This window comes from Amycolatopsis dendrobii (assembly GCF_014145675.1).
In the GTDB taxonomy this organism is placed as follows: domain Bacteria; phylum Actinomycetota; class Actinomycetes; order Mycobacteriales; family Pseudonocardiaceae; genus Amycolatopsis; species Amycolatopsis dendrobii.
This window is the reverse complement of record NZ_JACGZW010000008.1, coordinates 1-114503: the sequence shown is the minus strand read 5'-3', so window position 1 is coordinate 114503 and position 114503 is coordinate 1. Positions and strand designations below refer to the sequence as shown.

The following is a 114503-nucleotide window of genomic DNA, read 5'->3' as shown; positions in this document are numbered from 1 at the left end:
GCTTGACGTCAGTAGCGAGTGAGCCGGTCCGGCGGAAGGAACGGGGCGATCTCCTTGGCGGCATCGATCGCGAGCGCACCCAGCTCGGCAACCCGATCCTCGGGCAGTCGCACGGTCGGCACCTGAATCACCACCGCCGCCCGGGCCAGCCCCCGGTCGTCCAGCACGCCCGCGCCGACGCACCGCACACCGGCGACGTTTTCCTCGTTGTCGATGCTGTACCCGCGATCGCGCGTCTCGGCCAGCTCCACCGCGAGGGCGTCGCGGGTCGCGAGGGTGTGCGGCGTCAGCGCGGGCAACTGCTCCGGCAGACTCGCGAGATAGGACTCCGCATCAAGGGAATTGGCGAGCATCGCCTTGCCGGAAGCCGTGGCGTACAACGGGAAACGCGCGCCAGGATGCTGCTCGAACCGCAACGGGAGCGTCGACTGCGCGCGCAGCAGGACGACCGACTCGTTGCCCTCGCGGATCGTGATGTTGACCGATTCCCCGGTGTCCGCGTTGATCCGCTGGATGACCGGCAGCGCGAGCTGAAGGCCGTGCACGCGCTGGGCGGCCTGGCCGAGCAGGATCGAGCCGGGGCCCAGGTGGTAGCTGTCGGTGCGGGGGTTGTGCGCGACGAGCCCGTCGGCGCTCAGCGCGCGCACCACCCGGTGCGTTGTGCCCGGCGTGAGGTCCAGTTTGCGGGCGATCGCGGACAGCGTGAGCTCCCCGTCCTCGTCCATGAGCAGCCGCAGGATGCCGAGCGCCCGGCGGATGGCCTGGGTTCCGGCTGGTGGCTGTGCTCCGGTCTGGTTCACCTGGGTTCCGTGTTCTCGCGCTGTCGGTTGAGGCCAGGTTAACGCGTGCCGGGCCCGCGGCGGTGCGGTGCACCCCGATCCGGGGGAGCGGCCGCCTCTCGGCAAGCGGCCCTTCTCCCGCCCCGGCCGGTATCATCGGGATTCGTACGGTCCGCTAACGATGGGCAGGGGAAACGATGTCAGGTCCGCTGGTGCCGGGCGGGATCGGCGAGCACACGAGCTGTCTCCTGGTCAAGCTCGGCCAGGTCGTGTTCCGGCTCGCCGAGGACCGGCTGCACGAGCTGGGCCTGCGGGTGCGGCACTACAGCGTCCTCCAGGCGCTGGCCGACAACGGCCCGATGTCGCAGCTGTCGCTGGGCGCCTACCTGCGGATCGACCCGGCGACCATGGTCAGCAGCCTGGACGACCTTGAGACCCTCGGGCTCGCCGCGCGCGCCCGCGACCCCGAAGACCGGCGGCGTTACGTCGTCGACCTCAGCGACGCGGGGCGGAAAACGCTGCGCAAGGCGAACGAACTGCTGGCCGATCTCGACCGGCACGTGCTCAGCGACCTTCCGCAGCGCTCCCACGAGTCCCTGCACAAACTGCTGGCCAAGATGAACGAGGGCGCCACCCTGCCCGGAGAGTTCGACCGGATGCGGGATCAGGCCGGGTCGACGAAAATGTCCAGCGCCAGTTCGCCTTCGCCGCGCTGATAACCGGAGAGGTCCGTCACGCCTTCGGCGGCGAGCACCTCGTCGTCGATGAAGAGGTTCCCGGTGCATTCGCGGGAGGGCCGGGTGAGGATCGCGTGCGCGGCGTCGGCGATGATCTCCGGGGTGCGCGCCTGGCTCGCGCCGCCGATGATGTTGCGCACTGCCGCGGTGTCGATGAGGGTGCGCGGCCACAGCGAATTCGCGGCGATTCCGTCCGCTTTCAGTTCCTCCGCGAGACCCACGGTGCACAGGCTCATGCCGTATTTGGAGAGCGTGTAGCCCAGGTGCGCGCCGATCCACGCGGGGGAGAGGTTCAGCGGCGGCGACAGCGTCAGGATGTGCGGATTCGCTGCCTTGCGCAGCTGCGGGATCGCCGCCTTGCTGAGCAGGAACGTGCCTCGGGTGTTGATGGTCTGCATGAGGTCGTAGCGCTTCATCGACAGCTCTTCGGTGCCGGACCGGTCGAGCGCGCTGGCGTTGTTCACGACGATGTCGATGCCGCCGAACCGCGCCGCCGCCGCTTCGGCCGCGGCGAGCACGTCGTCTTCGGACCGCACGTCGCCGACGATCGGCAGTGCCTGGCCGCCGGCGGTCTCGATCTCCTTCGCGGCGGTGTAGACGGTGCCTTCCAGCTTCGGATGCGGTTCCGCGGTCTTCGCCAGCAGGACGACGTTCGCCCCGTCCCGCGCCGCGCGGGTCGCGATGGCCAGGCCGATGCCGCGGCTGCCGCCGGACATCAGGACGGTCTTTCCGGCGAGAGTCATGGCCGGGTCCTTTCGGGTGGGCGAACGTGGTCAGCCTGCCGCCAGGAGGGCGGTCATGAGCGCAACATACCATTAGTAGTGCGTATGATTTAAGAGGCAAATCCTCACGTCGGACGGTCGAGTGCGCCGAAGACCGCCGCCTGGCCGCGTCGGGGGAGCAGGAGTTCCTCGACTGCCGCAGACCTACTGGGAGGCCCGCCGCAACAGCCGGATCACTGCCTTCTCGATCCGCTCCCGCAGTTGCTCCTCCGCGAGCCCGTCAGCGTCGGCTTTGCGCACCGAGCGGTGGATCGTGCCGCGCCGCTCGAATTCCCGCAGCACCCGCGGGTCGACGTACGAACGCCGGGCGACGGCGGGCGTGTTGCCCAGTTCCTCCGCGACCTCCTTCATCGCGGCGGTCTCGGCCCTCGCCAGGCCGCGCTGGGACGTCGGCGCCTCCCGTGCGGCGAGGGAGACCGCGGCGAGCACCGTCGCGTGCCAGGTGCGCAGGTCCTTGACCGTGAATTCCTCGCCGGCCAGTTCCTTGAACCGCTCGTTGACGTCGCTGGCGCGCAGTTCGCGCCAGCCGTCGTCGGCGCGGTAGACGAACAGGCGCGAGGTGCCGGTGCGGCAGCGGCGGAGCGACTTGAGGACGGCGGCGAGTTCGCCGTCGCGCATGCTCAGCGACCGGACGAGGCCGCTTTTGGCGGGGTAGCAGAAGGTCAGCTCGTCGCCGCTGATTTTCACGTGTTCGCGCAGCAGCGTGGTCGCGCCGTGGGAGCCGTTGGCTTCCGCGTACTCCTCGCCGCCGCTGCGGAAGACGCCTCGGTCGATCATCCGCAACGCGGCGGCGGAGACCCGGCGGCGGTCGAGGCGGCGCCGGCGCAGATCCTCCCGGATGGCGGCGCGGACGTTCGGCAGCTCCCCGGCCAGTGCGAGCACCCGGTCGTGTTTCTCCTCGTCGCGCGCTCGCCGCCACTCGGGGTGGTACAGGTACTGGCGGCGGCCCGCGTCGTCGGTCCCGACGGCCTGGATGTGCCCGGTCGGATGCGGGCAGATCCACACCCGGCGCCACGCGGGCGGGATCACCAGCTCGCGGATGCGCTCGAGGACCTCGGCGTCGGTCACCGGGGAGCCGTCCGGCGCGAGGTACCGGAAGCCGCGGCCCCGGCGCTGCCGCTTGATGCCTGGCGAGGACAGCTCGCTCCGCCGCAATCGCATGCTCGCGGTTGCCCGCGGCGGCGGGCTTCAAACCGGATTCCGGACGCCGGTTGGCCGCCCCGCCACCGGATGCGGCAGGCGTCGAGCCGGGGCCGGGACGTGCGCGGAGGTTTGCCCGATCCCGCACCGGTTACCCGGCTAACTCCGCGCCGGACCCGGTGCGGGCGATTCAGGGAGGGCTCCGGTCATGACTACTGCCGTTGCGCGGCGCACGCCGCGCCAGCTCGTCGCCGCCGGTGTGGGCGCGGTGTTCCTGCTCGTCGGCATCCTCGGCTTCATCCCGGGCGTCACCACGCATTACGACCAGCTCACGGGTGCCGGGCACCATTCCGGCGCGCTGCTGCTCGGGCTGTTCAGCGTGTCGATCCTGCACAACGTCGTGCACCTGGCCTTCGGCGTCGCGGGGCTCGCGCTCGCCCGCACGCCGGCCGGGGCGAAGAACTTCCTCGTCGCCGGCGGGGTGATCTACCTGGCGCTGTGGGTGTACGGCCTGATCGTCGACCACGGCAGCTCGGCCGACTTCATCCCGGTCAACACCGCCGACAACTGGCTGCACCTCGGCCTGGCCGTCGTGATGATCGTGCTCGGCGTCCTCCCGATGGGCACTCGGAGGAGCTTCTGATGACCACCACCGCAGACCAGTCCCTGTGGCTCGCGACCGCGTCGGCGACCAGCCGGTCGTCCCTGCGCGGCCGGGAACGGGCGGAAGTCGCCGTCGTCGGCGGTGGCGTCGCCGGGATGACCACTGCACTGCTGCTCGCGCGCCGGGGCGTGAATGTGGCCGTCGTCGAATCGGGGCGCGTCGCGGAGGGAGCCAGCGGCAATAACACGGCGAAGGTCACCGCGTTGCAGTCCACTGTGTACTCGACGCTCCTTCGCGAGCACGACGCGGCCACCGCGACGGCCTACGCCGAGGCGGCGCTGGCCGGGGTCGAATTGGTGGCGGAGCTGGCCGAACCCATCAAGTGCGGGCTCCGCAGGCTGCCCGCCGCCACGTTCGCGCTGGACGCCGACGAGGCGGACACCGTGCGAGCCGAGTACGAGGCCGCGACCCAGGCCGGTCTGCCGGTCGAGTGGACGGACACGCTCGACCTGCCGGTCCCGGTGCACGGCGCGGTGCGGCTGCCCGAGCAACTCGCGCTCCATCCGGCCGACTACGTGCGCGGGCTCGCCGACGCCGTCGAGGCCGAGGGCGGCCGGGTATTCGAGGAAAGCCGGGTGCGGCAGGTCAGCGCGGCGCCGCCGTACCGCGTCAGGACCGAGGACGGCGCGCTCGACGCCGAAAACGTGGTCATCGCGACGCATTACCCGATCCTCGACCGCGGGCTGTTCTTCCCCCGGCTGGAGGTGCAACGGTCGTATTGCGTTGCCGCGACACTGAAATCCGGCAAGCCGCCGGGGGAGCTGGCGATCAGCGCCGGGAGTCCGCTGTGGTCGTTCGCCTCCTGCGAGGACCGGCTGATCCTCGGCGGCCAAGGCCATCCGGCGGGCGACCCGGTCGACTTCGCGCGGTACACCGAACTGGGCGAGTTCGCGGCGCGCCACTTCGACGTCGACGAGGTCACGCACCGGTGGTCGGCGCAGGATCCGAAGGCCTACGACAGCATCCCGATCGCCGGGCCGTACTTCCCGGGCGCACGGAAGCTGTGGGTCGAGACCGGGTTCGCGAAATGGGGCTTGGCGATGGGGACCGCGGCGGCGGCCGCGGTAGCCGACGGGATCACCGGATCGGCCAATCCGCGTCGGGACCTCTTTTCTCCGCAACGGGTTTCGCTGAAGTCGGCATCGAAACTGGTGCAGCAGAACGCGAAGGTGGCGAAGGACTTCGTCGGCGACCGGCTCGCCCAAGCCGACGCGACGAGCACCGACGACATCGCCGTGGACCAGGCGAAAGTGCTGGCGGACGGACATGGTCGCAAAGGCGTTTACCGAGACCGAGAAGGCACCCTGCACGCGGTGTCCATGCGGTGCACGCATCTCGGCTGCTTCGTGCGGTTCAACGCCGCCGAGCGCAGCTGGGATTGCCCGTGCCACGGTTCGCGATTCGACGTCGACGGCACTGTGCTCGAAGGGCCCGCCACCGCGCCGTTGCCCCGCCGGACTCCCTGAAATCGCCGTGTGTAGGCCGGTCGATCGCGGGCACTCCAGCCGGACTTGCCGGGTATGGCGCCCGGCTCGGATCCCGGGAGAGGACGCTGATGTTCCGACACACCAAGCTGCTGCAGTTCGAGGCGAAGCCCGAGAAGCCGGACCCGGTGTACGCGCACAGGCTCCAGGAGCTGATCGGGGGCGCGTTCGGCGAGATGACGGTGACCATGCAGTACCTGTTCCAGGGCTGGAACTGCCGCATCGAGGGCAAGTACAAGGACTTGATCATGGACACCGCGACCGAGGAGATCGGGCACGTCGAAATGCTCGCCACGATGGTCGCGCGGCTGCTGGAGGGCGCGCCGGCCACCGCGACCGCGGAAGCGGTGAAGGATCCGGTGATGGCGGCGGTGATCGGCGGGATGGACCCGCAGCAGGCGATCGTGGCCGGTGGCGGCGCGCTGCCCGCCGATTCGAACGGCACCCCGTGGAACGGCAAGTACATCGTCGCCTCCGGCAATCTCCTCGCCGACTTCCGCGCCAACGCCGCGGCCGAGGCGCAGGGCAGGCTGCAGACCGCGCGGCTGTACCGGATGACCGACGACCCCGGCGTGAAGGCGATGCTGCAGTTCAATCTCGCTCGCGACACCGTGCACCAGAAGCAATGGCTGGCCGCGATCGAGGAACTCAAGGCCGACGGCCTGGAAAGTGACATCGCGCCGACCGCGTTGTTCGACGAGGAAAACCAGGACCACAACAACACGGTGTGGCACCTGTCGGACGGCCCGGACGGGGCGAAGGCGGGCTGGAGCTTCGGCGGGGAAGGCATCGAGTACCTCGCCGATCCCCAGCCGCTCGGTGGCCCCGGTACGGCGCCGAAGCCGGATCCTGCGCTGTACGGGACGTACTCGCCGACGCAGAACGCGATGGGTTCGCTGAAGGGGAAGGCGAAAGAGGTGAAGAACAAGGCTAAGTGACGGTGTTCGGGACCCCGGGGCCGGCTGTGCCTCGGGGTCCGGCGCGTCAGACGCCGTATCCGCCGTCGACGTCGAGTTTCTGGCCGCTGATGAACCCGGCGCGGTCCGAGGCGAGGAAGCACACGGCTTCCGCGATGTCCTGTGCGTTGCCGAAGGTGCGCAACGGGATGGCGCGGAGGGCGGCGTCGAGGGCGCGGTCGTCGAGGTCGCCGTTGGCCACCAGGTCCGCTGCCATGCCGTCTGTCAGCATTCCGGGGCCGACGCAGTTGACCCGGACGCCGAAGCGGCCTTCCTCGGCCGCGAGCGCTCGTGCGGTCGCTTCCACCGCACCTTTGGGCCCGGCGGAAAGCCCGTCGCGGACAGGGTAGCGCCGGGTCGCTGCGGTGGTGACCGCGACGATCGAGCCTTTGCTGGCGCGCAGGGCGGGCAGCGCCGGGCGGACGAGGTTGAAGAACGCGGCGGCCTCCGCGGCGAGATGCCTGCCGAAGTCTGCGGGGTCCACTGTGGACAGATGCTGTTGCGGGACCAGCGGTCCGGCGGCGTGGACGAGGGTGTGGATCGTTCCGAAACGCTCGACCACGTGGTCGAGGTACGCCTTGGTCTGCTGGGCGTCGGTGAGGTCCAGGGGCTCGGCTGTCGCGTCGAGTTCGGCGGCTAGCCGCTTCGCTGCTTCGTGGTCGCTGCGATAGGTGAAGGCGACCGCGGAGCCGCGTTCGGCGAGCGTGCGGCAGATCGCCGTGCCCAGCCCTCCGGTTCCGCCGGTCACGACCGCGATGCCCGGCTTGCCGTGGAAATCCTTCAAGGGCAGCCTTCTTCCTTCTGAAGCAAGCGCTTGGTGCGAGACTACGATCCCGTGCGACGCCGGTCAAATCAGGTGTCCGCTGAGCCGACGCATGCCCTCCGCTCTCCCTTCCGGCGAAGGTACCTTCGCGCGATTGAGCGCTCCGAGCCGAAGGAAGTGGAACGTGGCCGATCAACTCGTGGATCTGCGGGACAAAATCGTGTTCGTGACCGGTGCCGCGCAAGGGCAGGGCGCCGAGCACGCGAGGACGACCGCGCGGCTGGGTGCGCGCGTCGTCTTGGCGGACCTGGACGAAAGCGCCGTCGCCGCGGTCGCGGACGAGATCGACGGTGCGACGCTCGCGGTCGGCTTGGACGTGCGCAGCAAGGAAAACTGGGCCACCGCCATGGAACTCGCCCGCGCCGAGTTCGGCCGGGTCGACGTGCTCGTCAACAACGCCGGTTTCTACCGCAAGGCACCGTTGGAGAGCTTCGCGGAGGACCATCTCGCGCACACCTTGGGCGTCAATCTGATCGGCCCGGTCCTCGGGATGCAAGCCGTGCTGCCGTTGATGCGGGACCGTGGCGGTTCGATCGTGAACGTCGCCTCGACCGCGGCGTTGACGGGCTTCGCGGGCGGGCTGGGGTACAGCGCGTCGAAATGGGGGCTGCACGGGGCGAGCAGATCCGCTGCGAAGGAGCTCGGCGAGTTCGGCATCCGGGTGAACTGCGTCTGCCCGGGCGCGATCGACACGCGGATGATCTCCGAAACGACCCGCGCGGGCGGCGGCGCGGTGGCGGGACAGCCGATCCGCCGCCCCGGCACGACCGGCGAGGTCGCTGCGCTGGTGGCGTTCCTGGCCAGCGACGCGAGCAGTTACTGCACGGGACAGGATTTCGTGATCGACGGCGGCCAGACCGTGTGACCCGCCGCCCGCCGATCGGCGGGCGGCGGATCTCTCTGTCCTGGTTGCGGCAGGTGCGGGGGACGCGAGCAGGGGGGATGAGGCGGGCAGGCGAGCGTGGTGTCCCTTGTGGATGGTCGGCACGGTCAGCCGGAAGCGGGCCGTCCGTTGGCCAGCTGGAGTTCGGCCTCCGCGGAGGGCGGGTCCGGCACCGCTCGCGGACGCAGCGTCGGCACCCCGTTGGCGACTCGCCACACCGTAGCCGCGGCATTGCGCACCTCGGTGATCGTGGCAGTTCGGGCGTGTGCACGCCGATGTCGCAGGAACTCGCGGACCGGCGCAAGGTCGAGGCCGGGTTCTCCGCCAAGGACCCGGGCGGGACGCCGCTGGAGTTCTTCCACGGGCCGGTGCTCGAACACAGCCCGGTGCTCACCAAATACGCACGTCGCGGCGATCGTTTCTCGGCACTCCGCTACTCCTGCGATGCTGCACTGTCAAGGTCCTTCAGCGAGAGCGCAAAGGCTTGGATGCTCGCGCAGCGCGGCTGAGTCTTGAACGGACGGTACGCGGGGGCGTGCGGGTTTCCGTTCAGAGGGGAGCATGCGATGAGAATGTCAGCGAAAACTGTCGCAGCCGCCGCGCTTGCGGCGGCGACCGCAATTGTGCCCGCCGCGGCGGCTGCGGCTGAGATGCCGCCCACGCATCGCGCAATGGCACACCCGCCAGGAGAGCCGCCGGTGCATCCGTACCGCGACATGGGTGTCCGGATTCAACCGCATTTGCCGGCGCGCCAGGTCGGCGAGGTCTGGGCGGGCTTCACCTATGGCTGGGATTGCTGGACGACGGGCGATCCCGTGGAGATCAGCCACGGGCGGTACAACAATGTCTGGCTGATCGTCTACGGCTACCAGAATGTGCGCGGGTACGTGCCGGCGGCCGGACTGAGCGGCGACAAGTACGGCAACTGGGTCGACGGATCGCATATCCAGGACTTTCCGTGCCGCGGATAGCAGCACGGCGAACAGCGCATCGCGCAGAGCCCGAACAGAATGGCGGGGGATTCCATGACGAACGCATCTGACCGATGGGTGCTGGCTTTCGACGGCTCGTGCCGGTTCTGCCGGGCCATGTCCCGCGCCGTGGCCGAGGCTTGCGACGGGACGCTCGAAGTCTTGCCGCTGGCGCAGCCGGATGTGCGGAGATGGCGTGAGCAGGCGCTCGGCGCCGACCCGGCGTGGGCGCCCACTCTGATCCGGGTGAGGCCCGACGGCACCCGAGCTTGGGTAGGCCCCCGGCTCGGGGTGAAACTGGCCAGGCATCTGGGCGTCCGGTCGACGTTGGCAGTCCTCGGCGCGATGGGCCGGACGCGGCGCCCTGCACAGCGGAACCAGCTAGGCGTCCGGTCGCTCGTCGGTGGCCTCGCAGTGGCGGCCGCGCTGGTCAAACTCGGGCCGTCGGGAGGCAAGGGCAAGGGCAAGGGCGAAGATCCTGTCGCGTGGGCGGAGTCCAACAAGGACCGGCTCCCCCAGGCGTACTCCGAGTTCGCGGAGCATTCGCTCCCCTACCGGAAGGCGATCTTCACCGCTTCGTCGGCCGCGGTCAGAAGCCGTCTGTGGACGGAGCACCTCCGCCAGTACGGTGCGACGCACGATTCCCTGTCGGAGAGCCAGGAACGAGCGTTGCAGCGCGCCGCGGAGGTCCTCGGGAACGAGTCGTTGCACTCGCGGCCGTCGCCGCCCGACCTGAACCAGGTACTGGAGGACCTCCGCGCCGTGGTGACCGCTGCCTTCGCCGGGGAGGCCCAGTCGATCATCGCGACCCTCGGCCCGTCGGAACCCGAAGCCGCCAGCGACGATTGCCAGTGCAGCATGGAGAGCGACTATTGCTGGCAAGGCTGTGTATACAGCGACGAGTGCCACCGGGTGGGCGGCTGCGGAACCGGATGGCTCTACGTCTGCGACGGATGGTGCGACGGCCCCTGACCTGGTCTCCGGACGAGTCAGCCGGCTGAGGCTCTTCGCGACGATCTTATGGTCGTCGCGAAGAGCGACCGGGATCGCTACCTTCGGAGAATGCCTTTCTCCGGTCTAGACGCCTGGCTGAGTGCCCGAGCCGCGGTCGGCAAGTTCTCCGGAGCAGTGCTGATCCGCCGCGGCGAGCACGTGGTGTTTTCGGGTGCGTACGGGCAGGCCAGCCGCCGATGGGCGGTGCCGAACAGGCTTGGCCTCCGGTTCGACACGGCGTCCGTCACCAAGCTCTTCACAGCGGTGGCCGCCTTGCAACTGGTCGACGAAGGACGGCTGGAGCTGGACGCGCCGATCACCGAGATCGTCGACTTGGCCGGGACGGCGATCTCACCGCGGGTGAGCGTGCGGCACCTGCTCACGCACACCTCCGGCATCGCCGACGACGCGGACGAGGAAGCAGGTGAAAGCTACGAGGCGCTGTGGGTCGACAGGCCGGTCTACTCGGTGACGCGAACGCGCGACCACCTGCCGAATTTCGCGGCCAAGCCACCGAATTTCGCGCCGGGGGAGGGATGCCGGTACTGCAATGCCGGATACCTCCTCGTCGGTCTGGCGATCGAGGAAATCACCGGGGTCGCCTATCGCGAGCACATCCGGAGCGCGGTTTTCGCGCGGGCGGGCATGACGTCGTCGGATTTCTACGACCGGCGGGAAGCCGCGGCGGACGTCGCCGAGGGCTGGGATCCGGTCGTCGGCGCGGAGGGACGGATCACCGGGTGGCAGCAGAACATCTTCAGCTGCCCGTCGATCGGCGCGCCCGACGGCGGGGCGCACGCCACCGTGGCCGACCTGGTGCGGTTCCTGCGCGCCGTCCGCGGCGGCGAACTCCTGTCGGCCGAGCGCACCGGGCAGTTCCTCACCCCGCAGGTGCTGCACCACCGTGCCGAAGACGGCGACGTGTGGTTCGGGTTCGGGCTGGAGTTCACGATGCGGCCCGACGGTTCGGTGCGGAACTACTACAAGGACGGCGGCAACGCCGGCGCCGGGGGCATCGCACGCCACTATCCGGGGGAGAACCTCGACGTGGCGGTGCTGTCCAACGCGGAATACGGCAGTCTCGCCGTGATCCGCGAAATCGACCGGCGAATTCCGTGAGCGCGGGTTAATTGCCGTGCCAAAATATCGGACACTGCTCCAGTTGAGTCCTCAACCTGCTGCGCAATGGCCGCGATTGAGTGCGCGAATGTCCGAGTTTATCGGGTCGTGATAGGTGTGTTCATTTTTTGTTAACCTGTACGTTCCTGTCTGGTTAACCTTGGCAGCGCCACCATAGTGCACGATGTCATCTCCCGCTCAGGCTAGTGAGAATGCTTTCCTTGCACCGCTGGGAGAATCCCTTTCTCCCGAGGAACGCGCAATTTATGTCCGCCTCGAAGGATCCGGGAAACCAGTGCTTCCGGGGCTCGCGGAAAAATACGCGGAATGCCTTCCGGAAGCCCGCGCGACGACTATGTCCCGCCTCCTTTCCGCGGTGGTGCGCGAGGGGTTGCTGAGAACGGGGCCGGCGCGCGAACGCGGACTGGAACTGGTGCTGCGCGAGGCGACGAAGACCGGTCGCCTGACCCTTGCCGGTCCGGTCCGGCTCAACGGCCGGGAGGTCGCCGACCCGTTGCGGCTCTGGGATTTCCTGGCGAAGGAGCGGTTGTGCTCCGGCGACTCCGACGCCTGGGAGCGGCTGCGTGCCGAGCTCGCCGACAGCGTCGCCGGTCATGCGCTGTCCCTGGCCGCGGCGAGCGTCTTCGCGGCCGAGCTGCGCGATCGGGATAATTCCGGCAACGGGCACCGAAACCGGCCGTTCGCGTCGCTGGTCGCCGCGCTCCGCGATTCGGGCGAAGAGGGATCGCTGCTGATTCCCTTCGAGCGAATGGTGGTCGAAGGACATCCGCTGCATCCGGTCGCTAAAATGAAAGTCGGCATGTCGGTCGAGGACACCATTCGCTATTCCCCGGAATTCGGCGCGGAGTTCGATCTGCCGCTGGTTGCGGTTTCCCGGGACGCCGCCACCGGAGCGAACGGCCTCGATGCTTCGCAAGCATTGCTCAGCGAAGCCTTTCCGCGAACTGTCGCCGCGGCTGCCGTGGAGATGCGCGCGGCGGGGCTCATTCCCGAACAGCGCGTGCTGATTCCCGTCCATCCGCACCAGCGTTTCCACGCCCTCCCGGCGCTGCACGCCGACGCGATCGCCGACGGCACGGTGGCGCCGCTGCGCACCCGGATCCCGGCGCGGCCGCTGATCTCGGTCCGGACCCTGTCGGCGCGCGAGACCGCGGCGAGCGCGGGACTGCACGTCAAAACCGCGCTGGAAGTGCAGCTCACCAGCGCCGTCCGCGGGGTCTCGCCCGCCGCGGTGCACAACGGGCCGCGCCTGTCCGCGCTGCTCGAACGGATCGTCGCGGCAGACCTGGACCTGGCGCTCGGCACGCCGGACGGGCGGCCGCGGTTCGCGGTGCTGCGAGAGCTGGCCAGCGTCGCGTATGTGCCGCCGGACGGGCCCGATCCCGCGGCTGCGCAGGCCCGGCGCCGTTCGCTGGCCGCTGTCCTCCGGGAAGACAGCGAAGACCTGCTCGGCCCGGACGAATTGTCGATGCCGGTCGCCGCGCTGTTCGCGAAATCTCCGTTGACCGGCGCCAGCCTCCTCCACGATCTGCTCGCCGAGACCGCGTCGGTTACCGGCGCTGCGCTGAGCGAGGTGGCGCGGCAGTGGCTGGCCGCGCACGTCGAGCGCTGTGTCCCGCAGTTGCTGACGCTGCTCGTCCGCTACGGCATCGCGCTCGAACCCCATCCGCAGAACACCGTTCTCGTCTTGAAAGACCGGTTGCCGCACCGCGTTCTGCTCCGGGACCTCGGCGCCGCGCGCGTGCTGGAATCCCGTCTGGCCCGACGCGCTTTGGCCGGCGACTTCCTGCCCGGCTCGGCTTTGCTCGCCAGCGACCCCGCCGCGCTCCGCGCCAAGTTGTACTACCCGCTTTTCGGCCACCATCTCGGAGAACTCGTCGCCGAGCTGGCGCACGCGTCCGGATGCGTGGAGGACGCCCTGTGGCCGGTGGCGGGGGAGTGCGTGCGGCAGGCGTTCCACCGGCTCGCCATGTCCGCCTGCTGCCCCGAGGAGGCCGAGGACGCCGGGGCGGACGCCGAAGCGTTGCTGAACGAGCCGTGGCAGCACAAGGCGTTGCTGACGATGCGCCTCAAGAACCTGGTCACCGACCAGCAGTACGTCGGGGGACCGAATCCGCTCGCCGCGACGAAGCAGGAGCCGGAACCGCCGGACCTCAACGAGGCGGAACGGGAAATGCTCGCGTGCCTGCGCGAGCGCCGCCCGGAACTCGTGCGGCCCTGGCTGGACGAACTCGCCGGCGCGCGATTGAGCACCCTCAACGGCGCCTGCGGCGCGCTGCTGCGCGAACGGAGATCGTTGCCCGCCAAGCGAATCACCGAGATCGTCCTTCCCTTCACCGGACCGCCGCCGGTGGCCCCGAGCGTTCTCGCGCTGCTGGGGCCGGGCGCCGGACGGCTGATCTGCGTGACCTTGCGGTCGGGACGGCGGCTGGCCGCGGTGTGCGAGCCGGAAGGCGGGTTCGGGGCCAACGAAGTGGCGAGCCCGGTCGTGCTGAGCGACGGCGTCGAAGTCCGCGTGCTCGACCGACCCGAGGATCTGGTCGACGCCGTCGCCTCGTCCGGCGGGGAGATGGATTGGGGCGCGCTCCGCGACGATCTCGTCGACTCGGCGCGCAACCTCGCCCTGTCCCGTGCCTGCGTCCGGCGCCGCCTGCCCGCGCGCCCGCACCGGATCGCGGCGGCGGCCGGACAACGCGCCGTTTCCGACCTCGCCCTCGACCTCGACGCCGCGTGCGCGGAAGGGCACACCATCCACCTCGCCCCGAGGGTCCGCCGCGGCTTCACCCCAGCGGATTCGCTCGCGTATTGCCCGGAAAGCGCCGACACCGTAGGCCTTTCCTTCGTCGCGGTGCGCAAGGATTCCGTGCTCTCGACCCCCGATCCGTCGGGCGCGTCGGTGGGAACGATCGTGGCCGACCATTTCCCCGCGACCGTCGCGCGCGCCATCGACGGACTCGCCGCCCGCGGGCACGCTCCCGCCGAGTACGAGCTGATTCCCGTGCACCCGTGGCAGCTGCGGAGCAGGCTGGCCGCCGAGTACCCCGAGGAACTGGCGACCGGCGGCATCGTCCCGCTCCCCGAAGCGCAACTGGCCTGCCGGCCGACCGTCTCGGTGCGCACCCTGGTCACCGCCGCCGCGGGCAGGCACGGACGGCGGCTGACCGTGAAAACCTCGCTCGACGTCCAGCTCACCTCGCGGCGGCGCACGATCTCGCCGGCCACCACCGGCAACGGCCCGCGAATGAGCTGTCTCCTGCAACGCCTGCTGGCCGACGACCCCAGCACGCGCGGCAGGGTCGTCTGCGTACCCGAATTGGCCGGCATAGCCTTCGCTCCGCCGCCGGGAAACCCCGCACCCTCGCGAGAACGCGGCCTTTCCGCCCTGCTCCGGGCCGATCCCGCCGACTACGCGGTCCCCGGCGAGATCGTCCTTTCCGCCTGCGCTCTGCGAGGAGCGGCGTATCCGGACGGAACCGTTCTGGCGGAACTGGTCCACGAACGCTCACGTCGCTCGGCGGTCGCGCTCGGGTTCTTCGACCGCTACGCCGAGCTGATGCTCGCCGCGGGGCTGCCGTTGCTGTGGCGGTACGGCATCGGACTGGAGGCCCATCTGCAGAACACGCTGCTGGTGGTCCGCGACGGACTGCCGGTCCGGGTCCTCGTCCGCGACTTCGGCGGCATCCGCGTCCACTCGGGCCGGATGCGCGAGGCAGGCCTCGATTTCGTCCCGCACCCCGGGTCGATCACCTTCTCCGACGACATCGGCCACGTGCGGAGAAAGGTGTCGTACGCGCTGCTGCAGGCCAACATCGCGCACGTGGTGACGATGTTCGCGGAGACCTGGGACCTGCCCGCCGAGCGGCTCTGGACGACAGTCCGCACCAAGATGACCGACCTGCTGGCCGGGCTGCCCGCGAACCTGCTCGCCAGGGCGTCCGCGGACGTCGCGTTCCTGATGACGTCCCATCTTCCGCAGAAAGCGTTCGGGCTCATGCGGTTGCTGGCCGCCGACCACGACATCTACCTGCCCCAGGCCAACCCCCTGCACGGCGCCGGCGACACCGTCCGATGACGGCGGGCACTGCCGGGCGGCTGCCGCTGCGCCTGTTCCTGGCCGGCACGCTGTCCTCCCGGATCGGCGACACCGCGGATCTGGTCGCGCTCAACTGGTACGTCGTCGAGCGGACCGGTTCGGCCACCGCGCTGGCGACGGTGAACGTGGTGCGGCTCGCGCCCATCCTGCTGTTCACCGCGCCGGCCGGATGGCTCGCCGACCGTTACGACAAACGCCGGCTGCTCGCGGGTCTGCGCGTGGCGCTCTTCGGCTCGACCCTGTGCCTCGCCTGGATCGTCACCGCTGGCGGCCCGCTGTGGCTCGTGTGCGCGACGGTGTTCGCACGAGCCTCAGCGGGCAGCGCGGAACCTGTGCTGAGGCAGACGCTTCTGCCGTTGCTGCGCGGGCAGCGACCGCTCACCGCCGTGATCGCCATGCACTCGGCCTGCCTGAACGCGGCGATGCTCCTCGGCCCCGCGGCAGGCGCGCTCGTCCTCGCGATCAGCTCGGTCCCGATCGCGTTCTGGTTCAACGCTTTCTGCACGCTCGTCGCCCTGTGCTGCCTGACCGTCCTGCCCGATCCCGTCCCGACGCCTGGCCCGGCGCCGCCAGCGGAGTCCGTGCGGCGGCTGCTCCGGCAGAACCCGGCGATGCGCCGTCAGATCGCCCTCGCGATGGGGCCGATGCTGTTCGCTTTCCCGTACACCGCGATGATGCCGCTCCTGTCGAAAGACCTCTTCCACGGCGACGGAAGCACTGCGGCCCTGCTGCTGACCTGCGGCGCCGCGGGCGCGCTGGCCGCCTCCGCGACCATGTCCCGCCGCCCTCCGTCGAACCCCGCACGACTGGCCGCGATCGGCGCGGTGCTGCTCGGATGCGCGTTGCTGGTCCTCCTCGTGCCCAGCGGCTTCAGCGGCAAGTCCGCCGCGGTCGGCGCGGGCGCGACGATGGTGGTGGTCGGGCTGGTCGGGCAGTGTTACCGCACCGCGAACCGAGCAGCGCTGCAAGCGACCGCCCCCGGCGATCTCCTCGGCCGGATCATGGGCATCGCGAGCACGGACCGGGCGATGATCCCGGTCGGCACCGCCGTGCTGGGACCGCTCGCGGAACTCGCGGGCACGCGGACGATGGTCGCGTTCATGGGTCTCGGCTGTGTCGTCACGACGTTGCTGACGATCCGGATCTGCCGGAGTCCGCCGGAGCCTGGTCTGGCCCCGACCTGATCGCGCGTCGTCCTCGGCGCGTACGGCCGCCCGGGTGAGGCAGGGTTGCGCAAAACGGGCGCCCCGAAGGTATGTTGGCGGCATCGCCGGTCAGCCAGGCATTTCGCCGTATCCGACCAGCCGCCGAGGGGGATTTCCGACAGCCCGGCCGGCGCCGCTCGTTCCCGGTCCCCGCCCCGCTTCGCGCGAGGAGGGAACGAAAAACCATGCACAGCAACGCCCCGCCGTTGAGCCTGACCGTCGTGTGCCCGGCCGGCCGTCCCGCGACGACGCTCACCCGCACCGCGAAGTCGACCGTGGTCACCCTCGCCGGGGACCTCGACGCCGCCGACGTACCCCGGCTCCGCCGGCTCGTGTCCGGAGAACTCGGGCTGCGGCCGCCGGCCCTGCTCGTGGACCTGACCGCCGTGCCGTTCTGCTCGGCCCGGTTCTTGAAATTCCTCGCCGAACAGGCCAGCGAAGCCCGCGGCTCCGGGGTGCGGTTCGCGGTGGTCGCGCAGCAGCGGGCAGTGCTGCGTCCGCTGGCGTTGCTGGGCCTCGACCTCCCGGTCGTGGGCTGCCTCGAAGAAGCCGTTCTGAACGCGCGCACGCGGCGCAGAACAGCGTCGCCGCCCTGGCTCCAGCGAACGCGTCCGCTGTGGACTAACCCTCCGTGAACCGGAGCTCACCGAGGTGGCGGATTGCACCACCTGGCCTAGTTGCAGGTCGGACCACAGCGGGTATCCCCACTGCATGAACCGGATCGCCGCCAAGGTCGCCCGAGGAGAAAAGACCGACACCGCCCAGCTGCTCGGCCGGGCGGGAATGGCCTGTTACGCGCTCGTGCACCTCATCCTCGCCTACCTCGCCGTACGGGTCGCCTTCGGCGGCGGCGGGCAGCCCGACCAGAAGGGCGCGCTGCAAGAGGTCGGGTCTACGGCGTTCGGCCAGGTCCTGCTGTGGGTGCTCGCGGCCGGCCTGGTCGCGTTCGGACTGTGGCAGTTCCTGATGGCCGCGACCGGATACACCTGGACCAGCGGCGGGAAACGGACGCGCAAACGGTTCGGCGCCGCGGCGCGAGGAATCGTCGTGCTCGCGATAGGCGCCACCGCGTTCCGGCTCGCCGCGGGCGACGGCGGCGGCGGTTCGAGCGATCAGACCCAGCAGGAGTTCACCGCGAAACTGCTCCAGTTGCCCGCCGGCCCGGCACTCGTGGTGATCGCCGCCGCGATCGTGCTCGGCGTCGCCGTCGCCGCCGGGGTCAAAGGCGTGAAGCAGAGTTTCCTCGAAGACCTCGACCTCGCCGGCTTGCCCGGCAAGACCCGCCGCTGGGTCGGGTGGCTGGGCAGCACCGGGTACCTGGCGAAGGCAGTCGTTTTCGCGGTGACCGCGTTCCTGCTGGGCTACGCCGGTTTCCGCTCCGACGCGAAACAGGCGGGCGGCCTGGATGCCAGCCTGAAGACCCTCGCCGCCCAGCCGTTCGGCGCGGTTCTGCTGACGGTGGTGGCGGTCGGCCTCGCCGCGTTCGGCGCTTACTGCCTGGCCGCGGCTTGGGCGCATCGGCGTTGACGCGCCTGCGGTCAGGCGTTGCCCGCAAGCAGGTCCACGACGTCCTCGCCGCGTCCCCGCTCGGCGAACCGTCGCCGTTGCCGGTCCGCGCCGCTGCCCTCGGCGCACAACTGCGCCGTCGCGTCCTGAGCGAACTCCAGGTCCCCGGCTGACTCCAAGGCGGACGAGGTCAGCTCGATCAGATCGGCGAGCACCGCCTTCGCCGGAGCCAAGTCGCCGCTGCGCGGGTGCGGGCAGCAGCCGCTGACCCCGTCCCGCGACGCGCGCCAGAGATGGGCGCGCAGCACCTCGTTCGGCAGGTCCGGCGGGGGATCGTCGTCCGCCAGCGCGGTGGCCACCAGGCCTCGCGCGAGCACGCCGAGCAGGACCGCTTCCTCCGGCGTGGCGGCGACGTCGGCGATGCGGAACTCGATCGTCTGCTGCTTCTCCGAGAGCCGGACGTCCCAGTAGACCATCCCGCGGTCGAGGATCGCGCCCGAGCGCAGCCACGCGTCGACCACGCTCTCGTACTCGTCGAGCGACGCGAACCGCGGCGGCGGCCCCGCTGAGGGCCAGCGGCTCCATTGCTGATAGCGCCAGCTGCGGTAACCGGTGTCGTAACCGTCGGCGATCGCGGAATTCGCGGTCACGGTCAGCAGCGCGGGCAGCCACGGCCGGATCCGCCCGAGCGCCTGGATGCCGGTCTCCTTGTCCGGGATCGCGACGTGCACGTGACAGCCGCAGGTCAGCGACGTCCGCGCGGTGGCGCCGAAATGCTCGCCGATCCGCTCGTACCGCGGATTCGGGGTGACGCCCGGCAAGCCGGCTTCCGACACCGGCGGCGAGGCCGCGGGCAGCAACCGGCAGCCCTGCCGTCGCGCCGCCGCGGCCAAGTCCTCGCGCAACTCGCGCAGCCGCTGCGACGCCTCGTCCCGGGTCCGGCAGACGTCGGTGGCGATCTCGGCCTGCGACTGGATCAGCTCGTGCTGCAACTCGCCGTTGCCGCCGCCCGTTTTCGCCGCGCGGTCGACCACGTCGTCCGCCCGCGCCAGCCGGCCGTCGCGGTCCACGACGAAGAACTCCTCCTCGATGCCGAAGGTCAGCTCGTCGCCGGTCTGCTCGTCCACCGATGTTCTCCTGGGGTCGGGGGCATCGGAATACCCGGACGGCTCCGCGCGCAAACGACGTTTCCCGAGGAAGAAGAGGACTGCGGAGCGCGAAAGCCCAACTTTGTCCACAAAGGACCAGCTCACGCGAGTTTGCCGGTGCCGGCAAGCGAATCCTTCAACGCCCCAGTAGCAGCAGTGAGCGCCTTGGCGGCCGTGGCGACATCAATGTCATCGTCCCACGTGCTCATCACCGCCACCGCGAACGTCCGCGACTCCGTCCGGACCAGCCCCGTCGTGTTCAGCACCCGCCGCCCCTCCGACGTGCCCCAGCCCTGCTTGATCGCCCACACCGTGCCGGGAAACGCCCGCGGAATCCCGAAATGCTGATCAAATCCGTCCGCAGCGTTGAGCGGCGCGCTTTCCAGCGCCTCGGTCAGGAAGTCGCGTTCCTCGTCAGACCGTCCCGAGGTGATGTTCCGGTAGACCGCGACGACATCCTCCGGCGACATCTTCGTCGACCCCCACTGGCCAGGATCGGCAGGCGGAGAAGTGTGCGTCAGCCCCAGCTTCCCGGCCTGCCGCCGGACGATCGCCGGCCCGCCGAGCCGCTGCCAGAACCGGCTGGCGACGCGGTCGTCGCTGGCCGCGAGCATGGCATGGACGGCGTCGGCCTCGCTGTCTTCGGGGACCCCGGACTGGTCGAGGAGATCGAGCGCGATGAGCAGTTTCACCACGGACGCGGTCGGCTGCGGCTGATCGGCTTTCCAGCCGACCTCCACCGCGCACGCGTCCAGGTCGGCGACCTCGATCTCGAGCCGGGGGTCGTTTCCGTTGCTCAGCAATGCTTTCCGGGCTTCCGCGACGGCTCCGGAGTGCTTGCCCGCCGTCGAGGCCGGGGCCGCTCTGCACGAGGCTTGCCAGTCGGTGCCACCGGAACCGGCGGCCAGGCAGATCGCGGCGGTCAAACCTCCCGCGACGGCGAGCGCGGCGAGCCCCACGAGCATCTTCATCGATGCGCACTCCTTCGGCAACGGTCCGCTTCCGCGGGAAGCGGGAGCGCTCCGAAGGTAGTGAGACCGGGGAAAAGACAGAATCGTCCGAAGAGTCCGTCCATTCAGGCCAGTCGGCGGGCAACCCCGTCCGGGCATCGGCCATCCGGCCGACCCGGGGCGTGCTGACCTGCGACGACTCGACGCCCGAGAACGGCGGCCGAGGGGCACGCGACGCGACGGCGGCGAAAGCCGGAGGACGATCAGGCAACTCCGCCTGCCCGATCAGCCCTTTCGCCGTCCCCGGTTCCGCGGGCGGGTCAATCGGTTTCCGGCTGCTGCCACGCCCTTCCGGCCCGCTGGGCGGCCAGCCGGATCTCGTCGCCGACCTCCTGCCAGTTCTGGTCCGTCGGGTCGTGGTCGCCGATCCACGTGCGGCGCGGCGTCGCGAGCGAGACCCCGGCCTGCTGCGGTTCTTCCGTCATCTGAGTCATGATTCCTCCGTCTCCCGGTGAAGACCAGGCAGGACTACCCCTTCGGGGGCCCCTGAAACGGGTGCGTGTTTGAGATCGGCCCGGCCGGGTAAGCGGAACGCGTGGCCGATCATTCCCGCGCACCAGTGCTCGAGGCGATCCGCCGGTTCCGCGCGTCCGGGCACGTGTCCTTCCTGCCGCCCGGACACAAACAGGGCCGCGGCGCCGACCCCCGGCTGACCGAGATCGTCGGCCGCGACGTGTTCGCCTCGGACGTCATTCTCATGAACGGGCTCGACGACCGGGCGCTCAACCGCGGCGTGCTGAACGAGGCCGAAGACCTGATGGCGGACGCGGTGCACGCGGACCGCGCGTTCTTCTCGACCTGCGGCAGTTCGCTGTCGGTCAAATCGGCGATGCTGTCGGTCGCGGGCCCGGGCGAAGAGCTGCTGATTTCCCGCAACGTGCACAAATCCGTGGTGGCCGGGCTCATCCTCAGCGGCATCCGGCCGGTGTGGGTGTCCCCGCGCTGGGACGCGTCCTTGCACTTCGCCCATCCGCCCGGGCCGGAGGAAACCGAGGCGGCCTTCGCGCAACACCCGGCGGCGAAGGGAATGCTGCTCATCACGCCGACCGATTACGGTTCCTGCGCGGACATCCGCGGCGTCGCGCGGATCTGCCACGAGCGCGGGGCGCCGCTGATCGTCGACGAGGCCTGGGGTGCGCACTTCCCGTTCCACCCGGACCTGCCGGCGTGGGCGATGGACGCGGGAGCCGACCTGTGCGTGACGAGCGTGCACAAAATGGGCGCGGGCCTGGAACAAGGCTCGGTCTACCACCTGCGCGGCGACCTGGTCGACGCCGACGTCCTCGCCATGCGCGCCGACCTCCTCGACACGACCAGCCCGTCGTCGCTGGTCTACGCCGGGCTCGACGGCTGGCGACGGCAAATGGCCGAGCACGGAAAGGGCCTGCTCGACACCGTGCTGCGGCTGGCCGCGGACACCCGAGAACGGCTGGCCGCGATCCCCGGGATCACCGTGCTGGGAGACGCCGAACTGCTCGGCCCCGGCCGGGCGGACGACCGGGACCCGCTGAAAATGCTGATCGACGTGTCCGCACTCGGGTGCTCGGGCTACGACGCCAACCACTGGCTGCGGGAACACCAGCTGGTGGACGTCGGGCTCTCCGACCACCGCCGGATCGCCGCCCAGTTGACCGTCGGCGACGACGAGAGCACCGCCGCCCGGCTGGTCGAGGCGCTGCGAGCACTGTCCGGCCACGCCGGCGAGCTGCCCCGCGCCAAGACGGTGGACCTGCCCGCGCCCGAGGACCTGGAACCCGACCAGGCCATGCTGCCGCGCGACGCGTTCTTCGGGCCGGCCGAACAGGTCCCGGTCGAGGAGGCCGCCGGACGGATCGTCGCCGAGACGATGAGCCCGTACCCGCCAGGCGTTCCGGCCGTGTTCCCCGGCGAGGTGCTGACCCGCCCGGTGCTCGACTACCTGCGAAGCGGAGCGGCCGCGGGCATGTTCCTGCCCGACCCGGTGGATCCGCTGGTGCGCGGCGTGCGGGTCGTCGCCCGCTGAGATTGGCTCCGGCGGACGCGGGTAATCCCGGGCCCATGACGGAATGGGACAACCGGCTGCCCGTCGTGCGCGACCTCGACGAGCTGGTCTCGGCGTTCCGCCGGGCCGGCGAAGACGACCTGTACGTCCGGTGGTCGCGCGGCCCGGACGCGGACCTGTGTTCCGGCGAGGAAAGCCGCGACGGGCTCACCGGGACGCTGCTGCCGGGGCTGTCGGCGAACTCGCTGGCCCGGCAGCCGTGGTGGCGCGGGCGATCGCTGCGGCTGTGGCTGGCCCGGCGCCTGCACGACTACCAGCACCTGCGCGAACGCGGCGGCCCCGGCGTGCGTCCGTGGCTGCTGCGGGGCCGGGAGATCGCGCGGGGGCCGGACAACGAGCCGCTGATCGTGGACGCGGAACCGCTGGCGTGGATCGAGGACGCCGTGCTGCACGAAGCGCTGCGGCTGGTGGACCGGGAAGCCCCTGCCGGCTGGGGCTCCATGGACCGCCAGCCCTGACCCGCCGCCTCGCCGCTCTCGCCGCTTCTGCGGACGGTCCTCACGGACTTCCGCGGGGACTCAGCCGACCGTCGACGCCCGCACGATCAGCTCCGGCTGAAGCCGCTGCGATTCCACGTCCTGCCCCGCGAGCTTGCGCAGCAACGTGCCCAGCGCCCGGCGCCCCATCTCGTGCATCGGCGACCGGATCGTGGTCAGCGGAATGGAGATCGACGCGGCGAGGGGGGTGTCGTTGTAGCCGACCAGGGCGACGTCCTCGGGAATCTGGAGTCCCTTGTCCCGCAAGGACCCCATCGCGCCGATCGCGGCGAAGTCGTTGGTCGCGAAGATCGCGTCCGGATAGGGCTTGCGCGCCAGCAGCTGATCGGCGGCCGCCCGCCCGGCCGCTGCGTCGAATCCGTTGTAGACGATGCGGTGCGCGGGGATTTCGATCCCGGCCTCGGCGAAGCGGTCGACCAGCCCCTGGGTGCGTTCCTGCGCGGTCGAGGCGAAGGGGAGACCGGCGACGATCGCGACGTCCCGGCGGCCGGTCTCCAGCAGATGGTCGGCGATCAAGCGGCCGCCCGCCGGGTCGTCGCAGGTGATCGAGACGTGCTCGCCCAGCCTGCGCGAGGTCAGCACGAACGGGACGCCGGTTTCGGCTAGGCCGTCGAGGAACGTGTCGTCGGAGTGCGCGTCGCCGAAGATCAGCCCGTCCACCCGGCGGTCCAGCATCTGCTGGGTGCGCTGGCGCTGCAGTTCCGGGTTGTCGAGCGAGTTCGTGACGTAGGTCGAGATCCCGGCCTCGGTCGCGGCCTCGTCGATGCCCTCGTAGATCGTCGCGAGCACGAAATCCTGCAGCCGGGGGACCAGCACGCCGATCACGTTCGACCGGGCGGTGCGCAGGCTCGCGGCGTGCGGGTTGCGGCGGTAGCCGTTGCGCTCGGCCGAGTCGAGGATCGCCGCGACCTTTTCCGGCGACGCCCAGCGCTCCGGATGCTCTTCCGCCGGATTGAGCACCCGGGACACCGTGGTCACGCTGACGCCCACGTCCTCGGCGATCATCCGCTGGGTGAAGGGCCGCACGGTCGCGGGCATCTGCCTCCTGTCGTCGGGCCCCAGTATGCCCGGCCCGCGCGGACGTCGCCACAAACGATTGACACAAACGATTGACTCAAACGTTTGTGTAGCTCACACTCAACGCCCATGACGCACATCGTGGTCCTGGCCACCGGAGGCACCATCGCCTCCCGCACGGGTCCCGGCGGCGCCTCGGTCGCCGCCGACGGGGCCGGCGCGCTGCTCGAGGCGGCCGGGCCAGACCCCTCGGTCAAGGTCGAACCGGTCGACGTGCTGCGGGAGAACTCGTTCAACCTGACCCTGGAAGACCTGGCCTCGATCGCCGAAGCGGTCCAGGCCCAGCTGGCCCGTCCCGAGGTGGACGGCATCGTCCTCACCCACGGCACCGACACGATCGAGGAGACGGCGTTCCTGCTGGACCTGGTCCACGCCGACGACCGGCCGGTCGTGCTGACCGGCGCGCAGATCGCGCCCGACCGCGACGGCTCCGACGGTCCCCGGAACCTGCGGCAGGCGATCGGCGTCGCGGCCGCGCCCGAGGCGCGCGGGCTCGGCGTGCTGGTCGCGTTCGCCGGCCAGCTCTTCGCCGCGCGCGGCCTGCGGAAGGCGCACACCCTGCTGCCGCAGCCGTTCGCCGCCCAGTCCGGCGGGCCGATCGGGCAGGTGCTCGACGACGGCCCGCTGCTCACCGCCCGGCCGGCCCGTCCCGAACCGCTTCCGTTGCCCGGCCCCGGGTTCGGCTCGCTCCGCGTCGAAACGCTGACCCTGTCGCCCGGCGCGACCCCGGAACTGCTCGACCACCTCGTCGCGCAGCGGGCGCCCGGGATCGTGCTGGCCGGAACCGGTTCCGGGAACCTCAACCGCGGCTACCTGCGCTCGCTGCGCGCGGCCGTCGACGCCGGCACCGTCGTGGCGCTCTCGAGCCGGGTCCCGTTCGGGCCGGGCGCCGCCATTTACGGCAGCGGCGGAGCGGTCGACGCGATCGCCGCCGGGGCCGTCCCGGCGACCGCGCTCCCGTTCCCGCAGACGCGGATCCTGCTCGCGCTGCTGCTGTCCCGTTTTCCCGCCGACGTCGCCGCCGACCGGCTGCGGCACCGCGCGAACCGTGAGAAAGGAATCTGAGCATGGCCAAGGAAATTTTCGTCGCCTTCGGCATCGACGTGGACGCCGTCGGCGGCTGGCTCGGGTCGTACGGCGGCGAGGACTCGCCGGGCGACATCTCGCGCGGCATCTTCGCCGGCGAGGTCGGCGTGCCGCGGCTGAACCGGCTGCTCGCCCGCTACGGCCTTCCCGCGACCTGGTTCTGGCCCGGCCACTCGATCGAAACCTTCCCGGAGCAGTTCGAGCAGGTGGTCGCCGCGGGCCACGAGATCGGCCTGCACGGCTACAGCCACGAGAACCCGATCGCGATGACTCGCGCGCAGGAGTCGGAGATCCTCGACTACTGCCTCGAGCTGATCCAGGGGCGCACCGGCACGCGGCCCACCGGGTACGTCGCGCCCTGGTGGGAGTTCTCGCCGGTCACCAACGAGCTGCTGGTCGAACGGAAGATCCGCTACGACCACTCGCTGATGCACCGCGACTTCACGCCGTACTACGTCCGGGTCGGCGACTCCTGGAGCAAGATCGACTACGACCAGCCCGCCTCGACCTGGATGAAACCGCTCGTCCGCGGCGCCGAGACCGACCTGGTCGAGATCCCGGCCAGCTGGTATCTCGACGACCTGCCGCCGATGATGTTCGTCAAGTCCAGCCCGAACAGCCACGGCTTCGTCAACCCGCGCCACCTCGAAGAGATCTGGCGCGACCAGTTCGACTGGGTCTACCGCGAACTCGACTACGCCGTCTTCACCTTCACCGTGCACCCGGACGTGTCCGGCCGGCCGCAGGTGCTGCTGATGCTGGAGCGCCTGATCGAGCACATCAACGGGCACGAGGGCGTCCGCTGGGCGACTTTCGACCAGATCGCGCAGGACTTCCAGGCGCGCTTCCCGCGCACCGCCTGATCCGGCTCACGACAGGAGCACGCAGATGACCACCCCAGCACCCGGGAGCGGGCTGCCCGCCGTCTCGGTCAAGGAGACCAGACGGGCGACCAAGATCGCCTTTTTCGCCTGGGCCGTAGCGGTCTACGACTTCATCATGTTCGGCACGCTGCTGCCGCGGATCTCCGACAGTTTCCACTGGGACGCGAGTTTCGCGCTGCTGGTGTCCACTTTGGTCAGCGTCGGCACCTTCGTCGTGGTGCTGGCGGTCGGCCCGCTGGTCGACCGGCTCGGCAGGCGCAAGGGCATGATCATTTCGGTCGGCGGCACCGCGTTGTCCTCCGCCGCGACGGCCGCGACCGCGGGTGCCGCGAGCCTCGTCGGCGTCCGCGGGATCAGCGGTCTCGGGCTCGCCGAGCAGTCGGTGAACGCGACCTACCTCAACGAGCTGTACGCACTGACCGAGGACCGCAAGATCAAGCGGCATCAGGGTTTCGTCTATGCGATCGTGCAGACCGGCTGGCCGCTGGGCGCGCTGCTGGCGGCCGCGTTCGTCGGCCTGATCACCGCGGTCTTCGGCCCCGGCAGCTGGCGGATCGCGTTCCTGCTGGCGACCGTCCCGGCGTTCGTGGTGGCGCTGCTGTGCCTGCGGCTGAAGGAAAGCCCGCAGTTCGTGGCCCAGCAGACCCTGCGGCGGCTGCGCAAGGAGGGCCGCGGCGACGAGGCGTCGGCCTTCGCCGCGCGAGCAGGGCTCGAAGAGCAGCACGCGGCTCCGTTCAAGCGGATCTTCTCCGGCAAGCACCTGCGCAACACGATCATGCTGTCGCTGGCCTGGCTGGTGAACTGGTTCGGCATCCAGACCTTCTCGGTGCTCGGCACCACGGTGCTGGAATCGGGCAAGCACATCTCGGCGGGCAACGCGCTGGTGCTGGTCGTGGTGTCGAACCTGGTGGGCGCGCTCGGCTACCTCACGCACGGCTGGCTGGGCGACCGCTTCGGCCGCAAGAAGGTGATCGTGAGCGGCTGGCTGCTGGCGGGCGTCTTCTTCGCCGCGATGCTGGTGGGCCCGGAGAACCCGGCCTACGTGCTGGTCACGTACATGCTGGGGCTGTTCTTCCTGCTCGGCCCGTACGCCGCGATCATGTTCTTCCAGGCCGAGTGCTACGACACCGATTGCCGCGCGACCGGCAGCACCTTCATCGGCGCGATGAGCCAGCCCGGCGCGATCGTCGGCGGCCTGATCCTGACCGGACTGGTCGCGGACGCGATGTCGTTCTCCACCGCCGCCCTGCTGGTCGGCGCGCTCGGCACGTTCGCGTCCGGCCTGATCATGCTGGGCGCCAAGACAGTGACTCCCGACGCCGGGGCCGCGGTGCGCCCGGCCGAGACGAAGGCGGAAGCGGCATGACAGCGGTTTCGGTCATCAGCGGCGCGGCGTCCGGCATCGGCCGGGCCGCCGCGGTCCGGCTGGCAGCCCGCGGCGACCAGGTCGTGATCGGCAGTTTCCCCGGAGACCCGCACGATCCGGAGGAGACGCTGGCCGGGGTGGAAAAAGCGGGCGGCACCGGGCTGATCGCCGAACTGGACGTCAGCGAGACCGCGTCGGCGCAAGCCTTCGTCGCCGCGGCACTGGAGGCGTTCGGACGGGTCGACCACGTGATCGCCAACGCCGGAATCCTTCGCCGCGCCGCCTTCGACGGGATGACGGACGACCAGTGGGACGAAGTCCTGCAAGTCGACCTCCACGGCGTGATGCGGCTGGCCCGGGCGGCGACTCCGCACCTGGGCGAGGGCGGCTCGATCGTCGCCATTTCGTCGATCGCCGGCGGCGTGTACGGCTGGGCGGAGCACGCGCACTACGCCACCGCGAAGGCGGGCGTGCTCGGCTTGATCCGCAGCCTCGCGGTCGAACTCGGCCCGCGCGGAATCCGCGCGAACGCGATCGTCCCCGGCTTGATCGAGACGCCGCAGTCCTTGGACGCGGCCAATTCGCTTGGCCCTGAAGGACTCCGGCGGGCAGGCGCGACGATCCCGTGCGGCCGGGTCGGCAGGCCGGAGGAGATCGCCGGCGTGATCGAGTTCCTCAGCTCGGCCGCGGCCTCGTATGTCAGCGGCCAGGCGATCACGGTGGACGGCGCCCTCACTGTCGCGATGCGGGATTGAGCCCGTGCTCGCTCGCGCACCAACGAAACCGGAAGGACCCCGCCCATGACCGACTCCAGCCCGCTCGCCGGCCGGACCGCACTGGTCACCGGCGCGGCGAGCGGCATCGGCCGCGCGATCGCCGAGCACTTCGTCGCGGCCGGAGCGGCCGTCGTGCTGGCCGATGTCCAGCCGCAGGTCACCGAACGCGCGGCGGAACTCGGCGCGACCGGCGCCGTGCGGATGGACGCGTCCGACGAACAAGCGGTCGCGGACGGTGTCGCCGAGGCGACCCGCCTGCTCGGCCGGATCGACGTCCTGGTGACCTCGCACGGGCTGCTGACCGAGGCCCCCGCCGACACGATGCCGCTCGAGACCTGGCAGCAGACCATCGACATCGACCTGACCAGTGTCTTCCTGCTCAACCGCGCGGTGCTGGGCCCGATGCTCGAACGCGGCGACGGGCGGATCGTCAACGTCGCCTCGCAACTGGGCATCAAGGGCGGCGTCGGTCTCGCGCATTACGCCGCCGCGAAGGCCGGGGTGATCGCGATGACCAAGTCGATCGCCCTGGAAGCAGCGAGCCGGGGCGTCCTGGTCAACGCCATCGCCCCCGGCCCGGTGGAAACGCCGCTGCTGGCCGGGATCAGCGACGACTGGCGCTCGGCGAAAGCCGCCGAACTGCCCCTCGGCCGCTTCGGCACGGTCGGCGAAATCGCACCGACCGCCGTCCTGCTCGCCTCCGACCCCGGCGGCAACCTGTATGTCGGCCAGGTGCTCGGCCCGAACAGCGGAGACGTGATGCCCTGATGTGCGGCAGTTGCGGGACCACGAGAACGGACTGGCTCACCGGCGTGCTGTCGGGAAGCTACGCCCGCACGGTCGTCGCGGCCCGCCTGTCGACGCTGCGCCGGGGCGTCCGGGTCGCCACCGGACCGGCCGGCTGGTCACTGCGATCAGCCGGCCGTCCGGACCGCTTTTACCCGACGTTGCCCGACCTTCTGACCGCCTTGGGGCCAGTACCGGATCCGGCGACGCTGGCCGCCGGCTGGCCGGAGCACCGGCCGGTTCCGGTGGCCGATTCGCCTGAGCGGGAGTCGACTCGGGCGATCAACGAGTGGCTGGGACAGGCGCTGGCTCGCTCGGCGGCGCCGCCAACACCCGTCACAACTGGTCGAACGCCTCCACAACCCGCCGAGCCGCCGAATGCGCACTGGCCGGATTCGCCCCGGTCACGACCCGCCCGTCGGTAACCGAAAGGTCGTCGAACGGCTGCGCCGGAGCGACATACCCGGCCCCCGCCGCGGCCGCGCTGTCTTCGATCAGCGGGGCGTTGTCCGTCTTGATCCGGTCGATCAGCCCGAGGTCGATCTCGCCCTGGGTGGTGAAGCCGGTGATCCGTTTGCCGGCGACGATCGACTTGCCGGTTTCCTTGTCGCGCACGTACGGCAGGATCGCCGGGCCGTGGCAGACGGCGGAAACGATGCCGCCGTTGTCCCAAACGCCCTGGGCGACCGACTGCAGTGCGATGGCGCCGGGGTAGTCGTAGATGGCCGCGTGCCCGGCCGCGGCGAAGAAGACGCCGTACTCGTTGGGGTCGACGTCGGCGGCCTTCTTCAGGTTCTGGTTCAGGCTGACGCTGAACGGCGCTTCGGGATTCTCGTAGACCGCTTTGTCCTCCTCGGTGAGGAACTGGTCTTCGGTGGAGCGCGCGTCGAGCCCGAAGCTGCCGGTTTCGCTGACCAGGTCGACCTCGAACCCGGCATCGGCGAAGACCGAGTACGGATGCAGCGCCTCGGTGTAGAACAGGCCGGTCTCCGAACCGTCCTCGTAGAACTCGAAGTGCTTGGCGGGAATGGCGATGAGGGCCTTCCTCGGCAATGCCACGATGCCTTCCTTTCCCGGCCGTGTTCGCCAGGCCGGACGGTGGTTCCGACGCCCGCCTCGGTCACGGGCATCTGCCCGGTGGAACGAGGTGTGCCGAGCCGGGCATCCCGGCGGCGGAGAATGCTGTCTCCGGGAACTGTCCGCGTTGTGCCGGGGAACAACGGAAAGGTCAGCGGCGATGCCCGGAACTCAAGAGGGCGCGTCGACGATCCCGCTTCGCTGCGCCGCTTGAGTTCCGGGCATTGAGGATCAGCGGTCCTGGGGAACCGCTTCCAGCGCGACGGCCAGTTCGGCGATGTCGGCCGGGTTGGCGAAGGAATGCCCGGTGAGTTCGTGCACCCGCCGCAGGCGGTACCGGACGGTGTTGCGGTGGCAGTGCAGTTGCTTGCCGGTCTGCTCGGCGGAGCCGTCGTTGTCGAACCAGGCCCGGATCGTGGCCAGCAGGGTTTCGCGGTCCTCGGCGGGCAGTTCGAGGACCGGGCCGAGCACCGCCTGCGCGACGCGGACGCCTTCGGCGGGGGCGTGGGCGACGAGACCGGCGACCCGGCCCGCCCGGAAGGTGCTGACCTGGTTGCTGCCTTCCGGGGCGGACACCAGCGCGATCCTGGCCAGGCGCACTGCCCTCGGGGTTTCGCCGATCGCGCGGTAGGGCTGGCTCATCCCGACCCTCGCCTTGGCGATCTGCCGCAGCAACGCGACGAGCGGCTCCGGGGCGCCGTCCGGAAGCGCGACGATCCCGGTCTGCAGCGCGGGCGTGAGCCGCCACACCGAAACCATCCCGTGCTCCGCGAGCCGCTGCTCGATCCCCGGGAGCGGTTCGTCGGCGCGGCGGGTCTCCGCCATGACCACGACCAGGCCGGCGTCCGGCGGGAAGCCGAGCAGCGCGGTGATTTCCCAGTGCGTCGTCCCGGCGACCGGTTCGCCGGTGAACAACGCCTCCGCCAGCGCCGACCGGCGCCGCTCGCGCGCGAGGGTCAGTTCGGCCATCGTCGCCCGGTACGCCTCGGTCAGCTGGATGGCGTATTCGTCGGTGAGCAGCCACAAACCGCGTCCCGCGGCCAGCAGGGCACGCATCAACGCGGGCCGCCGGCAGTCCGCCGCCGCGGCGAGCGTGTCCCACAGCGCGGCGAACCCCAGCCGGTAGGCCCGCAGCACCTCGGGCAGCGGCGCACCTTGCCGCGCCCGCCGGGATCCGGTCTCGCGCGGCGCGGAGAAGTCGTTGCCGCCCTTCGGATCGCGCAGCGCGGCGATCATGAACCGCATGTTCGCCTCGACCGAACGGCGCAGATCCTCGGGCGGGACGAGCCCGTCCTCACGGTAGATGTCGATCTCGTCGCGCACGCGGGCGACGTGGGTGTCGACGAGCCGGGGGAGTTCGGCCTCGGCCCGCCTGACGAGTTCGCGGAGATCGCCGCTCATGTCCGGCCCCTTCCTGGCTCTTGTGCCCGCGGACAGTCCGGGTTGGCCCGCCCGGCAGTCTTGGTTGCTTCAGGTTCGCGGGCAGTGCGATTCTCGGGAGCGAAGCCCGCCGACTGTCCACAACGGACCGTGCTCACCCGCTTCCGCGCATCAGGTCGACCGCGAACCGCGCGTATTCAGCCGCGATCTGCTCAGGGGAGGTGGGCCCGTCCGCACGGAACCATTGGGGCAGCGAGGTGCACATGGTCGCCACGGCCCTGGCGGCGTCGCGCGGATGCCGCGTGGCGAACTCGCCGTCCCGGATCGCGGCGTCGACCTCGGCATCGAGCAGCCGCTGGATTTCGGTGCGGCTGGCCGCGATCCGCGACCGGTTCGGCTCCTCGAAGCTCCGCATCTCGCTGGCCCCGATGAAGGCGAGGTCGCGGCGCTGGGCGTGGAACAACGCGAGCGCCTCGACCATGTTCGCGAAGCGTTCGACCGAGGTGCCGCCGTCGGCGCGGGCCGCGGGGATCCGCCAGTGCAGTTCGGTCATCGCGACGTCGAGAATGGCGGCGAGCAGGTGCTGTTTGCTGGGGTAGTGGTGGTAGACCCCGGGGACGCTCATCCGGGCGTTCGCCGCCACCAGGCGCATGGTCGCGCCGTGGTAGCCGGTGATGACGAAGGTGGCGATCGCGGCCCGCAGCACCGGGTCGAGGTCGAGCGGTTCGAAGACGCGCCAGGGCCGGTCGGACGCGGGGGGCCGCTCCTCCGGCGCGGTGCGCGCGGCGAGCAGGTCGGACGCCGAGGTGCCCAGCGCGTCGGCGATCCGGCCCAGCCGTTCCACGGTCAGGCCGGTCTTCCCGTTCTCGATCGCGCTCAGCGTCCCGGCGCTGACCCCGATCCGGCTCGCCAGTTCGCGCAGCGACACCCGGGCCCGCGTCCTGGCCTGCCGGACGAGCGGTCCCGCCTCCGGTTCGGCCGCGAGATGTTCAGACATTCTGAACACACTAGCCGACGCGGCGGCCAATGTCTTCATCACTTCGGGGATCAGTATTGACAAAGCGTCCGGCCAACCTCACGATGACATCGCATTGAACGCGACCGAACGCTCGTACGGGTTTGTTCAGAGACCGATTGGCTCGACGTGGAGGATGATCGATGAGCGACGCACCTGCCCTGACGGACCTGCTGGCGAACGCGCCGTCGAACTGGGGGAAGTGGGGTTCCGCCGACGAGGTCGGCGCGCTGAACTACCTGACCGAGACCGAGGTGCTGCGCGGCGTCGCGGAAATCGGCGCGGGCAAGGTGTTCACCCTGCAGCGGCTGATCGGGGACCCGCGAGGCGAGCCGGTGTGGCCGGGCCGCCGTCCCGCCGAACGCGAGCAGGTCATCGACGAATCCGCCTGGGACGAGGGCGGCGACGGACCGGAATTCCCCGGCGGCCTGCACTACGCCGACGACAAGATCGAAGCGTTCCTGCAAGGCTCCACGCAGTACGACGCGCTGGGGCACGTCTGGTACGACGGCCGGATCTGGAACGGCTACGACGCGCGGAGCACCGTCGGCGGCCTGGAGAAGGCCAGCGTCGCCCCGATCGCCGAACGCGGCGTGGCCGGCCGCGGGGTGCTGCTGGACATCGCGCGGTTCCGCGGCAAGGACCACCTCGACGCGGGCGAGACGTTCACCCACGAGGACCTGGAGGCGTGCGCGGCGGCGCAGGGCACGGCGATCGAGGACCGGGACATCCTGCTCATCCGCACCAACCACCTGCGGCTGTTCTTCGACCAGGGCGACGCCTTCTACGACGGATTCTGCGAAGCTGGACTCGTGTATTCGCCGGAACTCGTCGAGTGGTTCCAGCGCCGGGAGATCCCGAACCTGGTCACCGACACCATCGCCAACGAGGTCACCACCGACCCGGACACCGGGGTCGCGCTGGTGCTGCACAACGCGTTGATGCGCAACCTCGGCGTGGTGTTCACCGAGATCTGCGACCTGGAGAAGCTCGCCGCCGACTGCGCCGAAGACGGCAAGTACACCTTCTTCTACGCCGCGGCCCCGCTGAAGATCCACCGGGCCAGCGGGTCGCCGGTCAACCCGATGGCGGTGAAATGAGCGCCTACGCCGCGAAACCCTGGCTCGCGCTCTACCGCGAGGGCACCCCCGCCGAGATCCGCCCGGAACACGACACCGCGCTGGCCCTGTTCGACGCGTCCGTTCGCCGCGCCCCGGACGCCGTGCTGATCCGCTACTTCGACGGCGCCCTGACCGTGCGCGAGGCGGACGAGGCCGCGAACGCGCTGGCAGCCGCGCTAGCCGACGACGGTTTCGCCCCGGGCGACCGGCTGGCCTTGTTCACCCAGAACAACCCGGCGTACGTCATCGGGCTGATCGCGGCGTGGAAGGCCGGCGGCACAGCGGTGTCGATCAACCCGATGAACCGGGCGCGCGAGCTGAACTACCTGCTCGCCGACTCTGGCGCGACCGCGCTGCTCGCCCTGGACGAGCTGTACGCCGAGGTCGCCCGCGACGTCATCGCCGACGGCGGCACCGCGGTGCGGACGGTGGTCACCACTTCGGCGCTGGACTGGCAGAACCGCGACGATCCGCGCCTGTTCGGCTCGGCGGAGCGGCGCGACGAGGGCGTCCGCGATCTCGCCGACCTGGTGGCGCGGCCCACCAGGCGAATGGCGGCGACGCCGAAGCCTTCCGATCCGGCGGTGCTGACCTACACGTCCGGCACCACCGGAATCCCCAAGGGCGCGATCAACACCCACCGCAACCTGGTCTTCAACGCGCAGACCTACCGGGACTGGATCGGTCTCGGCGAAACCGACACGATCCTCGGAATCGCCCCGCTGTTCCACATCACCGGGCTCGTCGGGCACGTGATGCTCGCCCTGCTGCTGCCCGCGCCGCTGGTGCTGTCGCACCGTTTTCAGCCGGCCGTGATGCTCGACGCGATCCGCGAGCATCAGCCGACCTTCACCATCGGCGCCATCACCGCGTTCACCGCGCTGGCGGGCGTTCCCGAGGCAAGCCGAGAAGATTTCGCCTCGCTGACCGCGGTCTACTCCGGCGGCGCCGCCATCGCGCCCGCGGTCGCGGAGTCGCTCGAGAACCAACTCGGCATCCAGGTGCACAACGCCTACGGCCTCACCGAAACGAGTTCGCCGTCGCACTGCGTCCCGCGCGGGGTGCGAGCGCCGGTCGACCCCGCTTCTGGTGCGCTTTCCGTCGGCGTTCCGGTGTTCAACACCGTCGTGCGGGTCCTCGACGAGGCCGGAGCGGAGGTGCCGGCCGGGCAGATCGGCGAACTGGCCACCTCCGGACCGCAAGTGGTGCCGGGCTACTGGAACAAGCCCGACGCGACCGCGGAATCGCTGCCCGGCGGGGAACTGCGCACCGGGGACGTCGGGTTCATGGACGAACACGGCTGGTTCTATGTGGTGGACCGCAAGAAGGACATGATCAACGCCGCCGGTTACAAGGTCTGGCCGCGCGAGGTCGAGGACGTGCTCTACACCCACCCCGCCGTCCGCGAGACGGCCGTCGTCGGAGTGCCGGACCCGTACCGCGGCGAGACGGTCAAGGCGTATGTCTCGCTCAACCCCGGCGCGTCGGCGTCCGCGCCGGACCTGGTCGCGTACGCGAAGGAACGGATGGCCGCGTACAAGTACCCCCGTATCGTCGAATTCCTCGACGAGATCCCGAAAAACGCCTCCGGGAAGATCCTGCGCCGCGAACTGCGGGACCGGTCGCCCGAAAACCCCGTCAGCGAAAGGAAACCCGGATGATCCGCGAACTCGCGCAGATCGACGTCCGCCCCGGCACGGAGGCGGATTTCGAGCAGGCGGTGGCGAAGGCCAAACCGCTTTTCGACCGAGCGGAAGGCTGTCACGGCGCGGTCCTGTGGCGCAGTGCCGAGAAACCGGCGCGCTACCGTCTCGTCGTCCGCTGGGAAACGGTGGAGCACCACACGGTGAAGTTCCGCGGCTCGCCGGATTTCCAGCGGTGGCGGGAACTGGTGGGGGAGTACTTCGCCGCTCCGCCCGAGGTCGAGCACGTCCACGAAGTCTGAGGCGAGGGGAACCCGCATGCGCGCGGTGAAAATCAAGGACGGCGAGTTCGAACTGGGCGAAGCCCCCGACCCGGCCGCGGACGGCGGCCTGGCCGTGGTCCGGATCCGCGCGGCCGGATTGAACGCGGCGGACCTGCAGCAGGCCCGAGGCGCCTACCCCGCCCCGCCGGGCTGGCCGGACGACATCCCCGGACTCGAAATCGCCGGGGTAATCGAACAACCGGCTGCCGGGTGGTCCGCCGGAGACCGCGTCATGGCCGTGGTGGGCGGCGGCGCCCACGCCGAACGCATCGCGGTTCCGGCGAGCCTGCTGCTGCCGATCCCGGACTCGGTCGACGACGTCCACGCCGCCGGTTTCCCCGAAGCGTTCAGCACCGCCTGGGACGGCCTGGCCGACCAAGCCGGCGTACGCCCCGGCGAGCGAGTCCTGATCACCGGTGCGGCCGGCGGAGTCGGCACCGCGATGCTCCAGGTCGCCGCACTCGCCGGGGCCGACGTCGTCGCGAGCGTGCGCCGCGCGGAGTCCCATGCCGCCGTCCAAGCTCTGGCTTCCGATGCGACAGTCGTGACCCCGGATCAGGAAGAGGCCCACGGCCCGTACGACATCGTCGTAGAACTGGTCGGCGGCAAGGACTGCCTGCGCCGCGTGCGGTGGCTCAACCCGTACGGCCGAATCCTGGTCATCGGGGTCGGTGCCGGGGAGGAGACGTCCCTGCGCCTGTTCGACCTGATGCGCGCCCGCGGCCGGGTGCTCGGGTCGACTATCCGGGCTCGCAGCACGGTCGAGAAGGCTCTGCTCGCGAACCGGGTGCGGGACGGACTTCTGCGCGCGCTCTCGGCGGGTCGGCTCACGGTGCCGGTGGACAGTGTTCATCCGCTGGAACAGGCGCGTGAGGCTTACGCGCGGCTGGGTTCACCGGGCAAGCTCGGCAAGGTCGTATTGCAGATGGAGTGACCGGCGGCGGGCGCCATCGAACGCCGGGTTGAGCGCCAGCGGGCTCAACCCGGCGCCGGATCTCACTCTCCTCGGGCGAAACTGATCACGACCGGAGGCGCGGCCGGGGTCGACCGGTCGACCGAAGCGGCGATCGCGCAGCCGGGCGCGATCGTGCAGTCCACGGTTCCGGTGGGAGCGCCGGTCGCGGGGTCGGCACCGGCGAACGTGCGGCGCGCGGGCAGCGACGCGGAGATGGCGCCATTGCCGTCCGCGACGACCACTTGCAGGTCGCCGCTGGCGAGGTCGCAGGAATGGGCGGCGGCGTTGTCGGCGCACTCCGCCACGAATACGGTGGCCCCGGCCGAGAATCCCGTGCCGGTGACGGCGAGGCTCTGCCCGTCGGTGATGTCAGTGGTGGGGCTGACGACGAGTTGTGCGTCCGCGGCCAGCGCGGGTGCGGCGCCGACGACTCCCGTCGCGACGACGAACCCGGTCATCGCCGCGAGCCGGGTCCCGGACTTGACGAATGAATTCACCATTGCTGTCCCCTCGACGATCATGCACAGAAAAACTTCAGGAATCGTGCACAAGAGGGACCGCCCGGGCCGGGGCGCTCGAAGACGGAATCGGCCGATCCAATCGACGGCTCCCTCTTCGGGCATCAAGTAAACACGACCGCCTTCCTCCCAGATACGTCCGATCGAGTGACGATACGGGCATAGCCAGCGTATTCAATGCTCGGCGCCGGATTGGTGCGGATCGGTTTCGGGAAGCTTCGCGCGCAAGGCGAAGTAGGCGATGGCAGCGCCAACGGCTACCAGGACAGCGGCTACTATCAACGCTTTGTGGTAACCGCTGAGGAATGCGTCGCGAAAGGGGGCTCCCCGGTGCGATTCCGTCGTTTGCTGCGCGGTCAGCACGGCACCGATGACGGCCACGCCCAGCAATCCGCCGATCTGGCGGACGGTGCTGAAGACCGCGGTGGCCACTCCCGCCTGGCGGCCGGGCATGGCGGCGAGCACGGTCGCGGTCAGGGACGTGGTGAATCCTCCGCCGAGCCCGATCACCAGCAACGGCGGCATCACTTCGGCGAAGGTCGCGTTCGCGTCGAGCAGCGCGGCGCCCGCGATGCCCGCGGCGATCAGCGCCATCGCGCCCGACACCGAGCGGTGCGCACCGACCCGGGCGGCCGCCGGGCCGCTCAGCACCGAGCCCGCGATCATGAGCACTGCCATGGGCACGAAGGCGAGTCCGGCCTCGGTGGGCGAGAACAGCAGCACGTCCTGCAAATAGAGGGACGTGAAAAAGAAGATTCCGAACAGCCCGAAGGCCCAGATGAACATCGTGGCGACACCGCCGCCGAAAACGCGGTCCCACAGCAGGCTGATGGTCAGCATCGGATGCGCGACCTTGGTCTCGGCCACGGCGAAAACCGCGGCCAGCAGTCCGGCCGCGACGAATCCGCCGAGGATGACGGGGGAATCCCAGCCGAATTCGTGCCCCTCGATGAGGGAAAACGTCAAGGCGAACAACGCGCCGCCGGAAGAGAGAGTCCCGGCGATGTCCATGGACTGTTTTTCCCCGGCGGGCTTCGGCAGGCGGATCGCCCACGCTCCGAGAACGAGCGTCGCGAGGCCGACGGGAACGTTGACGAAGAATATCCAGCCCCACGCGAGATGCTGGCTGATCACCCCGCCGAGCAGGGGGCCGACCGCGAGGGCCAGCGCCCCGACGGCGTTCCACACGCCGACGGCGTTGGCCCGGCGGCGCTCGTCCGGGTACACCGCCGAGATGATCGCCAGGGTGGTCGGCGTGACCGCGGCGGCTCCCAGGCCCTGGCAGGCTCTGCCTGCCACGAGCATGGCCGGGCTGGTCGCCATGCCCGCCACGAGCGAGGACAGCGTGAACAGGCCGAGTCCGGACAGGAACAGCGGCCGCCAGCCGCGGATGTCGCCCAGCCGTCCGCCGAACAGCAGGAATGTTCCGAAGACCAGAATGTACGCGCTGACCACCCATTCCAGACCGGATACGGTAAACCGGAGGTCTTCCTGGATGGAGGGCAGCGCCACGTTGACGATGTTGTTGTCGAGGTAGGCCATGAACGTCACGAGCGACACCGCGACCAATGCGCACCGCCGGCGCGCCGGGGTCATTCGGCAATCGCGCCGGGAGTCACCGGGTGCGCGCCGTCGATAACGCATCGTCGTCTTTCGGGGAATCCGCGGCGAAGGGTCTGACGAGTGCCCTCGGCATCGCCCGGGCGCCGATGGCCGCCAGTTTGTAGAGGGTGCCCGGTATCACCAGCGGCTTGTTCTTGGACAATCCGCGAAGCGAATCCCGGACGACCTTTTCCCGGGACGTCCAGGCTATCTTCGGCAAGGTGATTCCGGCGGTCAGGTCGGTCGGCACGTATCCGGGGCACACCGCGGTGACCGCGATCCGGGAATTCCCGGCCTTCAATTCGAGCCGGATGCTTTCGCTGAGCGAGCAAAGATACGATTTGGTCGCACCGTAGGTCGCGCTGTTGCGGAACGCGGGGAGCTGGCCCGCCATCGAGGCGACGTTGAGTATTCCGCCCCGGCCGCGCTTGGTCATCGACGCGAGCGCGGCGTGGCACAGCCGGGTCGGCGCGAGCGCGTTGACCAGCACGGTCCGCTGCTCGCTGTCGACCGGGCAGTCCGCGAACGGCTCGGTCTCGCCGACGCCCGCGTTGTTCACCAGGAGGTCGACCGGGCTGCTCTCGTCGGAGAGCCGGTTTTCCACCGCCTCGAGCTGGCGGGGGTCGGCCAGGTCGGCGACCAGGACCTCGGCCTCCACCCGGTGGCGTTCCCGAAGGCGCTCGGCCGCCGCTTCGAGCAACGCGCGGCGGCGAGCCACTAATACGAGGGAACATCCACGTGACGCGAGCTCCTCCGCGAAACTCTCGCCGATTCCCGCGGAGGCCCCGGTGATCAGCGCGCGATGATATTCGCCCATCGGGTGAAGGTAACATGAGCGTCGTCCTCGGCAGGCGAAGATTGGTTTGCCGGGCGTTATGTCGCCATTGTCTTAACCGGGTTCCGGCAGCTCGGTGTCCACAGTGTACATTTCACCCGCTGGTGCCCGGGATTGCGCGGATGAACGGCGGATGGCCGGGAGATCCGCCCGAGCGGGTGCTTCGTCGCCATTCGGGCGAATGCTTTCCGGCTGTTCGTACCAGGAAATTCCGCGAAGCTGGACCGTTCGAGTGAACTGCGATAAATTCGGGTTGTCGGGCAGATGAACGGGACTTAGCGTGACCTGGCGGTCCGCCCGGTTGTCGCCGGATCGCGGATCGGGTCAACTCAATGGGGGCTGCCGTGCGCGAGTGCATTCGTGAGACAGCTGGCACCACTATTACCGAATTCGTTGCGGCGTACCGTCCGGATTAGCGGTTTCCGCAACGGCATCAGTTCAGGTGCCTTGTCCGGGGCCGACGCCGCGGTGCGGCGGGCCGGTCCGCGGGTGCGCCCGCTTTCGCCGCCGTGTCAGGATTGCCTTGGGGGAGGAAGCGGCCATGGGCCGGGATTCGAGGATGACCGAGGCGCGCCCTGGCTCGCCCGCGACGCTGGCGGCTGTGCTGCGAGAGCGGGTCGAGCGGGGGCCGGACGAACTCGCCTGCCGCTTCGTCACCGATGCGGACGACGGCGGAGCCTGGACCTACCGCGGGCTCGACCGGTATGCCCGCGCCCTCGCGGTCCGCTTGCGGCGGGAGGGCTTGAACGGCAAGCCCGTCTTGCTGGCGCACCCGCCGGGGCTGGACTACGTCGGAGGTTTCCTCGGCTGCCAATACGCGGGGGCCGTCGCGGTGCCGGCTTATCCGGCGGACACCGCCCGGTCCGGCCACGCGCTGCGGCGGCTGGCCGCCATGGCCGCCGACTGCGCGGCGACGCACGCGTTGACCACGGCGGATGTGCTCCCGCGCAAGGGGAACCGGGACGCCGGGACCGGCGCGGCAGGCCCCGGTGCGCTGCGCTGGCTGGTCGCCGAGGAAACGGACGCCGCCCTCGCCGAGCACTGGGACGATCCGGGCACCGGCCGGGATTCGCTCGCTTTCCTGCAGTACACGTCGGGCTCGACCTCGGCGCCGAAGGGCGTGATGGTCAGCAACGAAAACGTGCTGCACAACCTGGAATCGATCCATCGCAGGCTCGGGCACGACGAGAATTCGGCGATCGTCTCCTGGCTCCCGCTCTACCACGATCTCGGCCTCATCGGGTGCTTCCTGACCGCTCTGTACGGCGGGGTGCCGCTGCATTTCCTGTCTCCCCTGGCGTTCGCCCGGCGGCCGATGCTCTGGCTGGAAACGCTGTCCGCGACCGGAGCCACCACTTCGGGCGGGCCCAACTTCGGCTACGAACACTGCTTGCGCAAGATCACCGAGCAGCAGCGGGACACCCTCGACCTTTCCCGGTGGCGGATCGCCGTCAACGGCGCGGAACCGATCAGATCCGGGACCCTGGACCGGTTCGCCGAGTTTTTCGCGCCGTGCGGGTTCGACCGGCGCGCGTTCTCTCCGTGTTACGGCCTCGCCGAGGCGACCTTGATGGTGACCGCGACCGCTTCGGCGGCCAAGCCGGTCCAGCGCACCTTCGACGCGGTCACGGTGGCGGAGGGAAATCCCGCGCCGCCGACAAGCCGGACCAGCCGCACTGTCCGGCTCGTCGGATGCGGTCCCGCCGCGGACGGGGTCGCGGTCGCCGTCGTCGACCCGGAAACCGGAAGGCGGCTCCCCTCGGGGCGGGTCGGCGAGATCTGGGTCGCCGGGCCGAGCGTGGCGAGAGGCTACTGGGGCAAGGACGAGGAGAGCGAACGGACCTTCCGGGCCGCTGTCGCGGACGAGCCGGGGGTTTCCTTCCTGCGCACCGGGGATCTCGGCTTCCAGCATCGCGGCGAGCTGTTCGTCGTCGGCCGGGCCAAGGACGTCATGGTCGTGCAGGGGACCAATCACTACCCGCAGGACATCGAGCTGACCGTCGAGAACGCGGCCGGCGCGCCGAGAGCGAACAGCGTGACGGCGTTCTCCGCCGAAATCGACGGCAGCGAGCAGCTGGTCGTGGCCCTCGAAGCAGCGGTCAGGCCGGGTGAGGACACGGACAGCTTGCTCGCGAAGGTCCGCTCGGGCATCGGGGCCGAGCACGCGGTTTCCCCGCACGCCGTCGTCGTGCTCCGGCCGGGAGCCCTGCCGAAGACGACAAGCGGCAAACTGCGAAGACAGGCTTGCAGCCGGGCTTTCCGCACTTTCGGCCTGGCTGTCGCGGCGGCGAGCGTCACGCGGGCTTCCGCTCCGAAGGCCGACGCGGCGCCGCCGTCCGCGGCCGCCGTGCTCCGGGCGCTCGCGGACATCTCCGGCCGGACCGACGTCGAGGGGCGCGGTTTCGCCGAACTGGGCCTCGAGTACCCCCGGCTCGTCGAGCTGGTCAGGAAGATCGAGGCACGATGGGGCATCGCCGTGCCGATCGGGCCGCTTCTGGTCGATCCCCGCGCCGACACCCTGGTGGCGTTGTGCCGCCGGCAGCCGCGGCGCGGCAGCCCGACCCCGGCAGAACTCCAGCACTGGCTGCGAGCGCGGCTCGGCGACCAGCTCGGCCTCCCGCCGTCCGCGATCGACCCCGCGCTGCCGCTGGCCGAGATCGGGGCCGGCTCGCAGCACCTGGTCGCACTCGTCGACGAGTTGGGCTCGTGGCTCGGCCGCGAGGTGACCCCCGCAACGGTGTTCGACTATCCGACGATCCGGGAGCTGTCCCAGCGGTTCGGCCGTCCGGCTCCGGCGCCGCCGCTCTCGCCCGCGGCGGATCCGCGCGCCGGCGAGCCGATCGCGATCGTGGGGATCGGCTGCAGGCTGCCGGGTGCGGTTGACGCCCGGTCTTACTGGAAGCTGCTGCTGGACGGCCGGGACGCGGTCACCGAAGTGCCCGCGGGGCGGTGGGACGCGGACGCGTTCCCGGCGCCCGGATTCGGCGGGTTCATCGACGGCGCGGACCAGTTCGACGCCCAGTTCTTCGGCATTTCCGCCCGTGAAGCGCAGCAGATGGACCCCCAGCAGCGCCTGCTGCTCGAGATCGCGTGGCAGTGCGTCGAGGACGCGGGGATCGCTCCCACCAGCCTGGCCGGCAGCGACGCGGGCGTGTTCGTCGGCATCAGCAGCAACGACTACGCGACGCTGCGTTCGGCCGGGCACGACGAGCCGGATCTGTACACCGCGACGGGAAACGCGCACGCGATCGCGGCCAACCGGCTGTCCTATCTGCTCGACCTGCGCGGCCCCAGCCTCGCCCTCGACACCGCCTGCTCCTCGTCGCTGGTCGCGGTGCATCTGGCCTGCCGAAGCCTGCGCGAGCGCGAATGCGGCCTCGCGCTCGCCGGCGGAGTCAACCTCATGCTGTCCCCGCTGCCGTCGGTGGCCTTCGCACAGGGACGGATGCTTGCCGCGCAAGGCCGTTGCCGGGTGTTCGACGACGCCGCCGACGGCTACGTCCGCGGCGAGGGCGCCGGGCTCGTGTGCTTGAAACTGCTGTCGGACGCGACCGCGGCGGGCGACCGCGTCTACGCGACGATCAGCGGATCCGCCGTCGCGCACGGCGGACGCGCCAACGGGCTCACCGCACCGAGCGGAATCGCGCAACGGCAAGTGATCCAGCGCGCGCTCGAGAAGGCGGGGCTCTGTGCCGAGGAGATCGACTACGTCGAAGCGCACGGCACCGCGACGAAACTCGGGGATCTGGTCGAGTGGGAGACGCTGGCCGCCGTCTACGGAACCGGCCGCGCCGACGACAAGCCGTGCCTGGTCGGCTCGGTCAAAGCCAACATCGGCCACCTGGAGGCCGCCGCGGGCGTGGCAGGCCTGATCAAGGCAGCACTCGTCGTGCATCACGGCGAGGTGCCGCCGCAACTGCATCTCGAAACCCCCAGCACCCGGCTGGCCTGGGCCGACTCGGGACTGACAGTGTCCACCCGGCGCACCGAACTGCTCAAACGCGGTGCCGCCCGCGCCGCCGTCAGCTCGTTCGGATTCGGCGGCGCGAACGCGCACGTCGTCCTCGAGCAAGCCCCGCGGGGAGAACCCGCCGGCACGGCGCCGGAACGAGCCGCGCACGTGCTCTGCCTGTCCGGGCACACGCCCACCGCGTTGCGCACGCTGGCCGGCGACTACCGCAGGCACCTCGCCGCGAACCCGGAGGCCGGACTGGACGACCTGTGCCGCGCCGCCAACACCGGACGCGCGCTGTTGCGGTATCGCGGTGCTGCGGTCGGCGCCGGCGCGAAACAACTCGACGCCGCGCTGGCCGCCCTCGCCGCGGACACCCCGTCCGCTGCCGTGGCGCGGGACGTCGACCGGGGCGAGCGCCGGCGAGTCGCGTTCGTGTTCAGCGGGCAGGGATCGCACTACGCCGGAATGGGGCGCGAACTTTACGAGGGGCATCCGTCGTTCCGGGACACCATCGACCAAGCGGGCCTGGTGCTGCGGCCGTTGCTCGACCGTCCGCTTCCGGAGCTGCTTCTTGCCGGGCAAAGCGAGGACTGGCTGACGCGAACGCGCTACTGCCAGCCCGCTCTTGTCGCCTTGGAGGTCGCCCTCGCCCGGCTGTGGATCTCGCTCGGAGTTCGGCCGGCGGCAGTGCTGGGCCACAGTGTCGGGGCCTACAGCGCCGCCTGTATTTCCGGCGCGGTCCAGTTCGACGACGTACTCGCGCTCGTCGCCTTGCGCGCGCGGTACATGGAGGAGCACAGCGCGGGCGGCGAGATGATCGCCTGCGTCGGCGACGCGGAGGTCGTCCGGGCGGTCGCCCTCCGGCAGCCGGGGATCGCGGTCGCCGCGGTGAACGCGCCCGATCACCTGGTGCTGGCCGGACCGCCCGCACCGATCGCCTCCGCCCGGCGCGAACTCGAGGCGAGCGCGGTCGACGTCCGGTCCTTGCGGGTCTCGCACGCGTTCCACTCGCCGATGATGGCCGGAGCCGCGCCGCCTCTGCGCGATGCCGCCAAGGAGGTGGATTTCGCCGCGCCGGCGACGCCCTGGATCAGCGACCTGACCGGCGAACCGGTCGGCGGCGTCGACGAGAACTACTGGGCGGACCATGTGCTCAGCCCGGTGTTGTTCGCGGACGGGTTCGCCGCGCTGCGGCGGCTCGGGTGCGACGCCTTCGCCGAAATCGGTCCGAACCAGACACTGCTCACGCTGGGCCGGGCAATGACCGCAGACCCGGCCGAAGCACTCTGGCTGCCGTCGCTGCGGCCGGGACGCGAGTGGGAGACACTGCTGCGTTCGCTGGGGCGGCTGCACTGTTCCGACGGCAGCGTGGACTGGGCGGCGCTCGACCGGCACCGGACCCGCGTGCCCGTCGACGTCCCGCATTCCGTGCGCGAACCGAGCTCCTGCTGGTTCACCGCGGCGGCGACGGGCAGCGCGGAGGGGGAGACCCGGGAGGCCCCGGCCGGACGCGATCCGGCGACCGCGATTCCGGTTCTGACCCGGCGAAGACTTCTGCACCACCTGGCGAGGGTGTCCGGGTTCGCCCCGGACCAGATCCCCTCGCACGCCCGGCTGGGCGCGGATCTCGGATTCGACTCGCTGATGGTGACCGAACTGCGGCGCCACTTCGGCCCGCTGCCCGAGCGGCAGGCCGAGCGGGTGCGGCAAGCACTCGCGGAGGATCCGACCGTGGCGCAGCTGACGGAGCTCCTGGAAGCGGGCGAGGGCGAGCCGGAGGCCCTCGAGCCCGCCGAGGTCCGGGAAAGGACCGGATTCGAGCAGTGGCCGGAGTACCTCGCCTTGCGGCAACGCCGGCGCCAGGTCGAACGCGGCGGCGCGAATCCCTACGACCGGGTCCACGACGGCGGCAATTCCGGGCACGCGACGATCGACGGCAAGCGGACAGTCAACTTCTCGGCGTTCAACTATCTGGCACTGTCCCACCACCGTCGAGTCCGCGAAGCGGCCAAAGCCGCCGTCGACCGCTACGGAACCTCGGCGTCGGCCACCCCGCTGCTGTGCGGCCAAACGCCGGTGCACAAGGAACTCGCGGCGGAAATCGCCGGGTTCCTCGGCACCGAGGACGCGATGGTCTTCGCGGGCGGCCACTCGGCCAACGTGGCCACCGTCGGGCATCTGTTCGGCCCGCCGGACCTCGTCCTGCACGACCGCTGGATCCACGACAGCATCGTGCGCGGCTGCGTCTTGTCAGGAGCACAGCGCCAGCCGTTCCCGCACAACGACTGGGCTTCCCTCGACGAGCGGCTCCGCGCGGCGCGCGACCGGCACCGCCGGACCTTGATCGTGCTCGAAGGCGCCTACAGCCAGGACGGCGACATCCCCGACCTGCCGCGGTTCGTCGAAGTCGCCAAGCGGCACGGCGCGATGCTCATGGTCGACGAAGCGCACTCGATCGGCGTTCTCGGCGCCACGGGCGCGGGCATCGGCGAGCACTTCGGCGTCGACCGCGCCGACGTCGACCTCTGGATGGGAACGCTGAGCAAAGCTCTCGGCAGCCTCGGCGGGTACCTCGCGGGCCGCGCGCCGGTGATCGAATACCTCGAATACACCGCGCCGCTCTACATTTTCAGCACCGGGATCTCGCCCGCCAACGCCGGTGCGGCGCTGGAGGCGATCCGGGTCGTCAAAGAAGAACCCGAGCGGGTCGCCAGGGTGCGGGAACTCGCGGACCTGTTCAGGACCGCGGCGAGGGCGCGGGGGCTGGACATCGGGGTGTCCCGCGCATCGGCGGTGATCCCGGTCGTCATCGGCGAATGGGAGCCTGCGATCGCGGTCTCGAACGCGCTGCTCGCCATGGGCGTGAACGCCATGCCCATCGGCTATCCGGCGGTCGAGCGCGACCAGTGCCGGCTGCGGTTCTTCGTCAACGCCGACCATGCCGAGGACGACATCGAATACTCGCTCGACCGGCTGGTCGAGGCCATGCGCGCGGCGGGAGTCCGGCCGTGACCGGGGAGACCGTGCTGGTGGCCGGCGCGAGCGGCTTCATCGGCGGCCGCCTGGTCCGCCGGCTGGCCGAGCGAGGACATCGCGTTCGCGCCCTGGTCCGGGCGCACAGCGATCGCCGGGGCCTGGCGGGCTTGCCCGTCGAGTTCCACGTCGGCGCACTGTCCGATCCGGACGCGCTGAACGAGGCGGCGGACGGCGCCGGATGCGTTTACAACTGCGCCGGGAAGTCCGCGGACTGGGGTGCGTGGAGCGAGTTCCGCGAAGTCAACGTCGAAGGCGCGGCGAATCTCGTCCGGGCCGCCGCCCGTGCCGGCACGGTGCGCCGTTTCGTGCACGTCAGCACCACCGATGTCTACGGCTATCCGACGCGGCCCTGCTCCGAGAACGTCCCGCCGCGAGACGTGGGGCTGCCCTACAACCGCAGCAAGCTGCTCGGCGAACGAGAAGTCCGCCGGGCGGCCGCTGAAGGCGGCGTGCCGCTGACGATCGTGCGACCGGTCTCGGTGTACGGACCGGGCAGCAAGGACTTCGTCGTCGAGGTCGCCAATCTGCTGCTGCGAGGGCAAATGATGTATGTCCGCGGCGGCAGAGCACCGGCCGGCCTGGTGTACGTGGACAACGTGGCCGACGCCATGATCGCCGCCGCGGCAGCCGAATCCGCGGTCGGCGGGGTGTACAACCTGCGGGACAACGAGGAGACCACCTGGCGCGAGTACCTCCGGGCGCTCGCCCGCGGACTGGGCGTCGGCGAGCCCAAGCTGAACCTGCCGGCACCGATCGCGACCGGGCTCGCGCTGGCCTTCGAAGCTGTCTACGGCGCGCTGCGCTTGCGCGGACGCCCGATGCTGACCCGGCACGCGGTGCATCTGTTCGAACGGAACCAGTTGTTCCCCATCGACCGGGCGAGACACGACTTCGCCTTCGACGGCGACGTGGGATTCGAGGACGGCATGCGGCGCACGATCGACTGGCTAGGGTCGGAGGAGGGGCGGCGACACGTCAAGCGATAGCGAGCACCCCGGGTCGCCGGTGCCGGACACCCCGTGGCTGCCAGGATTCAGCGGCGAGACGGGCGCTGTCCCGCGGCTCGTCTGCCTGCACCACGCCGGCGGGACCGCGTCGACCTATCAGGGCTGGCAGCGGCATCTCGCCGGGGTCGCCCAGGTCGTTCCGGTCCTGCTGCCGGGACGCGACCGCCACGTCCGGGCTCGCCCGCACGCCGGCCTCGAGCCGTTGGCCGACGAGCTGGCCGAAACGCTGATCGCGCACGGATTGGCTGATCGGTATGCGTTCTTCGGCCACAGCATGGGCGCGCTGCTGGCCTACGAACTCAGCTGCCGGTTGCGCGACCGCGGCCACGGCGAGCCGCTGCACCTGTTCGTTTCCGGAAGCCGGGCACCGCATCTCTACGGTCCCGCGCAGGTGTCCGATGCGGAGGTGCTGTCCGCGGCCGGGCAGCACGCGGTTCCCGAGAGCGCGGTGCTGCGGGCCGATCTCGCCCTCTGCGACAGCTATGCGTGGACGCCGCGCAGACCCCTGCGCTGCCCGGTCACCGCGTTCCGCGGCAGCGACGATCCGCTGGCCAATGCCGTAGAGGTCGAGGCATGGCGCTCTTACACGCAGGGGTCGCTAGTGGTTCGTCAGGTCGCCGGCGGGCATTTCTTTCTCGCAGGCGCGGGCCGGTCGCGAGTGCTGAACGCCCTCCGCGCGGAGCTCGCGGTCTTCCGGTCTGCCTCGGACAAGGGAGAACCGTTGTGTCCCTAGCCATCGCGCCTCGCGACCTCGATGCGTTGGAGCGCCAAGTGCAGGCCGCCTTGCGGTCCGGCGACTACGGCGTCTTCGACGTTCTCGGCCACGGCGAGGACACGCTGGTCCTCAAAGTCCGCACCGGCGAGGGAACGTTCGCCTGCAAGCGGCTTCCGCCGTTCCCGGACTACGATCGGTTTCAGCGGTACGAAGAAACACTCGCCCGCTATGTTGGGCAGTTGAGCGCTCACGGCATCACGGTGGCGCCTACCGAGTTGCGCTACCTGTCGCGGGGACGAAGCGGCGGCGTCGCCTACTGCGTCCAGGAAGCGCTGCCGCCGGCACAGCTGTGCTCGAAGCTGCTGCACACCCGGGATCTCGGCTGGGCGAAGTCCTTCTTCGCGCGATACCTGACCGCGATCGGACGGGCGGCCCGACCCGACCTGGGGCTCGACGCCCAGGCCAGCAACTGGTTCGACCTCGACGGGGAACTCGTGTTCGTCGACGTCACCACCCCGTTCCTGCGGGACGGCCGCGGCCGGGAGCAGGCCGACGTGGGGTTGCTGCTCACGTCCCTGCCGTGGATCCTGCGCGGCGCGGTCAAGGCAGTCATGCTCAAGGCAGCCACGGACAAGTACTACTCGACGCGCGGCATCGTCCTCGATTTCCTCGGCAACCTGTACAAGGACCGGCTCGATTCCCTGGTGCCGGTCTTCCTGGAACAGGCCAACGAGCGCCTCGAGGTTCCGCTGAGCAGCGGGGAAGTGGCTCGCTATTACGCAGGCGACGCGCGGATGTGGGCAATCGTCCAGCGGCTGCGCAAAGCCGACCGGTTCTGGCAGCGCACCGTCCGCCGCCGCACTTATCCGTTTCTGCTGCCGCCCACGATCCGGCGCTGAACCCGCTGCCAGGCCCTTCCCGGCCGGGGCCTTCCTTCCCGGACTCAGGCGTCGCCCTTGATCTTCTTCATCGTCAGGTGCGACGTGACGCGCAAAACCCCCGGCAGTCCGGAGAGCTTCCGCGTCTGGAATTCCTCGTACGCGGCGTGGTCGGCGACCGCGACGCGGATGAAGTAGTCGGGGCGGCCGAAGAGGCGGCGGAACTCGATGACCTCCTCGTAGGAGGCGACGGTGTCCTCGAGCGCCTCGATCGTCGCCCGGTCGGTCGCGTAGACCTCCAGGTCGATGAGCGTTTCCAGCCCCCGGCCGACGGTTTCCGGGTCGATCACCGCGCGGTACCCGGCGATCACTCCGGCGTCCTCGAGGCGCTTCACCCGGCGCAGGCACGGGGGAGGGGTGAGCCCGACCCGTTTGGCGAGTTCGACGTTGGTCAGCCTCCCGTCCTGACGGAGGTGAAACAAAATATCCCGATCCAGCGCATCCAGCCGCACTACATTGCTCACTGGCCCATTCTAGCGCCATGATCGGACACCAAATTAGCCACGAGCTGACGTAGTGTTCCAAGCGTGGAAACCGTGTCCGACCTGGCTGTTCGTGATCGCCCGCCCGCATTGGCCGCGCTGAAGGACTGCGGGTCCGTCGGGATCGGCCTGGTCCCGCTCGGACTCGCGTTCGGCGCGTTCCTCACGCATTCGGGCCTCGCCTGGTGGTGGGCGACGGTCTTCACCACGTTCATCTACGCGGGCTCGTTCGAGTTCCTGCTCATCGGCCTGGCCGCGGCGGCGGCCCCGCTGGCGTCGATCGGGCTCTCGGCGTTCCTGGTCAATGTCCGGCACGTCTTCTACGCGCTGTCCTTCCCGCTGCACCGCGTACGCGGTCGCGGAGCGCGCGCGTACAGCACGTTCGCCCTCACCGACGAGGCCTACGCACTGTCCACAACGGACGCCGCCCGCGAGTGGAACGGCGCGCGAATCCTGTGGCTGCAACTGTTCCTGCACCTGTTCTGGGTCGGCGGAGCAACGGTGGGCGGCCTGCTCGGCTCGCTCATCCCCAGCGGCGTCGTCGGCCTGGACTTCGCCATGACTGCCTTGTTCGTCGTACTCGCGCTGGACGCCGTCCGCGACCGCAAGGGAGACCTGCCTACGCCCGTCCTCGCCGCCTTGAGCGCGGTCGTGGCCCGCGTGGTCTTCCCCGGCCAGATGCTGCTGGCGGCGTTCGTGCTGTTCGTCGGCGGCTTGGTCGTCCGCGGCCTCGTCGCCGAACGGAGCGTGAGCAATGCCTGACCCCGTCTACCTGCTGGCCGCGGTCGCGGTGTCCGCCGCGGTCACGTGGGGCTTGCGGGCGCTCCCGTTCGCAGTCCTGGCCCCGCTGCGCGCCAGCCGGACCGTGCAGTACCTGAGCACCCGCATGCCTGCGGGGGTCATGGTGATCCTGCTGGTCTACTGCTTGCGCGACGTGTCGTGGACGTCTTCGAGCGCCTTCGCCCCGACGATCGCGCTGGCGGTGACGATCGGCCTGCATCTGTGGCGCCGCAACGCGGTGCTGAGCATCGTCGGCGGTACTGCGGTGCATGTTCTGCTGGCGAGCCTGCTGTTCCCGGGATGACTCGAAGGACGATCAAGGTTCGTCGACGGATCGCATGCAGTGCTCGGCAAAGGAACACATCATGCCGATCTGAGGACGCAGCGATCCGGGATCGGTGACCGGCGTCGCTGCCGCTGCGGTCCAGCGCTGCCATGCCCCGCTCGGCCCGAGGAAGGGGCTCGCGTGGCCGGCGCCGAGACGCGCGTCCAGGCAAAGGAACGCCGCCATCGCCCAGTGCTGGTCGTACATCAGGTCCGGGCGAGCCAGATACCGGTCGAGGCAGTCGACCGGCAATTGCGCGTCCTGCTGGGTGCCGGACCGCGTCAAGGCGAAGCAGAATCCCTTGCCCGCGCGACACAGTTTGCTCGCCAGCAGCAGTTCGCCGATGCGCTCGCGACGGTCGAGCCCGGCCAGCCAGGCCGCAGTCAGCTGTGCCCGCCATTCGTAGCCGAACGGCTCCCGAAGATCGTCGTCGGTGATCTGTCGCGCGTCGGCGGCGAGTGCGCGGGCGAAGGCGCTGCGTTCGGCTGGGGCCGGGAGTGACGTAACGGTCGACGATGAGGCCGAGTGCGTGTTCCCGCCGATGGTTGCGCATGGGCTCACTCTGCCGGAAGCAGGGCGGACTGAAAGGCCTGTCCTAAACCCCCGCCGCATGCTGGTGAATCTGCGTCACCGCGAGCGCCCCTTCGCCGACCGCCGACGCGATGCGCTTCACCGAGTCGGCGCGTACGTCCCCGGCCGCGAACACCCCCGGCGCGCTCGTTTCGAGCAGCATCGGCTCGCGGGGCAGGTCCCAGGTCTCGTCGAGCAGGCCCGCCAGTGCGGAGCCGGTGAGCAGGTACCCGCCGGTGTCGCGCCGCACCGTGTCCGCGAGCCAGCCGGTGCGGGGGCGGGCGCCGATGAAGCTGAACATGGACTCCGCGGCGATCTCGTCGACCGTGCCGGTCCGGTTGTCGCACAACGTGATTCGTTCCAGATGCGCGGCTCCGGACACGGATTCGACCTCGGTGGTCGCGCGGACCTCGATGTTCGGCGTCCCGTCGATCTCGTCCACCAGGTAGCGGGACATGCGGGTCGCCAGCGACGGTGCGCGGACGAGCATCGTGACCTGTTCGGCGTGCTTGGCGAAGTGCAGCGCCGCCTGTCCGGCCGAGTTCGCGCCGCCGACGATCACCACGTGCTGGCCCGCACACAACGCGGCTTCGGAGTTCGTTGAGCCGTAATAGATCCCGGCTCCTTCGAACCGGTCGCAGCCGTCCGCCGCGAGCCGGTGGTAGGACAGGCCGGTGGCCAGCAGCACGCTGCCCGCGCCGATCTCCCTGCCGTCGGACAGGCCGATCAGGTGCGCGCGGCCCGCGCGGCGCAACGACACCGCGCCGACCGGGGCGAGCAGTTCCGCGCCGAACCGGCGGGCCTGCGCCACCGCGCGCCGGGTCAGTTCGGCTCCGCTCACCCCGGCCGGGAAACCGAGGTAGTTCTCGATCCGGCTGGATGTGCCCGCCTGGCCGCCGGGCACGTGCGCGTCCAGCAGCAGCGTCGCGAGGCCTTCCGAGGCGCCGTACACCGCGGCGGCCAGTCCGGTCGGCCCGCCGCCCGCGATCACCAGGTCGTAGTGCGGCCGGGACAGCTCGCCGCGCAGGCCGAGCGCGGCCATCAGTTCGGTGCGCGTCGGCCGCACCAGCCGCCTGCCGTCGGGCAGTTCGACCGCGGGAACCTCGTCCGACCCCGTTTCGTCGACGTCGACGAAACGGAACGGCTGCAACAGCCGGGTGAGGAAATCGCGCAGCTGGTGCGTGGCGGGGGAGAACCGGTGCCCCACGACGCGGATGCCCTCGTACGGCGGCTCGTAGGTCGACTGCCATTCGGCGAGCAGGTCGTCCAGCACGGGGTACAGCCGTTCCGCGGGCGGCTCCCACGGCTTGACCAGATAGTGGTGCAGCTTGACCTCGTTGATCGCGTCGATCGCGACGGCGGTGTCGGCGTAGCCGGTGAGCAGCACCCGCCGCGCCGAAGGGAAGCGGTTCAGCGACTCGGCGAAGAACTCCATGCCCGTCATCTCCGGCATCCGCTGGTCGACCAGCAGCAGCGCGGGCTCTTCCCCTCGGTCGGCGAGCCGGTCGAGGATGCGCAGGCCGTCGGCGGGCGAGGTCGTGGACAGCACCCGGTAGCGGTCGGCGTAGACGCTGAGCAGGTCCCGGCGGACAGCGCGCAGCACGTGCGCGTCGTCGTCGACGGCGAGCAGGGCCGGTCGGTGGCGGGGCGGCGCGGATGCGGTCATGGCGACCAGTGTCGGGCGGCGCACGGGCTTTCCGGGACCACCTAACGAAGTAGCCGGAACCCGGCGCGGACTTCGTGGAGTAGCGAAGCCGGTTCTTGTTGCGCCGCACGGGAAGCGGGTTCACTCGACGGCGTGACAAAGATACTCGCGATCCTCTCGGAATACGGATACTGGGGCGAGGAACTCCTCGGACCGCTCGTGGCCTTCGACGAACACGGCTACCAGACCGTCTTCGCCACGCCGACCGGCAAACGGGCCCACGCACTGCCGCCGAGCCTCGACCCCGGCTACATCGACCCGCCGCTCGGCCGCTCCGTCACCACGCCGGAAGTCGCCGTAGCGGCCAGGGAACTCGACGAATCGTCCCGTTTGGACAATCCGCTCAGCCTGGAGCAGTGGATTCCCGACCGGCCCTACCAAAGCGAACCCGAACCGCTGCGCAAGACCGAGGACTACTACCGCGAACTCGCGAAGCTGGACACCGACATCGAGCAGTACGACGCGCTCGTGATCGTCGGCGGCAGCGGGCCGATCGTGGACCTGGCCAACAACGGCCGTCTGCACGAGCTGATCCTCGCCTTCGTCCGGGCGGACAAGCCGATCCTCGCCCTCTGCTACGGCGTCGCCGCCCTCGCGTTCGCCCGCGACTGGGAGGACCGCGTCAGCATCCTCCGGGGCAAGCACGTCACCGGGCACTGCAAGGAGTACGACTACAAGGACGGCACGGGTTTCCTCGGCGTCGACTTCAACATGGGCCCGCCGCCGTACCCGCTGGAGTACATCCTGCGCGACGCGACCGGCCCGGACGGCCGCTACCACGGCAACGTCGGCAAGGAGACGTCGGTGATCGTCGACTTCCCGTACGTCACCGCACGGTCCACTCCGGACTCTTTCCTCGGCGGCGGCAAGCTGGTCGAGGTGCTCGAGTCCGGCCTGCGCCGGTACGGCTGGTAGGCCGTCATGCACGAGCGTCCCGGCAAGATCGCGATCTTCGAACAGTTCGCGGCCGACGGCATGACCACGATGTTCGGCAACCCCGGCACGGTCGAACAGGGGCTGCTGGACATCGTGGACCAGCTGCCCGCGTTCTCTTACGTGCTGGCGCTGCAGGAGACCGTCGCGGTGGGCATCGCCGACGGGTACTGCCGGGCCGCGGCCGCCCCGGCGCTGGTGCAGCTGCACGCCGGGGTCGGCCTCGGCAACGGGATCGGCATGCTGTACCAGGCTAAGCGCGGCCATTCGCCGCTCGTGGTGATCGCGGGCAGTGCGGGTGTGCGCTACGACGCCATGGACTCGCAGATGGCCGCCGACCTCGTCGCCATGGCGCGGCCGGTGACCAAGTACGCGACGCGGGTCACCGATCCGTCCTCGCTGCTGCGGGTGCTGCGCCGCGCGGTGAAGATCGCCATGACCCCGCCGCGCGGCCCGGTCTTCGTCGAGCTGCCGATGGACGTCCTCGACGCGCCGACCGCCGAACCCGCGATGCCGGCGAGCGTGCCGAGCCGCGCGGCGTTCCCCCTCCCCGGCGAGCTGGACCGGGCGGCGGAACTGCTGCTCGGGGCGGAACGCCCGGTGATCCTCGCCGGCGACGGCGTCGCCGTGTCGGAGGCGCAGGCCGAACTCGCCGAGGTGGCGGAGCGGCTGGGCGCACCGGTGTGGGGCGTGGACACGTCCGAGGTGAACATGGACACCACGAACCCTTGGTACCGCGGGGAAACCGGGCACATGTTCGGCGAGACGAGCGCCGCGTCGGTCAAGGACGCGGACGCGGTGCTGATCGTCGGCACCTACGTGTTCCCGGACGTGTTCCCCTTGCTGGACAACCCGTTCGGCGATGCCAAGGTGGTGCACGTCGACCTGGACGACTTCGAGATCGCCAAGAACCACCCGGTCGATCTCGGCCTGGTCGCCGACCCGAAGGCGACGCTCGCGGGACTCGCCGCCAGATTGCCCGGCAGGCGCGCCGACCGGGCGGAGTGGCAGCGACCGGGCCTCGGGGAGGACGCTCCATTGATCGAACGGTTCTCGGCGGCGCTCGCCGACCAGGCGGGCGAGGACCTCGTGGTGTTCGACGAGGCGCTGACGGCGTCCCCCGGCCTTCGGCGCCACCTGCCGCCCCGCGTGCCCGGAAGCTATTTCGCCACCAGAGGCGGTTCCCTGGGCGTCGGCATCCCCGGCGCCATCGGGATCAAGCTCGCGCGGCCCAACGCGCCAGTGGTCGGTTTCACCGGCGACGGCGGCAGCATGTACACGATCCAGGCGCTGTGGACGGCCGCGCGACACGACGTCGCGGCGAAGTTCGTCATCTGCGACAACGGCAGATACGGCTTGCTGGACAACAACATCGAGCAGTACTGGCGGGAGCGGGACATCCAGGCGCACGCCTACCCGGATTCCTTCGACCTCGCCACGCCGCCGCTCGGCTTCGCGGAACTCGCGCGGAGCATGGGAGTTCCGGGCGTCAAGGTCGAGAAGGCAGCCGACGTCGAGCGGGCGGTCGCCGGCCTGCTCGGCCACGAGGGACCGTTCCTAGTCCACCTGATCACGTCCTGAAAGGACAGTCGTGAACACCATCCTCCGCCAAGGCGGCCGGCTGGCCGGGCGCAGCGTCGCCGTGTTGATGGAGACGGACTACGTCGAACCGGAGCTGTGGTACTACCTCCGCCGCTTCGCCGAGGAAGGCGTGGCACTGCGGCTGATCACCCGGCTGTGGGGCCAGCGGTCGATCACGTTCACCGGGCACGAGCACCAGCTGCCGATCACGGTCGACGGCGATCTCGAGACGCTCGACGCGTCCGCGCTGGACGCGCTGATCATCCCGTCCGGCATGGTGTCCGACCGGCTGCGCTACTCCGAACGCGTCGGCGAGCTCGCCCCGGCGGTGCGGTTCGCGCGTGCCGCGTTCGCCGATCCCGCCGTCCTCAAAGGAGTCATCTGCCACGGCATGTGGCTGCTGTCGCCGATTCCCGAGGTGGTCCGCGGCCGCAGGGTCACCTGCCACAACAACCTGATCGGCGACGTGCGCAACATGGGCGCGGTCTTCGCCGACCAGGACGTGGTGGTCGACGGCGACCTGGTCACCGCGCGCAGCGCCGACCACTGCCACCTGTTCGCCCGCACGCTCATCGACCTCATCGCCGCGCGGGCCGACCGCACCAGGAGGTCCGTCTTGGAGAGGATGGCGAGGGCGACATGACCGCGCACTCGGATCTCACCGCGCACCTGATCGCTCGCGACCGCCGCCGCCCGGAGCCCGCCGCCGGCGTGGACTACTCGTTCTCCGACCTGGTCGCGGGCTACGTCACCGAATCCGACGGGATGTCGTTCGAGCTGAAGACCTCCGGCGGGCGGCGGCAGCGGATCGCCTTCGGGCACACCATGTCCGCGGAGTTCCTGCGCAACCTGGGCGAGCCCTACGCCGACGCGACCGGGCAGGTGGCCGAGCTGCTGGCGCCGGGAAGATTCCTCTACGCGTACGGGATCCGCTATCCCTCGGGCCGGTTCGAGGCGAAGCGGCTGATCTTCCTCGGCCGCCGGGCAGGCGACTACTGCTTCGAGGACCCGCACTGGTGGTCCCGGCAGCTGGGCGAGATCGCGCGGTTCTACCGGCGGGCGCAGTTCGGCGGCGCGCGGCCGGTCGACTTCGCCGACTACCGCACCGTGCTGCGGCTCGGCGGGGACAAGAGCGACCACCACGTCCAGGAGACGGACACGATCTCCCGGCTGGTGTACGGGATGGCGTCGGCGTACCTGCTCACCGGCGACGAGGACTTCCTCGGCGTGGCCGACCGCGGCACCGAGTACCTGCGCGAGCACATGCGGTTCGTCGACCGCGACGAGGACGTCGTGTACTGGTACCACGGCATCGACGTGCGCGGCGGCAGCGAGCGCAAGCTGTTCACCTCCGAGTTCGGCGACGACTACGAGGCGATCCCGGCCTACGAGCAGATCTACGCGCTGGTCGGCCAGACCCAGCTGTTCCGGGTCACCGGCGACCGGCGGATCCGCGACGACATCGACGCGACGCTGCGGCTGTTCCGCCGCTTCTTCCGCGACCCCGACCTCGGCGGGTACTACTCGCACATCGACCCGGTGCTGCTGTCGCCGCACCAGGAATCGCTGCGGCACAACCGGTCGCGCAAGAACTGGAACTCGATCGGCGACCACGCGCCCGCCTACCTGATCAACCTCTGGCTGGCCACCGGGGAGAAACGGCACGCCGACATGCTGGCCGAGACCTTCGACCTGATCGCCGAGCACTTCCCGCGCGAGGACAGCCCGTTCGTGCAGGAACGGTTCCACGGCGACTGGACGCCGGACCGGACCTGGGGCTGGCAGCAGGACCGGGCGGTGGTCGGGCACAACCTCAAGATTGCCTGGAATCTCCTGCGGATGAACGCGATCCGGCCGGACCCGAAGTACGTCGAGCTCGCCGAACGGCTGGGCCGGACGATGCCGGACGTGGGGAGCGACCGGCGGCGCGGCGGCTGGTACGACATGGTGGAACGGCAGCTCGCCGACGGCGAGGACGCCCACCGGCTCGTCTGGCACGACCGCAAGGCCTGGTGGCAGCAGGAGCAGGCGATCCTCGCCTACCTGATCCTGGCCGGGACGACCGGCGACGCCGGGTTCCGCGAGCAGGCGCGGGAGGCCGCGGCGTTCTACAACAGCTTCTTCCTCGACCACGACGAGGGCGGCGTGTACTTCAACGTGCTCGCCGCGGGCACGCCGTACCTGCTCGGCACCGAGCGGCTCAAGGGCAGCCACTCGATGAGCATGTACCACAGCAGCGAGCTGTGCTTCCTGGCCACGGTGTACCAGCGCCTCCTGCTGTCCGGCGAGCCGATGACCCTGTGGTTCCGCCCGCGACCGGACGCGGACCGGCTGCTGCGGACCGCGCCGGACGCGCTGCCGAAGGGCCGGGTGCGGCTGTCGTGGGTCGAGGTCGACGGCCGCCCGTACTCCGCGTTCGACGCGGAGGAGATGACCGTGCGCCTGCCGGAGACCGGGCACGACCTGACCGTGCGGGCACATTTGTCCACTGTGGACTGACTGGGGAGCGGGACGATGGAGCTGGAGAAGTACATGCGGGGCCGGGTGACCGTGCTCGCGCTCGAGGGGGAACTGGACAGCGCGACGGCGGACGAGGCGCGGACGCGGATCAGCGAGCTGGTCCCGTCCGACGGCGCGGCGCTGCTCGACCTCGGCGGCATGACGTACACGTCGAGCGCGGGCCTGCGGGTCCTGCTGCTGGTCTACCGGCAGGTGCAGGAGTCCGGCGTGCCGCTGGCGCTCGCCCGGCTCACCCCGGACGTCGCCGAGGTCATGACCGGCACCGGGTTCATCGACTTCTTCACCGTCGTGGACACCGTCGACGCCGGGGTGGAGGCGCTGACCCGATGAGCCTCCAGCCGATGCGGACCGCGCCGCGCGCCGCTCCGTGCCCGGCGGGCCGGCTCGCCGGGTTCGACGTGCGGGAGGGCAGGCCGCTCCCGTTCGGGGCCACGCGCGTCCCCGGCGGCGTCAACTTCTCCGTCTACTCCACGGGCGCTGCCTCGGTGGCGCTCGTGCTGTTCTGGCGCGGCGCGGAGGAGCCGTTCGCGGAACTCGAATTCCCCGAGTGCTACCGCACCGGCTCGGTCTACGCCATGACGGTGTTCGGGCTGTGCGCCGAAGAGATCGAGTACGGCTACCGGATCGACGGCCCGTGGGATCCGGAGCGGGGCGACCGGTACGACGCCGCGTGCCTCCTGTCCGACCCGTACGCGACCGCGGTCGGCGGCCGCGAGACCTGGGGCGAACCGGGCGACCGGCGGTACCGCTACCGGTCGAGGATCGCCCCGGACGGCTTCGACTGGGCCGGCGACCGGCCGCTCGGCCTGCCCATGCAGGACCTGGTGATCTACGAGACGCACGTGCGCGGCTTCACCCGCCACCCGTCGTCGGGCGTGCGCTGGCCGGGCACGTTCGCCGGGCTCGCCGAGCGGATCCCGTACCTCGTCGAACTCGGCGTCAACTGCGTCGAGCTGATGCCGGTCCTCGAATTCGACGAGAACGAGAACCATCCGGCCGGGCTGCACGACTACTGGGGCTACAACACCGTCGGGTTCTTCGCGCCCAAGGCCTCCTACGCGGCGACCGGCGTGCTCGGCCGCCAGAACGACGAGCTGAAGAGCCTCGTGAAGCAACTGCACGCGGCGGGCATCGAGGTCGTGCTGGACGTGGTGTTCAACCACACCGCGGAAGGCGACGAGCGCGGTCCGACGTTTTCCTTCCGGGGCCTGGACAACCGGGTCTACTACATGCTGACCCCGGACGGGCGCTACTACAACTTCAGCGGCACCGGCAACACGGTGAACTGCAACCACCCGGTGGTGCTCGGCTTCGTGCTGGACTGCCTGCGGTACTGGGTGTCGGAGTACCACGTGGACGGTTTCCGGTTCGACCTCGCCGCGGTGCTCGGCCGCGCTTCCGACGGGTCGCCGCTCGCCAATCCGCCGCTGCTGGAGACGCTCGCGAGCGACCCGGTCCTGGCGCACACCAAGCTGATCGCCGAGGCGTGGGACGCGGGCGGGCTCTACCAGGTGGGCAGTTTCCCGGACTACTGCCGGTGGTCGGAGTGGAACGGCCGCTACCGCGACGCGGTCCGCCGGTTCCTCAAGGGCGAGCCGGGCACGGTCAGCGAGATGGCCGACCGGCTGATCGGCTCCCCGGACCTGTACCTGCGACGCGGCCCAGTGGCCTCGGTCAACTTCGTCACTTCGCACGACGGGTTCACCCTGCACGATCTGTTCGCCTACAACGACAAGCACAACGACGCCAACGGCGAGCACGGCGGCGACGGGGACGACGCCAACCACTCGTGGAACTGCGGGCACGAAGGCCCGGCGGGCGACCAGGAAGTGCTGGCGCTGCGGCGCAGGCAAGCGTGCAACGCGCTTCTGCTGCTGCTGACGAGCCACGGGGTGCCGATGCTGCTGGCGGGCGACGAGATCGGCCGCACGCAACAGGGAAACAACAACGCCTACTGCCACGACAGCGAAATCTCGTGGTTCGACTGGCGCGGTCTCGCGGAGAACGCCGATCTGCTGCTATTCGTCAAGCGGGCCATCGCGTTCCGGCGCGCGCATCCGGTGCTGCGCAGGCGCTGGCACATCACCGGCCACGCGAACGGCGCGCTGTTCCCGGACGTGAGCTGGCACGGCGTGCGCGCGTGGACACCGGACTGGTCCTCGCACAACCGGCTGCTGGCGGTCATGTTCCACGCCGAGGAGGAAGGCGCCGCGGACTGCGTCTACCTGGCGGCCAACGCGCACTGGGAGCGGCACGAGCTGGAACTGCCGCAGCTGCCGGATCACCTGGCGTGGCACCGGTTCGCGGACACCCACGCCGAACCTCCTGCCGAGCAGCCCGGCGCCGAGCCGGAGCTCGCCGACCAGGAACGGGTCCGCATCGGACCGAGAACGGTGCTCGTGCTCGTGGCGCGGGAACGTCGAGGGAGATGAACCATGGGGTTTCACGGAAGAATGCACGCGGAGAACGGCGTCGCGACCATCCGGCTCGCCGGCGAGGTGGACTCGCGCTCGGCGCACCGGCTCAACGAGCTGATCGTCGCCGCGGTCAAGCGGATGCCGCAGCGGCTGGTGCTGCTCGCCGAGGAGCTGACCTACCTGTCCTCGGCGGGGCTGCGCTCGCTGGTGTTCGCGCACCAGAAAATGGGGCGGGGCGTGGAGATCGTGCTCGTCGGCGTGCAGCCGGACGTGGCCGAGACCATCCGGCTGACCGGATTCGACCGCAGCATCGTGATGCACGAGGCGGGCGGGCAGCCGTGATCGCGGTCAAGGCGAGGGACATCGAGGAACTGGGCGTCCTGATCCCGGCGATCGTCGACCGGCTCGCGGGCGCGACCGGGATGACGCACAGCCAGGCCTACCGGATGCGCCTCGCGGCCGAGGAGATCACCACCAACATCGTGACGCACGGGTACGGCGGCCGCGGCGGGACGATCGACATCGACGCGGGCTACGACGACGCGTGGGTGTGGGTGCGGATCGAGGACGACGCGCCCGAGTTCGACCCGTCCGCCTACGACGTGGCGTCCCGGCTGGCCATGGATCCGGGATGGGCCCCGCTCGGCGGTTTCGGGCTGTTCCTCGCACTGTCCAGTGTGGACAGCCTGGAGCACGTCCGGGCCGGGGGCCGCAACCGCAACCTGCTCAAGATCCGGCGCGGGGGAGGGACCGATGAGGAAATCGTGCGTACTGGTCGTCGCTGACCCGGCCGCCAGGATGCCGCGGCTCGAACCCGCGCTGGCCGACGGCGGGTTCGAGGTGCGCACGGCGACCGAGGACGAGGTGCTCGCCGGCGACGAGCGCCTCGCCCCGCCGGACGGGCTGCTGGTGTCGGCGTCGCTGGGCCTGCAGCGGGTGGCGCTGCTGGCCAGGCGGTTCGCGCACCTGCCGAACCCGCCGACGACCATCGTGTTCCCGCAGGACGACTTCGACGCGCTGGAGGCGTGCGTGCGGGGCGGCTTCGACTACGTCCTGCCGCCGTTCCTGCCGAGCCTGCTGCGCAGCAGGATGAGCTCCTGCTGGGAACGCGGCCAGCTCGCCGGCGCGGTCGAGGACATGGCCGCCGAGGCCAGCCTGCGCGCCTACGAGCGGGACCTCGCCATCGCGCACGAGATCCAGTCCGGTTTCCTGCCGGAGAAGCTGCCCGCGCCGCACGGCTGGGACGTCGCGTCCCGCTTCCGGCCCGCCCGGCAGGTGGCGGGCGACTTCTACGACGGGTTCGAACTGGTCGGCGGGCGCCGGGTGGGGTTCGTGGTGGCCGACGTGTGCGACAAGGGCGTCGGCGCCGCGCTGTTCATGGCGCTGATCCGCACCCTGCTGCGGCACACCGCCGAGCACACCGGCACCGCCGGACGCCCTGGCGACGCGCCCGGGCCCGCTCCCGCGGCCGAGGCGGGCGAGCCGCTGCCGCCCATGCTGTCGGTGGGCGCGGGCCCGCTGGTGCAGGCGGTGGTGGCGACCAACCGGTACCTGACCCGCAACCACCTGCGCCAGGGTTACTTCGCCACGCTCATCTTCGGCGTGCTCGATCCCGCGTCGGGCGGCCTGCTCTACATCAACGGCGGGCACAACCCGGCGGTCCTGCTGCGCGCCGACGGCAGCCACACGCTGCTCACCCCGACCGGCCCGGCCGTCGGCATGATGCTGCACAGTTCCTACGGCCTCGGCTGCGCCCGCCTGGAACGGGGCGACACGCTGCTGTTGTACACCGATGGCGTAGTGGAGGCGCGCGCGGCGGGCGGATCGCTTTTCGGCATGGACCGGCTGATCACTGCGATAAGCGAACCGGCGACGTCCGCGGAGGAGGTTCTTTCGGAGGTGGACAAGGCTTTGCGTGCTCATGTCGGAGCAGCCGAACAATCGGACGACATCACGATGCTGGCACTGCATCGGGGTGCGCTGTGACTCGGGTGCCGGAATCCGCAGCCGCCCGTAGTATGGCGGGTGACCTTCCGCGTCATCCGGTTTTCGAAATCCTGGGGCTCAGTTGTCGACGGACGCCAGCAGACGGGAGCTTGCCAGGTTCCTGCGCAGCAGACGAGAGCGCATCGCTCCGTCCGAAGTCGGCCTGCCGCCGGGAACGCGAAGGCGGATACCGGGATTGCGGCGGGAAGAGGTCGCCGTGCTGGCCGGGGTCAGCCCCACCTGGTACACCTACCTCGAGCAGGGCCGGGGCATCCAGCCGTCCCGCGAGGTGCTCGACAGCCTGGCCAGGGTGCTGCGGCTGTCCGAAGACGAACGCCGCTACATCCACCGCCTTTCGCTCGGCGCCGTCGTCCACGCGGCCGCGCTGGACGCCGAAGTGCCCGCCGAAGTCCTGGTCGGGCAAATTGTCGCGATGTTCGAGGAAAGCCCGTATCCGGTGTACGCGGGCGACAATTACGGCGACCTCCTGGCGTGGAACCCGGCGGCGTGCGAGTGGTACGAGGACTGGGGCGCGCTCCCGAAGGAGGAACGGAACATCCTGAGGTGGATGCTGGTGTCGCCGGTCGCCCGGACCCGCTTGACGGACTGGGAGTCCGACACCCGGGACGCGGTCGCCCGGTGGCGGAGCGAGATGTCCCAGCATCCGAACGACCCGCGCCAGCAGGCCCAGGTCGCCGAGTTCGCCCGGCTCAGCCCGGAGTTCCGGGCCTGGTGGGGACAGCACCGGGTGGTGGAGCACCGGTCGCGGATCCGGCGGCTCCGGCACGACCGAATGGGGGCGCGGGCGTTGCGGATAACGGTCGTGCACACGCCGGAGATTGTGCCGGTCGGAGTAGTGCTGCACCTTCCGTTGGATTCGCACTAGAGTTCGCGGGCGTTTTCGCCGCGCCGATATTCCGTTAGTTCAAAGTTGACCTGGGGGTTTGCTGATGGACATGATGCGACCCGTCGGGACGAATCCCGCGGAAATGAGGAGTCGCTGTGCTGGGTCCACAGTCATGACAGGCGCTGGGGGGACGTTCGACGCCGGCCGTTCGGTGATCATGGTCGGTGTCGCCTGCCGGTTTCCCGGAGCGCGGAACGCGGACGAGTTGTGGGAACTGCTGATATCCGGAGGGGATGCGGTCGGGGAAATACCGCGCGAGCGGTTCGACGCCGAGAAATGTTATTCGGCGGAATCCGGGAAACCGCATACGATTCGCAGTCTTGGGGGTGGCTATCTGAATGACGTCGACAATTTCGACGCGGGGTTCTTCGGCATCACGCGGGGCGAGGCCGAGCAGATGGATCCGCAGCAGCGGATGCTCATGGAAGTCGTGTGGCAGGCCGTCGAGGACGCGGGCCTGACCGCGGAAGGCCTGGCGGGCAGCAACACCGGCGTGTACCTGAGCACGTTCGGCACCGAGTACTGGGATTTCGTGCGTGCCGCCGGCCGGAGCGGCCTGCACGCGGCCATGGGCACCGTGGTGCCCGGGATGATCGCCGGGCGCATCGCGCACCATCTGGACCTGCGCGGTCCGACCATGGGCGTGGCGGCCAACTGCGCGACGTCGCTGCTGGCGGTGCACCTGGCCGTCCGCGCGCTGCGGCACGGCGAGATCGACCTCGCCATCGTCGGCGGCGCGCAGCTGATGCTGTCGCCCGACCTGCACTTCGCGGTGTCGGAAGCGGAAATGCTGTCGCCGACCGGCCGTTCCCGGTTCGGCGACGCCAGCGCGGACGGCTACGTGCGCAGCGAGGGCGTCGGTGCGGTGATCCTCAAGCGGCTGCCGGACGCGACGCGCGATCGCGACCGCGGCTACGCGGCGATCGTGGGCACCGCGACCGGGAACAACGGCAGGAGCGGTCCGTCGCTGACCGCACCGGCGCAGGTCGCGCAGGAGAGCACGCTGCGAGCCGCTTACCGGGACGCGGGCATCCCGCCCGCGGCTGTCGGCTACGTCGAGGCGCACGGACCGGGCACTCCGGCGGGCGACCCGGTCGAACTGCAGGCGCTCGCCGACGTGCTGGGCGAAGGGCGGCCCGAGGACCGGCCGTGCCTCGTCGGCTCGGTGAAATCCAACATCGGCCACCTCGAAGGCGTGGCCGGGATCGCCGGGCTGATCAAGACCGCGCTGGTGCTGCGGCATCGCACCGTTCCGGCGACGCTGCACGTCACGAAGCCGATCGCGCAGTTCCGCCAGCCCGGCACCCCGCTGCGGCTGCCTCGCCGGACCCAGGTCCTCCCGGCCGAAGGGCAGACCGCGATCGCCGGGGTCACGTCGCTGGGGCTGGCGGGCGCGATCGTGCACGTCGTGCTCGCGGAACTCCCCGAGCGCGGGAGGGCCGACCCGCAGGAGCGCTCCGCCTACCTGCTTCCGCTGTCCGCCCGGCATCCGGAAGCATTGCGGCAGACCGCGCAACGGTACGCCGGGCTGCTCGAATCGCCGGCGGCCCCGGCACTCGCCGACGTCTGCCACACCGCCGCGGTGCGCCGCACGCACTTCGAGCGGCGGATGGCCGTGGTGGGCTCCGACCGCGAGGAACTCGTGGCCGCACTCGCCGCGGCCGGTCGGCGGCAGGGATCCGCGCAGGTGTTCGGTGACGGGAGTCCGGTCACCGAACCGCCGAAGATCGTGTTCGTCTATCCGGGGCAGGGCTCGCAGTGGCCGGGAATGGCGCGGGAACTGCTGGCGAGCAGCGAAGTTTTCGCCCGCCGGTTCGCCGAATGCGACCGCGCCGTGCGGCACGAGACGGGATGGTCGCCCGCCGAGGTCATCGGGAGCGGCGCTGAAGTGTCCACTATGGACTTCGTGCAGCCGGTGCTGTGGTCGGTCCAGGTGGCGCTCGCCGCGGTGTGGCGCGATTTCGGCGTCGAGCCGGACCTGGTGATCGGGCACAGCATGGGCGAAGTGGCCGCGGCGGTCACCGCGGGGGCGCTCAGCGTCTCCGATGGCGCGGCCGTGATCTGCAGGCGCTCCGCGCTGCTGGCCGCCCGGCGCACACCCGGTGCGATGTGGGCGGTTCAGCTCGGCGAGCAGGCGGCACAGCGGGCGATCGGCGAGTACGCGGACCGCGTGTGCGTCGGGGTCGTCAACAGCCGTGCCGCGACCGTGCTGTCCGGAGACCCGGACGCGCTGGCCGAGATCGTCGCCGGGCTGCGCGCGGACGGCGTGTTCTGCCGTCAGGTGCGGGTCGACTACGCCTCGCACGCCCCGCAGGTCGAACCGCTGCGCCCGCTGCTGCACGACGTGCTGGCGGGCCTGCGCCCGCGGCCGGGCCGGGTGCCGGTCCGCTCGACGGTGCTGGACAGCGTCGTCGACGGCTCCGGCTTCGACGCCGGGTACTGGGCGGACAACCTGATCCTCCCGGTGCGGTTCGAATCGGCGGTCCGCGCCGTGCTGGCGGACCGGCGGCCGACGGTGTTCGTCGAGATCAGCCCGCACCCGATCCTGAGTCTCGCGATCGAGGACGGGATCCAGGACGCCGCGGCGCGGGCATGGCAGGTCGCGTCGCTGCGCAGGGACGAACCGGAGTACAAGACCATGCTGGGCGGTCTGGGCGCCGTGTACGCGGCGGGCGGCGAGGTCGCGTTCGACCGCCTCGGCGACGGCCGGTTCGTCGACGTGCCGGGCTACCCGTGGCAGCACGAACGGTTCTGGATCGACGCGGGCGAGGTCGAGTGGCCGGGCGGAACCGGAGCGGCGCCGAGGGCGACTCCGATCGACGCGCTGCACTACGCCGAGTCCGCCGCGACCGTGCCCGGCCGCGTCCGCTACCTGCGGACGGCGGTCGGCCTGCTGCTCGGCCTGCCCGACGTCGACCCGGCCGTCCCGCTGCCCGCGCTCGGCCTGAGCTCGGTGTTCGCGGTGCAGCTCGCCTACCAGGTGCGGACCGAACTCGGCCTCCGCGTCAGCGGTCGGGACCTGCTGGGCGCGGCGTCGATCGAGGATCTGGCGCGGGAGCTGGAACCCCGGCCTCGCGAGGCGGTTTCCTGAGCGAAGGTGCTGCGGCCGCAGCGGCGACAACGCCGCTGCGGCCGCTTCTCGTGCGGGCCGCGCCGCCGCGGATTGCCCGGGCCGTGAAGGGCTCCTTGCGGGAATCAGAGTCCAATGCCGGGGGACTCAAGACGGCGTTACGGGTGCGGTTGAGGCGTGTCCGCCCAGGCCGAAGCCGCTGGCGGACCGTTGGCTTGCGTCGGGGGCGACGCGGACGGCGGGAACTGGGCGTGCCGTCCTCGCAGACGCCAAACCCGCCCCGCTTCGGTCCGGGCGGGCACGGCGCCAACCGCATGCCGACGGCTCGCTACGGCAGCGGCCGCCGAGGAGGAACCGCCGGGGACAAATCCGGCCCGGCGAGGCCGTCCCAGGCCTCCCCGGAATTCCCGCCGTCCGCACCCCGCGCGGCGAGCAGCGAATCGAAAGCCACCGCCACGTTCCAGCCGCATCCGCGCTGCCCGGCATGGAATTCGGCCGCCTCGGCGGTGGCCTCGTTGATGCGCCCGGCCAGCAGCAGGGCGTCGATCAGGCACGCGGTGAGATACGGCGGAAACCACGGCATCTCCGCCCGCAGCCCTTCGGCGGCGGCCAGCGACCGACGCAGATGCGAGACCGCCGACGCGCCTCGTCCGGCGGCGACCGCGTGTGCGGCCCGGGAGAACAGCGCCGCTTCGCGGTCTTCGCCAGGGTCCACCAGCTCGACGACCGCCGGCGTCCCGGTGACGGCGAGCAGCCAAGCGCGGCACGCCAGGAACCGGGCGCGGTGCCGGACGTCCGAGCTCGCCGCGGCGGCCAGCACCGCGTCCGCGGCGGCGATGTTTCGTTGTCCGAGCCCGACGACCATCGCCCTGGCTATCTCCGCTTGCGGCGACCGGTCGGCGTGCGTGTCGAGCACGCGCCGGGCCGCGGCGGTTTCGCCGCGCAGCAACAGCGCCATGGCCCAGACCGGCGCGACCGAACGGCCCAGCCCGTGCCAGGCCGCCAGCCTGCACAGTTCGCCCGTCTGGTCGAGGGAGAGCCGCTGCCAGGCACACGCGACCGCGTCCGTCAGCCGGGCGGTCACCGCTTCGCCGGCGGCCCGGCCTTGCCCGCCAGGGAAGATCGGGGACAGCTGATACATCCCGCCGGACAGCGACATTTCGGCGGCGAGGCCGTCGCGGACGACCAGGTCGTGCAAGAGCCCCGGGTTGCCGCCGGTCGAAGCGTGCAGCGCCTCGGCGCTCGCGGGGCGGACCGGGCCGCCGAGGGTTTCGGCGAGGATGCCCGCCACCTCGTCCTCGGTCAGCCGCGGCAGCCGGAGCGTGCGGGAGCCGAGGTCGTAGCGCAGGCAGTCCAGCGGATCCGGGCCGGAGGGCAGCGCGCCGGCGCCCGCGGCGGTCGCGAACACGATCGCGTCGTGCTCGTTCCGCAGCTGTCGCAGCACCCGCACGCTGTACGCGTCGGCGAGGTGCGCGTCGTCGAACGCGACCACGGGCCGCCTGCCGGACAGCCGCGCGGCCACCTCGCCGGTGACGGACGCGACCGCGCGGTCCGGCGTGCCGGTGAAGGCGAACCCGTCGGGCAGCAGGCCGCGCAGCGAGGCGAACGGCGCGGGCCCGGCCGGTTCAAGACGCAGCACCGCGTCGTCCCGCGACAGCGGCGCCCTGGCCAGCGCTTCGGCGAGCAGCGTGCTCCGGCCCATCCCGGGCGGGCCGACCAGCAACACTGGGCCGGGCCCCGGCTCGGCGAACACCGCGCGGATCCGGTCGAGCAGTTCAGTCCTGCCAACGAAAGGCCAGGGCATGCCGTACCTCCCATCATGGAAAGAGCAGACCCTCACCATCCGTGCCCCGGCGCGGTCCGATCAATCGCCAGCTGACTAAGTCCGCCGTCACCGCGACCCTGGTACCCGGAGTACCCCCATAACCACATTCTGGGTAATCGCCGCCGCCCGGGCCATGGTGGGACACACGGAAAAACCGCATCACCCGGAGCACCCGGGCGGAGGGAATCGCATGGCTCCCGCCCGTCGGGCACGGCTGCCGGCCCGGTGATCGCGGGAGCCTGGGGGCGACCCGTTCGCCGGTCTTCCGGCAGCACGCGCACGACGAGCGGCCCGCGAGGTCTTCCAGCAGGAAAGCACGAGGCACGCGCCGTACGCGGCCAAGGCCGCCGCGCGGCTCCATGACGGGGGATGGACGCCGGGAACGTTTTCGGCGGTCACCGCCGACCAGAATTGGGGGAACGGTAACGATGTCCATCGCTGTCGACAAGATATCCGTGCTGAACGAGTCCACGAGCCTCGGCGCGTTCTGCCGGGACCGGCTCTCCCCGCTGGCCCGGTCCGATCAGAGACGCTGGGGCGAGGTGTACGTGCGCGGCCTGGTGACCGTGCCCGGCCGCAAGTCCATCCGGCGCATCTGCGACACCGTGGTCGGCACCCGCGTCGACCAGTGCCTGCAGCAGTTCGTCAACCAGAGCACCTGGCAGTGGGAACCGGTGCGCCGCAACCTCGCCGAGCACGTGACCGAGGCGATCGCGCCGAGGGCGTGGGTGGTGCGCGACGCCGTGTTCCCCAAGAACGGCGCGAACTCCGTCGGCGTGGACAGCCGGTACGTGCCCGCCGCGGGCCGCACCCTCAACTGCCAGGTCGGCCTCGCCGTGATGCTGGCGGGCGGCTCCGTGGGCGTGCCGGTGAACTGGCGGCTGCTCCTGCCGCGTTCCTGGGACGCCGACGAACGGCGCCGCGGCCGCGCGCACGTGCCGGCGGCGCAACGGCACCGGCCGCGCTGGCAGGTGATGCTGGAGGCGGTCGAGGAGATGCGGCAGAACTGGGGGCTGGCCCCGGCCCCGGTCCTCGCCGACGTCTCCGACCAGCAGGACGTCGAGCTGCTGCTGTGGGCGCTGGAAGAGCGCGGGCTCGGCTACCTGCTGCGGGTCGGCCGGCACGTCCCGGTGCCGCCGGCCCGCGCGAGCTCCGGCCGGGCGTGCACCGTGGGCGAGCTGGCGGTGCTGGCCGTCCGGCCCGCGGCCAGGACCCTGAACTGGCAGATCCGCACCGCGGCGCGGGCGTCCGCCAGCCGGTTCGTCGCCTCGCCGGTGTCGCGCGACGCCGAGCCCTCGCGGTACGGCAACGTCCGGGTGGCCCGCCGGCACCAGCCCGCCCGCCACCTGCTCGCCCAGTGGACGGTCGGGCGGAACCGGCCGAAAGCGACCTGGCTGACCAACCTGAACGTGGCGCGGCTGCCGCAGCTGATCGACCTGGTGGGGCTGGACAGCCTCGCCGCCGAGCATCTCGGGCGCATGCAGGACGACGTCGGCCTGCGGCATTTCGAGGGCCGGTCGTACCGCGGCTGGCACCACCACGTCACCCTGGCTTCCCTCGCCTACGCCTACCGCCTCGGCAGCGAACTGCGGGAGAGCCGGGAAGACCTGGCGATGCGGCCCTATGCCTAGGCCGGGCCCCGAGGCGGTCGACGCGCTGCGGCGGATCGAGCTGTTCGCCGGCCTCGGCGAGGAGGAGCTCGGCTGGCTGGCCGTCGCGGGGAAGCCGGTGACCCTCGCCGACGGCGAGGTCCTGTTCGAGGACGGGCAGCGGGCCGAGCACTTCTACGTGCTGCTCGCGGGCGAACTGCTGATCTCCAAGATGATCGGCGGCCGGACCGAGGTGGTGGCCCGGCATTCGGCGGACGCGGTCGCGGCGGTGCCGAGCGCGGCCACGCCGGGTGCGGAGCCGGAGAAACCGGTCGCGGCGCACCAGTTCACCGGCGAGCTGCCGATGCTCGCCGGCGGCGGCTACGTCGCGCGCGGCACCGCGGTCGGCGCCACCGAGCTGCTCGCCTACGACCAGGAGACGTTCCTCGAGATGATCGTCCGCTGCCCGCGGGTGTGCCGCGTGCTGCTCCCGGTGCTGGCCTGGCGGATCCGGTCCTACGAGCTGCAGGCGGGCAGGCGGGCGCTGCTCGACGGCCTCGGCTCGCTGGCCGCCGGGCTGGCGCACGAGCTGAACAACCCGACCGCCGCGCTCGTCCAGGCGGCGCGGGAACTCGGCGAGTCGGTGCGCGAGCTGGCCGGGTCGGCCGTGCGGTGGGGCCGCCTCGCCACCGACGACGAGGACGTCCGCCTCGGCCGGCTGGCGGAACGGGCCCGGGCCGCGAAGCGGCCGCTCGGTCCCTTCGACACGGACCGGACGACGGACGCGCTCGCGGAAGTGCTTGCCGCACACGGGGTTCCGGGCGCGGACGAGACCGCGGCCGTGCTCGTCGAAGGCGGCGTCTGTCCTGACGACCTCGACCGGTTCGCGGATCAGGTGCGCACGAGCGCGCTGCCCGCGGCGGTGGAGTGGCTGGCGCAGGGGCTGCGTGCCGAGGCGCTCGTCGCCGACGTCGCGGAGACGAGCGGACGGATCTCGATGCTGGTGCGGGACACCAAGGCCTACACCAATCTCGACCGGGCGCCGGAACGCGCGGTCGACCTCACCGAGGGGCTCGACGCGACGTTGTCCATGCACGCCGCGCGGCTGGGGAACGTCCAGGTGCGCCGCGACTACGCGCCGGACCTGCCGCCGGTGACCGCGTACCCGAGCGAGCTCAACCAGGTGTGGTCCAACCTGATCGACAACGCTGTCGACGCGATGGACGGCGCCGGCGTGCTGCGGATCGGCACCCGGCGTTCGGGCCGCTACGCCGTCGTGGAGATCCGGGACGACGGACGGGGAATCCCCGCCGACGCGATCGGCATGCTGTTCCAGCCGTTCTTCACGACCAAGGACATCGGCAAGGGCACCGGGCTCGGCCTGCACCTGAGCCACGGCATCGTGACCACCCGGCACCGGGGGACGATCAGCGTGACCTCGGCGCCCGGCGACACGTGTTTCACGGTCTGCCTGCCGGTTGAGTGAAACCCAGCCCCTGCCCCCGATGTCCTCGGCTGCCCGGGTCCGGCGATGGAGCGAAACGTGACCGACCTGCTGTCTGTAGCGGACGAGGCGGGCACGCCCTGCTACGTGTACGACCTCGCCGACCTCCGGGCCGGCCGGCAGTCGCTGCTCGCCGCGCTGCCCGCGCGCGCCGAACTGCGCTACGCGCTGTCGGCCAACCCGCACCCCGAGCTGCTCCGGGAAATCCGCGAAGCCGGCGTGTTGCCCGCGGTGCGGTCGTCCGGCGAACTGGATGCCGCGCTCGTCGCGGGCTGGCCGGGCCGGGACGTCCTTTACACCGGCCCCGCGCGACGGGACGCGGATCTCGAGTGGGCGCTGGGCTTGGGTGTGCGGACCTTCGCCGTCGACTCGCCGGTCGCGCTGGACCAGCTCGCCCGTCGCGCCGCGGGGCGCCCGGTGCGTTGCCTGCTGCGGGTGAACGCGTGCGGATCCGTCCGCGCCGGTGCGGATCCGGACGCGGTATTCGCCGAACCGTCCCGGTTCACGGGGCGCGACGGCGTGCGGGTCGTCGGTCTGCACGTGTGCGCGGACGCCGACGCGGACAGCGCCGCCGACCTGACCGGACGGCTGATCTCGGTTCTGGCCCGGGAAGGCGGACCGGTAGAACGGGTCGGCTTCACCGGATTCGCGCCGAGGTTCGCGCACCTGCTCGCTGGCGGGCCGTTCGTTTCGTTCGAAGTGGACCGCGAGCTAGTCGGCTCCGCGGCCACCCTCGTCACCGCAGTGCTCGACGTGCGATTCTCCGGCGGAGGGCAGACAGCGGTGCTGGAGTCCGGCGCGAACCACATCGGCCCGTTCGCGGGCCGGCATCGCCGCCCGCTGACGCCGAAGCTGATCTCCCGTCCGCTGTCCGGCGATCTGGTGGACACCGTTCTGATCGGCCCGCAGGAGACCCCGTTCGACGTGTGGGCGCCCGCGCTCCGGCTGCCCCCGCTCCGGCCCGGCGACGTACTGGCCGTGCCGGACCTCGGCGCCTGGGGCGTGACCGCGGGCCTGGCCGCGTTCTCGGGAGCGGACCTGCCGTCGGAGGTGGTGGTCGACCGCGACGATCCGGGGGCCGGGGTGGTGCATGTTTCGCGGCTTTCGGTGGCGAGGTATCCCTGACTGCACGGAATCCGGCCGGAATGTTCGCCGTCCCGGCGCCCCCGTGATGAGAATCAGGCCGTGCCGGTTCCGCGGTTTCCCCTCGACAGCGCTCTCGCGCGGTACGCGCTGTCCTGGAACCGCGAGTACCACCACAAACTCATTCTGTTCGCCGCCCGCGCTCTTTGGCAGGCTGCGGTCGGACAGGCTCTTTCTGCGACGCGGGCGGTGGCCACGTGACCGAAACAATCGCATTCGTCTTCGGAGCTGCGCTCGCGGTCGCCGCCTGGCTGTCGGTGCTGCGGACCGTTTTCGTCCCGCGCTGGCGTTCGTCGGTGCTGATGCGCACCGTCGTGGGCGGCACCTGGCGGGCAGGGTCCGTCCTGGCGCACCGGCTGCCGCGTGCGGCGGGCGAGCGGGTGCTGGAACTGTGCGCGCCGCTCGCGCTGTACCTCGCGGCGGCGTGCTGGTTCGTCGCGACGCTCGCCGGCTTCGCGCTGACGGCTCCGGTGCTCGCCGGAGTGCCGCTGACCTGGAGCGGCCTGACCGGATTTCTCGTGCTGCGCGACGGAAACCTGCTGGCTGTCGCCGCGTGGGTCTCGGCGTTGCTGGTGCTCGCGTCGTTCGTCCTGCACCTGCACCGGGTCACGGCGGCGTACAGCCGGCGCGAACTGGTCGTGGCGCGGATGTCGATGCGCGCCGCCATGGCCACCGAGGCCGAGCAGGTGCTGGCCGAGCACCTGCGGCTCGGCTCGCGCGACCACCTCGACCGGCTGTTCGCGCAGTGGACCGGCTGGCTGGCCGACATCCTGGCCACCCACACCGGCTACCCGGCGCTCACCGTCTACCGCCCGGCCACCGGGACGTGCTGGCTGGACGCGGCGGTGCTGGTCCTCGACGCCGCGGCGCTCACCGAGTCGGTCGCGCCGGACTGGGCGCCGCCGAGCACCCGGTCGGTGCTCATGGCGGGCGCGGAGTGCTTTCCCGTGCTGGCGCGGCAGGTCGGCGTCCGCCTCCCGCGGCCCGTGGTGAGCCTGGAGGGCCGCGAGGAACGCGACTTCGACCAGACCCTGAAGGTCGCCGTGGACGCGGGCCTGCCGCAGGAACTCGGCGAACAGGAGGCGTGGCCGGTGTTCCAGCACTGGCGCACCCGCTACGCCCCCTACGCCGTCGCGATGAGCCAGCGGCTCTGCTACCGCGCCGACGATCCTTCCGCGTGGTTGAACTCGTAGCCCTTCCGCTCCGGGCCGCCCTCCACGAATTCGGTGGCCACGCTTCGGCCGGCGTGGACGTTCACCATCACCGCGCGTTCGGTCCCGACGTTGGTGAACGTGTGCGGGACGCCGGCGGGCACGACGCAGACCTCGTCCGGTCCGGTGGTCCGCAGCGTGCCGCCCGCCTCCAGTTCCACCTTTCCGTCGAGGGTGATGAAAACCTCCTCGTACGGATGCACGTGCCGTTTCGGGCCCGCGCCAGGAGGCAGGTCGACAATGAACGCGGAGACATTCGCGCCGTCGCCGTGCGCGCCGCCGTCGAAAATGCGCGCCATGATCTCGCCGCCGAGCCGCACCGACGGAAGGTCGGATTTGTTCACGATGTGCAGCGGTTTCCGCGGGTCCTCGTCGGGAAGCAATTGGTAGCTGCCGGAGGACACGGTCGAGACGTCCACCGCGGCCAGGAAAGCCTGGGTTTCGGGTGCCGAGAAGAACGCGTCCACCGTGCGCTTGGCGTCCTCGGCGGTCGCCCAGTGCACGGAGACGAACCACTCCCCGTCGGCGGAGACCGCGGTCTCCCGCGACTGGAAACCCGGTCGCCGGGCCATGTACCGGGTTTCGACCTCGTGATTGAGCGCGCGGAACGCGCTCTCGCCGACCCCGTCGCGCAGCTTGAATCGGATGGTCTCGATCGTACTCATCGACGAACACCTCTCGTATTTGCCGGAGAAACGCCGAGTCAAACAGGACATGCTCTTCCGGGGCAAGCGAAAGCTGTCTTTTCGCGGTCACTTGTAGAAGTCGCCGGATATTCCTCCGGAAAACCGGATCGGGCGCTTTGCCGCAGCCGACTTAACGACGTCGGCTGGATCATCGGCCGCGCACTGTCGATCCGTTGCCCGCGTGGATAGCGTTCGGACAGCAACCGCAAGTCCGCGCCCCGAAGGAGGGTTTTCACCGTGGCAACGGAAAAAAACGGCAGGTCTGTTCGGGACGCGACACTGGACCTTCTCCGCGAACTCGGGATGACCACGATCTTCAGCAACCCGAGCCATACCGAGATGAAGCTGTTCGAGTCCTGGCCGTCCGACTTCCGGTTCGTGACGGGGCTGCAGGAGGCCTCGGTCGTCGGCATGGCGGACGGCTACGCGCAGGCGACCGGCGCGCCGTCGCTGGTGATGATCAACGGCGGGCCGGGGCTCGGCAACGCGATGGGCTCGGTCTACACCGCGGCAAGCGCGCACACGCCGATGGTGATCCTGGGCGGGCAGCAGGCGAGGAAGATGCTGCAGGGCGCGCCGTTCCTGCACGCGAAGGACGCGACCCAGCTCCCGCAGCCCTACATCAAATGGGCCGCGGAGCCGGCCCGTCCGCAGGACGTTCCCGCGTTGCTCGCCAAGGCGTACCACATCGCCAAGCAGCACCCGCAGGGTCCGACGTTCGTCGCGGTGCCCGAGGACGACTGGGTGCGGCCCGCCGGTCCGCCGGTGAAGGTGCCGACGGTGGAGCAGGCAGTGGTGCCGAACCCGGCGGTGCTCGCGAAGGTGGCCGAGGAGCTCAACGCGGCCGAGCGCCCCGCTTTGGTCGCGGGTCCCGCGATCGACGCGCAGGGGGCCCGCTACGACCTCGTGCGGCTGGCCGAAAAGCTGGGCGCCACCGTGTGGGGGAGCCCGGTGTGGCCGCGCGCCAGCTTCCCGGAGAGCCACCCGCAGTTCGCCGGCGTGCTGCCGCCCATTCCGGAGCTGATCTCGGAAAAACTGGGGCAGCACGACGTCGTCGCCATCCTCGGGAGCCCGGCGTTCACGCTGTTCACGACGGCCGATCTGTTCTCCACCGAGGACGCCGAGCTCGATTCCAGCGCCCCGCCCGAACTGCCGGCGGGGACCCGGTTCCTGCATGTCACCGACGATCCGGAGGCGGCGTCCTGGTCGATGGCGGACGCGGTCTACGTGTGCCCGCCCGGCCAGGTGGTCAAGCAGCTCGGCACGCTGGTGCGCCAGCGCGACGGATTGGCCGCGCCGGCGCCCAAGCAGACCTATCCGGTGCCGGAGGCCACGGAACCGCTCACCCAGGCGTACCTCTTCCACCTGCTGTCGCAGGAACTGCCGGAGGACGCGGTCCTCTTCGAGGAACTCCCGATCGCGCGGGCCGATTTCCACGAGCAGATCCCGCTCGGGCCGTCCAACGGGTACTTCGCGACCGCGAGCGGCGCGCTCGGGTTCCCGTTCGCCGGCGCGGTGGGGTACGCCCTCGCCCGCCCGGACCGCCGTGCCGTGGTGGTCGTGGGGGAGGGGTCCGCGCAGTACACGCTGCACGCGCTGTGGACCGCGGCGCAGCACGACCTGCCGGTGACCTTCGTGATCCCGAACAACTCCGGTTATCTGTCGCTGAAGTACTACCTCGCCGACCAGGAATCGTGGCAGGCCGGCTGGGATCTGTCCGATGTGGACATGGCGCAGCTGGCGAAGGGCTTCGGCTGCGCGGCGGAACGGATCACCTCGCCGGACGGGCTGCGCGACTCGCTGAAGAAGGCCCTCGCCGCCGACGGCCCGGTGCTGCTCGACGTCGTGGTCGAGGACCCGGGGCTGTTCCGTCTCTGACCCTCGGCGAGGAGGCGGCCGCGAACGATCCGCGGCCGCCTTTTTCCTTTTCTACCCAAAGGATTCCCATGACGATTGCCAGCCGTCGGCAGAACGCCGTCGCCCCCGTCCCCTCCCGCCGATCGGCGTCCGTTCTGGTCGGGTTCGCCGCGGTGCTGCTGTCCGCGGCGTCGACCGTGCCCTCGCCGATCTACCCGGTGTACCAACGGGAATGGCAGTTCGACGACTCGACGGTCACCGTGGTGTTCGGGGTGTACTGCGTGTCGGTGCTGGCGAGCATGCTGCTGTTCGGCTCGCTGTCCGACCTGACCGGCCGCCGCCCGGCGATCCTGCTGGCGATCGGCACGGTGTCCGCCGCGACGGTGCTGTTCCTTTTCGCGCAGGGACTTCCGTGGCTGATCGCCGCCCGCGCGGTGCAGGGGTTCGGCGGCGGCATCGGGGCTTCGGCGCTCGCGGCCGCGCTGCTCGAGCTGGCGCCGCCCGGGGCGCGGTGGCGGGGAGTGCTGAGCGGGAGCGTGACGCCGATCATCGGAATCGGCGCCGGTGCGCTCGGATCCGGGCTGCTGGTGGAGTACGGCCCCTCGCCGACCCGGCTGCCGTATGCGATCCTGCTCGGGCTGCTCGCCGCTTCCGGTGTCTGCGTCGCGCTCGTCCCGGAGACCGCGCCGTGCGGGTCCGGTTCGCTGTGCCGCCGGTTCCGGCTGGCGCCCCGGCGGATTCACGTGCCCTCCTCGGCCCGGCGCGCGTTCACGGTGCTGTCGTCGACGATCGTCGCCGTGTGGGCGGTAGGCGGGCTTTACATGGCGTTGGGGCCGTCGGTGGCCGCTGTCGTGCTGGGCAGTTCCAGCCGCGCGCTCGGCGGGACGGTGATCGCGGTGCTGGCCGGCAGCGCCGCGGCGGCACAGGTGGCTTGCCATCGGATGCCGGCCCGGCCGCAGCTGTCGGCCGGGGCCGCCGCGCAACTGACCGGGCTCGTGGGGGTGCTGACTTCGCTGGCCGCCGGGTCGCGGTCGGCGTTCCTGCTGGGAACTGTGGTGCTCGGGTTCGGATGGGGCTGCTCGAACATGGCGTCCTTCCGGCTCGCCAGCGCGCTCGCCCCGCCCGAACGGCTCGGAGAGCTGGTCGCCGCCACGAACATCGTCGCCTATCTCGGCACCGTGGTGCCCACGGTGGCCGCCGGATTCGCCACCACGCAGATCGGGCTGCTCGGGGCCACCGGGGTGCTGATCGTCGGGGTCGGGTCGCTGGTGCTGGTTTCCCTTGCCGGGCTGCGGTATTTGCCCGTGCCCGCGCGGTAAAGCGGTTCCCCGCCGCGGTTCCTGCCCAGCAGACCGGCCCTTCTTCTTGGTGCACAAGAAGAAGGGCCGGTTTCCCGCGTGGGGCTCATCCCGCCCGTCGGGGCCCCGGGACCAGTGCGTAGCTGCCCGACGCGACGGTGCTCTTGTCCACCGCGCCGAGGAACCCTTGCGTCTCCGGCGCGGTGAAGAACGACCCCATCGTGGCGTGGGCGTCCTCCTTGCTCGCCCAGTGCACGACGACCAGGTACTCGCCGTCGGCGTTGCGGGACGTCTGCCTGGACAGGAAACCCGGCCGCCGGGCCAGGTACTCGTCTTGCACCTGCCGGTTCAGCGTGCGGAAGTCGGCGTCGCACACGCCGCCGCGGAGCTTGAACCGGATGGTTTCCACGGTGGTCGAGGGAGCGGGCGCCGGGGGATCCGGGCGGAGCGAGGCGACCGCGTTGAACACGCCGTCCGGGTCGTAGCGTTCGGCGATTTCCAGCAGCCGCGCCGCGTTGGGTCCGAAAGCGACCGTCACGCGTTCCGGTTCGTCGGTGCCCAGCAGGTTCGGATAGCCGCCGGGGAGCGCGTGCCGGGCCAGGTCGGCGGACAGGTCCCGGGCCCAGTGGCGGTGCGCGGTGCCGTCGTCGTCCACAGTGGACTCCCAGGAGGCGCAGATCTCCACCAGCAGGTGGTCTCTGCGCAGTGCGAAGGGGGTGTCGGCCGGGCCGACCTCGGTCGCCGCGCCGTGGAAGTTGTGCAGGAACAGGCCGGTCAGCGGAGAGGTCGCCTTGGACATCGCCGCGACGACGATGTCGATGATCTCGTCCGTCAGGCCGGCGACCCAGCGGGTGCGCATCTCGTTGTGCCTGCCGTCCACGATGCTCGCGTCGAAAAGGCTCAGCACGTCCGGATAGGCCATCGAGGTCAGTTCGCCCGCCACCGGCTTGCCGAGGCCCCGCAGCCGCGCCAGCCACGGTTCGGCCCGCCGCTCGTCCCCGCACCACACCGGGAGCAGGAACAGCACGGGCTCGCCGTCCGGTCCGCCGAAGAACCCGGCCATCACCGTCAGGTCGTGCGGGGCCTCGCTGATCAGGTCCTGGTAGCCGCGCAGCACCCGCGCCGCCTGGTTCAGCGGGAAGACGAGCAGTCCGGCTTGCACCGCGGACACCGGATGCAACTGGAAATGCGCCTCGGTCACCACGCCGAAGTTGCCGCCGCCGCCTCGCAGCGCCCAGTACAGGTCCGGGTGCTCGGTCGCGTTCGCGGTGACCTTCCTGCCGTCGGCGAGCACCACGTCCGCGCTGATCAGGTTGTCGCTCGCCAGGCCGTAGCGGCCGCCGAGCACGCCGTAGCCGCCGCCGAGCGCCAGCCCGGTCAGCCCCACCTTGTTGATCACGCCGGTCACCGGGGCCAGGCCGTACGGACGGGCCGCGGCGAGCACGTCGCCCGCTCGTGCGGCGCCCTGCACGAACGCTGTCCACGACAGGTCGTCCACGCGCACTTCGCGCATCGGCGTCAGGTCGACCAGCAGGCCGCCGTCCCGCAGCGCGCGGCCCGCCCAGTCGTGTCCGCCGCCCAGCACCGAAAGCGGCAGGCCGTGCCGCCGGGCGGCGCAGACCGCGGCGACGACGTCGCGGTCGTCGGCGCAGCGGGCGATCACCGCGGGTCTGCGGTCCACCGCGCCGTTCCAGATCGCCGTGGCGCCGGAATATTCGGGATCCGATTCCGTCAGAACGGATCCGCGCATTTTCGCCCGCAACTCGCGCGCTATTTCCGCGGTCGTCGCGAGCAGGGACGTGGCGACTGACATCTTGGCCCTCCCGATACGTGGTCCTCTCCGGAAAATGGTCCTCGGCCGCGGCCGGCGGCGGCAAGACGGCGGCCGGCACTCCGTGAATTGACAAAGCAGCCGCGACCCGACTTGACGTAGTGCGGACATTCTTTCCCGAGGCTTCGCCAGCCCCGGTAGCGTCGGTATTTTCGACGTCCGGGAGGTTTGCTGTGGCGAGGGTCACGACGTCCGGCGCACTCCGGCTTTCCGCGCCCGCCGGGCGGTGGGTCATGATCGCGACGGCCCTCGGCGCCGGCCTGGTCCTGCTGGAAACCACGGTGGTCAACGTGGCGCTGCCGGCGATCGGGGAGGACCTGGGCGCCTCGCTGACCGGTCTGCAGTGGTCGGTCAACGCCTTCACGCTCACGCTTTCCGGATTCGTCTTGCTCGGCGGCGCACTGGGCGACCGCTTCGGACGGCGGCGGATCTACCTGGTCGGGCTCGCCTGGTTCGCTGTCGCGTCGCTGCTGTGCGGCGCCGCGCAGAACGTCGAATGGCTCATCGCCGCACGGGCGTTGCAGGGGTTCGGCGGCGCGCTGCTCGTCCCGGGGTCGCTCGCGCTCGTCCAGGAGGCGTTCCGGCCCGGCGACCAGGCCAGGGCCGTCGGCGCGTGGTCCGGGCTGAGCGGCGTCGCGGGCGCGGCCGGCCCGCTGGTCGGCGGCTGGCTGGTCGACGTCGCGAGCTGGCGTTCGGCGTTCTGGGTCAACGTCCCGGTCTCGCTGGTCGTGGCCGTGCTGCTGGTCCGGTACGTGCCGGAAAGCCGCGACCCGGGTCCGGCCCGCGGGTTCGACCTCGCCGGCGGACTGCTCGCCGCGGCCGGGCTCGGCTGCGCGACCTACGCGCTCACCGAGGCTTCCAGCGCGGGCTGGCCGGTCTTCGCGAGTGCGGCGGCCGGCCTGATCGCGCTCGCAGCCTTCGTCCAAGCCGAGCGTCGCCGCCGCGCGCCGATGCTGCCGCTCGAGCTGTTCTCGTCCCGGGAGTTCTCCACCGCGAACCTCGCGTCGTTCTGCGTTTACGGCGCGTTGGCCGGACTGTTCTTCCTGTTGCCGATCCAGCTGCAGGTCACCGTCGGGTACACCCCGCTCGCCGCCGGACTCGCGCTGCTTCCGGCCACCTTGCTGGTGCTCGGGCTGTCCGCCCGCGCCGGCGCGCTCACCGCGAAGATCGGTTCGCGGACGCTCGTGTCGGCGGGCTCGCTGTGCTGCGTGGCCGCGCTGCTGCTCGCGCTGCGCATCGGCCCCGGCGCGGAGTACCTCGCGGACGTTCTCCCGACGATCGTGCTCATCGGCGTCGGCATCGCGATGATCACGCCCGCGATCAGCACCGCCGTGCTCGGCGCGGTGCCCGAACAGCGAGTCGGCATCGCGAGCGCGGTGAACAACGGCGTGGCACGCGTCGCGGGTCTCGTCGTGGTGGCCGCACTGCCCGCGGTCGCCGGCCTCCCGCGGGTCCTCGCAGCGGACCCGGCCGCGCTCGACCGAGGGTTCGCCGTCTCGATGCTGATCTGCGCCTGCCTGTTCCTGGCCGGCGGCGTGCTCACGTGGTTCGGCATGCGGCGCACCGCTTCCCGCTGAGGCCCGTGCGCCGGGACCGGCCCGAGCGAGGCCGGGCTTCGTCCGTGAGGGGAACTCTGAGAGGGTGTTGTGGAACCTGGTGGTCGGTTCGGTGTGTCGGCTGTGGTAGCGGTGCGGTGATGATGATCATCGGGTCGGGTGTGCGTCTGTGTGTGCAAGCCGGGGTATGACTCGTCGTTGACTGATGCGCAGTGGGCGGTGGTGGAGCCGTTGCTGCCCAGGACTCATCCGGGCCTGGGCGGTCGGCCGCCGGTGCATTCGCGTCGCCTGGTGATCGACACGATCAGTTATGTGCTGGTCAGCGGGTGCGCGTGGCGGTTGGCGCCGCGTGATCTCGCGCCGTGGGCCACGGCGTATCGGGTGTTCGCGGCCTGGACCGCGGACGGCACCTGGGCGCGCGTGCACGACGTGCTGCGCGACAGGGTCCGCGTCCGCGAGGGCCGGGACCCGCAGCCCTCGGCGGCGATCCTCGACTCGCAGTCGGTCCGCAGCAGCGAGGGCGGCGAGGAGATCGGTTGCGACGCGGGGAAACGGGTGCGGGGCCGCAAGCGGCATGTCCTGGTCGATACGCTCGGTCTGCTGCTGGGCGTGGCGGTGTCGTCCGCGTCGGTGCAGGACCGTCCCGGAGCCCGGCTGCTGCTGGCCGGGATCCGGGCACGGTTTCCGCTGCTCGGGCTGGTGTGGGTGGACGGCGGCTACGTCAACTCCAAAGACGCCACCCTCGTCCGCTGGGCCGAGGAGAACGAGAACATCGAGATCGTGGCGGTGCCCCGCAACGCCGATGTGAAAGGCTTCCAGGTGCTGCCCCGCCGGTGGGTGGTGGAACGAACCTTCGGCTGGCTCACGAGGTGCAGACGCTTGACCCGCGACTACGAACGCAAAACCGCCCACGCCGAGGCGATGATCCAGTTCGCGATGATCCGGCTCATGGCAGCCCGCCTCGCCGACGAACACATCGAACCCCACGGCCCCATCGAAACCGAAGCAGCACGCCGCCTAGCAGAAGACCACAACGACTAACCACCCCGGTTCCACAACACCCTCTGAGGGAATCGAATTTTCTCAGAGTTCCCCTCACGAACCTGCCGACCCGGGCAACGGGCGTCCGTTGTGGATGGTCAGCGGCGCGGTTCGCCAGTCCCCTCCGGCGCCGCGGCGACCGGCACGGCCTCCGGAGCGGGAGGTTTCTTCTTCGGACGGCTGAAGCGCATCATCGGCCGTTCGACGAAGCTGTACAGCAGCCAGCCGAACAGGAGCGACAGGCCGAAGGTGAGGACGATCAGCCCGATCGACACCGGCGTGGCACGCGCGTGCTCGGCGCCGGGATGGGTGGCCAGCCCGATCGGCCCGTAGTCGAAGACCAGGATGTGGACGAGGTAGAACGCGAAGGACACCTCGCCGAGCCACACCATCGTCTTGGTCGCGAAGACCGAACGCTGCCCGGTCGTGTCCGCGACCGCGCCCGCCGCGACGGCGAGCCCGAGCGGCAGGACCACCGGGGCCACCAGCCCCCACGAGTCCGGGAGCGCGACCTGCAGCACGTAGGCGACCCCGAGCAGCAGGAACGCCGTCGTCCGGCGCATGCCGATCCACCGTCCCTTTTGGACGATCAGCGCCATCACGATGCCCATGACGAACTCGAAGAGCCGTGAAGCGGGCATGAAGTAGGTGAACCAGTACTTCCACCACGAAACCGGCTGGAACGGCGACACCGGCGAATCGGGCCCGAGCTGGGAGATCAGCGGCACCAGCCACACCGCGGCCGCGACGGCCGCAGCGGCGGCCCACAGCCGGGCGGCGGGGATCTTGCGCAGCAGCGGCAGCAGCAGCGGGAAGGACAGGTAGAACAGCAGTTCGCAGGCCAGCGACCAGCTCGGCCCGTTGGTGCCCATGAGCACGTCGAAGTCCGGCGACCAGCTCTGCACGAGGAACATGCTCGGCAGCGTGTTCCCGGTGGTGACGGCGGTTCCCGCCCACACCATCAGCAGCAGCCCGGCGAGCCAGGTGAGGAAATGGTTCGGGTAGATCTTCACCAGCCGCCTGCGGTAGAAGCGGGCCGCGGTGTCGTCCGGTCTCGCCGTCCAGGTCAGGATGAATCCGCTCAGCACGAAGAAAAAGCTCACCCCCAGATAGCCGGTCCTGCTCAGGTAGTCGTTGAGGAAGCCGCTGAGGCTGGCGTCCGAGAACAGTTTTCCGGCCGCGACGTGTGTCAGGAAAACCAGCACCGCCGCGATGAATCGCATTCCCGTCAACGACGGGAGCCGCGAGGTTTGTCGAATCATAGCGGTACACCGTAGGCAGGCCGGGAACCGCGCGACCAGAACGCCGTCCGCACTCAGTGACGTCGGGGCCGGAAGAAACGAGTTGCCAGAGTACGGGCGCGATTCCCGGCGCGGCTTGTCGCGGCGTGCCCCGGCTTGGTCTCCTCGACGCAGCGAAACCGCCCCGCGCCGTGCGCGCGAACCCGAGAAAGACCAAGAAAGAAGGCGGAAAGGAAATGAGTTCCCCGATGAGGCCGGACCTGACTCGATCCCGGGGAAGCCTGGTGTTGCTGATCCTGTTCCTCGGGACCTTCACGATGGGCAGCGCCGAACTTCTCGTCGTGGGCGTGCTGAACCTGATCGCCCAGGACACCCACGCGTCGATCAGCACCGCCGGCTCCCTGGTCACCGCCTACGCTCTCGGCCAGGCGATCGGCGGCCCGGTCCTCACCGCGGTCACCGTCCGCGCGAGCAGGCGGCTCGTGCTGCTGTCGGCGATGGCGGCGTACGTCGCGATCACCGCGGTGATCGCGCTCAGCTCCGACTTCACCGTGCTCCTGATCGCCCGCGTGCTGACCGGTGCGTTGCAGGGCCTGGTGGTCGCGGTCGCCATCACGATCGGCATCGGCGTCGTGTCGCCCGAGCGGATCGGCCGGGCGATGTCGGTGGTGATCGGCGGGTTCGCGGTCTCCACCGCGTTCGGCGTCCCGCTCGGCACGCTCGTCGGGCAGCTCGTCGGCTGGCGGGGCGGGTTCTTCGGCATCGTCTTCGTCGGGGTCCTCGTGCTGGCCGCGATGCTGCTGTTCGTGCCGAAGGTCGCCTCGTCCGGGGCGATGGGGTTCAGCTCGCAGGTCCGCCACGCGCTGCACCCCCGGGTGATCGCGGTGCTCGGCTTCGCCGTGCTGCTGTTCGCGGGCCAGTTCGCGGTGCTCACCTACCTGGAGCCCTACCTCGGGGAGGTCACCGGCATCGCGGGCGGGATGGTGAGCGTCTTCCTCCTGGTGTTCGGGATCGCCAACGCGCTCGGCACCTTCCTGGGCGGCAAGCTCGCCGACTGGAACGCGACGCTGACCATGGTCGTCTGCGGGCTCGTCCTGGCGGCCGCGCTCGGCGTGCTCGCCTTGGTCGGGTCCCTGCCGGTGCCCGCCGCGGTGGTGCTGGGGGTGTGGGGTCTCGCCGGTTTCGCCGCCGTGCCGTCGGTGCAGTACCGGGTGACAGCCCTGGCCGGGCCCGGCGGCGACCTCGCCGCGTCGCTGCCCGCTTCCGCGCTGAACGCCGGGATCGCGATCGGCGCGCTCGTCGGCGGCCTGGCGCTGACCGGCGGCGGGCTGTCCGCCATCACCGTCACCGGACTGATCATCTGCGCTGTCACCGTGCCGGTCGGGTGGGCGACCGGATTCCTGAAGCCGCCGCCGGCGGCGGCCCACGCCGAAGCCAGGTCCAGCGAGGCAGTCGCCCCGGCGGCCGACTGAGCACAGCGCCGCCAAACCAACAAGGAAAGGTGCACCATGTCTGGCGAGCTCAAGGGAAAGCGTGCCTTGATCACGGGCGGGACGCGGGGGATCGGCCTCGGCATCGTCGAGCGGTTCCTCGAAGAAGGCGCCACTGTCGTGACCCTGGCCCGGAACCCCGCGCCCCACCTGCCGTCCGAGGCGACTCTGGTGCGGGCCGATCTCAGCACCCTCGAGGGCGTGCAATATGCCGCGAACGAGGCGCTTTCGGTGCTCGGCGGGATCGACGTGCTGGTGAACAACGCGGGCGGGACCGAAAGCGGCGCGCGGCCCTACATCAACGGCATCGCGTCGATCCCGGACGAACTGTGGGTCTCGGTCATGCAGACGCACTACCTCGCCGCGGTGCGCCTCGACCGCGCCGTCCTGCCCGGCATGATCGAACGGGGTTCGGGCTCGATCGTCGAGATCGTGTCGAACTCCGCTCGCAGGCCGATCCCTCCGCTGCTGCACTACACCGCGGCCAAGGCGGCGCTCGCCAACTACGCCAAAGGACTCGCTGCCGAAGCGGCGCCCAGCGGCGTCCGCGTCAACAGCGTTTCCCCGGGCCTCACCAAGACGCCGAGCATCGACGGCGTGGTCGGGGCCATCGCGGGCGACACCGGCCAGGACCCGGCCGAGGTCCGGAAGATGCTGGTGGAACTGGAAAGCGCGCCGCTGGTGGGGGAGAGCACCCCGGAGGACGTCGCGAACGTGGTCGTGTTCCTGGCCTCGGACCGGGCTTCGCGGGTCACCGGAGCCAACTATCTGGTCGACGCGGGGTCGCTGACGGAAGTGTGACCGCGCACGGGAAACCGGCCGGAGGATCACCTTCGGCCGGTTCGCTGTGTCCGGCGTCTTCTGCCGGAGACGCCGACCGCACGCGGCGAACCGGCCGGAGAATTCCCTCCGGCCGGTTCCTTGGCGCCTGCCCTACTCCTCGCCGAACGCGTCCACGCCCGCCGCGGCGATGGGTTCGTCCTCTCCCCGGCTGCTGCCCGAGACACCGACCGCGCCCGCGATCGCGCCGCCCCGTTCGAGGGGGAGAGCGCCGGGCAGCAAAGAAAAACCGGGCCGGTTGGACAGCCCGGCGAGGACGGCCGGGTCGGCCGAGGCGAATTCCGCGAGGGCGTGGGTGGACATGCCGTAGCCCGCCGCGGTGGCGGCCTTGTCGACGGCGAGGTCGACGGTCGCGAACGTCGCGCCGTCCATCCGGTGCAGCGCCTTGAGATTGCCGCCGCTGTCGACGACCGCCACGCACACCCCGGCGCCCAGTTCCCCGGCGCGGGCGACCGCCTTGTCGATTACCCGGCGGGCCTGTGCCGCCGAGATCGCGGGATTGCCGCTCATCTTTCGCTCCCTTGAGACGAGGATCGGCCCGGGCGGTGCGCCCGCCCGGGCCGATCCGGTTCTTCCCCGGTCAGGTCCGCCGCGGGGCGTACGCCACGGCGGCGAGGCCGAATTCCACCCCGGCGACGATCGGGTCGAAGTACTCCCAGTACTCGCGGAGCAGACCCGCGTCGTCGAACTTGAAAATGCCGAGATAGGTGTTGCGATAGCGCTTCCCGCCGGCGAGCACGCAGGCCGAGTCGAACCGGGCGAGCACCGTGTCGCCGGACTCCCAGGTCTCCCTGATCGGAAAACTCAGGCTGTCGAACATCGACGGCATGCCCCTCCACCTGTCGTAGATCGCGGCCTTGCCGACGAGGTGCCGGGGGAACATCTCGGTGCCGAAGGGGTAGTACTGCGCGCCTTCGTCGGCCCACAGCTCCATCCAGTCGTCGATGTTCCCTTCCTCCAGCAGCCGGAGGAAGGTCGCCACCGTCTCGGCGTTGCGGCTCACCGCGCTCATCTCAGCGCGCCTGCGGTCCGATGACCCAGTGCTCGGTGAAGAGCAGCCGGTGGACGTAGCGGGGCTCCGCGATCGATTCCAGGTGCTTCGTCGCACGCGCGAACTCCGGCGATTCGAGAGCCGCGGTCACGGCGGCCACGTCGTCGAAGTACAGCTGGTACGCGACGTCGAGCAGGGCCTCGCCGAGGCTGTAGTAGCCGTCCTTGGTGAACCCCTGGAGGTAGCGCCGCAGCCCCGGGACCTCCGCCGTCAGGCTGGCCTGCTCGCCGAGGCTGTGCTCGCGGAACTCGGTGAGCGGCAAGCCTTCCCGGCGTTTCGCCAGCATGATCATCTTGACCCCGGCGGGCTCGGAGCCCGCGCGCACCACGTGCGCGTCGGTGTCCAGCACGACGGTGCGCCAGAACGCCGCCCAATTGGGCTCGTCCAGCCGCGCGCCCTGCAAGAACTCGTCGGTCTGCAGCGAGGCCAGCTGCTCCTGTTCGTTCTCCAGCCAGATTTCCGCGACCCCGCTCCACAACGGCTCGGCGTCGGGATCCTCGCCGGGGAAGGGGATCCGCTTGTCGATCAGGTACTTGCGGATCTGCGGGATCTTGCTGGCGAACTCGACCGCGTGCACGTCGAGCCAGTAGTCCTGGAACTCCTGCTCGCACATGCCGGGTTTCGGCGCGGCGAAGATGAGCTGGTGAATCATGTCGCTCCCTGTCCTCCTCGGGCGGATCCTCAGACCTGGTAACGCTTCTTGACGTCCTCGGCGAACCCGAGGTAGTCGCGCAGCGGCCACACTTGCTCGAACTCCAGGTATTCGCGCATCGGCAGCCTGCCCAGCGCGGTGCGGTCGAGCTCCTCGGCGTCGGGGGAGTCGATGATCGCGACGACCCGTTTCTGCGCGGCCACTTTCCAGATGCCGACGCAGAAACCGGAGTCGACGGTCTCCTGCGCGTGCTCGGCCTCCTCCCGCTCGATCTCCCACAGTTCGTCGAGCGTGATCCGGCCCTCGTGGTGCCATTTCATCTGCACGTAGAACAGCATCGGTCCCTCCTCGGTCAGGACTTCGCGCGGATGAGCGCGGTCAGCGGGTGGTCCCCGAACACCTCGGCCGCGAGGTCGAGCGGGGTCTTTCCGTCGTGCCCCACCAGGTCGAGCCGCGCGCCCGCGTCGACGACGGCCCGCGCGCATTCCTCGTAGCCGTGCCACAGCGCGTCGTGCAGCGGGGTGTATCCGTTGGTGGCTCCCTGGAAGTCGAGGTTCACCCCGGGCCATCCGGCGATCGTCCTCGTCAGCTCGACGTGTCCGTTGTAGACGGCCTTGTGCAGGGGCACGGCTCCGAAGGTCGGCTCGGTGGCGTTGACGTCCGCGCCCGCGTCCAGCAGCAGGCGGGCGATCTCGGTGTGCCCGTCCCGGGCCGCGACCAGCAGCGGCGTGTGCCCGTCGTTGAATCCGCCGACGATCGGGAACACTTCGTCGGCCTCGGCTCCGTTCGCGAGCAGTTCGCGCACAGAGCCGACGTCGCCCGCAGTGACCGCCGTCATCAGCCATTGCGCTGCCGCCCGCTCATCGTCGGACGCGATGCGCTCGTTGAGGTACTTCTCGGCGAGCAGCAGCCGGTCCTTGCCCACGGTGTTCACGTTCAGCTCGTACGCGAAGTGCTCCTTGAGCGAGAACCCGTAGTGCGTGCTGAGGTTGAGCCCGGCGCCCGCGTCGAGGAGGTACTTCGCGACCTCCGGGAACTTGTACCAAAGCGCGTCCATGAGCGGGGTGTGCCCAGTGGTCGGCGCGACCGCGTCGACGAACGCGCCAGCCTCGACCAGCGACCGGACCACGTCGAGACTCCCGCCCTGGCACGCCTTGTGCAGTGCGGTCGCCCCCGCGCCGCTGTCCGCGGTCAAGACGTCCGCGCCGCGCGCGACGAGGAGGTCCGTCAACGGCGCGTCGGCGCGTCCCGCAGCGATCATCAGCGCGGTCAACCCGCTCTCCGGGTCCCGGTGATCGACGTCCGCACCGAAGCGGAGCACCTCGGAAACCGTTTCGCGGTCGCCTTTCCAGCTCGCCGCGATCAACCGCTCGTCCGCGTCCGAGGTGAAGGCCGCGATCTCGCCGTTGGGGTCGAAGTACACCTTCCACCTGGCGATCCGGCCGCTGTCGTCGACGACCATCTCGTGCGAGTCGAGGATCTCGAACTCGGTGCCGGTCCTGGTGTGCGCGGCCCTGGTGTAAATCGTCGCGAACGCGGTGTCGCCGTCGGCGCGCAACCCGCGCAGCGCGTAGTCCAGCACCTCGGTCGTCTCCGCGCGAACGGCGAAGGCCTTCCGCACGGCGTCGACCCCGCGGTGCTGCCCGAGGTAGGGGATGACGCTGTTCCACTCGTCGCGCGGCAGATCGAACTCGACATCGGGGGCGAGCAGCGCCAGCGCCGAGTCGAGGTCTCCGTTCTCGAGACTGGAGAAGTACTTCTCCACCACTTGCCGGGTCTGTTCGGTACGCATCGAACTCCTCCTGCGGCTTCGCTGGCCGGCTGTCCACCCGTCATTCCCTGGCCATTGCGCCAGCCGGAACCGCCGCCAGGCAAAGGATCCGGGGCCCGGCGGGGGGACAACGTCAAGTGGGGCCCGGACTTCGGAAGGTCCGGGCCGGTTCGGCGGCGAGGGACTCGGCCATGGGGGCACCGGCAGTACCGGCAACGACAAGTCCTCCCCGCCGCCCCCGGTACGGACCTGGCCTGCGGTCACCGCTTCCGTTCGCGCAGCGGAAGCAATGGTCCAGACGACCTTGACCGAAGGAGCGCTTTCCGTGCAGAAACGCACACTCGGGCAGCACCTCGAAGTTTCCGCCATGGGACTCGGTTGCATGGGCATGAGCTTCTTCTACGGTGCGGCCCCGGACCCAGCCGGCATGACGAAGCTGCTGCGGGCCGCGGTCGATCTCGGCGTGACTTTCTTCGACACCGCCGAGGTTTATGGCCCGTTCGCCAATGAAGAGCTGGTCGGCAAGGCGCTGGCGCCGGTCCGCGACCAGGTGGTGATCGCCACCAAATTCGGCCTCAAGCACGGAGAAAACGGTCCGGCCCCGGCGTCGGGGCCGGACAGCCGCCCCGAGCAGATCCGTCGCGTGACCGAGGCTTCGCTCCAGCGGCTGCGCACGGACTGCATCGACTTGCTTTACCGGCACCGCGTCGATCCCGAAGTGCCCATCGAAGACGTAGCGGGCACGGTCAGGGAATTGATCGCGGAAGGCAAGGTCAAGCACTTCGGTCTGTCGGAGGCAGGCGCGGCGACGATCAGCCGCGCCCACGCCGTGCAGCCGGTGACGGCCCTGCAAAGCGAATACTCGCTCTGGATGCGAGACCATGAAACCGAGATCATCCCGACCTTGGAAAAGCTGGGCATCGGCCTGGTGCCCTACAGCCCGCTGGGCAAAGGCTATCTGACCGGCACGATCGACCCCGGCGCCTCCCTGGCCGGCAACGACCTCCGCCGCATGCTGCCGCGCTTCGCCCCGGAAGCACGGCAGGCCAACCAGAAACTGGTCGACTTGCTCAAGCAGATCGCCGGCGACAAGGGAGCCACCCCGGCACAGTTCGCTCTCGCCTGGGTGCTGGCGCGGAAGCCCTGGTTCGTGCCGATTCCCGGCACCACCAAACTGCACCGCCTGGAAGAGAACCTGGGAGCGCTCGACGTCGAATTGACGCCCGGCGACCTGCAACGCATCGAGGAGGCCGCGAACGATATCCAGGGTGAGCGTGTTCCTGGAGGGCTGAAGGCTTTGTTCGGCCGCTGAGCCTCTGCTCAGGCAGCGGACAGGGCACGGCTGCGCCGGCGGCGGTCAGCGACCAGTAGTGCGCCCGGACGCAACGCCTTCACCTGCGCCAACACTTGACTTCGACACTTACGTCGATAACATGACACATGCGTAAGAGGACGGGCAATGAGGCCCGTCCGTCGAAGGGAGACCACCGTGCGCAGCGTGCAACGACGTATTTCCCGGATCGCGGCGGTGGTGTCCGCCTCGGTGCTGGCGCTGTCCGGCGCCGCGGCCGTCGCGAGCGCGGACAACGGCTGGCCGCTCGCGCCGCAGGCGGTGCCCGGGCTGCCCGGCACTCCGGCGGCGGCCGACCTGCCGGACGCGACCTCGGCGAGCGGGGCGCAGTGCCGCAACTACTTCTTCCCGGTCACCGAGCCGGGAAGTTCCGTGGTGCTCAAGGAATTCGGCCAGCTGTGCACCTCCGACCCGGCGCTGCTGGGCAAGCAGCCGGTGCAGATCCTGATCCACGGCGGGACCTACGACCACACTTACTACGACTGGCCGTACCAGCCGGACCGCTACAACTACGTCCGCTACATGACCCAGCGCGGCTTCACGACCCTGAACCTTGATCGGATCGGGTACGGCCGCAGCGATCATCCGCTCGGCGCGAGCATGAACTTCGACGTCGCCGCGAACACCACGCATCAAATTGTGCAGTACCTGCGCCAAGGCGGTCTGGGCCCGCAATTCGGCACTGTCACGCTGAACGGCTACTCGATGGGCGGTCTCACCTCGCAGGTCGAGGCGGGCACCTTCCACGACGTCGACGCGCTGATGGTGCACGCCGTCGGGCACGGGCTGCTGACTCCGGCTTCGACCGCGCGGCTGGGCACTTTCGCCTATCCGGCGCTGCTGGACTCGAAGTTCTCCGGGCAGCCGTGGGCGGTCGACCCCGCGTATCTCACCAGCATTCCGGGCCGTCGCACCATTTTCTACGGTCCGGCGGCCACTTTCGATCCACAGCAGCTGACGGTCGAGGACGCGACGAAGGACACCATGTCGGCGACCGAGCTCGCGGACATCACCCTGCGCACCTACACCGACCAGACCAAGAACATCGACGCGCCGATCCTGTGGTCGCCCGGCCAGTACGACAAGATCTGGTGCGGCACTACCGACGACTGCGACACCGATCCGATGTCGGCGAACGAGCCGGGCTACTACCGGCCGGGCGTGTTCACCAAGTACATCGTGCAGAACACCGGCCACGCCACGCTGCTCGGCTACGGCGGCGCCGACTACCTGAACGAGATCGTCGGCTGGCTGGGTGCGCACGGCATTCACGGCGTGCGGTGAGCCCGCGGGTAAGCTGCGGATCATGTCCACGGCAGAGCGGGGTAAGGGAAAACGCAGCGAGCTGCGCCGCACGCTGGTGACTTCGGAACTGCTCGACACCGCGACCCGGCTGTTCGCGGAAAAGGGCTACGAGGCGACCAGCCTGCTGGACATCGCGAACGCGCTGAACATCTCGCGGCCCGCGCTGTATCACTACGTGAGCAAGAAGGAAGACCTGCTCGCGATGCTCGTCGAACAGGTCACGAACGGTTTCGCCGAGGTGCTCGCGCAGTTCAAGGCGCGCGACGATCTCGCGCCGTCGGAGAAGATCGCCGACGTCGTCGGGCTGATCGTGCGGCAGCGGGCCGAGCATTCCGACCAGTTCCGCATTCTCGACCGCTCCGAGTCGATCCTGCCGGAACCGCTCGCGGGCGAGCATCTCGAGGCGAAACGCACCGTCCTGCGCGAATTCACCGCACTCGTGGAGGCGGGCATCGAAACCGGGGAGTTCCGCCCGGTCGACGCGCGCACCGCCGCGTTGTCGCTGCTGGGCATGTGCAACTGGGTCGCCTGGTGGTTCCGGTCCGGCTCGGACGTCGAGGCGGTCGTCGCGACGATCACCGGGCTGGCGACGTCGATGCTCGCCGCCGGCGACAACACCGGGCGCGGACGGCAGGACGCGAAGACCATCGACCAGATCCGCGCGCTCCTGGACCGCCTCGAAGGCTGACCGGGATCCTGCTTCGGCCGTGCGGCGCACCAGCGCCGCACGGCCTTTTTCGTGCCCCGGCCAGTCCGGCGTTGTGACATCAGTGTCGAACTTTCGACACAGCTATTGAACTTTTGCGCGGACCGGCTTACCGTCATCCGCATGACGTTGCCTCCACCTGCACCACCGACGACCCCGTACGACGAGGTCAGCGTGCTTGCCTACCGGCGTGCCGGGTTCTGGGCGGGGCGGTCGCTGCCGGCGGAACTGCTCGACTCCGCGCGCCGGCACGGGACGCGGATCGCGCTGCTGGCCGAGGGCCGCGCGTGGACCTACGACGAGCTGTTCGGCGAAGCCCAGCGGTTCGCGGCCGGGCTGCTTCGCTCCGGCGCGGCCCGGCCGGGCGAGCCGGTGATGTTCCAGATGGGGAACGTCGCCGAGACGGTCGTCGCCTACCTGGGCTGCTTGTTCGCCGCCGCGCCGCCCGTGTGCACGCTGCCGCAGCACGGCACGCGCGAGATCGGCCTGCTGGCGGCGCACGTCGGCGCCCGCACGCTCCTCGTGCAGGCCGACTTCCGCGACGGGAGGCTGCGCACCCAGGCCGAACAGCTTCTCGCCGAGGGCTCGGTCGCCGAGGTGGTGACGTGCCGCGGCGAGCCGATCGGCACGGCGCCGGGCTACGACCGGCTGGTGCGCGAGCCGGTCCGGGAACCGTTGCCCTATCTCGAATCCGACCTGCTCCGGCCTGCGGTCTTCCAGCTTTCCGGCGGCACGACCGGCCTGCCGAAGGTCGCGCCGCGGCTGCACGAGGAATACGCCTACAACGCGCGCGCCTGGGCCGCGGCGATGGCGATGGACGAACACTCCCGCCTGCTGTATCCGTTGCCGCTCATGCACAACGCCGGGATTTCGCTCGCGCTCCAGCCGTCGATCTTCACCGGCGCGACGCTCGTGCTCTCGCCCTCGGCGGACGTCGACACGGTCCTCGACCTCGTCGCCGAGCACCAGCCGGACGTGCTGCCGCTCGTCCCGCCCGCGCTCGCGGTCCGGCTGCTCGAATCGCCGCGCGCCCAGCAGACCGACTTCTCCGGTCTCCGCGATTTCGTCGTCGGCGGACAGCGGCTGCCGGTCGAGGTCGCCGAGCGGCTGCGCGACGAGCTGGGCATCCGGATCCGCCAGATGTTCGGCATGGCGGAAGGGATGTTCCTGGTCACGCCCGCCGGCGCGGACGAGGCGGTGCGCCACCGCACGGTGGGCGCGCCGATCTCCGCGGCCGACGAGATCCGGATCCTCGACCCGGTGTCCGAGGACGAGGTGCCCGACGGCGAGGTCGGCGAATTCGCCGCGCGCGGGCCGTACACGATCCGCGGCTACTACCGCGCCGACGAGCACAACCGGACCGCGTTCACGGCCGACGGCTTTTACCGCACCGGCGATCTGGCCCGGCGGCACGTCGCCGCGGCGGGCGTCAGCTACTCGATCGACGGCCGGATCAAGGACGTGATCAACCGCGGCGTCGAGAAGATCTTCGCCGAGGAGGTGGAGGAGATCATCGTCGCGCATCCGGACGTGGTCACCGCCGCGCTCGTCGCGATGCCCGATCCCGTGCTGGGCGAGCGGGCCTGCGCGTATCTCGTGCTGGAGGACGGCGCGGTGCCGCTGACAGTCGAAACGCTGGGTGCGCACCTGCTCGCCCGCGGGCTGGCGAAGTACAAACTGCCCGAGCGCGTCGAGGTCGTGCCCGCGCTGCCGCTGACGAACGTCGGCAAGGTCGCGAAGAACCGGCTGCGCGAGGACGTCCAGGCGAAAATGGCCGAAGGGAGCGCCCGATGACCCGGCGGGTGAACGTGCTCGGCGGCGGCCCCGGCGGGCTGTACGCCGCGCGGCTGCTGAAACTGCGCGACCCGGCCCTGGAGGTGGTCGTCCACGAGCGGATGGACGGCGCGCAGGAGACGTTCGGGTTCGGCGTCGGGCTCACCGAGGCCACCATGCGCAATCTCGAACAGGCCGATCCGGAAACCGCGGACCGGGTCCGGGAGGTCAGCTACGTCGGCCACGAACTGCGGTTCGCCGCCGAGGACCGGTCCGTCTGCCTCCACGGCGCGCGGAACCTCGCGGTCGGCCGCGCCGCGCTGCTGCGCGTCCTGACCGAAGCGGCGACCGCGGTAGGCGTCGAGTACCGGGCCGGATCGCACGCGGATCTGGGCTCGGTGAGCGGCGACGTCGTCATCGCGGCGGACGGCGTCGGCAGCGGGACGCGCGCCAAGCTCAGCGCCGAACTGGGCGTCCGGACCAGCCTCGGGCGGACGCGGTACGTCTGGTGCGGCGCGCCGTTCGCCGCCTCGTCCGCGTTCTTCGCGTCGGCCCGGCGCGGGCAGCAGCTGTTCGTCACGCACGCGTACCCGTACGCCGAGGACCGCAGCACGTTCCTGATCGAAGTGGACGACAGGACCTGGACCGACGCCGGGCTGGCCGCGTTCGACGCGGCGACCGCGCCCGGCGAAACGGACCAGCAGAGCGTGCGGCTGCTCGAAAACGTGCTCTCGGACCAATTGCGCGGCGGGAAACTGCTCGCCAACCGCACGCGGTGGAGCCGGTTCGTCAACCTCGGCCTCGACCGCTGGCACACCGGGAACGTCGCGCTGCTCGGCGACGCCGCGCACACCGCGCACTACACGCTGGGCTCGGGCACCAAGCTGGCGCTGGAAGACGCGATCGCCTTGGCGGACGCGCTGGCCGGGGAAAGCTCGGTGCCGGCCGCCTTCGCGGCGTACGAACAGGCCCGCCGTCCGGCGGTCGAGCGGTTCAAACAGCTCGCGGGCCGCAGCCAGCGGTGGTGGGATTCCTACCGCTGGCGGGCGGACTGGCCGGCCGAGCGGCTGGGCCTTTCCTACATGACCCGCTCCGGCAACCTGACCATGGCCGACTACGCCGCCTCGGAACCCGGGGTCGTGCGCACCGCGCTGGAGTGGCTGGGCGCCGCGCCGTCCGGCGACCCGGCCGAGTGGGTCCTCGCGCAACCGTTGCGCGGCAACGGGATCCAGCTGCCTGCCCGGGCGGTCCCGCGGGCGGACCTCGGCCAGCCGGTCGAGGAGGTCGCGTGGGCCGAGCCGGACGTGTGGGGCGAGGACGCCGACCGGACCGTCGCGCGGCTCGCGGCCGGGACCGGACCGGTGCTGGTGACCGGGAAACCCGGGGAGTTCTGGGCCCGGGTCGACTTCGCCGAGCGGCTCCGGCTGCGGACCCGGCGCACTGTCGGAGTGGATCTGCCGCGGTCCGCGCGGGCCTTCGCGGCCACCTCGGTCGGCGCCGGCCGGGCCGATTTCGTGACTGTCTCCCAGGAGGATTCGTGACCACCACATCCCGGCGCGTCGGGCTGATCGTGCCGAGTTCGAACGTGACCGTCGAGACCGAGCTGCCGCGGCTGCTGCGGCGCGTGGACGGCGTCGAGTTTTCGTTCCACGCCAGCCGGATGCGGATGCACGCCGTCACGCCCGAGCAGTTGCGCGCGATGAACGCGCAGCGCGAGCGGTGCGTGCTGGAGATCGGCGACGCGCAGACGGACGTGCTGCTGTACGCCTGCCTCGTCGCGGTAATGGCCATGGGCGCCGGCGAACACCGCGACGCCGAACTGCGGATCGCGGAACAGCTCGCGACGGGCGGCTCGGACACGAAGGTGCTGTCCAGCGCCGGAGCGCTGGTGCGGGCGCTGACCGACCTCGCGGCGAGGCGGGTCGCGCTGGTCATGCCGTACACCGAATCGGTGGCGCGCACGGTCGTCGAATACCTCGAAGCCGAAGGATTCACGATCACCGGCTGGCGCGCGCTCGGCGTCGCGGACAACACCGAGGTCGGCTGCATCCCCGGCGAGACCGTGCTGGCCGCGGCCCGCGAACTCGACTTGAGCGACAGCGACGCGCTGGTGATCTCGTGCTGCGTCCAGATGCCGTCGCTGGACCTCGTCCAGCCCGCGGAGGAGGAGTTCGGGCTGCCCGTGCTGTCCGCGGCCACCGCGGGCGCGTACTCGATCCTGCGCGGCCTCGGCCTGCCCGTCGATCTTCCCGGCGCGGGTTCGCTGCTGCGCGCCGACGCCAACGTCCAGGTCTGACAAGGAGTTTCCATGACTGACAAGCCAGTGCACCGGGTGCGCGGGGTCGACCACGCCGCGTTCCCGACCTTCGACCCGGCCGCCACCGTCCGGTTCTACCGCGACGTGCTCAAGTTCCCGATCGTCCACTCGATCTGCGCGGCCGGCTGGGGTCCGGAACGCCACCCGGACTTCATCCACTTCTTCTTCGACATCGGCGGCGGCGACCGGCTGGCGTTCTTCTACTACTTCGGCTGGGAACCGGCGGGCGACCAGACCGCGCCCGGCGACGCCTGGGCCCGGCTGCCGCACGGCACGCCGAAGTTCTTCGCCGACAGCAGGCATCTCGCGATCAACGTCGAGGACGAGGAAGACCTGCTGGAGTACCGCCGCCGCTTGGACGAATCCGAGTGGCCGGTGGAAATGCAGGTCATGCACGAGACCATCGAATCCATCTACACGCACGACCCGAACGGCTACATGGTCGAGATCACCCGCGCGCTGCGCCCGGTCACGCCGCAGGAGGACCTCGACGCGGAGCTCACCCTGCGAGCGCTGTGCGACGTAGCGTCCGGCGAGGCGCCGTCGATGGACCAGCTGCTGACGCGCAAGGCCGAGCTGATCGTCGAGCGGGCGGCGTCGTGGGAACCGACCGGGAAGGAGCTGGTCTGACGTGGCCCGGTTCTACGTTCTCGACGTGCCCGAAAACGTCGGAGTGGTCGATGTCGCGCGGAAAGACGACCACACCACCGTCGACCGGATCGGGCCGTATTTCCGGATCACCGCGCCGGAAACCATCGTGATCGACCGGCGCTCGACCGGCTGCCGGCACGCGGTCTGGTACAGCGCGGTCGCCGGATTGGAAGGTTCGGTGATCACTCAGCACGACAAGAACGCGTTGCGGGTCGAAAGGCGGGCCGATGGCTGAGAACGGACTCGGCGCCGGCCGGTATCTCGCTCCGGCGGAGCTGCCCGAAGCGACGGTCACGACCGCGCACCAGCTCGCCACGAGCGACGGCGCGACCGTGCACGGCCTGCTGAGGACAGTCCCGGGCGCGAGCACCGTAGCCGTGCTGATGCATCCGCGGCAGGACTTCTCGCATCACGTGCTGGTGCCGGAGCTGCTGAGCCAGGGGTACGCGGTGTGGACCCAGGGCACCCGGACGGTCGGCAACGACCTGACCTTGCTGCACGAGCAAGCCCTGCTCGACCTGGCCGCCGGGAACGTTTTCCTGCGGGACAAGGGATTCTCGCGGGTAGTCCTCATCGGACACTCCGGCGGCGCCGCGCTGGCCGCGTTCTACCTCCAGCAGGCCGCCCGCCCGGCCGCCCAGCGGCTGCGCCGGGCTCCGAGCGGGAAGCCGGTTCCGCTGGCGGAGGCCGAAATGCCGGTCGCGGACGGGTTCCTGATGATGGCCCCGCACCCCGGCCAGGGCGCGCTGCTGCTGCGGCTGATCGATCCGTCGGTCGTCGACGAGCGGGACCCGCGTTCGGCCGCGCCGGAGCTGGACCCGTACCTGCCGGCCAACGGCTTCGCCGAACCGCCCGGCTCGTCCGCGTACTCGGAAGAGTTCGTCGCGGCCTACCGAAAGGCACAGTACGACCGGATCTCCCGGATCGACGCGCTGGCCCGCGAACTCGCCGAGCAGTCCGCGGCGGCCCGGCACCGGTACGGCGAAACCCGGGACGCCGCCGATCGCCGCACCGCGCTGGCCACCGGCGTCCTGACCGTCTACCGCACCGACGCCGACCTGCGCTCGGTAGACCTGTCCTTGGACCCGAACGACCGCCCGTACGGGTCGTTGTTCGGCCGCCGCCCGGACCTCACCAACTACGGAGTCCTGGGCTTCGGCAGGCTGACGACCCCGGATTCGTGGCTGTCGACCTGGTCGGCGATTTCCGGCAACGCGGACCTGGCCGCCTGCCTGCCCGAAGTGACGGTGCCGACGCTGCTCGTGGAACTGACCGGCGACCAGGCGTGTTTCCCGGCCGACGCGCAGCGGTTCCGCGACCGCAGCGGTGCGGCCGACCTCGCGCACGTGCGGGTACCAGGCCGCCACTTCGGCGCTCCGCTGCGGGAAGGGATGACCTCCGGGGCGACCCTGGCCGGCGCGGAAATGGGGGCATGGCTGCGCGCCCGCTTCCCGGCCGGGGCGCTCGCGCCGGGCTGACCTCCGATTTCTGCGGGCCGCGGCCGATCGATGCCACCGGGTCCGGTGCACTCCGGGATCACTGCCTGCGACAGGGGACAAGGCCAGGCCGGCCCCGTCGGCGTCACGGATGAATCGCTCGGTGCGTTCGAGGGCGTCAGCGAAGTGCTGCCACGCTTTCGACGTTCGCGCCGGATCGGTATGCCATCTAAGCGACGAATCGGGCAATCTGCTGGGGGCAGGCCGAAACGCGGCTGCCTTGCCCCGTCCACTGTGGACTGGAGCGTGTCCGCGCTTCGGCCTGTTCCGCACGATGCCGGAATGCGAGCACAACCCGGACACCCCTCCGCGGCAACGAAGGACCGGTCGGGTCGTCATGTTCCCCGGCAGCGCCGCCCGAGAACGCGAGCCCGCTCATCAGCGCATCCGGGCGGCCGCCGGAGCCGCAGCCGGGAACGGCCCGCGGGGACGGGCGCCCGGGTCACTGGGCGATGAAGGTGATCGCATGCCATCCGGTCGCCCCGTCGGGCACGGTTCCGGCGCGCTGGTCGGTCTGGGTGTAGCCGGATTTGTCCGTGGCGCGGCAGACGACTTGACGGCTGCCCGGCCGGACGTCGAGTTCGGTCCACCACATCCGCCAGGTGTTCCGGTTGACCTCCGCCGACAGCGTCGTTTCCTGCCACGGTCCGTTGTCCGCGCGGACTTCGACCTTCTCGATCCCGGTGTGCTGGGCCCAGGCGATCCCGGCGACGCGCACCTTCCCGGCGGGGACGGTGTCGAATCCTTTGGGCGAGTCGATCCGCGATTCGGTTTTGACCGGCGCTTCGCGGCCCCAGCCCCGGTTGAGCCAGTACGCCTGTTTCGCCTGCCAGGTGGTGACTTCGAGGTCGGTGACCCATTTCGTCGCCGAGACATAGCCGTACAGGCCGGGAATCACCAGCCGGGCCGGGAATCCGTGTTCGATCGGCAGCGGTTCGCCGTTCATCCCGATGGCGAGCATCGCGCCGCGGTCGCGGTCCAGCGCGGCGGCGACGGGGCTGCCGGAGGTCCAGCCGTCCACGCTGGTCGAGAACAATTGTTCCGCGCCAGGGCGGATTCCGGCTTCGCCGAGCAGGTCGGCGAGGTCCACGCCGACGAAGTTCGCGGTGGACACATAGGTGCCGCCGACCTCGTTGGAGACGCACGTCATGGTGATTGTGCGTTCGACGAGCGGCCGGTCGCGGATGTCGGAGTAGCGGTATCGCTGCTCGCGCCCGACCATGCCGTGCAGCCGGAGGCTCCAGTCCTCCGCGCGGACCTGAGGAACCGTCAGGGCGGTGTCGACGCGGTAGAAGTCGCGGTTGCGCGTGAGGAATGCGGGCGTGCCCAGTTTGGCGAAGTCCGCGTCCGCGGGTATCGGCGGCGCTGTCCGGGCTGGGACGAGCCGCCCGACCGCGGTCCGGGACGCGTTCGCGTCGCGGGTGCCGGCGAGCAACTCGCCCGCGGTGGCCGCGGCGCCCGCTCCGACGATCACTCCGGCGCCTGCCAGCAGCACGGTCCTCCGCGAGGTGCCTTGCTCTTCGCTTTTCTCTTGGCGCGAACGAAGAGCCAGCCGGTGCAAGCCGACGAACACGGCGACCCCGGCGATCAGGCTCGCCAGCGGGGCCAGCAACGCCACCGCGGTCAGGTCGGGGCGTTCGTAGACGGCGAACGCCCCGACCAGTCCGAACCCGACGATCACGACGGCACCCGGCACAGGAGTCCGGCGCGAGGCCACGCCGGCCGCGGCCGCCACGAGGACCAGCACCGCAGCCATGCCGCTCAACAGCACCAGCTTGTCGTAGGTGCCGAAGGTCCGCACCGCGAAGTCTTTCAGCTCGACCGGGGTCAGGTCGATCGCGCCGTTGCCGACGGCGAGGTAAGGGGAGGCGTTGATCGAGATCAGCCCCGCGACCAGATGCCCCGCGGCGAGCGCGGCCGCGAGTGCGAGGACGCCCAGAAGAGCACCTGCCCACCACGTCAGGCGGCTCGGAGCTGCCGCGGAAGCGGATGTGCGGCTCGTGTGTGCGTTCATGACAGTGGACCGCCGTTTTCGTCTGTTCTCGATGGGCGACGCGGCCCAGGGGGACTGGCCGCCGAGGCGGCGCTTGCTGTGCTGTGCACGGCCGGCTGCCTCCGTGTCGTCTGCCGAGGGCAAGCCCGTCTGCTTGCCTCCGCCGGTCATTCGGCGCCGACCCGGTCAGGAGATTGGCCGTCGCCCGCGTTTTCTTGACGGCATCGGCGTTTCGCGCCAGGCGAGCGCGGATTTCGTTCGCTCGATCGGGTTTTTCGTCCGGGCGACCCATCCGCTCCGGCAGCCGCGCCGAATGACCGGCATCAGGCAGTTCCGACGTACTGCTACCGCCGCTCGACTAGGAGTGAATCATCGTGAACAAATTCCGCGTCGCGGGTGTCGGCCTTACCGCGGCCGCCGCGCTGACCCTGACCGCGTGCAGCGGCAGCGACAACTCGTCCGGGAGCGGCAATTCCAGCGCGCCCGCGCCGATGTCGAGCTCGATGTCCGCGCCGATGTCCAGCAGCGCGTCCTCCGGCGACGGCGTGACGACGAACGCCGACGTGTTCGGCCCGGCGTGCTCGAAGCTGCCGCAGGGCAACGCTCCCGGTTCGCTCGACTCGATGGGGCCGCAGCCGGTGGCCTCCGCGGCTTCGACGAACCCGTTGCTGACCAAGCTGGTCGCCGCGGTGAAGGCGACGAACCTGGTGGACACGCTCAACAGCCAGCAGGCGATCACCGTGTTCGCGCCCGCCGACTCCGCCTTCGCCGCGCTGGGCGACGCGAAGTTCGCCGAACTGGCCAAGAACCCGAACCAGCTGGCCCCGATTCTGCAGTACCACGTCTTGGGCAAGCGCTACGACGCGAAGGGCCTCGCCGCCGCCGGCGACGTGACCTCGCTCAACACCGCGGGCGGGCCGATCAAGATCGAAGGCTCCGGCGACAACATGACCGTCAACGGCGCGAAGATCCTGTGCGGCAACATCCCGACCAAGAACGCCACGGTGTTCGTGATCGACAAGGTGCTCACCCCCGGCGCCAACAAGTAGAACCGGATCCAGACTTCGGCCATTCCTTTGCGGGAGCCTGGAACAACGGCCGCCGCGGCTCCGTCGATCACCCGGAGCCGCGGCGGCCGTACTGCGCTCGCCGAACGCGAAATCCGTTATGGGTCAACACAGAATGACGGTGAGGTGCGTGAGATTCGCCGTCGGGGGACGCGACAGCCGCAGCGTCCCGCCGGCCGGTGCCCCAGCCGCCGCCGTGGCTGAGGAAGAACTGTGCCTGCGCCGCGCCAGTCGAAGTGTCGGGCAGTCCGAAACGGCCGGATCTTGCTGGTGGACAAGGGTTTCGCCGGGAAGATTTCAAACAGCAGCCACCGTGGCGAGGCTTGAACTCGAGTTGCTGGCGGTCGGTCGTGCCTGTTTCGGCAGAGCCGTCCGGCGGGCGGCGGCTTCGGGGCTGGGTGATGGCGGGTCGACGATGCCGAGGCGGCGGTGGGGAGATGAGGACGGCGTCCAAGCCGGGGCCGGGGATGAGGGAGACACCGGCGTGGGCGCGGACCATGGCCTGGGCGCAGCAGTAGCCGGTACTCAGGCGAGCCACACGGTGGTGTCCGGCGGGAGCAGCGTCTCGGTGCGGCAGCCCGCCGGCGAGCACAACGCGCGCGCCGGTGTTCCCCGCCGGTTCAGGGTCGGCCGAGAAGGCTGTCGGCGACGTGCTGGAGGTGCTGGCGCATGGCGGCGCCGGCGCCGTCTGGGTCGCGGTCTCGCAGGGCGGTCACGATGTCGGTGTGCTCGCGGTGGTAGCAGGCGCGCAGTTCGGGGGTGGACGTCCGGCGCTTGAGGTTGCCCCAGATGGGCAGGGCGCGGGCGGTGTTCATGACGTCGAACATGTTCATGAGCAGGCCGTTGTGGGCGGCGGTGGCGATGGCGCGGTGCAGGGTGGCGTCGGCGCGTTCGAAGCTTTCGAAGTCCGCGGCCTCGCCGCCCACGGCGAGGGAACGGGCGATGCGGTCGAGGTCGGCTTGCGTGGCCACGCGCGCGGCGAGAGTGGCTACTTGCGGTTCGAGCAGTTGCCGCACTTGCATGATTTCGGTGGGGCTGGTGTCGGCGGGGGCTCCGTCGACCTGGCCGGCAACCGCTTCGGTGAGGAAGGTGCCGCGGCCGACGTGGCGGACGACCAGTCCGTCGCGTTCCAGGGCTTCCAGGGCGCGGCGCACGGCGCTGCGGGGTGCGGAGAGTTGTTCGACGAGGGCGCGTTCGGTGGGAAGTTTCGCGCCGGGGCCGAGGCTGCCGTCGCGGGCGCCGTCGACAACGAAGGCGCGCAGCGAGTGCTCCACCGTGGTCGCCGTCATGGTCGCATCCTACCGCACGGCGACAAACCAATCTGAACCAATCGGGCCGATCGAGACCAGTTTCCGCGCAGGTGTCGACAACCGGGGGCGGCACGCGTACGGTCAGCTTGGTCAGATTTGGTGCTAATTGGTCATGATTGGTTCACAATGAAGCTGGTGACATTCTCGGCGGGCGCCGGTGACCGGGTCGGGCTGGTCGAGGCTGCCGCGGTGCGGGACGTGACAGGACTGCTTCCGGCCGGGACGGGCGTGCTGGAACTGGTCGAGCGGTGGGACGAGCTCGGCCCGGTACTGACGTCGCGGGCGGGCGGGCTGGAGCCGGTGCCGCTGGAGTCGGTGCGGTTGCGGGCGCCGATTCCGGTGCCGCGCCGCAATGTGTTCTGCGTGGGCAAGAACTACCGCGACCACGTGGCCGAGTTCGGCCGCAGCGGCTACGACACCCCGGGCCGGTCGGAGGCGCTGCCGGACAAGCCGATCCTGTTCTCCAAGGCCACCACGTCGGTGACCGGTCCGTTCGACGAGGTGTCCGCCCACCCCGGGGTGACCGCCGAGCTGGACTACGAGGGCGAACTCGGGGTGATCATCGGCCGGGGCGGACGCGGGATCTCCCGCGCGGACGCGTTCGAGCACGTGTGGGGCTACACGATCGTCAACGACGTGACCGCGCGGGATCTGCAGCGGGACCACAAGCAGTGGCTGCTGGGCAAGTCGCTGGACACGCACTGCCCGATGGGCCCGTACGCGGTCACCGCGGACGAGGTCCCGGATGTGACCGCGCTCGAGCTGGAGACCTCGGTCAACGGGGAGAGCCGGCAGCTGGCGCTGGTCAAGGACCTCATCTTCGACATCCCGGAGCTGATCGCGACGCTGTCGGCGGGGATCACGCTGCTGCCGGGCGACATCATCGCCACCGGCACGCCGGCCGGGGTCGGGATCGGGTTCGAGCCGCCGAAGTTCCTGCGCCGCGGGGACGTCGTCGAGGTGTCCGTCTCCGGTCTGGGCGCGCTGCGCAACCGGATCGCCTGAGCACGAAAGGAACGCGGACATGAAGATCAACGGCGCCGAACTGGCGGTCGAAGCCGAGGGCGCGGGACCGGCCGTGCTGATGGTGCACGGTTTGGGCGGCACCTCGAACTTCTATCAGGTGCAGGCGCAAGCGCTGGCCGAACGGTTCCGGGTGATCCGGGTCGATTCCGCCGGAGCCGGGCGGTCCGGACTGCGCGACGGGATCAGCATCGAGTCCCACGCCGACGACCTCGCGGCAGTGCTCGACGCCTTCGAGGCCGACGCGGCGGCAGTGGTCGCGCATTCGATGGGCACGCTCGTCGCCCGCGCCTTCGCGGCCCGGCATCCGCGGCGGGCGACGGCCCTGGCGCTGCTGGGCGCGGTCGCCGAACCGGCCGACGCGGGACGGCAAGCCCAGCGAGACCGCGCCGCTGTCCTGCGCGGCCAAGGCACCGCTGCCGTCGCGCCCGGCGTGGTGGCCAACGCACTGTCCGAAACAACGCGGCGGGACAAGCCCGAAGTCGCCGCGTTCGTGCGGGAACTGGTGATGCGCCAGGACCCTGAAGGCTACGCCCGCAATTGCGAAGCGCTCGCCGCCGCGACCGACCCGGGAGCGGTTCCCGCGGATCTGCCGCTGCTGCTGATCACCGGTTCCGACGACAAAGTCGGCCCGCCCGCGGTGAGCCAGGCGCTCGCTGCCGCGCACGGGGACGCCACCGTGTCGATCCTGCCCGGCGTCGGGCACTGGACGGCGCTGGAAGCCGCCGCCGACACCACCGATCAGCTCACGAAGTTCCTGTAACCGCAACGCTTCTGCGCCTCAATGCCGAGGAGTTCCCATGTCCGTTCCCGCCAGCAAGACTTTGTTCCGCGACGTGTCCGTCCTGGACTCCACCGGGGCCGACCCCTACCGCGGCGACGTGCTCGTCGACCACGACCGCATCGCCGCGGTCGGCGCCGTCGACCCCGCCGCGGCCGCCGGCGCCCGCGTGATCGACGGCCGCGGCCGCACCCTGATGTCCGGGCTGTGCGACGCCCACACCCACTTCACCTGGAACAACAGCGGCGACCTCGACGGTCTGGCCGCGCTTCCGGTCGAGGAGCACCTGCTGTTCGCGATCGAGTCCGCACGGTCCTACCTCGATTCCGGCTACACGATGTGCCTCGGCGCGGCCTCGGCCAAAGACCGCCTCGACGTCGTCTGCCGCGACGTCATCAACGCCGGCCGGTTCCCCGGCCCGCGCTACCTCGCCAACGGCCCGGAAATCGCGGTCACGGGCGGCGAACTGGTCAAGGGCATCACCTGGTTCGCCGACGGTCCCGAGGAAATGCGCAAGGCCGTGCGCCGTCTCATCGAAATCGGGGTCGACCAGATCAAGCTTTCCATGACCGGCGAAGAGATCACCGGCACCCAGCGCGCCGAGGACACCTACATGTCCGACGAGGAAGTCGCGGCCGCGGTCACCGAGGCGCACCGCCGCGGCAAGCGGGTCTGCGCGCACGCCCGCAGCGCCGAAAGCGTCAAGATGTGCGTCCGCCACGGCGTCGACATCGTCTACCACGCCAGCTTCACCGACGAAGAAGGCATGGACCTGCTCGAATCCGCGAAGGACTGGATCTTCGTCGCGCCCGGCGTGAACTGGCTCGTGGCCACTCTCTACGAAGCAGCCGACTTCGGCTACCCGCAGGAAGCCGCCGAAGCCGCCGGCTACAAGCGCGAGCTGGAGACGGCGACCGCGGCCATGATCGAGATGCACCGCCGCGGGATCCGGGTGCTGCCCGGCGGCGACTACGGCTTCGCCTGGACCCCGCACGGCACCTACGCCCGCGACCTGCAGCACTTCGTCGAACGTTTCGAGTTCACCCCGATGGAAGCCATCCTCGCCGCGACCGCGCAAGGCGGCGAGATCATGCTCCGTCCCGACGAACTCGGCAAGGTCCAGCCCGGCTACCTCGCCGACCTGCTGCTCGTCGACGGCGACCCGCTCGCCGACATCACCGTCCTGCAAGACAAAGGGAAACTCCACGCCATCATGAAGGACGGCAAGTTCCACAAGGAAACCGCCGACCGGCCATGACCCGTCCTCCGGGACGGGCGGCCTGCCACCACCCGCGGCCACGCCCGCCCGTCCCGGCGCCGTCCCCGCACTCAGCCCGCGCCGAGGTATCCGTGACACTGCTCGTCTGCGCCACCTGCCCCCGCTACGACCCCCAGCACAGCGGCGAATTCAGCCACGCCCTCACCGCCGCCATCGCCGAGCACCTCGGCGGCGACAAGGTCGGCATCCGCCACGTCCAATGCCTCGGCGGCTGCCCGCGCGACGGCGTCGTCGCGCTCGACGGCCCCGGCAAGGCACGAGTCCGCTTCTCCCGGCTCACCGTCGACGACACCGACGCCATCCTGCGGGCCGCTCACGCCCACGACGCCTGCTTCACCGGCGTCCCCGGCGACTGGGAAATCCCCGGCACGCTGGCCGGACGGGTCAGCTCGATCACCCTCAAACGCACCGCGCACACCCCCTTCGGCGCGCCGGGCGGCGGGCAGGCTGGCCAGGGCCGGGCACCGCTCTGAGGGGAGCCTGTCCGAGTCTTCGGAACCGCCGGGCTCGACGTCCTTGACGATCGCGACGATGGTCCGATCGGCTCCGTCCTCGACTGGGCAGCCGGTGCCTGTCCGGTCACTGGACGGGACACTTCTCCGACCACGCCGCGATCGAGATCCATGGCCGGACGAAACCGGTCGATCGGACTGACGCGGATCGGCCGGCAGTGACAACCTGTCGCGATTCCTGCTCGACCCCCACCTGGCGGTCATTGATGAGCAAGTGTCAGCTCTTGCCCAGCCTTGTGCACCTGCCGTTTATGCCGGGGTGTCACATCGGGCCAGGGTCGACGGATTCGTTGCGGCGGGCGGGAGAGGAAGATGTCGTTGGCGACCAGGTGGCGCGTTTCCTCGGCGAGTTGCCCGATGAGGCCAGGGCAGCCACGGAAGGAAACGGTGGATTGAGCGCGACCCGCACCTCGCCAAACCGGCCGAAGTACGCGCCGAGAACTTCATCGTCGCGAGCCCGGCGGTCGTCGATTTCGTGACGCCGTCGTCTTGATTTCAGTCGGGTGACGTGGCGCTCGATGCTGTTGCACTGCTTGTGCCGTGGCACGACTTGCAGGTCAGTTATGTCGTCGAGTCGGTCGGGGGTCGCAGCATGACAAGGTTGCGGTTCTGGGGAATTCTGCTCATCGCAGCCTTGGCGGTGGCCGGGTGCGGTGGTGCGCCGGCGGCACCCTCTTCGTCGATACCGGCGAATCCGCCCGCCGCAACCAGCGTCGTGCCCTCTCCGGGGTCGTCCGGCCCAGCGGCGACAACGACGATGCCTCCGGTGCCGGCAAGTACCTCGGCGAGGGTGCCGGGCGCGCGAGCCCCATCGGCTGCCAAAGCGGCGCCGACGCGAAAGACTCCGCCGCGAAAGCCTCCCCAGTACGGCTACCAATGCAGGGACGGCGACGAGCTGAAATACGACGTGTGCGCGGGGCACAAGGCGTGGGTAGACGGTCAGCGCGAGTTCAGCGATTGCTTGGACAGCGGAGGAAACTGGGACATCGACAAGCAACGTTGCGTGCATTCTTGACGAGGATTGTGCTGGGAAATCGGTGCAGGAGAGCAGTCTGTGCCGGCGAGGCGGCGACCGCGCGGACTGGACGCGTCGGGGCGCCGCCTCGATTCAGCCCCACTTGTCCCCGCGTCAGATGCCGCTCCGGTCGGCCTTCCCGCCCGGTGCCGGGTTGTGTGCGTGCTGCTCGGCGGCCCCAGCCCTCGCGTGCGATGCAGGAGCAGCTGTTCGTCCTGGTTGGGGTGCTGCGTTCCCGTCGGGAGCAGCGGGCCTAATGCGTCGGCAGCGCTCGAGAAGGCGGTAACTCCTGCCGGTGCCCTGAGGATTCGAACTCAGGCCGTCCGACCTGCGGGAACAGGAATCGGCCGGCTGGGCTGCCACTGACGGCAAGCCGCTGAGCAGCGGAAACAGCGAGATTCTGGGTGCCCCCGGTGAGATTCGAACTCACACTGGACGGGTTTTGAATCCGTTGCCTCTGCCAGTTGGGCTACGGGGGCGCAGTGCCGGGAACTTTACGGGACCCGCCCTCCCCGCCGGCGACCGGGTCCGGTGATCGACGGTGATCGACTTGGGGCCGGGGCTGGGTGTCGCCCGCCACTTCGTGGTGAACGCCATCGTGGGATCTGGATCGGTCCCGGTACGCTGGGCTCTCGCGGGTGACCGCGTGTCGAAGACGTCCCGCCGAGCCTTCAGGAGGACACCGGTGACCGAACAGGCTGCCGAGTCGAACGGCGCCGCCGCCGGCGTGCCGCAGCGACGGGTGCTCGTCGCGGAAGACGAGGCGCTCATCCGGCTCGACCTGGTGGAAATGCTGCGCGAAGAGGGCTACGAGGTGGTCGGCGAGGCCGGCGACGGCGAGGAGGCCATCGCGCTGGCCACCGACCTCAAGCCGGACCTCGTGATCCTCGACGTCAAGATGCCGAAGCTCGACGGCATCGAGGCGGCCGCGCGGATCACCGGCGACCGGATCGCGCCGGTCGTCATTCTCACCGCGTTCAGCCAGCGCGACCTCGTCGAACGGGCCCGCGACGCGGGCACCATGGCCTATCTGGTGAAGCCGTTCGCCAAACGCGACCTCGTGCCCGCCATCGAGCTGGCCGTCAGCCGGTTCTCCGAGCTGCAGGCCCTCGAGGCCGAGGTCGCCGGGCTCACCGACCGGCTCGAGACCCGCAAGGTCATCGACCGGGCGAAGGGCCTGCTGATGAGCCGCCAGGGGCTCACCGAACCGGACGCGTTCCGCTGGATCCAGCGCACCGCGATGGACCGGCGCACCACGATGAAGGCCGTCGCCGAGGCGGTCGTGGAAAGCATCGGCTGAGCAACCGGCAAGCATCCGGGAAGCGGGCGTGACCAGGGGGTCGCGCCCGCTTTTTCGTTGCCCGGCACTTCGGGAACGCCGGAAATCGTGTCGGAGAGTCACCGCCTGGCCCCGGAGTGCGCTCCCGGCCAGCGGGACTCCGTCCGGTTCGCCGCGTCTGTCCCTCGTCGCCGGGTCGCGCCGAAACCTGGCTGCCGACCAGGGAAAACCCTTGTGCGGCACCGAAGCCGGACCCACCCGTGCGGGTTGATCTGCCCTGCGCGAAAGGGCAAGGTTGCTACCTTGGAGGCCGGGGGATCGTGGTGTCGGTCACGATGACGGAGGGGATGTTCCTAGACTGCCCCCATCGATCGGACGTCAGGTCAAGGTCCTTTCGAGGGGTGCTCGGACACGAAGAGTCATTCACTCGGTCGTTGCAATAAGACGATCGAGTGTAAATCGTCCGTTAATTCTCGTGACGACCGTCACGATGTGGATACAAGACTCGCTGTGACTCTGTGCAACACCTCACCCGGCGGCTACGTTCAGCGCCCAGTCGAAGTCCCACGCAGGGACCCGCCGTTCCGCAGGAGCGTGGCGGGTGGCATTTGGAGGAACGAGTGCAGAGAGCACGACTCACTAAGGTCATCGTGCTGGCCGCGGCGGGAGTCATCTCCCTTGGCGCCTGCTCGGCGCGGACCGGCGGTGACTCGGGTGGCGACAGCGGCGCGCCGCAGGCCGCGGCCCCGTCGGCGGCGGCGAACGCGGCGGACCCGGCGGGAGACGGCAAGGCGCAGTGCGCGCCGACCTCGATCGCCTACGCCGGCACGATCAACGGCGCGAACGCGGCCCTTGGCCAGAACATCCTCAAGGGCGCGAAGCTGGCGGTCGACCAGCACAACAAGGCCAACCCGGGCTGCCAGGTCAAGCTCGCGGAGTTCGACACCGAGGGCACCCCGGACAAGGCGCCGGGCATCGTGACCCAGATCGTCAACACCCCGGGCATCATCGGCGTCATCGGCCTCCCGTTCTCGGGCGAGTCGAAGGCCGCGGGCAACATCTTCAACTCCGCGGGCCTGGTCGCGGTGACCCCGTCGGCGACGAACCCGTCGCTCGCCCAGAACGGCTGGAAGACCTTCTTCCGCGCGCTGGGCAACGACAACGCGCAGGGCCCGGCCGCCGCGAAGTTCATCACCGGCGAGCTCAAGGCCAGCAAGGTCTGCGTGATCGAGGACGACTCCGAGTACGGCACCGGTCTCGCCGCCTCGACCGTCAAGGCGCTCGGCGACAAGGCGAGCTGCCAGGACAAGGTCAAGACGAAGCAGACCGACTTCTCCGCGGTGGTCAACAAGATCAAGGGCGAGAAGCCGGACGCGATCTTCTACTCGGGCTACTACCAGGAAGCCGCTCCGTTCGCGCAGCAGCTGAACGACGCGGGCGTCAAGGCCAAGTTCGTCGGCCCGGACGGCGTGAAGGACGACCTGTTCGTGAAGGGCGCCGGCGACGCCGCGGCCAACGCGTACTTCACCTGCCCGTGTGTCCCGGCTGACCAGTTCACCAAGTTCACCGACGCCTACAAGGCCGCGACCGGCGTCGACCCGGGCACCTACTCGCCCGAGGCCTACGACGTCGCGACGATCCTGCTGAAGGGGATCGACGCCGGCAAGAAGGACCGCGCCGGCCTGCTGGACTTCGTGAAGACCTACGACGGCCAGGGCATCACGAAGCACTTCAAGTGGGACGACCACGGCGAGCTCGCCGCGACCACCGTGTGGACCTACAAGGTGGACAACGGAAAGATCGTCCGCAACACCGAGATCAAGTAGCTCACCGCTTTCGGTTCCAGTACCGGGGTGCGGGCCAGGCGGCACGATCCCGCCTCGCCCGCACCCCGGACCCACATGGAGAACTAGTGTGTCGATGACCCCTGACCTCAGCTCGCTCGTCCTCGCGCAGGGCGGCGGCAGCTGGATCACCTTCGACGTGAATTCGTTCCTGAACCAGTTCTGGGACAACACGATCGACGGTCTTTCCTACGGCAGCATCTACGCGCTCGTGGCGCTGGGCTACACCCTCGTCTACGGCGTGCTCAAACTCATCAACTTCGCCCACTCCGAGGTGTTCATCTACGGCGCCTTCGCGACGTGGTTCACCTTCTACGGCCTGGGTTTCCGCCCCGGCGCGACCCCCGACCTGCCGATCTTCGAACTGATCGGCTTCCTGCTGCTCGCGCTCATCGCGTCGATGGCGGTGTCCGGCGGCACCGCGGTCGTGCTGGAACGCGTGGCCTACCGGCCGCTGCGCAAACGCAAGGCCCCCCGGCTGGTCTTCCTGATCACCGCGATCGGCGCGTCCTTCGTGCTGCAGCAGATCCTGTTCATCTGGCGCGGCGGCAACCCGGAGAACAGCATCCGGCTGCTGCGCAACGACGAGGTGTTCACGATCTTCGGCGGCAGCGTCACGATCGTCACCATCATCACCGTGGTGGCCTCGATCCTGCTGATGGTCGGCACGGACATGTTCGTCAACCGCACCAAGTTCGGCCGCGGCATCCGCGCGGTCGCGCAGGACCCGGACACCGCGACGCTGATGGGCGTCAACAAGGAACGCGTCATCACCCTGACGTTCCTCATCGGCGGCCTGCTGGCCGGCGCGGCGGCGCTGTTCTACATGATGAAGATCCCGCAGGGCGCCTCCTACCAGGGCGGCTTCATCCTCGGCATCAAGGCGTTCACCGCCGCGGTGCTCGGCGGCATCGGCAACCTGCGCGGCGCGCTGCTGGGCGGCCTGCTGCTCGGGGTCGTGGAGAACTACGGGCAGTCGCTGTTCGGCGGGGAATGGCGCGACGTCGTCGCGTTCGTCCTGCTCGTGCTGATCCTGATGTTCCGCCCGACCGGCATTCTCGGCGAATCGCTCGGAAAGGCACGGGTATGACGACGACTACGACGCCGCCCGCCGCGCCGGCGAAGGCGCGCCGCCGCCCGCTCTCGGAATGGTGGAACCGGCTCTCCCGGGTCCAGCAGTGGGGGGTGCTCATCCCGCTGGTGGCGCTGGTCTACCTGCTGCCGGTGCTGAACCCGCCGCTGATCACCACCCAGCCCGGGTACGACTTCCCGATCGCGATGTTCGAGGTGGCCCGCTACGCGCTGGTCGCCATCGGCCTCAACATCGTGGTCGGCCAAGCGGGTCTGCTCGACCTCGGCTACGTCGGGTTCTTCGCGATCGGCGCCTACGTGATGGCGCTGTTCACGAGCCCGGACTCGTCCTTGGCGAAGCTGCCGTTCCTCGTCGTGCTGCCGATCGCGATGGTGGTCACGATGATCTTCGGGGTGATCCTGGGGACGCCGACGCTGCGGTTGCGCGGCGACTACCTGGCGATCGTCACGCTGGGCTTCGGCGAGATCGTGCGGCTGCTGGCCGACAACATCGACCCGCTGCGCGGCAACCGCGGTTTCCAGGGCGTCGGGCATCCGCCGGGCACGAAGGCCGACGGCAGCCCGCTCTTCAACAACACCGACGGCATCCCGTGGTACTGGCTCTGCGTCACGATCATCATCGTGATCCTGTTCGTGGTCGGGAACCTGGAGCGCAGCCGCGTCGGCCGCGCGTGGGTCGCGATCCGCGACGACGAGGACGCGGCCGAGATCATGGGCGTGCCGACGTTCAAGTTCAAGATCTGGGCGTTCGTCGGCGGCGCCGCGGTCGGCGGTCTCTCCGGGGCGCTGTACGCGGGGCAATTGGGCTTCGTGAACAACCAGAAGTTCGACGTGGTCACGTCGATGCTGTTCCTGGCCGCGGTCATTCTCGGCGGCGCGGGCAACAAGGTCGGCGTGCTGCTGGGCGCGATCGTGGTGGCGTACGTGCCGCTGCGGTTCCAGGCGATCGCGGAGTACAAGTACCTGATCTTCGGCTTGGCGCTGATCGTCCTGATGATCTTTCGCCCGCAGGGCCTGCTCGGCGCGCGGCAGCGGCTGCTCGCCTACGGCAGGCAGGCGTACCAGCGGCTGCTCGGCAAGGGCGAACAGGTCAGCAGCGACGGTTCGCTGGCCACCGACAACCAGGGGGAGAGGGCATGACGGTCCCTGGCAACGGAAACGGGCCCGAGGTCCCGGCCGAGGGCGGCCTCGTGGCCGAGGTCGCGAACATGACCGCCGAGGAGCTCGCCGAGCACGAGGCCGAGGTCGCCGAGGTCGTCGCGCCGGACCGGGAGATCCAGGCCGACTACGGGCAGACGCTGCTCAAGGTCGACGACGTCACCGTCCGCTTCGGCGGGCTGGTCGCGCTGGACTCGGTGTCCTTCGAGATCCGGCGCGGCGAGATCCTGGGCCTGATCGGGCCGAACGGCGCGGGCAAGACGACCTGCTTCAACGCGATGACCGGCGTCTACCGGCCGTCGTCGGGGCAGGTGCTGCTCGAGGACAAGCCGCTCGGCAAGACGTCGCGGCACGGGATCACGCAGCTCGGCATCGCGCGGACGTTCCAGAACATCCGGCTGTTCTCCGAGATGACCGCGCTGGAGAACGTGGTCGTCGGCACCGACGCGCGGCACAAGACGAGCCTGCTCGGCGCGCTCCTGCGAGTCCCGCGGCACCACCGCGAGGAGAAGCAGGCGATCGAGAAGGCCATGGCGCTGCTGGAATTCGTCGGCATCGCCGACCGGGCCGCGGACCGCGCGAAGAACCTGCCCTACGGTTACCAGCGGCGGCTGGAGATCGCGCGGGCGCTCGCCACCGAGCCGAAGCTGCTGTGCCTCGACGAGCCTGCCGCCGGGTTCAACCCGGCGGAGAAGGAAGAGCTCATGGGGCTGATCCGGACGATCCGCGACGACGGCTACACCGTCCTGCTGATCGAACACGACATGAAGCTCGTCATGGGCGTCACCGACCGGATCGTGGTGCTGGAGTTCGGCAAGAAGATCGCCGACGGGCTGCCTTCCGAAATCCGGGAGAACCCCGCCGTGATCGCCGCTTACCTGGGAGTTCCCGACGATGACGTTGCTTGAGCTATCCGACGTTTCCGTTCACTACGGACGGATCCAGGCAGTGTCCGGGCTGTCGATCACGGTCAACGAGGGCGAGATCGTCACCCTCATCGGGGCGAACGGCGCCGGCAAGTCGACCACGATGCGGGCGATTTCCGGGATCCGGCCCATTTCTGGCGGGGCTATCCGGTTTGACGGCGAGGACATTTCGCGGCTGCGCGGGGATTTGCGGGTGGTTCGCGGGATTTCGCAGGCGCCGGAGGGCCGGGGGATTTTCCCCGGCATGACGGTGCTGGAGAATCTGGACATGGGCGCTTATGCGCGCAAGGACCGGAAGAATCTGCAGCCTGACTTCGACCGGGTGTTCGAGTTGTTTCCGCGGCTGGCTGAGCGGAAGACTCAGGTCGGCGGGACGATGTCCGGGGGTGAGCAGCAGATGCTTGCCATCGGGCGGGCGTTGATGGCCAAGCCTCGGCTGTTGTTGCTGGACGAGCCTTCGATGGGGTTGGCGCCGCAGTTCATTCAGCAGATTTTCCGGATTATCACGGAGATCAACCGGCAGGGGACGACCGTGCTGCTGGTCGAGCAGAACGCGCAGCAGGCGTTGTCCCGGGCGCATCGGGCTTATGTGCTGGAGACTGGGCAGATCACCAAGACTGGTACTGGGCAGGAATTGCTGGCCGATACCAGTATCAAGGAGGCTTATCTCGGGGTTGGGTGAGGTCTGTCTTCCCGGTCGCGGCTCGTCGCCTGGCGGCGACATTGCCGTCGGGTGGTGAGACGGGCACCCCGATTTTTGAGTGTGACTACGGCGCGGGGGGGAGAGGGGCGGGGGGGGGAAAGGGGGACGGCCTG

At 70.3% G+C, this 114503-nt stretch carries 101 protein-coding genes and 1 tRNA gene; 71 read left to right on the top strand and 31 right to left on the bottom strand.

All coding sequences use genetic code 11. From position 1 onward, the window contains the following. Window positions 1-8: 8 nt before the first annotated feature. On the bottom strand, window positions 9-800 hold the full coding sequence (locus tag H4281_RS23725) for an IclR family transcriptional regulator (protein WP_182893128.1): 792 nt from the start codon (window positions 798-800) through the stop codon (window positions 9-11). 176 nt (window positions 801-976) lie between these two features. On the opposite strand from H4281_RS23725, the gene H4281_RS23720 reads away from it, so the two are divergent. Beyond that, the gene (locus tag H4281_RS23720) at window positions 977-1495 is read left to right on the top strand and encodes a MarR family winged helix-turn-helix transcriptional regulator (RefSeq protein ID WP_182893127.1); all 519 of its coding nucleotides are present in this window, start codon (window positions 977-979) and stop codon (window positions 1493-1495) included. Here H4281_RS23720 and H4281_RS23715 read toward each other — a convergent pair. Together H4281_RS23715 and H4281_RS23710 are read right to left on the bottom strand one after the other, a co-directional pair. After that, window positions 1444-2259 (bottom strand): SDR family oxidoreductase, encoded by an 816-nt coding sequence (locus H4281_RS23715; RefSeq protein ID WP_182893126.1) that lies wholly within the window; start codon window positions 2257-2259, stop codon window positions 1444-1446. The genes H4281_RS23720 and H4281_RS23715 overlap by 52 nt on opposite strands. Before the next feature lie 183 nt (window positions 2260-2442). Continuing rightward, the gene (locus H4281_RS23710; protein ID WP_182893125.1) at window positions 2443-3459 is read right to left on the bottom strand and encodes a DNA topoisomerase IB; all 1017 of its coding nucleotides are present in this window, start codon (window positions 3457-3459) and stop codon (window positions 2443-2445) included. A gap of 187 nt (window positions 3460-3646) precedes the next feature. On the opposite strand from H4281_RS23710, the gene H4281_RS23705 reads away from it, so the two are divergent. From H4281_RS23705 to H4281_RS23695, 3 genes are all read left to right on the top strand, one after another. Continuing rightward, a complete protein-coding gene (locus H4281_RS23705; RefSeq protein WP_182893124.1) occupies window positions 3647-4081 on the top strand; it encodes a DUF4383 domain-containing protein in 435 nt (144 codons plus the stop codon). Then, window positions 4081-5568, top strand: a complete 1488-nt coding sequence (locus H4281_RS23700; protein ID WP_182893123.1) for an FAD-dependent oxidoreductase — start codon at window positions 4081-4083, stop codon at window positions 5566-5568. The genes H4281_RS23705 and H4281_RS23700 overlap by 1 nt, the downstream gene beginning before the upstream one ends. An 89-nt stretch (window positions 5569-5657) precedes the next feature. Beyond that, the gene (locus H4281_RS23695; RefSeq protein ID WP_182893122.1) at window positions 5658-6524 is read left to right on the top strand and encodes a manganese catalase; all 867 of its coding nucleotides are present in this window, start codon (window positions 5658-5660) and stop codon (window positions 6522-6524) included. A gap of 46 nt (window positions 6525-6570) precedes the next feature. On the opposite strand, the gene H4281_RS23690 is transcribed toward H4281_RS23695, so the two are convergent. Continuing rightward, entirely contained in the window at window positions 6571-7326 is a 756-nt protein-coding gene (locus H4281_RS23690) for an SDR family NAD(P)-dependent oxidoreductase (RefSeq protein ID WP_182893121.1), read from the bottom strand. Window positions 7327-7489: 163 nt separating this feature from the next. Here H4281_RS23690 and H4281_RS23685 point away from each other — a divergent pair, with 163 nt between their 5' ends. Further along, window positions 7490-8230 carry an SDR family NAD(P)-dependent oxidoreductase gene (locus H4281_RS23685; RefSeq protein ID WP_182893120.1) on the top strand — a complete coding sequence of 247 codons (741 nt, stop codon included), beginning with the start codon at window positions 7490-7492 and terminating at the stop codon, window positions 8228-8230. Window positions 8231-8355: 125 nt separating this feature from the next. On the opposite strand, the gene H4281_RS46290 is transcribed toward H4281_RS23685, so the two are convergent. Beyond that, window positions 8356-8487 carry a hypothetical protein gene (locus tag H4281_RS46290; protein ID WP_281390467.1) on the bottom strand — a complete coding sequence of 44 codons (132 nt, stop codon included), beginning with the start codon at window positions 8485-8487 and terminating at the stop codon, window positions 8356-8358. Window positions 8488-8523: 36 nt separating this feature from the next. Between H4281_RS46290 and H4281_RS45220 the strand changes: the two genes are divergently transcribed. From H4281_RS45220 to H4281_RS23645, 8 genes are all read left to right on the top strand, one after another. Further along, window positions 8524-8757, top strand: a complete 234-nt coding sequence (locus H4281_RS45220; RefSeq protein ID WP_220507744.1) for a VOC family protein — start codon at window positions 8524-8526, stop codon at window positions 8755-8757. A gap of 63 nt (window positions 8758-8820) precedes the next feature. Continuing rightward, on the top strand, window positions 8821-9219 hold the full coding sequence (locus H4281_RS23675) for a hypothetical protein (protein ID WP_182893119.1): 399 nt from the start codon (window positions 8821-8823) through the stop codon (window positions 9217-9219). Between the two features lie 54 nt (window positions 9220-9273). Further along, entirely contained in the window at window positions 9274-10191 is a 918-nt protein-coding gene (locus tag H4281_RS23670) for a bacteriocin fulvocin C-related protein (RefSeq protein ID WP_182893118.1), read from the top strand. A gap of 90 nt (window positions 10192-10281) precedes the next feature. After that, window positions 10282-11331, top strand: a complete 1050-nt coding sequence (locus H4281_RS23665) for a serine hydrolase domain-containing protein (protein ID WP_182893117.1) — start codon at window positions 10282-10284, stop codon at window positions 11329-11331. Between the two features lie 295 nt (window positions 11332-11626). Beyond that, complete coding sequence (locus H4281_RS23660; protein WP_182893116.1) at window positions 11627-15424, top strand: IucA/IucC family protein; 3798 nt, start codon at window positions 11627-11629, stop codon at window positions 15422-15424. Next, window positions 15421-16629, top strand: coding sequence for an MFS transporter (locus H4281_RS23655; protein WP_182893115.1), 1209 nt, complete (start codon window positions 15421-15423; stop codon window positions 16627-16629). The genes H4281_RS23660 and H4281_RS23655 overlap by 4 nt, the downstream gene beginning before the upstream one ends. Before the next feature lie 206 nt (window positions 16630-16835). Further along, complete coding sequence (locus tag H4281_RS23650) at window positions 16836-17285, top strand: STAS domain-containing protein (RefSeq protein ID WP_182893114.1); 450 nt, start codon at window positions 16836-16838, stop codon at window positions 17283-17285. Between the two features lie 76 nt (window positions 17286-17361). Then, on the top strand, window positions 17362-18177 hold the full coding sequence (locus H4281_RS23645) for a DUF1206 domain-containing protein (RefSeq protein ID WP_182893113.1): 816 nt from the start codon (window positions 17362-17364) through the stop codon (window positions 18175-18177). A gap of 11 nt (window positions 18178-18188) precedes the next feature. Here the strand turns inward: H4281_RS23645 and H4281_RS23640 are convergent, their stop codons facing one another. From H4281_RS23640 to H4281_RS23630, 3 genes are all read right to left on the bottom strand, one after another. Then, window positions 18189-19283, bottom strand: coding sequence for a carboxylate-amine ligase (locus tag H4281_RS23640; RefSeq protein WP_182893112.1), 1095 nt, complete (start codon window positions 19281-19283; stop codon window positions 18189-18191). 122 nt (window positions 19284-19405) lie between these two features. Beyond that, window positions 19406-20275: a serine hydrolase gene (locus tag H4281_RS23635; RefSeq protein ID WP_182893111.1), complete on the bottom strand. Its 870-nt coding sequence runs from the start codon at window positions 20273-20275 to the stop codon at window positions 19406-19408. 299 nt (window positions 20276-20574) lie between these two features. After that, a complete protein-coding gene (locus H4281_RS23630; protein ID WP_182893110.1) occupies window positions 20575-20748 on the bottom strand; it encodes a hypothetical protein in 174 nt (57 codons plus the stop codon). A gap of 101 nt (window positions 20749-20849) precedes the next feature. On the opposite strand from H4281_RS23630, the gene H4281_RS23625 reads away from it, so the two are divergent. Together H4281_RS23625 and H4281_RS23620 are read left to right on the top strand one after the other, a co-directional pair. Further along, window positions 20850-22316, top strand: coding sequence for an aminotransferase class I/II-fold pyridoxal phosphate-dependent enzyme (locus H4281_RS23625; RefSeq protein ID WP_182893109.1), 1467 nt, complete (start codon window positions 20850-20852; stop codon window positions 22314-22316). A 35-nt stretch (window positions 22317-22351) separates the two neighbouring features. Then, complete coding sequence (locus H4281_RS23620) at window positions 22352-22813, top strand: DUF6098 family protein (protein ID WP_182893108.1); 462 nt, start codon at window positions 22352-22354, stop codon at window positions 22811-22813. 60 nt (window positions 22814-22873) lie between these two features. Here the strand turns inward: H4281_RS23620 and H4281_RS23615 are convergent, their stop codons facing one another. Further along, complete coding sequence (locus H4281_RS23615) at window positions 22874-23890, bottom strand: LacI family DNA-binding transcriptional regulator (RefSeq protein WP_220507743.1); 1017 nt, start codon at window positions 23888-23890, stop codon at window positions 22874-22876. Window positions 23891-23998: 108 nt separating this feature from the next. Here H4281_RS23615 and H4281_RS23610 point away from each other — a divergent pair, with 108 nt between their 5' ends. From H4281_RS23610 to H4281_RS23590, 5 genes are read left to right on the top strand one after another with little or no spacing between them, the layout of a single operon-like run. Further along, window positions 23999-24994 carry an asparaginase gene (locus tag H4281_RS23610; RefSeq protein WP_182893107.1) on the top strand — a complete coding sequence of 332 codons (996 nt, stop codon included), beginning with the start codon at window positions 23999-24001 and terminating at the stop codon, window positions 24992-24994. 2 nt (window positions 24995-24996) lie between these two features. Further along, window positions 24997-25878: a polysaccharide deacetylase family protein gene (locus tag H4281_RS23605; protein ID WP_182893106.1), complete on the top strand. Its 882-nt coding sequence runs from the start codon at window positions 24997-24999 to the stop codon at window positions 25876-25878. A gap of 25 nt (window positions 25879-25903) precedes the next feature. Then, entirely contained in the window at window positions 25904-27265 is a 1362-nt protein-coding gene (locus tag H4281_RS23600; RefSeq protein WP_182893105.1) for an MFS transporter, read from the top strand. Then, window positions 27262-28020: an SDR family NAD(P)-dependent oxidoreductase gene (locus H4281_RS23595; RefSeq protein ID WP_182893104.1), complete on the top strand. Its 759-nt coding sequence runs from the start codon at window positions 27262-27264 to the stop codon at window positions 28018-28020. The genes H4281_RS23600 and H4281_RS23595 overlap by 4 nt, the downstream gene beginning before the upstream one ends. A gap of 45 nt (window positions 28021-28065) precedes the next feature. Beyond that, the gene (locus H4281_RS23590) at window positions 28066-28809 is read left to right on the top strand and encodes an SDR family NAD(P)-dependent oxidoreductase (RefSeq protein ID WP_182893103.1); all 744 of its coding nucleotides are present in this window, start codon (window positions 28066-28068) and stop codon (window positions 28807-28809) included. Window positions 28810-29163: 354 nt separating this feature from the next. Here H4281_RS23590 and H4281_RS23585 read toward each other — a convergent pair whose 3' ends face one another. From H4281_RS23585 to H4281_RS23575, 3 genes are all read right to left on the bottom strand, one after another. After that, window positions 29164-29886: a DJ-1/PfpI family protein gene (locus H4281_RS23585; protein ID WP_220507742.1), complete on the bottom strand. Its 723-nt coding sequence runs from the start codon at window positions 29884-29886 to the stop codon at window positions 29164-29166. 249 nt (window positions 29887-30135) lie between these two features. Then, a complete protein-coding gene (locus H4281_RS23580) occupies window positions 30136-31305 on the bottom strand; it encodes a PucR family transcriptional regulator (protein ID WP_182893102.1) in 1170 nt (389 codons plus the stop codon). 133 nt (window positions 31306-31438) lie between these two features. Then, the gene (locus H4281_RS23575; RefSeq protein ID WP_182893101.1) at window positions 31439-32281 is read right to left on the bottom strand and encodes a TetR-type transcription factor C-terminal domain-containing protein; all 843 of its coding nucleotides are present in this window, start codon (window positions 32279-32281) and stop codon (window positions 31439-31441) included. 161 nt (window positions 32282-32442) lie between these two features. Here H4281_RS23575 and H4281_RS23570 point away from each other — a divergent pair, with 161 nt between their 5' ends. The 4 genes from H4281_RS23570 to H4281_RS23555 are packed head-to-tail and all read left to right on the top strand — an operon-like array spanning window position 32443 to window position 36320. Then, window positions 32443-33399 (top strand): cyclase family protein, encoded by a 957-nt coding sequence (locus H4281_RS23570; RefSeq protein ID WP_182893100.1) that lies wholly within the window; start codon window positions 32443-32445, stop codon window positions 33397-33399. Then, on the top strand, window positions 33396-35081 hold the full coding sequence (locus H4281_RS23565) for an AMP-binding protein (RefSeq protein ID WP_182893099.1): 1686 nt from the start codon (window positions 33396-33398) through the stop codon (window positions 35079-35081). The genes H4281_RS23570 and H4281_RS23565 overlap by 4 nt, the downstream gene beginning before the upstream one ends. Then, window positions 35078-35365 (top strand): antibiotic biosynthesis monooxygenase family protein, encoded by a 288-nt coding sequence (locus H4281_RS23560; RefSeq protein WP_182893098.1) that lies wholly within the window; start codon window positions 35078-35080, stop codon window positions 35363-35365. Before H4281_RS23565 ends, H4281_RS23560 begins: the two co-directional genes overlap by 4 nt. Before the next feature lie 16 nt (window positions 35366-35381). After that, complete coding sequence (locus H4281_RS23555) at window positions 35382-36320, top strand: zinc-binding dehydrogenase (protein WP_182893097.1); 939 nt, start codon at window positions 35382-35384, stop codon at window positions 36318-36320. A gap of 62 nt (window positions 36321-36382) precedes the next feature. On the opposite strand, the gene H4281_RS23550 is transcribed toward H4281_RS23555, so the two are convergent. The 3 genes from H4281_RS23550 to H4281_RS23540 form a co-directional block, all read right to left on the bottom strand. After that, the gene (locus H4281_RS23550) at window positions 36383-36841 is read right to left on the bottom strand and encodes an enediyne antibiotic chromoprotein (RefSeq protein ID WP_182893096.1); all 459 of its coding nucleotides are present in this window, start codon (window positions 36839-36841) and stop codon (window positions 36383-36385) included. Window positions 36842-37033: 192 nt separating this feature from the next. Continuing rightward, entirely contained in the window at window positions 37034-38455 is a 1422-nt protein-coding gene (locus tag H4281_RS23545; protein ID WP_182893095.1) for an MFS transporter, read from the bottom strand. A gap of 19 nt (window positions 38456-38474) precedes the next feature. Continuing rightward, window positions 38475-39278: an SDR family NAD(P)-dependent oxidoreductase gene (locus H4281_RS23540; RefSeq protein WP_182893094.1), complete on the bottom strand. Its 804-nt coding sequence runs from the start codon at window positions 39276-39278 to the stop codon at window positions 38475-38477. A gap of 577 nt (window positions 39279-39855) precedes the next feature. Here H4281_RS23540 and H4281_RS23535 point away from each other — a divergent pair. Genes H4281_RS23535 through H4281_RS23520 form a run of 4 tightly spaced genes read left to right on the top strand, consistent with a single transcriptional unit; the run spans window position 39856 to window position 48908 of the window. After that, window positions 39856-46263, top strand: coding sequence for a type I polyketide synthase (locus H4281_RS23535; protein ID WP_182893093.1), 6408 nt, complete (start codon window positions 39856-39858; stop codon window positions 46261-46263). Then, window positions 46260-47273, top strand: coding sequence for an NAD-dependent epimerase/dehydratase family protein (locus H4281_RS23530; protein ID WP_182893500.1), 1014 nt, complete (start codon window positions 46260-46262; stop codon window positions 47271-47273). The genes H4281_RS23535 and H4281_RS23530 overlap by 4 nt, the downstream gene beginning before the upstream one ends. Before the next feature lie 19 nt (window positions 47274-47292). Then, window positions 47293-48027 carry a thioesterase II family protein gene (locus tag H4281_RS23525; RefSeq protein WP_220507741.1) on the top strand — a complete coding sequence of 245 codons (735 nt, stop codon included), beginning with the start codon at window positions 47293-47295 and terminating at the stop codon, window positions 48025-48027. After that, window positions 48018-48908, top strand: a complete 891-nt coding sequence (locus H4281_RS23520) for a DUF6206 family protein (RefSeq protein WP_182893092.1) — start codon at window positions 48018-48020, stop codon at window positions 48906-48908. The genes H4281_RS23525 and H4281_RS23520 overlap by 10 nt, the downstream gene beginning before the upstream one ends. Window positions 48909-48952: 44 nt before the next feature. On the opposite strand, the gene H4281_RS23515 is transcribed toward H4281_RS23520, so the two are convergent. Next, window positions 48953-49411 (bottom strand): Lrp/AsnC family transcriptional regulator, encoded by a 459-nt coding sequence (locus H4281_RS23515; RefSeq protein ID WP_182893091.1) that lies wholly within the window; start codon window positions 49409-49411, stop codon window positions 48953-48955. 63 nt (window positions 49412-49474) lie between these two features. On the opposite strand from H4281_RS23515, the gene H4281_RS23510 reads away from it, so the two are divergent. Next, window positions 49475-50191 (top strand): AzlC family ABC transporter permease, encoded by a 717-nt coding sequence (locus H4281_RS23510; protein ID WP_237600408.1) that lies wholly within the window; start codon window positions 49475-49477, stop codon window positions 50189-50191. After that, a complete protein-coding gene (locus H4281_RS23505; protein WP_182893090.1) occupies window positions 50184-50513 on the top strand; it encodes a branched-chain amino acid transport AzlD family protein in 330 nt (109 codons plus the stop codon). The genes H4281_RS23510 and H4281_RS23505 overlap by 8 nt, the downstream gene beginning before the upstream one ends. A 12-nt stretch (window positions 50514-50525) precedes the next feature. On the opposite strand, the gene H4281_RS23500 is transcribed toward H4281_RS23505, so the two are convergent. Both H4281_RS23500 and H4281_RS23495 read right to left on the bottom strand, forming a co-directional pair. Beyond that, a complete protein-coding gene (locus H4281_RS23500) occupies window positions 50526-51095 on the bottom strand; it encodes a DUF6000 family protein (RefSeq protein ID WP_182893089.1) in 570 nt (189 codons plus the stop codon). Between the two features lie 34 nt (window positions 51096-51129). Next, window positions 51130-52770 carry an NAD(P)/FAD-dependent oxidoreductase gene (locus tag H4281_RS23495; RefSeq protein ID WP_182893088.1) on the bottom strand — a complete coding sequence of 547 codons (1641 nt, stop codon included), beginning with the start codon at window positions 52768-52770 and terminating at the stop codon, window positions 51130-51132. A 132-nt stretch (window positions 52771-52902) separates the two neighbouring features. Here H4281_RS23495 and H4281_RS23490 point away from each other — a divergent pair, with 132 nt between their 5' ends. The 11 genes from H4281_RS23490 (at window position 52903) to H4281_RS23440 (ending at window position 66244) form a co-directional block, all read left to right on the top strand. Next, window positions 52903-53724 (top strand): type 1 glutamine amidotransferase domain-containing protein, encoded by an 822-nt coding sequence (locus tag H4281_RS23490; protein ID WP_182893087.1) that lies wholly within the window; start codon window positions 52903-52905, stop codon window positions 53722-53724. A gap of 6 nt (window positions 53725-53730) precedes the next feature. Continuing rightward, a complete protein-coding gene (locus H4281_RS23485) occupies window positions 53731-55323 on the top strand; it encodes a thiamine pyrophosphate-binding protein (RefSeq protein WP_182893086.1) in 1593 nt (530 codons plus the stop codon). A 10-nt stretch (window positions 55324-55333) separates the two neighbouring features. Next, entirely contained in the window at window positions 55334-55966 is a 633-nt protein-coding gene (locus H4281_RS23480) for a DJ-1/PfpI family protein (RefSeq protein WP_312872168.1), read from the top strand. After that, window positions 55963-57822, top strand: a complete 1860-nt coding sequence (locus tag H4281_RS23475; protein ID WP_182893085.1) for an AGE family epimerase/isomerase — start codon at window positions 55963-55965, stop codon at window positions 57820-57822. The genes H4281_RS23480 and H4281_RS23475 overlap by 4 nt, the downstream gene beginning before the upstream one ends. Window positions 57823-57837: 15 nt before the next feature. Then, complete coding sequence (locus H4281_RS23470) at window positions 57838-58173, top strand: STAS domain-containing protein (protein ID WP_182893084.1); 336 nt, start codon at window positions 57838-57840, stop codon at window positions 58171-58173. Then, window positions 58170-60275, top strand: coding sequence for a glycogen debranching protein GlgX (gene glgX / locus H4281_RS23465; protein WP_220507740.1), 2106 nt, complete (start codon window positions 58170-58172; stop codon window positions 60273-60275). Before H4281_RS23470 ends, glgX begins: the two co-directional genes overlap by 4 nt. 3 nt (window positions 60276-60278) lie before the next feature. Beyond that, the gene (locus H4281_RS23460; protein WP_182893083.1) at window positions 60279-60602 is read left to right on the top strand and encodes an STAS domain-containing protein; all 324 of its coding nucleotides are present in this window, start codon (window positions 60279-60281) and stop codon (window positions 60600-60602) included. Further along, window positions 60599-61045, top strand: coding sequence for an ATP-binding protein (locus H4281_RS23455; protein ID WP_182893082.1), 447 nt, complete (start codon window positions 60599-60601; stop codon window positions 61043-61045). The genes H4281_RS23460 and H4281_RS23455 overlap by 4 nt, the downstream gene beginning before the upstream one ends. After that, the gene (locus tag H4281_RS23450; protein ID WP_182893081.1) at window positions 61014-62246 is read left to right on the top strand and encodes a PP2C family protein-serine/threonine phosphatase; all 1233 of its coding nucleotides are present in this window, start codon (window positions 61014-61016) and stop codon (window positions 62244-62246) included. Before H4281_RS23455 ends, H4281_RS23450 begins: the two co-directional genes overlap by 32 nt. Window positions 62247-62328: 82 nt before the next feature. Further along, window positions 62329-63132: a helix-turn-helix transcriptional regulator gene (locus tag H4281_RS23445; RefSeq protein WP_182893080.1), complete on the top strand. Its 804-nt coding sequence runs from the start codon at window positions 62329-62331 to the stop codon at window positions 63130-63132. A gap of 133 nt (window positions 63133-63265) precedes the next feature. Further along, window positions 63266-66244, top strand: coding sequence for a type I polyketide synthase (locus tag H4281_RS23440; RefSeq protein ID WP_182893079.1), 2979 nt, complete (start codon window positions 63266-63268; stop codon window positions 66242-66244). Between the two features lie 307 nt (window positions 66245-66551). Here the strand turns inward: H4281_RS23440 and H4281_RS23435 are convergent, their stop codons facing one another. Next, a complete protein-coding gene (locus H4281_RS23435; protein ID WP_182893078.1) occupies window positions 66552-68027 on the bottom strand; it encodes an AAA family ATPase in 1476 nt (491 codons plus the stop codon). Between the two features lie 449 nt (window positions 68028-68476). Here H4281_RS23435 and H4281_RS23430 point away from each other — a divergent pair, with 449 nt between their 5' ends. The 4 genes from H4281_RS23430 (at window position 68477) to H4281_RS23415 (ending at window position 73477) form a co-directional block, all read left to right on the top strand. Then, the gene (locus H4281_RS23430) at window positions 68477-69679 is read left to right on the top strand and encodes an IS701 family transposase (protein WP_182893077.1); all 1203 of its coding nucleotides are present in this window, start codon (window positions 68477-68479) and stop codon (window positions 69677-69679) included. Continuing rightward, window positions 69672-71123, top strand: coding sequence for an ATP-binding protein (locus H4281_RS23425; protein WP_182893076.1), 1452 nt, complete (start codon window positions 69672-69674; stop codon window positions 71121-71123). Before H4281_RS23430 ends, H4281_RS23425 begins: the two co-directional genes overlap by 8 nt. Before the next feature lie 57 nt (window positions 71124-71180). Next, window positions 71181-72266, top strand: coding sequence for a type III PLP-dependent enzyme domain-containing protein (locus H4281_RS23420; RefSeq protein ID WP_312872166.1), 1086 nt, complete (start codon window positions 71181-71183; stop codon window positions 72264-72266). A gap of 215 nt (window positions 72267-72481) precedes the next feature. Then, complete coding sequence (locus H4281_RS23415; protein WP_182893074.1) at window positions 72482-73477, top strand: hypothetical protein; 996 nt, start codon at window positions 72482-72484, stop codon at window positions 73475-73477. Here the strand turns inward: H4281_RS23415 and H4281_RS23410 are convergent. Next, a complete protein-coding gene (locus tag H4281_RS23410; protein WP_182893073.1) occupies window positions 73438-74160 on the bottom strand; it encodes a cupin domain-containing protein in 723 nt (240 codons plus the stop codon). The two genes, H4281_RS23415 and H4281_RS23410, sit on opposite strands and share 40 nt — an antisense overlap. A gap of 258 nt (window positions 74161-74418) precedes the next feature. Here H4281_RS23410 and mdlC point away from each other — a divergent pair, with 258 nt between their 5' ends. Next, the gene (gene mdlC, locus H4281_RS23405) at window positions 74419-76059 is read left to right on the top strand and encodes a benzoylformate decarboxylase (protein ID WP_182893072.1); all 1641 of its coding nucleotides are present in this window, start codon (window positions 74419-74421) and stop codon (window positions 76057-76059) included. Between the two features lie 68 nt (window positions 76060-76127). Further along, a complete protein-coding gene (locus tag H4281_RS23400) occupies window positions 76128-77357 on the top strand; it encodes an MFS transporter (RefSeq protein WP_182893071.1) in 1230 nt (409 codons plus the stop codon). Between the two features lie 85 nt (window positions 77358-77442). Here H4281_RS23400 and H4281_RS23395 read toward each other — a convergent pair whose 3' ends face one another. Next, a complete protein-coding gene (locus H4281_RS23395) occupies window positions 77443-79149 on the bottom strand; it encodes an FAD-binding oxidoreductase (protein ID WP_220507739.1) in 1707 nt (568 codons plus the stop codon). Between the two features lie 191 nt (window positions 79150-79340). Here H4281_RS23395 and H4281_RS23390 point away from each other — a divergent pair, with 191 nt between their 5' ends. Then, complete coding sequence (locus H4281_RS23390) at window positions 79341-80744, top strand: MFS transporter (protein ID WP_182893070.1); 1404 nt, start codon at window positions 79341-79343, stop codon at window positions 80742-80744. A 138-nt stretch (window positions 80745-80882) separates the two neighbouring features. Beyond that, a complete protein-coding gene (locus H4281_RS23385; protein WP_182893069.1) occupies window positions 80883-81764 on the top strand; it encodes an IS5 family transposase in 882 nt (293 codons plus the stop codon). 98 nt (window positions 81765-81862) lie between these two features. Here the strand turns inward: H4281_RS23385 and H4281_RS23380 are convergent, their stop codons facing one another. Beyond that, window positions 81863-83026, bottom strand: coding sequence for an acyltransferase family protein (locus H4281_RS23380; protein WP_182893068.1), 1164 nt, complete (start codon window positions 83024-83026; stop codon window positions 81863-81865). 215 nt (window positions 83027-83241) lie between these two features. On the opposite strand from H4281_RS23380, the gene H4281_RS23375 reads away from it, so the two are divergent. Both H4281_RS23375 and H4281_RS23370 read left to right on the top strand, forming a co-directional pair. Then, the gene (locus H4281_RS23375) at window positions 83242-84477 is read left to right on the top strand and encodes an MFS transporter (RefSeq protein WP_182893067.1); all 1236 of its coding nucleotides are present in this window, start codon (window positions 83242-83244) and stop codon (window positions 84475-84477) included. A 36-nt stretch (window positions 84478-84513) separates the two neighbouring features. Continuing rightward, the gene (locus H4281_RS23370; RefSeq protein WP_182893066.1) at window positions 84514-85296 is read left to right on the top strand and encodes an oxidoreductase; all 783 of its coding nucleotides are present in this window, start codon (window positions 84514-84516) and stop codon (window positions 85294-85296) included. A gap of 132 nt (window positions 85297-85428) precedes the next feature. Here the strand turns inward: H4281_RS23370 and H4281_RS23365 are convergent, their stop codons facing one another. From H4281_RS23365 to H4281_RS23345, 5 genes are all read right to left on the bottom strand, one after another. Beyond that, window positions 85429-85845, bottom strand: coding sequence for a GlcG/HbpS family heme-binding protein (locus H4281_RS23365; RefSeq protein WP_182893065.1), 417 nt, complete (start codon window positions 85843-85845; stop codon window positions 85429-85431). Window positions 85846-85915: 70 nt separating this feature from the next. Beyond that, entirely contained in the window at window positions 85916-86347 is a 432-nt protein-coding gene (locus tag H4281_RS23360; protein ID WP_182893064.1) for a nuclear transport factor 2 family protein, read from the bottom strand. Between the two features lies 1 nt (window position 86348). Further along, on the bottom strand, window positions 86349-87038 hold the full coding sequence (locus tag H4281_RS23355) for an EthD domain-containing protein (RefSeq protein WP_182893063.1): 690 nt from the start codon (window positions 87036-87038) through the stop codon (window positions 86349-86351). A gap of 29 nt (window positions 87039-87067) precedes the next feature. Beyond that, window positions 87068-87376: a muconolactone Delta-isomerase gene (locus tag H4281_RS23350; RefSeq protein WP_182893062.1), complete on the bottom strand. Its 309-nt coding sequence runs from the start codon at window positions 87374-87376 to the stop codon at window positions 87068-87070. Window positions 87377-87390: 14 nt separating this feature from the next. After that, complete coding sequence (locus H4281_RS23345; RefSeq protein WP_182893061.1) at window positions 87391-88830, bottom strand: ankyrin repeat domain-containing protein; 1440 nt, start codon at window positions 88828-88830, stop codon at window positions 87391-87393. 304 nt (window positions 88831-89134) lie between these two features. On the opposite strand from H4281_RS23345, the gene H4281_RS23340 reads away from it, so the two are divergent. The 9 genes from H4281_RS23340 (at window position 89135) to H4281_RS23300 (ending at window position 98390) form a co-directional block, all read left to right on the top strand. Continuing rightward, the gene (locus tag H4281_RS23340; RefSeq protein WP_182893060.1) at window positions 89135-90121 is read left to right on the top strand and encodes an aldo/keto reductase; all 987 of its coding nucleotides are present in this window, start codon (window positions 89135-89137) and stop codon (window positions 90119-90121) included. Between the two features lie 177 nt (window positions 90122-90298). Beyond that, the gene (locus H4281_RS23335) at window positions 90299-91444 is read left to right on the top strand and encodes an alpha/beta hydrolase (protein WP_312872165.1); all 1146 of its coding nucleotides are present in this window, start codon (window positions 90299-90301) and stop codon (window positions 91442-91444) included. Window positions 91445-91466: 22 nt separating this feature from the next. Then, entirely contained in the window at window positions 91467-92153 is a 687-nt protein-coding gene (locus H4281_RS23330; protein WP_116205520.1) for a TetR/AcrR family transcriptional regulator, read from the top strand. 141 nt (window positions 92154-92294) lie between these two features. Further along, window positions 92295-93965, top strand: coding sequence for an AMP-binding protein (locus H4281_RS23325; RefSeq protein WP_220507735.1), 1671 nt, complete (start codon window positions 92295-92297; stop codon window positions 93963-93965). After that, the gene (locus tag H4281_RS23320; RefSeq protein ID WP_182893059.1) at window positions 93962-95485 is read left to right on the top strand and encodes an FAD-dependent monooxygenase; all 1524 of its coding nucleotides are present in this window, start codon (window positions 93962-93964) and stop codon (window positions 95483-95485) included. Before H4281_RS23325 ends, H4281_RS23320 begins: the two co-directional genes overlap by 4 nt. Beyond that, window positions 95482-96240 carry a maleate cis-trans isomerase family protein gene (locus H4281_RS23315; protein WP_182893058.1) on the top strand — a complete coding sequence of 253 codons (759 nt, stop codon included), beginning with the start codon at window positions 95482-95484 and terminating at the stop codon, window positions 96238-96240. The genes H4281_RS23320 and H4281_RS23315 overlap by 4 nt, the downstream gene beginning before the upstream one ends. 12 nt (window positions 96241-96252) lie before the next feature. Next, window positions 96253-96891: a VOC family protein gene (locus tag H4281_RS23310; protein WP_182893057.1), complete on the top strand. Its 639-nt coding sequence runs from the start codon at window positions 96253-96255 to the stop codon at window positions 96889-96891. A gap of 1 nt (window position 96892) precedes the next feature. Beyond that, window positions 96893-97147 carry a hypothetical protein gene (locus tag H4281_RS23305; protein WP_182893056.1) on the top strand — a complete coding sequence of 85 codons (255 nt, stop codon included), beginning with the start codon at window positions 96893-96895 and terminating at the stop codon, window positions 97145-97147. Then, on the top strand, window positions 97140-98390 hold the full coding sequence (locus H4281_RS23300; protein ID WP_182893055.1) for an alpha/beta hydrolase: 1251 nt from the start codon (window positions 97140-97142) through the stop codon (window positions 98388-98390). The genes H4281_RS23305 and H4281_RS23300 overlap by 8 nt, the downstream gene beginning before the upstream one ends. A 460-nt stretch (window positions 98391-98850) precedes the next feature. Here H4281_RS23300 and H4281_RS23295 read toward each other — a convergent pair whose 3' ends face one another. Continuing rightward, window positions 98851-100422, bottom strand: coding sequence for a molybdopterin-dependent oxidoreductase (locus tag H4281_RS23295; protein ID WP_182893054.1), 1572 nt, complete (start codon window positions 100420-100422; stop codon window positions 98851-98853). Window positions 100423-100775: 353 nt separating this feature from the next. Here H4281_RS23295 and H4281_RS23290 point away from each other — a divergent pair, with 353 nt between their 5' ends. After that, the gene (locus H4281_RS23290; RefSeq protein ID WP_182893053.1) at window positions 100776-101450 is read left to right on the top strand and encodes a fasciclin domain-containing protein; all 675 of its coding nucleotides are present in this window, start codon (window positions 100776-100778) and stop codon (window positions 101448-101450) included. 638 nt (window positions 101451-102088) lie between these two features. Here the strand turns inward: H4281_RS23290 and H4281_RS23285 are convergent. Beyond that, window positions 102089-102757 (bottom strand): FadR/GntR family transcriptional regulator, encoded by a 669-nt coding sequence (locus H4281_RS23285; RefSeq protein ID WP_182893052.1) that lies wholly within the window; start codon window positions 102755-102757, stop codon window positions 102089-102091. A gap of 147 nt (window positions 102758-102904) precedes the next feature. On the opposite strand from H4281_RS23285, the gene H4281_RS23280 reads away from it, so the two are divergent. The 4 genes from H4281_RS23280 (at window position 102905) to H4281_RS23265 (ending at window position 106334) form a co-directional block, all read left to right on the top strand. After that, window positions 102905-103783 carry a fumarylacetoacetate hydrolase family protein gene (locus H4281_RS23280; RefSeq protein WP_182893051.1) on the top strand — a complete coding sequence of 293 codons (879 nt, stop codon included), beginning with the start codon at window positions 102905-102907 and terminating at the stop codon, window positions 103781-103783. Window positions 103784-103802: 19 nt separating this feature from the next. Further along, the gene (locus tag H4281_RS23275) at window positions 103803-104564 is read left to right on the top strand and encodes an alpha/beta fold hydrolase (protein ID WP_182893050.1); all 762 of its coding nucleotides are present in this window, start codon (window positions 103803-103805) and stop codon (window positions 104562-104564) included. A gap of 37 nt (window positions 104565-104601) precedes the next feature. Further along, complete coding sequence (locus H4281_RS23270) at window positions 104602-105840, top strand: metal-dependent hydrolase family protein (protein ID WP_182893049.1); 1239 nt, start codon at window positions 104602-104604, stop codon at window positions 105838-105840. A gap of 92 nt (window positions 105841-105932) precedes the next feature. Further along, the gene (locus tag H4281_RS23265; RefSeq protein ID WP_182893048.1) at window positions 105933-106334 is read left to right on the top strand and encodes a DUF1636 family protein; all 402 of its coding nucleotides are present in this window, start codon (window positions 105933-105935) and stop codon (window positions 106332-106334) included. 301 nt (window positions 106335-106635) lie between these two features. On the opposite strand, the gene H4281_RS23260 is transcribed toward H4281_RS23265, so the two are convergent. Together H4281_RS23260 and H4281_RS23255 are read right to left on the bottom strand one after the other, a co-directional pair. After that, entirely contained in the window at window positions 106636-106920 is a 285-nt protein-coding gene (locus H4281_RS23260) for a hypothetical protein (protein WP_182893047.1), read from the bottom strand. Between the two features lie 873 nt (window positions 106921-107793). Continuing rightward, a tRNA-Leu gene (locus H4281_RS23255) sits at window positions 107794-107867 on the bottom strand. Window positions 107868-108073: 206 nt separating this feature from the next. Between H4281_RS23255 and H4281_RS23250 the strand changes: the two genes are divergently transcribed. The 6 genes from H4281_RS23250 to H4281_RS23225 all read left to right on the top strand — a co-directional run bounded on the left by H4281_RS23250 (window position 108074) and on the right by H4281_RS23225 (window position 114369). Continuing rightward, entirely contained in the window at window positions 108074-108688 is a 615-nt protein-coding gene (locus H4281_RS23250) for an ANTAR domain-containing response regulator (RefSeq protein ID WP_009079762.1), read from the top strand. 629 nt (window positions 108689-109317) lie between these two features. Next, a complete protein-coding gene (locus H4281_RS23245) occupies window positions 109318-110493 on the top strand; it encodes a branched-chain amino acid ABC transporter substrate-binding protein (protein WP_182893467.1) in 1176 nt (391 codons plus the stop codon). 94 nt (window positions 110494-110587) lie between these two features. Continuing rightward, window positions 110588-111601, top strand: coding sequence for a branched-chain amino acid ABC transporter permease (locus H4281_RS23240; RefSeq protein ID WP_182893046.1), 1014 nt, complete (start codon window positions 110588-110590; stop codon window positions 111599-111601). Further along, window positions 111598-112743, top strand: coding sequence for a branched-chain amino acid ABC transporter permease (locus H4281_RS23235; RefSeq protein ID WP_182893045.1), 1146 nt, complete (start codon window positions 111598-111600; stop codon window positions 112741-112743). Before H4281_RS23240 ends, H4281_RS23235 begins: the two co-directional genes overlap by 4 nt. Further along, window positions 112740-113669, top strand: a complete 930-nt coding sequence (locus H4281_RS23230; protein ID WP_182893044.1) for an ABC transporter ATP-binding protein — start codon at window positions 112740-112742, stop codon at window positions 113667-113669. The genes H4281_RS23235 and H4281_RS23230 overlap by 4 nt, the downstream gene beginning before the upstream one ends. Further along, entirely contained in the window at window positions 113656-114369 is a 714-nt protein-coding gene (locus H4281_RS23225; RefSeq protein WP_116203489.1) for an ABC transporter ATP-binding protein, read from the top strand. Before H4281_RS23230 ends, H4281_RS23225 begins: the two co-directional genes overlap by 14 nt. Window positions 114370-114503: the final 134 nt, after the last annotated feature.

What these genes read in the sequence shown, in the direction of transcription:
- H4281_RS23720 (WP_182893127.1), top strand. Translation starts at nt 977, where the DNA reads ATGTCAGGTCCGCTGGTGCCGGGCGGGATCGGCGAGCACACGAGCTGT.
- H4281_RS23715 (WP_182893126.1), bottom strand. Translation starts at nt 2,259, where the DNA reads ATGACTCTCGCCGGAAAGACCGTCCTGATGTCCGGCGGCAGCCGCGGC.
- H4281_RS23710 (WP_182893125.1), bottom strand. Translation starts at nt 3,459, where the DNA reads ATGCGATTGCGGCGGAGCGAGCTGTCCTCGCCAGGCATCAAGCGGCAG.
- H4281_RS23705 (WP_182893124.1), top strand. Translation starts at nt 3,647, where the DNA reads ATGACTACTGCCGTTGCGCGGCGCACGCCGCGCCAGCTCGTCGCCGCC.
- H4281_RS23700 (WP_182893123.1), top strand. Translation starts at nt 4,081, where the DNA reads ATGACCACCACCGCAGACCAGTCCCTGTGGCTCGCGACCGCGTCGGCG.
- H4281_RS23695 (WP_182893122.1), top strand. Translation starts at nt 5,658, where the DNA reads ATGTTCCGACACACCAAGCTGCTGCAGTTCGAGGCGAAGCCCGAGAAG.
- H4281_RS45220 (WP_220507744.1), top strand. Translation starts at nt 8,524, where the DNA reads ATGTCGCAGGAACTCGCGGACCGGCGCAAGGTCGAGGCCGGGTTCTCC.
- H4281_RS23675 (WP_182893119.1), top strand. Translation starts at nt 8,821, where the DNA reads ATGTCAGCGAAAACTGTCGCAGCCGCCGCGCTTGCGGCGGCGACCGCA.
- H4281_RS23670 (WP_182893118.1), top strand. Translation starts at nt 9,274, where the DNA reads ATGACGAACGCATCTGACCGATGGGTGCTGGCTTTCGACGGCTCGTGC.
- H4281_RS23665 (WP_182893117.1), top strand. Translation starts at nt 10,282, where the DNA reads ATGCCTTTCTCCGGTCTAGACGCCTGGCTGAGTGCCCGAGCCGCGGTC.
- H4281_RS23655 (WP_182893115.1), top strand. Translation starts at nt 15,421, where the DNA reads ATGACGGCGGGCACTGCCGGGCGGCTGCCGCTGCGCCTGTTCCTGGCC.
- H4281_RS23650 (WP_182893114.1), top strand. Translation starts at nt 16,836, where the DNA reads ATGCACAGCAACGCCCCGCCGTTGAGCCTGACCGTCGTGTGCCCGGCC.
- H4281_RS23645 (WP_182893113.1), top strand. Translation starts at nt 17,362, where the DNA reads ATGAACCGGATCGCCGCCAAGGTCGCCCGAGGAGAAAAGACCGACACC.
- H4281_RS23635 (WP_182893111.1), bottom strand. Translation starts at nt 20,275, where the DNA reads ATGAAGATGCTCGTGGGGCTCGCCGCGCTCGCCGTCGCGGGAGGTTTG.
- H4281_RS23630 (WP_182893110.1), bottom strand. Translation starts at nt 20,748, where the DNA reads ATGACTCAGATGACGGAAGAACCGCAGCAGGCCGGGGTCTCGCTCGCG.
- H4281_RS23620 (WP_182893108.1), top strand. Translation starts at nt 22,352, where the DNA reads ATGACGGAATGGGACAACCGGCTGCCCGTCGTGCGCGACCTCGACGAG.
- H4281_RS23615 (WP_220507743.1), bottom strand. Translation starts at nt 23,890, where the DNA reads ATGCCCGCGACCGTGCGGCCCTTCACCCAGCGGATGATCGCCGAGGAC.
- H4281_RS23610 (WP_182893107.1), top strand. Translation starts at nt 23,999, where the DNA reads ATGACGCACATCGTGGTCCTGGCCACCGGAGGCACCATCGCCTCCCGC.
- H4281_RS23605 (WP_182893106.1), top strand. Translation starts at nt 24,997, where the DNA reads ATGGCCAAGGAAATTTTCGTCGCCTTCGGCATCGACGTGGACGCCGTC.
- H4281_RS23600 (WP_182893105.1), top strand. Translation starts at nt 25,904, where the DNA reads ATGACCACCCCAGCACCCGGGAGCGGGCTGCCCGCCGTCTCGGTCAAG.
- H4281_RS23595 (WP_182893104.1), top strand. Translation starts at nt 27,262, where the DNA reads ATGACAGCGGTTTCGGTCATCAGCGGCGCGGCGTCCGGCATCGGCCGG.
- H4281_RS23590 (WP_182893103.1), top strand. Translation starts at nt 28,066, where the DNA reads ATGACCGACTCCAGCCCGCTCGCCGGCCGGACCGCACTGGTCACCGGC.
- H4281_RS23580 (WP_182893102.1), bottom strand. Translation starts at nt 31,305, where the DNA reads ATGAGCGGCGATCTCCGCGAACTCGTCAGGCGGGCCGAGGCCGAACTC.
- H4281_RS23575 (WP_182893101.1), bottom strand. Translation starts at nt 32,281, where the DNA reads ATGTCTGAACATCTCGCGGCCGAACCGGAGGCGGGACCGCTCGTCCGG.
- H4281_RS23570 (WP_182893100.1), top strand. Translation starts at nt 32,443, where the DNA reads ATGAGCGACGCACCTGCCCTGACGGACCTGCTGGCGAACGCGCCGTCG.
- H4281_RS23565 (WP_182893099.1), top strand. Translation starts at nt 33,396, where the DNA reads ATGAGCGCCTACGCCGCGAAACCCTGGCTCGCGCTCTACCGCGAGGGC.
- H4281_RS23560 (WP_182893098.1), top strand. Translation starts at nt 35,078, where the DNA reads ATGATCCGCGAACTCGCGCAGATCGACGTCCGCCCCGGCACGGAGGCG.
- H4281_RS23555 (WP_182893097.1), top strand. Translation starts at nt 35,382, where the DNA reads ATGCGCGCGGTGAAAATCAAGGACGGCGAGTTCGAACTGGGCGAAGCC.
- H4281_RS23550 (WP_182893096.1), bottom strand. Translation starts at nt 36,841, where the DNA reads ATGGTGAATTCATTCGTCAAGTCCGGGACCCGGCTCGCGGCGATGACC.
- H4281_RS23545 (WP_182893095.1), bottom strand. Translation starts at nt 38,455, where the DNA reads ATGACCCCGGCGCGCCGGCGGTGCGCATTGGTCGCGGTGTCGCTCGTG.
- H4281_RS23540 (WP_182893094.1), bottom strand. Translation starts at nt 39,278, where the DNA reads ATGGGCGAATATCATCGCGCGCTGATCACCGGGGCCTCCGCGGGAATC.
- H4281_RS23535 (WP_182893093.1), top strand. Translation starts at nt 39,856, where the DNA reads ATGACCGAGGCGCGCCCTGGCTCGCCCGCGACGCTGGCGGCTGTGCTG.
- H4281_RS23505 (WP_182893090.1), top strand. Translation starts at nt 50,184, where the DNA reads ATGCCTGACCCCGTCTACCTGCTGGCCGCGGTCGCGGTGTCCGCCGCG.
- H4281_RS23495 (WP_182893088.1), bottom strand. Translation starts at nt 52,770, where the DNA reads ATGACCGCATCCGCGCCGCCCCGCCACCGACCGGCCCTGCTCGCCGTC.
- H4281_RS23485 (WP_182893086.1), top strand. Translation starts at nt 53,731, where the DNA reads ATGCACGAGCGTCCCGGCAAGATCGCGATCTTCGAACAGTTCGCGGCC.
- H4281_RS23475 (WP_182893085.1), top strand. Translation starts at nt 55,963, where the DNA reads ATGACCGCGCACTCGGATCTCACCGCGCACCTGATCGCTCGCGACCGC.
- H4281_RS23470 (WP_182893084.1), top strand. Translation starts at nt 57,838, where the DNA reads ATGGAGCTGGAGAAGTACATGCGGGGCCGGGTGACCGTGCTCGCGCTC.
- glgX (WP_220507740.1), top strand. Translation starts at nt 58,170, where the DNA reads ATGAGCCTCCAGCCGATGCGGACCGCGCCGCGCGCCGCTCCGTGCCCG.
- H4281_RS23460 (WP_182893083.1), top strand. Translation starts at nt 60,279, where the DNA reads ATGGGGTTTCACGGAAGAATGCACGCGGAGAACGGCGTCGCGACCATC.
- H4281_RS23450 (WP_182893081.1), top strand. Translation starts at nt 61,014, where the DNA reads ATGAGGAAATCGTGCGTACTGGTCGTCGCTGACCCGGCCGCCAGGATG.
- H4281_RS23440 (WP_182893079.1), top strand. Translation starts at nt 63,266, where the DNA reads ATGACAGGCGCTGGGGGGACGTTCGACGCCGGCCGTTCGGTGATCATG.
- H4281_RS23435 (WP_182893078.1), bottom strand. Translation starts at nt 68,027, where the DNA reads ATGCCCTGGCCTTTCGTTGGCAGGACTGAACTGCTCGACCGGATCCGC.
- H4281_RS23430 (WP_182893077.1), top strand. Translation starts at nt 68,477, where the DNA reads ATGTCCATCGCTGTCGACAAGATATCCGTGCTGAACGAGTCCACGAGC.
- H4281_RS23425 (WP_182893076.1), top strand. Translation starts at nt 69,672, where the DNA reads ATGCCTAGGCCGGGCCCCGAGGCGGTCGACGCGCTGCGGCGGATCGAG.
- H4281_RS23410 (WP_182893073.1), bottom strand. Translation starts at nt 74,160, where the DNA reads ATGAGTACGATCGAGACCATCCGATTCAAGCTGCGCGACGGGGTCGGC.
- H4281_RS23400 (WP_182893071.1), top strand. Translation starts at nt 76,128, where the DNA reads ATGACGATTGCCAGCCGTCGGCAGAACGCCGTCGCCCCCGTCCCCTCC.
- H4281_RS23395 (WP_220507739.1), bottom strand. Translation starts at nt 79,149, where the DNA reads ATGTCAGTCGCCACGTCCCTGCTCGCGACGACCGCGGAAATAGCGCGC.
- H4281_RS23380 (WP_182893068.1), bottom strand. Translation starts at nt 83,026, where the DNA reads ATGATTCGACAAACCTCGCGGCTCCCGTCGTTGACGGGAATGCGATTC.
- H4281_RS23375 (WP_182893067.1), top strand. Translation starts at nt 83,242, where the DNA reads ATGAGTTCCCCGATGAGGCCGGACCTGACTCGATCCCGGGGAAGCCTG.
- H4281_RS23370 (WP_182893066.1), top strand. Translation starts at nt 84,514, where the DNA reads ATGTCTGGCGAGCTCAAGGGAAAGCGTGCCTTGATCACGGGCGGGACG.
- H4281_RS23365 (WP_182893065.1), bottom strand. Translation starts at nt 85,845, where the DNA reads ATGAGCGGCAATCCCGCGATCTCGGCGGCACAGGCCCGCCGGGTAATC.
- H4281_RS23360 (WP_182893064.1), bottom strand. Translation starts at nt 86,347, where the DNA reads ATGAGCGCGGTGAGCCGCAACGCCGAGACGGTGGCGACCTTCCTCCGG.
- H4281_RS23355 (WP_182893063.1), bottom strand. Translation starts at nt 87,038, where the DNA reads ATGATTCACCAGCTCATCTTCGCCGCGCCGAAACCCGGCATGTGCGAG.
- H4281_RS23350 (WP_182893062.1), bottom strand. Translation starts at nt 87,376, where the DNA reads ATGCTGTTCTACGTGCAGATGAAATGGCACCACGAGGGCCGGATCACG.
- H4281_RS23345 (WP_182893061.1), bottom strand. Translation starts at nt 88,830, where the DNA reads ATGCGTACCGAACAGACCCGGCAAGTGGTGGAGAAGTACTTCTCCAGT.
- H4281_RS23330 (WP_116205520.1), top strand. Translation starts at nt 91,467, where the DNA reads ATGTCCACGGCAGAGCGGGGTAAGGGAAAACGCAGCGAGCTGCGCCGC.
- H4281_RS23325 (WP_220507735.1), top strand. Translation starts at nt 92,295, where the DNA reads ATGACGTTGCCTCCACCTGCACCACCGACGACCCCGTACGACGAGGTC.
- H4281_RS23320 (WP_182893059.1), top strand. Translation starts at nt 93,962, where the DNA reads ATGACCCGGCGGGTGAACGTGCTCGGCGGCGGCCCCGGCGGGCTGTAC.
- H4281_RS23310 (WP_182893057.1), top strand. Translation starts at nt 96,253, where the DNA reads ATGACTGACAAGCCAGTGCACCGGGTGCGCGGGGTCGACCACGCCGCG.
- H4281_RS23300 (WP_182893055.1), top strand. Translation starts at nt 97,140, where the DNA reads ATGGCTGAGAACGGACTCGGCGCCGGCCGGTATCTCGCTCCGGCGGAG.
- H4281_RS23295 (WP_182893054.1), bottom strand. Translation starts at nt 100,422, where the DNA reads ATGAACGCACACACGAGCCGCACATCCGCTTCCGCGGCAGCTCCGAGC.
- H4281_RS23285 (WP_182893052.1), bottom strand. Translation starts at nt 102,757, where the DNA reads ATGACGGCGACCACGGTGGAGCACTCGCTGCGCGCCTTCGTTGTCGAC.
- H4281_RS23280 (WP_182893051.1), top strand. Translation starts at nt 102,905, where the DNA reads ATGAAGCTGGTGACATTCTCGGCGGGCGCCGGTGACCGGGTCGGGCTG.
- H4281_RS23275 (WP_182893050.1), top strand. Translation starts at nt 103,803, where the DNA reads ATGAAGATCAACGGCGCCGAACTGGCGGTCGAAGCCGAGGGCGCGGGA.
- H4281_RS23270 (WP_182893049.1), top strand. Translation starts at nt 104,602, where the DNA reads ATGTCCGTTCCCGCCAGCAAGACTTTGTTCCGCGACGTGTCCGTCCTG.
- H4281_RS23240 (WP_182893046.1), top strand. Translation starts at nt 110,588, where the DNA reads ATGACCCCTGACCTCAGCTCGCTCGTCCTCGCGCAGGGCGGCGGCAGC.
- H4281_RS23235 (WP_182893045.1), top strand. Translation starts at nt 111,598, where the DNA reads ATGACGACGACTACGACGCCGCCCGCCGCGCCGGCGAAGGCGCGCCGC.
- H4281_RS23230 (WP_182893044.1), top strand. Translation starts at nt 112,740, where the DNA reads ATGACGGTCCCTGGCAACGGAAACGGGCCCGAGGTCCCGGCCGAGGGC.
- H4281_RS23225 (WP_116203489.1), top strand. Translation starts at nt 113,656, where the DNA reads ATGACGTTGCTTGAGCTATCCGACGTTTCCGTTCACTACGGACGGATC.